The organism is Succinimonas amylolytica DSM 2873 (genome assembly GCF_000378405.1).
GTDB classification, from domain to species: Bacteria; Pseudomonadota; Gammaproteobacteria; order Enterobacterales; family Succinivibrionaceae; genus Succinimonas; species Succinimonas amylolytica.
The window spans coordinates 492,050-607,392 of sequence record NZ_KB899637.1 but is presented as its reverse complement, the minus strand read 5'-3'; the positions used below and the strand labels follow the sequence as shown (position 1 = coordinate 607,392).

Annotated in this window: 91 protein-coding genes, 1 other RNA gene, 3 pseudogenes and 1 CRISPR repeat array (1 of these 96 cut by a window edge); of the genes and pseudogenes, 44 read left to right on the top strand and 51 right to left on the bottom strand. The window is 50.9% G+C overall.

Translation table 11 applies throughout. The annotated features are described in order from the left end of the window. The 17 genes from F557_RS0112350 to F557_RS0112260 all read left to right on the top strand — a co-directional run. A protein-coding gene (locus F557_RS0112350; RefSeq protein ID WP_019002533.1) for a hypothetical protein crosses the window boundary here: on the top strand, positions 1-634 show its 3' portion. 56 nt of this gene lie to the left of the window's left edge; only the last 634 of its 690 coding nucleotides appear in the window; its start codon lies off the left edge, out of view; its stop codon occupies positions 632-634. A 12-nt stretch (positions 635-646) separates the two neighbouring features. Further along, positions 647-1,138 (top strand): phage tail tube protein, encoded by a 492-nt coding sequence (locus tag F557_RS0112345; protein WP_019002532.1) that lies wholly within the window; start codon positions 647-649, stop codon positions 1,136-1,138. A gap of 2 nt (positions 1,139-1,140) precedes the next feature. Beyond that, positions 1,141-1,446, top strand: a complete 306-nt coding sequence (locus tag F557_RS0112340) for a hypothetical protein (RefSeq protein WP_019002531.1) — start codon at positions 1,141-1,143, stop codon at positions 1,444-1,446. A 235-nt stretch (positions 1,447-1,681) separates the two neighbouring features. After that, positions 1,682-3,622: a tape measure protein gene (locus F557_RS0112330; protein WP_019002529.1), complete on the top strand. Its 1,941-nt coding sequence runs from the start codon at positions 1,682-1,684 to the stop codon at positions 3,620-3,622. Between the two features lie 108 nt (positions 3,623-3,730). Continuing rightward, on the top strand, positions 3,731-4,399 hold the full coding sequence (locus F557_RS0112325) for a hypothetical protein (RefSeq protein WP_019002528.1): 669 nt from the start codon (positions 3,731-3,733) through the stop codon (positions 4,397-4,399). A 3-nt stretch (positions 4,400-4,402) separates the two neighbouring features. Continuing rightward, positions 4,403-5,077 carry a hypothetical protein gene (locus F557_RS21365; RefSeq protein WP_019002527.1) on the top strand — a complete coding sequence of 225 codons (675 nt, stop codon included), beginning with the start codon at positions 4,403-4,405 and terminating at the stop codon, positions 5,075-5,077. 9 nt (positions 5,078-5,086) lie between these two features. After that, entirely contained in the window at positions 5,087-5,551 is a 465-nt protein-coding gene (locus tag F557_RS0112315) for a DUF1833 family protein (RefSeq protein WP_019002526.1), read from the top strand. Continuing rightward, the gene (locus F557_RS0112310; RefSeq protein ID WP_019002525.1) at positions 5,541-5,936 is read left to right on the top strand and encodes an NlpC/P60 family protein; all 396 of its coding nucleotides are present in this window, start codon (positions 5,541-5,543) and stop codon (positions 5,934-5,936) included. Before F557_RS0112315 ends, F557_RS0112310 begins: the two co-directional genes overlap by 11 nt. Beyond that, positions 5,926-8,955: a host specificity factor TipJ family phage tail protein gene (locus F557_RS0112305; RefSeq protein ID WP_019002524.1), complete on the top strand. Its 3,030-nt coding sequence runs from the start codon at positions 5,926-5,928 to the stop codon at positions 8,953-8,955. Before F557_RS0112310 ends, F557_RS0112305 begins: the two co-directional genes overlap by 11 nt. Further along, a complete protein-coding gene (locus F557_RS0112300; protein WP_019002523.1) occupies positions 8,952-9,785 on the top strand; it encodes a glycosyltransferase in 834 nt (277 codons plus the stop codon). Before F557_RS0112305 ends, F557_RS0112300 begins: the two co-directional genes overlap by 4 nt. Positions 9,786-9,826: 41 nt before the next feature. After that, positions 9,827-10,252, top strand: coding sequence for a phage holin family protein (locus F557_RS0112295; protein WP_026297899.1), 426 nt, complete (start codon positions 9,827-9,829; stop codon positions 10,250-10,252). Next, positions 10,242-10,781: a peptidoglycan recognition protein family protein gene (locus F557_RS0112290; protein ID WP_026297898.1), complete on the top strand. Its 540-nt coding sequence runs from the start codon at positions 10,242-10,244 to the stop codon at positions 10,779-10,781. Before F557_RS0112295 ends, F557_RS0112290 begins: the two co-directional genes overlap by 11 nt. Before the next feature lie 175 nt (positions 10,782-10,956). Beyond that, on the top strand, positions 10,957-13,335 hold the full coding sequence (locus F557_RS0112285; RefSeq protein WP_019002520.1) for an AAA family ATPase: 2,379 nt from the start codon (positions 10,957-10,959) through the stop codon (positions 13,333-13,335). Between the two features lie 490 nt (positions 13,336-13,825). Further along, on the top strand, positions 13,826-14,269 hold the full coding sequence (locus F557_RS21850; protein WP_084761636.1) for a hypothetical protein: 444 nt from the start codon (positions 13,826-13,828) through the stop codon (positions 14,267-14,269). After that, on the top strand, positions 14,250-14,444 hold the full coding sequence (locus F557_RS23590; RefSeq protein ID WP_019002517.1) for an SHOCT domain-containing protein: 195 nt from the start codon (positions 14,250-14,252) through the stop codon (positions 14,442-14,444). Before F557_RS21850 ends, F557_RS23590 begins: the two co-directional genes overlap by 20 nt. Positions 14,445-14,471: 27 nt before the next feature. Next, entirely contained in the window at positions 14,472-16,199 is a 1,728-nt protein-coding gene (locus F557_RS19850) for a recombinase family protein (protein ID WP_019002516.1), read from the top strand. After that, a complete protein-coding gene (locus tag F557_RS0112260) occupies positions 16,196-17,785 on the top strand; it encodes a recombinase family protein (protein WP_019002515.1) in 1,590 nt (529 codons plus the stop codon). Before F557_RS19850 ends, F557_RS0112260 begins: the two co-directional genes overlap by 4 nt. Before the next feature lie 46 nt (positions 17,786-17,831). Here the strand turns inward: F557_RS0112260 and F557_RS0112255 are convergent, their stop codons facing one another. From F557_RS0112255 to F557_RS22320, 4 genes are all read right to left on the bottom strand, one after another. Next, entirely contained in the window at positions 17,832-18,425 is a 594-nt protein-coding gene (locus F557_RS0112255) for a hypothetical protein (RefSeq protein ID WP_157617874.1), read from the bottom strand. Positions 18,426-18,692: 267 nt separating this feature from the next. Next, positions 18,693-19,136, bottom strand: a complete 444-nt coding sequence (locus F557_RS0112250) for a hypothetical protein (RefSeq protein ID WP_019002513.1) — start codon at positions 19,134-19,136, stop codon at positions 18,693-18,695. Between the two features lie 121 nt (positions 19,137-19,257). Next, positions 19,258-20,064: a hypothetical protein gene (locus F557_RS0112240; protein ID WP_157617873.1), complete on the bottom strand. Its 807-nt coding sequence runs from the start codon at positions 20,062-20,064 to the stop codon at positions 19,258-19,260. Between the two features lie 17 nt (positions 20,065-20,081). Next, entirely contained in the window at positions 20,082-20,234 is a 153-nt protein-coding gene (locus F557_RS22320) for a hypothetical protein (RefSeq protein ID WP_019002510.1), read from the bottom strand. 614 nt (positions 20,235-20,848) lie between these two features. Between F557_RS22320 and F557_RS21360 the strand changes: the two genes are divergently transcribed. Continuing rightward, the gene (locus F557_RS21360) at positions 20,849-21,334 is read left to right on the top strand and encodes an AAA family ATPase (RefSeq protein WP_026297897.1); all 486 of its coding nucleotides are present in this window, start codon (positions 20,849-20,851) and stop codon (positions 21,332-21,334) included. 10 nt (positions 21,335-21,344) lie between these two features. After that, complete coding sequence (locus F557_RS19845; RefSeq protein ID WP_026297896.1) at positions 21,345-23,024, top strand: RNA ligase; 1,680 nt, start codon at positions 21,345-21,347, stop codon at positions 23,022-23,024. A gap of 153 nt (positions 23,025-23,177) precedes the next feature. Here F557_RS19845 and F557_RS19840 read toward each other — a convergent pair whose 3' ends face one another. Beyond that, a complete protein-coding gene (locus F557_RS19840) occupies positions 23,178-24,347 on the bottom strand; it encodes an HAD family hydrolase (protein WP_019002506.1) in 1,170 nt (389 codons plus the stop codon). A gap of 108 nt (positions 24,348-24,455) precedes the next feature. On the opposite strand from F557_RS19840, the gene F557_RS21355 reads away from it, so the two are divergent. From F557_RS21355 to F557_RS0112190, 3 genes are read left to right on the top strand one after another with little or no spacing between them, the layout of a single operon-like run. Then, entirely contained in the window at positions 24,456-25,253 is a 798-nt protein-coding gene (locus F557_RS21355; RefSeq protein WP_084761635.1) for a TnsA endonuclease N-terminal domain-containing protein, read from the top strand. 35 nt (positions 25,254-25,288) lie between these two features. Next, a complete protein-coding gene (locus F557_RS0112195; protein WP_019002504.1) occupies positions 25,289-27,370 on the top strand; it encodes a DDE-type integrase/transposase/recombinase in 2,082 nt (693 codons plus the stop codon). Then, positions 27,363-29,036 (top strand): TniB family NTP-binding protein, encoded by a 1,674-nt coding sequence (locus F557_RS0112190; RefSeq protein ID WP_019002503.1) that lies wholly within the window; start codon positions 27,363-27,365, stop codon positions 29,034-29,036. The genes F557_RS0112195 and F557_RS0112190 overlap by 8 nt, the downstream gene beginning before the upstream one ends. Before the next feature lie 289 nt (positions 29,037-29,325). Here F557_RS0112190 and rpoC read toward each other — a convergent pair whose 3' ends face one another. Next, on the bottom strand, positions 29,326-33,843 hold the full coding sequence (gene rpoC, locus F557_RS19830) for a DNA-directed RNA polymerase subunit beta' (RefSeq protein WP_084761643.1): 4,518 nt from the start codon (positions 33,841-33,843) through the stop codon (positions 29,326-29,328). Positions 33,844-33,974: 131 nt separating this feature from the next. Beyond that, positions 33,975-38,426, bottom strand: a complete 4,452-nt coding sequence (gene rpoB, locus F557_RS0112180) for a DNA-directed RNA polymerase subunit beta (RefSeq protein WP_019002501.1) — start codon at positions 38,424-38,426, stop codon at positions 33,975-33,977. A 777-nt stretch (positions 38,427-39,203) separates the two neighbouring features. Between rpoB and F557_RS0112170 the strand changes: the two genes are divergently transcribed. Further along, on the top strand, positions 39,204-40,364 hold the full coding sequence (locus tag F557_RS0112170) for a hypothetical protein (RefSeq protein ID WP_019002499.1): 1,161 nt from the start codon (positions 39,204-39,206) through the stop codon (positions 40,362-40,364). 273 nt (positions 40,365-40,637) lie between these two features. Continuing rightward, on the top strand, positions 40,638-40,892 hold the full coding sequence (locus F557_RS19825; RefSeq protein ID WP_019002497.1) for an RpnC/YadD family protein: 255 nt from the start codon (positions 40,638-40,640) through the stop codon (positions 40,890-40,892). Between the two features lie 86 nt (positions 40,893-40,978). Here F557_RS19825 and F557_RS19820 read toward each other — a convergent pair whose 3' ends face one another. Together F557_RS19820 and F557_RS0112145 are read right to left on the bottom strand one after the other, a co-directional pair. Then, positions 40,979-41,419, bottom strand: coding sequence for a hypothetical protein (locus F557_RS19820; protein ID WP_019002496.1), 441 nt, complete (start codon positions 41,417-41,419; stop codon positions 40,979-40,981). 432 nt (positions 41,420-41,851) lie between these two features. Next, positions 41,852-42,994, bottom strand: a complete 1,143-nt coding sequence (locus tag F557_RS0112145; RefSeq protein WP_157617872.1) for a hypothetical protein — start codon at positions 42,992-42,994, stop codon at positions 41,852-41,854. 425 nt (positions 42,995-43,419) lie between these two features. Between F557_RS0112145 and F557_RS0112130 the strand changes: the two genes are divergently transcribed. Both F557_RS0112130 and tilS read left to right on the top strand, forming a co-directional pair. Continuing rightward, positions 43,420-43,935 carry a hypothetical protein gene (locus F557_RS0112130; protein WP_019002491.1) on the top strand — a complete coding sequence of 172 codons (516 nt, stop codon included), beginning with the start codon at positions 43,420-43,422 and terminating at the stop codon, positions 43,933-43,935. A 296-nt stretch (positions 43,936-44,231) separates the two neighbouring features. Then, on the top strand, positions 44,232-45,638 hold the full coding sequence (gene tilS / locus F557_RS0112120) for a tRNA lysidine(34) synthetase TilS (RefSeq protein ID WP_019002490.1): 1,407 nt from the start codon (positions 44,232-44,234) through the stop codon (positions 45,636-45,638). A 3-nt stretch (positions 45,639-45,641) separates the two neighbouring features. On the opposite strand, the gene F557_RS19815 is transcribed toward tilS, so the two are convergent. From F557_RS19815 to rluB, 3 genes are all read right to left on the bottom strand, one after another. Beyond that, positions 45,642-47,582 (bottom strand): LTA synthase family protein, encoded by a 1,941-nt coding sequence (locus tag F557_RS19815; protein ID WP_019002489.1) that lies wholly within the window; start codon positions 47,580-47,582, stop codon positions 45,642-45,644. A 12-nt stretch (positions 47,583-47,594) separates the two neighbouring features. After that, positions 47,595-49,160 carry a TerC family protein gene (locus F557_RS0112110; protein WP_026297895.1) on the bottom strand — a complete coding sequence of 522 codons (1,566 nt, stop codon included), beginning with the start codon at positions 49,158-49,160 and terminating at the stop codon, positions 47,595-47,597. A gap of 230 nt (positions 49,161-49,390) precedes the next feature. Beyond that, a complete protein-coding gene (gene rluB, locus F557_RS19810; RefSeq protein ID WP_019002486.1) occupies positions 49,391-50,767 on the bottom strand; it encodes a 23S rRNA pseudouridine(2605) synthase RluB in 1,377 nt (458 codons plus the stop codon). A 564-nt stretch (positions 50,768-51,331) separates the two neighbouring features. Between rluB and F557_RS0112085 the strand changes: the two genes are divergently transcribed. The 5 genes from F557_RS0112085 to rpiA all read left to right on the top strand — a co-directional run bounded on the left by F557_RS0112085 (position 51,332) and on the right by rpiA (position 54,067). Beyond that, a complete protein-coding gene (locus F557_RS0112085; RefSeq protein WP_157617870.1) occupies positions 51,332-51,847 on the top strand; it encodes a hypothetical protein in 516 nt (171 codons plus the stop codon). A 64-nt stretch (positions 51,848-51,911) separates the two neighbouring features. After that, positions 51,912-52,259 carry a cell division protein ZapA gene (locus F557_RS0112080; RefSeq protein WP_019002482.1) on the top strand — a complete coding sequence of 116 codons (348 nt, stop codon included), beginning with the start codon at positions 51,912-51,914 and terminating at the stop codon, positions 52,257-52,259. Between the two features lie 15 nt (positions 52,260-52,274). Beyond that, positions 52,275-52,466, top strand: a non-coding RNA gene (gene ssrS / locus F557_RS23675) — 6S RNA. Between the two features lie 75 nt (positions 52,467-52,541). Continuing rightward, complete coding sequence (locus tag F557_RS0112075) at positions 52,542-53,165, top strand: 5-formyltetrahydrofolate cyclo-ligase (protein WP_019002481.1); 624 nt, start codon at positions 52,542-52,544, stop codon at positions 53,163-53,165. A 239-nt stretch (positions 53,166-53,404) separates the two neighbouring features. Beyond that, positions 53,405-54,067: a ribose-5-phosphate isomerase RpiA gene (rpiA, locus tag F557_RS0112065; protein WP_019002480.1), complete on the top strand. Its 663-nt coding sequence runs from the start codon at positions 53,405-53,407 to the stop codon at positions 54,065-54,067. A gap of 112 nt (positions 54,068-54,179) precedes the next feature. Here rpiA and F557_RS23585 read toward each other — a convergent pair whose 3' ends face one another. After that, entirely contained in the window at positions 54,180-54,806 is a 627-nt protein-coding gene (locus tag F557_RS23585; protein ID WP_019002479.1) for a YigZ family protein, read from the bottom strand. Positions 54,807-55,156: 350 nt separating this feature from the next. On the opposite strand from F557_RS23585, the gene F557_RS0112055 reads away from it, so the two are divergent. Then, positions 55,157-56,776: a methyl-accepting chemotaxis protein gene (locus F557_RS0112055; RefSeq protein WP_019002477.1), complete on the top strand. Its 1,620-nt coding sequence runs from the start codon at positions 55,157-55,159 to the stop codon at positions 56,774-56,776. A gap of 86 nt (positions 56,777-56,862) precedes the next feature. Here the strand turns inward: F557_RS0112055 and F557_RS0112050 are convergent, their stop codons facing one another. After that, a complete protein-coding gene (locus tag F557_RS0112050; protein WP_157617869.1) occupies positions 56,863-57,669 on the bottom strand; it encodes a hypothetical protein in 807 nt (268 codons plus the stop codon). 885 nt (positions 57,670-58,554) lie between these two features. Between F557_RS0112050 and nrdD the strand changes: the two genes are divergently transcribed. From nrdD to F557_RS0111980, 7 genes are all read left to right on the top strand, one after another. Next, positions 58,555-60,687 carry an anaerobic ribonucleoside-triphosphate reductase gene (gene nrdD / locus F557_RS0112035; protein WP_019002473.1) on the top strand — a complete coding sequence of 711 codons (2,133 nt, stop codon included), beginning with the start codon at positions 58,555-58,557 and terminating at the stop codon, positions 60,685-60,687. 545 nt (positions 60,688-61,232) lie between these two features. Further along, entirely contained in the window at positions 61,233-61,694 is a 462-nt protein-coding gene (locus F557_RS0112020) for a hypothetical protein (RefSeq protein WP_169335197.1), read from the top strand. After that, positions 61,694-62,446: a hypothetical protein gene (locus F557_RS0112015; RefSeq protein WP_019002469.1), complete on the top strand. Its 753-nt coding sequence runs from the start codon at positions 61,694-61,696 to the stop codon at positions 62,444-62,446. Before F557_RS0112020 ends, F557_RS0112015 begins: the two co-directional genes overlap by 1 nt. Before the next feature lie 913 nt (positions 62,447-63,359). Further along, positions 63,360-63,605: a hypothetical protein gene (locus F557_RS21845; protein WP_084761633.1), complete on the top strand. Its 246-nt coding sequence runs from the start codon at positions 63,360-63,362 to the stop codon at positions 63,603-63,605. Positions 63,606-64,017: 412 nt separating this feature from the next. Then, positions 64,018-64,689 carry a CsgG/HfaB family protein gene (locus F557_RS0111990; protein WP_019002465.1) on the top strand — a complete coding sequence of 224 codons (672 nt, stop codon included), beginning with the start codon at positions 64,018-64,020 and terminating at the stop codon, positions 64,687-64,689. A gap of 23 nt (positions 64,690-64,712) precedes the next feature. Then, positions 64,713-65,156, top strand: a complete 444-nt coding sequence (locus F557_RS21350) for a DUF4810 domain-containing protein (RefSeq protein ID WP_084761632.1) — start codon at positions 64,713-64,715, stop codon at positions 65,154-65,156. After that, positions 65,146-65,814, top strand: coding sequence for a GNA1162 family protein (locus tag F557_RS0111980; protein ID WP_019002463.1), 669 nt, complete (start codon positions 65,146-65,148; stop codon positions 65,812-65,814). Before F557_RS21350 ends, F557_RS0111980 begins: the two co-directional genes overlap by 11 nt. 401 nt (positions 65,815-66,215) lie before the next feature. Here F557_RS0111980 and F557_RS0111975 read toward each other — a convergent pair whose 3' ends face one another. From F557_RS0111975 to F557_RS19795, 6 genes are all read right to left on the bottom strand, one after another. Continuing rightward, positions 66,216-66,833, bottom strand: a complete 618-nt coding sequence (locus F557_RS0111975; RefSeq protein ID WP_019002462.1) for a DNA-3-methyladenine glycosylase I — start codon at positions 66,831-66,833, stop codon at positions 66,216-66,218. Positions 66,834-66,912: 79 nt separating this feature from the next. Beyond that, complete coding sequence (locus F557_RS0111970) at positions 66,913-69,138, bottom strand: ATP-binding protein (RefSeq protein ID WP_019002461.1); 2,226 nt, start codon at positions 69,136-69,138, stop codon at positions 66,913-66,915. Between the two features lie 22 nt (positions 69,139-69,160). Beyond that, entirely contained in the window at positions 69,161-70,354 is a 1,194-nt protein-coding gene (locus F557_RS0111965) for an FIST N-terminal domain-containing protein (RefSeq protein ID WP_169335196.1), read from the bottom strand. 172 nt (positions 70,355-70,526) lie between these two features. After that, on the bottom strand, positions 70,527-71,936 hold the full coding sequence (locus tag F557_RS19800; protein WP_157617868.1) for a response regulator: 1,410 nt from the start codon (positions 71,934-71,936) through the stop codon (positions 70,527-70,529). A gap of 538 nt (positions 71,937-72,474) precedes the next feature. Beyond that, positions 72,475-73,407 carry a hypothetical protein gene (locus F557_RS0111945; protein WP_157617867.1) on the bottom strand — a complete coding sequence of 311 codons (933 nt, stop codon included), beginning with the start codon at positions 73,405-73,407 and terminating at the stop codon, positions 72,475-72,477. An 80-nt stretch (positions 73,408-73,487) separates the two neighbouring features. After that, complete coding sequence (locus tag F557_RS19795; protein ID WP_019002455.1) at positions 73,488-74,441, bottom strand: 3'-5' exonuclease; 954 nt, start codon at positions 74,439-74,441, stop codon at positions 73,488-73,490. A 667-nt stretch (positions 74,442-75,108) separates the two neighbouring features. Here F557_RS19795 and F557_RS0111930 point away from each other — a divergent pair. Continuing rightward, a complete protein-coding gene (locus F557_RS0111930) occupies positions 75,109-76,350 on the top strand; it encodes a GTPase (RefSeq protein ID WP_019002453.1) in 1,242 nt (413 codons plus the stop codon). A gap of 157 nt (positions 76,351-76,507) precedes the next feature. Here the strand turns inward: F557_RS0111930 and F557_RS0111925 are convergent, their stop codons facing one another. The 5 genes from F557_RS0111925 to F557_RS0111900 form a co-directional block, all read right to left on the bottom strand. Further along, on the bottom strand, positions 76,508-76,777 hold the full coding sequence (locus F557_RS0111925; RefSeq protein WP_019002452.1) for a hypothetical protein: 270 nt from the start codon (positions 76,775-76,777) through the stop codon (positions 76,508-76,510). Then, positions 76,734-77,174, bottom strand: coding sequence for a hypothetical protein (locus F557_RS0111920; RefSeq protein ID WP_019002451.1), 441 nt, complete (start codon positions 77,172-77,174; stop codon positions 76,734-76,736). Before F557_RS0111920 ends, F557_RS0111925 begins: the two co-directional genes overlap by 44 nt. A 212-nt stretch (positions 77,175-77,386) precedes the next feature. Beyond that, a complete protein-coding gene (locus F557_RS0111915; protein WP_245539405.1) occupies positions 77,387-77,947 on the bottom strand; it encodes a nitroreductase in 561 nt (186 codons plus the stop codon). A 98-nt stretch (positions 77,948-78,045) separates the two neighbouring features. Then, positions 78,046-78,579, bottom strand: coding sequence for a methylated-DNA--[protein]-cysteine S-methyltransferase (locus tag F557_RS0111905; RefSeq protein ID WP_026297892.1), 534 nt, complete (start codon positions 78,577-78,579; stop codon positions 78,046-78,048). Positions 78,580-78,847: 268 nt separating this feature from the next. Then, positions 78,848-79,765, bottom strand: a complete 918-nt coding sequence (locus tag F557_RS0111900) for a TPM domain-containing protein (protein ID WP_019002446.1) — start codon at positions 79,763-79,765, stop codon at positions 78,848-78,850. Between the two features lie 299 nt (positions 79,766-80,064). Here F557_RS0111900 and F557_RS0111890 point away from each other — a divergent pair, with 299 nt between their 5' ends. After that, on the top strand, positions 80,065-80,466 hold the full coding sequence (locus F557_RS0111890) for an HI0074 family nucleotidyltransferase substrate-binding subunit (protein ID WP_026297891.1): 402 nt from the start codon (positions 80,065-80,067) through the stop codon (positions 80,464-80,466). Between the two features lie 290 nt (positions 80,467-80,756). On the opposite strand, the gene F557_RS0111880 is transcribed toward F557_RS0111890, so the two are convergent. The 17 genes and pseudogenes from F557_RS0111880 to F557_RS0111800 form a co-directional block, all read right to left on the bottom strand. Further along, a complete protein-coding gene (locus F557_RS0111880; RefSeq protein ID WP_169335195.1) occupies positions 80,757-82,670 on the bottom strand; it encodes a tetratricopeptide repeat protein in 1,914 nt (637 codons plus the stop codon). A 196-nt stretch (positions 82,671-82,866) separates the two neighbouring features. After that, positions 82,867-83,085, bottom strand: coding sequence for a hypothetical protein (locus tag F557_RS0111875; protein ID WP_019002442.1), 219 nt, complete (start codon positions 83,083-83,085; stop codon positions 82,867-82,869). A 42-nt stretch (positions 83,086-83,127) separates the two neighbouring features. Next, positions 83,128-84,567, bottom strand: a pseudogene (locus F557_RS23670) (VWA domain-containing protein); the annotation flags it as partial. Between the two features lie 429 nt (positions 84,568-84,996). Next, positions 84,997-85,383: pseudogene (locus F557_RS23665) on the bottom strand (VIT domain-containing protein); the annotation flags it as partial. A gap of 2 nt (positions 85,384-85,385) precedes the next feature. Beyond that, positions 85,386-85,796, bottom strand: a complete 411-nt coding sequence (locus F557_RS0111865) for a MerR family transcriptional regulator (RefSeq protein WP_019002440.1) — start codon at positions 85,794-85,796, stop codon at positions 85,386-85,388. 31 nt (positions 85,797-85,827) lie between these two features. Continuing rightward, on the bottom strand, positions 85,828-86,085 hold the full coding sequence (locus F557_RS0111860) for a hypothetical protein (RefSeq protein ID WP_157617865.1): 258 nt from the start codon (positions 86,083-86,085) through the stop codon (positions 85,828-85,830). A gap of 103 nt (positions 86,086-86,188) precedes the next feature. Then, positions 86,189-87,346, bottom strand: coding sequence for a toxic anion resistance protein (locus tag F557_RS0111855; protein ID WP_019002438.1), 1,158 nt, complete (start codon positions 87,344-87,346; stop codon positions 86,189-86,191). Position 87,347: 1 nt separating this feature from the next. Beyond that, positions 87,348-89,696 (bottom strand): YceG family protein, encoded by a 2,349-nt coding sequence (locus F557_RS0111850; protein WP_019002437.1) that lies wholly within the window; start codon positions 89,694-89,696, stop codon positions 87,348-87,350. A 5-nt stretch (positions 89,697-89,701) separates the two neighbouring features. Beyond that, the gene (locus F557_RS0111845) at positions 89,702-90,403 is read right to left on the bottom strand and encodes an AIM24 family protein (protein ID WP_019002436.1); all 702 of its coding nucleotides are present in this window, start codon (positions 90,401-90,403) and stop codon (positions 89,702-89,704) included. A 13-nt stretch (positions 90,404-90,416) separates the two neighbouring features. Then, positions 90,417-91,208, bottom strand: a complete 792-nt coding sequence (locus F557_RS0111840) for a TerD family protein (protein ID WP_019002435.1) — start codon at positions 91,206-91,208, stop codon at positions 90,417-90,419. 191 nt (positions 91,209-91,399) lie between these two features. Further along, on the bottom strand, positions 91,400-92,455 hold the full coding sequence (locus F557_RS0111835; protein WP_026297889.1) for a cysteine protease StiP family protein: 1,056 nt from the start codon (positions 92,453-92,455) through the stop codon (positions 91,400-91,402). Further along, complete coding sequence (locus tag F557_RS0111830; RefSeq protein WP_019002433.1) at positions 92,455-93,585, bottom strand: phosphoribosyltransferase domain-containing protein; 1,131 nt, start codon at positions 93,583-93,585, stop codon at positions 92,455-92,457. Before F557_RS0111830 ends, F557_RS0111835 begins: the two co-directional genes overlap by 1 nt. Beyond that, positions 93,578-94,555: an HpcH/HpaI aldolase/citrate lyase family protein gene (locus F557_RS0111825; protein ID WP_019002432.1), complete on the bottom strand. Its 978-nt coding sequence runs from the start codon at positions 94,553-94,555 to the stop codon at positions 93,578-93,580. Before F557_RS0111825 ends, F557_RS0111830 begins: the two co-directional genes overlap by 8 nt. After that, entirely contained in the window at positions 94,552-95,340 is a 789-nt protein-coding gene (locus F557_RS0111820; protein WP_019002431.1) for a hypothetical protein, read from the bottom strand. The genes F557_RS0111825 and F557_RS0111820 overlap by 4 nt, the downstream gene beginning before the upstream one ends. Before the next feature lie 21 nt (positions 95,341-95,361). Beyond that, positions 95,362-96,360, bottom strand: a complete 999-nt coding sequence (locus F557_RS0111815; protein ID WP_019002430.1) for an ATP-grasp domain-containing protein — start codon at positions 96,358-96,360, stop codon at positions 95,362-95,364. Positions 96,361-96,558: 198 nt separating this feature from the next. Beyond that, positions 96,559-97,179, bottom strand: coding sequence for a TerD family protein (locus F557_RS0111805; RefSeq protein WP_019002428.1), 621 nt, complete (start codon positions 97,177-97,179; stop codon positions 96,559-96,561). 127 nt (positions 97,180-97,306) lie between these two features. Next, positions 97,307-97,888: a TerD family protein gene (locus F557_RS0111800; RefSeq protein ID WP_019002427.1), complete on the bottom strand. Its 582-nt coding sequence runs from the start codon at positions 97,886-97,888 to the stop codon at positions 97,307-97,309. Positions 97,889-98,296: 408 nt separating this feature from the next. Between F557_RS0111800 and F557_RS0111790 the strand changes: the two genes are divergently transcribed. Further along, positions 98,297-99,394, top strand: a complete 1,098-nt coding sequence (locus F557_RS0111790) for a TerC/Alx family metal homeostasis membrane protein (protein ID WP_019002425.1) — start codon at positions 98,297-98,299, stop codon at positions 99,392-99,394. Between the two features lie 620 nt (positions 99,395-100,014). Continuing rightward, positions 100,015-100,629: a CRISPR direct-repeat array (repeat unit 28 nt; unit sequence GTTTCAATACCGCGAAAGGGTTGGCCCC). A gap of 932 nt (positions 100,630-101,561) precedes the next feature. On the opposite strand, the gene F557_RS0111775 is transcribed toward F557_RS0111790, so the two are convergent. Both F557_RS0111775 and F557_RS0111770 read right to left on the bottom strand, forming a co-directional pair. Continuing rightward, positions 101,562-102,329: a nucleotidyltransferase domain-containing protein gene (locus tag F557_RS0111775; protein ID WP_019002422.1), complete on the bottom strand. Its 768-nt coding sequence runs from the start codon at positions 102,327-102,329 to the stop codon at positions 101,562-101,564. Between the two features lies 1 nt (position 102,330). Further along, a complete protein-coding gene (locus tag F557_RS0111770; protein ID WP_019002421.1) occupies positions 102,331-103,368 on the bottom strand; it encodes a nucleotidyltransferase domain-containing protein in 1,038 nt (345 codons plus the stop codon). Between the two features lie 271 nt (positions 103,369-103,639). Between F557_RS0111770 and F557_RS0111765 the strand changes: the two genes are divergently transcribed. Continuing rightward, positions 103,640-104,035, top strand: coding sequence for a hypothetical protein (locus tag F557_RS0111765; protein WP_019002420.1), 396 nt, complete (start codon positions 103,640-103,642; stop codon positions 104,033-104,035). 193 nt (positions 104,036-104,228) lie between these two features. Here the strand turns inward: F557_RS0111765 and F557_RS0111755 are convergent, their stop codons facing one another. Genes F557_RS0111755 through F557_RS0111730 form a run of 6 tightly spaced genes read right to left on the bottom strand, consistent with a single transcriptional unit; the run spans position 104,229 to position 113,251 of the window. After that, positions 104,229-106,652, bottom strand: a complete 2,424-nt coding sequence (locus tag F557_RS0111755; RefSeq protein ID WP_019002418.1) for a TIGR03986 family type III CRISPR-associated RAMP protein — start codon at positions 106,650-106,652, stop codon at positions 104,229-104,231. A gap of 18 nt (positions 106,653-106,670) precedes the next feature. Further along, positions 106,671-107,222 carry a hypothetical protein gene (locus F557_RS0111750; protein WP_157617864.1) on the bottom strand — a complete coding sequence of 184 codons (552 nt, stop codon included), beginning with the start codon at positions 107,220-107,222 and terminating at the stop codon, positions 106,671-106,673. A 44-nt stretch (positions 107,223-107,266) separates the two neighbouring features. Then, positions 107,267-108,805, bottom strand: a complete 1,539-nt coding sequence (locus F557_RS0111745; RefSeq protein WP_019002416.1) for an RAMP superfamily CRISPR-associated protein — start codon at positions 108,803-108,805, stop codon at positions 107,267-107,269. Then, positions 108,805-110,622 (bottom strand): hypothetical protein, encoded by a 1,818-nt coding sequence (locus tag F557_RS0111740; RefSeq protein ID WP_019002415.1) that lies wholly within the window; start codon positions 110,620-110,622, stop codon positions 108,805-108,807. The genes F557_RS0111745 and F557_RS0111740 overlap by 1 nt, the downstream gene beginning before the upstream one ends. Further along, entirely contained in the window at positions 110,619-111,320 is a 702-nt protein-coding gene (locus tag F557_RS0111735; protein WP_019002414.1) for an RAMP superfamily CRISPR-associated protein, read from the bottom strand. The genes F557_RS0111740 and F557_RS0111735 overlap by 4 nt, the downstream gene beginning before the upstream one ends. Next, a complete protein-coding gene (locus F557_RS0111730; RefSeq protein WP_019002413.1) occupies positions 111,320-113,251 on the bottom strand; it encodes a Cas10/Cmr2 second palm domain-containing protein in 1,932 nt (643 codons plus the stop codon). The genes F557_RS0111735 and F557_RS0111730 overlap by 1 nt, the downstream gene beginning before the upstream one ends. Before the next feature lie 1,000 nt (positions 113,252-114,251). Between F557_RS0111730 and F557_RS0111715 the strand changes: the two genes are divergently transcribed. Beyond that, positions 114,252-115,010 carry a PKD domain-containing protein gene (locus F557_RS0111715; protein WP_019002410.1) on the top strand — a complete coding sequence of 253 codons (759 nt, stop codon included), beginning with the start codon at positions 114,252-114,254 and terminating at the stop codon, positions 115,008-115,010. A 119-nt stretch (positions 115,011-115,129) separates the two neighbouring features. On the opposite strand, the pseudogene F557_RS0111710 reads toward F557_RS0111715, so the two are convergent. Then, positions 115,130-115,343: pseudogene (locus F557_RS0111710) on the bottom strand (IS110 family transposase); the annotation flags it as partial.

The window sequence follows — 115,343 nt, the reverse complement described above, 5'->3', positions numbered from 1 at the left end:
GCCAGCAAAACTTCAGACCAAAATCAGCCGTGTGATTCTGAAGGAGGCTCTTAAGGAAACAGGAGCAAGGGAAGAACTCACAGGTTACATCAGCACTCACTTTAAAGCCCATACCGGCATTTACCGTAAATCCGTATCCGGCATCAAGTCAGCAAGAGTACGTTCAGACCCAAACCGCATTATCTCGTACATACACTTTCTGCCGGTGAGTAAGGTCAAAGGTGGCAAGGAAGGCAAAAAGCCTCACATTCCACCAAAGACTCTCAATCACTGGCTTAATGCCGGTACCCGTGATCACACTGTCGGTAAAGGCTCAAGTCTTGAAGGCAACAGGGTAATTCAGCAGCTTATTGCCAACAAATATCAAATTGCCATCAACAAGGCTCGCCTTTATCTCGCATCTGCCAAAACGCAGAAACAGCGGGAGCGGTATCAGGCTATGATGGAAAGGAATACAAAAAAGCTTGCTGCGGTTAAGGCAAAAACTACGAAAAAAGCCAGTCAGCATGGCGGCAAGGTTAAGGGCATATCTGCCCGTCATTTTATTGAAGCGATACAACGCAGGGTAGATCAAAACGCAGTGGCCATTGTGGTTCAGCAGGTTGAAACCTCTATGGCCGATTTATTGAAATAGGAGAAAACAGAAATGGCTAAACATACACAGCTTTACGATTACAAGGCAAAGGAGCCGGTACTTCTCGGAGGTACTCATTCCCAGTTCTCAACCGATGATGGAGTTACCTGGTTGCCGCTTAAAGGCGCTCAAGAGCTTGGGGATATCGGTGACATTGCCGAATCCGTGGAATGCACCACCATCGATGATGACAGAAAGGTTTACTGCGGTGGTTTGAAGGATTCTGCTGAAAAGGAACTCACCATCTATTACTACGATGATGACGCTGACCAGCAGGCTCTCATTGCTGCCGCCGAGGCACAACAGACTGTCCGAATTCGTCATCAGTGGCCGAACGGCACCAGAGCTACCTACGATTTGAAGCTTCTCGGCTATCAGATTATGTCCGGCTCTGCTGACGGCTTTATGCAGCTTAAGGTTTCTGGCAGACAGGCATCTGATGTTGTGTGGTCAAATGCCGATGTGGCTGAACAGACTCAAACTACTGATAACGAAGGAGAATAACCATGTCTTATTTAGATCAAATCAAGGGGCTGAAATTCAAAGTCAGCAAGGTAACCGTTGACGGTGTGGACTTTTACCTGCGTGAACTTTCAGGCAAGGCGCGTCTCGACTTTGAAGGCGAGAAGGATTTACAGCTTCGGGGCCTTAAGATGATGCACGCATCTCTCTGTGATGCTGACGGTAACCTCACCGAAAAGCCGGATGACTTTAATGCCTTTATGGAATCCGTGCCGAATAAGGTACTGCTCCAGCTCGTTAATGCCTTCTCGGCTCTTAACATCACTGGTGAGACACACTTAAAAAACTAATCCGGGGCAGTTTTGTATTCAGACTGGCGGTGAGAATTGCCCGGGAGCTTCACCGCCCAATCTCAGAAGTTCTTGAGTACCCCACCACCGAGTTCAACTACTGGTCGGTGGTTTTTCAGGAGGAATACTATGAGGCACATCCCCATGAAAGGTACCAAAGCGGTATGACTGAATGCGATTGTGCCGGGGAGATTGAGAAGTTTAAGCGAATGATGAATTCACAGAGGAGATCAAAATGAACGACAGCACCATCAGGCTTTCTGCCGACACGTCTGCTCTGACTGACTCACTCAGCAAAATTGCCGAAGAGATGACGGCCATGAAGGACGCTGTTTCCTCCTCGGCTGCGGCTATAGGAGCAAACTTTGATGCATCCGCAAAACAGGCAGAGGCTACCAATGCCGCCATTCACGGACTTGATGAGAGCGTTAAGACCGTAACGGATTCAATTGAAGCTCAGACTAAAACCGTAACCGACCTCGGTGCGAAGCAGAGCAAGGTTACAAAGGAAATCAGCAAGGCTCTTGAAACCCAGAACTCTCAACAGAAGGATGCCAATACCACGCTTGCCGAGCAGAAGAAGATCATGCAGGAGCAGGAAGCTGAAATCAAAAAGGTCACCAAAGCCGTGGACAATCAGACCGGAGTTCTGCAGAAAAACGCCTCCGGCTGGAAAATGCTGATGACAGGCTTTGCCATTAAGTTTGCCTCTGAAATCGTGGACGGTTTTAAGAGCATAATCTCCACCGGACTTGAAGCCTCACGGGTTTACGAGGATATGTCGGCAAGACTGACTCCACTGGTTGGTGATTTGGAAACTGCTCAGAAAACCTTCTGGAGCCTTAACGGTCTTGAGGACGAGACTGCTACCGCTACTGACAAACTCGCTAAAGCCTTTGTGGATTTAGGCAATAACGGACTTACCAACTCAAATGAGCAGCTTAAGACCTACGCCACCATTGCTCATGGCACCGGAAGAGACATCAACACCTTAACTGATGCGGTTATTGCTTTCTCCCAGGGCTCTACCAAGGCTCTCAGGCAGTTTGGCATCACCGCAAAGGACAATGGTGACACCATCTCCTTAACCTACAAAGGCTCCACCACCGAGATTGAAAAGAACAGCAAGGCTCTGGATTCCTATCTCTCTGATTTGGCAAAGAACAACTTTGATGGCGTACTGGAAGCTAAACTCAACACTGTATCTGCCGCCACCGGAAGACTGGATAATGCCTGGGGGACTTTCTGCACCAGACTCATGCAGTCAAACGGCGGTTTCGGAGAACTCATCATTATGGGTAATGACTTTCTTGCCAATACCCTGAACGGAATTTCTGAATGGCTGGATGATCCTGCGGTAATTGAGTGGTTCCACAATCTTGCCAAAACGGTAAAAGAGACCTTTGAAGGAATACGCACCGCATGGGAAGGTGTGAAGGACTTTTTCAGTGACACCCTTGAGCTTATCGGTGTTGAGATGAAGGACGGTACCGGGAGCTGGAAGCTCTTCTTTTCAAACTTTTTTCAGTTTGCCCAGATTGGTCTTCTTGAGCTTAGTCAGAAAGTCGGAGAACTCTGGGATAACACTATCGGCTACCTCAATGCCATTGGTGAAGGTATCGGAACTTCTCTTTCCGGAGGAACCTTCTCGGAAGGCTTTGATTTTGCCAGAGAGCGAACCAAAAGAGAAGCAGAGGAAACTGCAAAAATCTACAAGGCTACCATTGCCGGAATTGAAAAGGACATCACCGAGTCTCAGAACCGTATTGCCGCTGAGCGTAAGCGCATCGCTGAAAAGTACCAGAATAAACCTGTGGGTGAAGGCACCCAGTCTGATGAAGGCTTAAAGATTGGCGCAAATAAGGACTCCGGCAAAGGTAAAAGCTCCGGCGGTGCTCTCTCCAAATCTGCCGAGGCTCGTGATACCTGGACGCCTTATTACGAGCAGATTCTTGAACTCGACATGAAGTCAAAGAGCGACCTTGAAAGGCTCGAGCGTGAACACATCAAAAAGCTTCAGGAGCTTAATGCGGTTATTGCCGAGAATGCTCAAATCTCTGAAATTGAGAAGAATAATGCACTCCTCATCATCGAGCAGGACTATCAGACCCAGAGGGCAGAAATCGAGAAAGAAGCACAGGACTTTCTGCGTTCACTTAATCCCGAGGAAGAGTAAATTCTGCGTATTCAGGAAGGTTACGGCAGAAAGCTTGAACTCCTGGAGCAGTTCCACAACGACCAGCTTATTTCCGAGGAAGCCTATCAGCAGAGCCGCACTCAGCTCATGGATAAATACACCTCTGACAGCACCACGGTAAAGCAGCGTAAACAGGCTGATGAACTTAAAAAGATGACCGAGCCCTACGAGAAAATGGCTGATGCCACTCTGGACATCTCCGATGCCTTTGCAAGTCTTACCGACAGCATGGATGAATCCTCCGGTGCCTATCGTGCTCTGTTTGCGGTTCAGAAAAGTTTTGCAGTAGCCAGTGCCACCATGGACGCGATAAAAGCATGGATTGCTGCTTTAAATGATCCGTCAGCGGTTACCTGGCCTCAGAAACTCGCCAATTATGCCTCTGCCATGGCAACCACCACATCAGCTATTTCCCAACTTACCTCTGTATCTATGCATGATAAAGGCGGACAGCTCAAAGCTGGTGAATGGGGTATTGTGGGGGAATACGGACCGGAACTCGTTCAGGGACCGATGTCTATCACCTCACGAAAGGAAACAGCGGAGCTTGCCCGTTCTGCCGTTAATGGCTCCTCCGGTTATGGTGGCGGTGTCATCGTGAATCTTTACGAGAGTACCGAGAAAGCAGGAACCGTAGAAACCCGTGATGATGACGAAACCCGAATCGTAGACATATTTGTTTCCGATATCCGGCATGGCGGCTCTATGAGCATGGCGATTCAGAATACCTTCAACCTCAACCGTATGGGGAGTTAATTCATGAACTATTATCCTTCCTCTCTGCCGCCTCCACAGCAGAGAGGCTACAGCTACAAAATAAAACCCAACATCATCAGAACCCAGATGGCAGATGGCCACGTAAGGCAGAGACTGGTTAATACCGGAACACCGCATGAGCTTTCAGTTACCTTCATGTTTACCCAGAGTCAATATCAGGAATTCATGGCATGGTACCGCAACGACATCAGCTACGGTCAGGACTGGTTCTATATGCAGCTTCTTAACGAGTACGGCGGTACAGAATCGCTCTGCCGCATACAGAAAGGAGAACTCTCCACCACGCTTAACTGCGTTAACAGCGATGGTCCGTTATGGTCGGTACAGTGCCGACTTGATGTAGAACCCGGTATTGGCGGTGATGAAGTATGGATTGACCCTGAAGGCTGGGATGATCTTTATGCCTATATCTGGGTGGCCTATTACACCAATTACGAGTGGCCGGGTATCAAGCTCAAAAAGAATAAACTCGGCTATTACGTTTTTAAGCTGAATCTTCTCAAAGGTTATCCGTATGACGGATATGTGGAATTTAACGACAACAACGGCAATACCACCTGGAGCTTTTATTCCTATGAAATCGATGACTGGGCTGGCCGCATTATCAAGGTTAAGCCTGATTCTAGTGAGGTGGAATACCTATCCTGGTTCAGTTAAGGAGGCATTATGCTTTATTCACTTGAAGAAATCTACGCGAGTGGCGGCAGGCTCCCCGTTGTAACTCTCACCATAGAGAATGAAACCATAGGCACATTGCGTTATGTACTTGGTTATGAGGATTTGACACTTTGGGGAGACGAATACAAGAAGTCAGCCTTTACTGTCTCCATGCCGGAAAGGTCTGACAGCGGATTTTCAGATCTGTCCTTCGGTGTTGACGGAGTAAGCGGTGAAGCCTACGAATACATGAAACGGGTTATTGAAGCTCAGACGCCGACCTACATCACCGTTACCCAGTGGCATTACGAGAGCCACAACAAGCTCTCGGAACTCACCTTAACCATCACCGGCGGGCGCATCACCCGGGAATCAGCAACCTTTACCGCATCCTTCTGCGACATGCTGAATCTTGAGTTTCCGCGCCTTCGCTATACCGCATCAAATGCACCGGGGCTTAAATATGTGGCTTAATCATTATCTTCTCATCAGACACACACCAAACGGCAGAAAATACCCATTCCTTGACTGCTGGGGACTTGTCATCGAGTTCTACCGCCGGGAGCTTGGCATAGAGCTTGATGACTACACAGATTTCTGCATTAAGGACGGATACGAGAAGGAAACTTCCCGGAATTCCTTTCGGGAGATTACTGCTGACGAGGCGAAGTTCGGTGATGTAATTGCCTTCTTCCGGCATGGCCAAATCTTTCATGTGGCGGTACATCTCGGTAAAGGAGAAATGCTGCATACCGGTCTTAATCGTCATGCCAGAGTTGAAAAGATCAAATCAATGCAGTTTGTAGAAACAAAGATCTACAGACATACAAATCTTCCAAAGAGGAAAAATGAAACTTGAAATTGTAACCAGAGAGGACCTAAACCAGGTACTCGAGCAGCTTGAACTGCCGGAATACAGCGGCAGTTTGACCTCACTGCTCCACTCACAGATTGCTTCATACAATCCTGAACTGAAACCTTATCTGTCGCTCTTTGTTAACGGCAGAAAGGTAGAACAGACTGAATGGCCTGCACTCTTAATCCAGAAATGCGATCACTTAAAATTCGTCATCGAACCCGGTGTAACCGGTACTGCCATCGCTGCCATCATTTCCGTGGTGATTGGTGTGGCGAGTGCCGTTTATGCCATGGTGAGTATGCATAAGCTCGGCAAGAATAAACAGAAAAACACCAAACAGGGAAACTCCATCTATGATGTAAATGTCCAGGGCAATAAGGTAAAGCTCATGGAAATCATCCCGGAGAACTTTGGCTTCTTCAAGAGATTCCCTGATTACCTCGCTGACCGTCATGTGTTTTACCGCAACAATACTCTTTTCTGTGACATGATTTTATGCCAAGGGATCGGGCATTATGACTACAAGTCAGATCACTCAGACATCTACATCGGCGAGACGCCAATCAGTGAACTCAAGGGTTGCTCCGCTTATGTCATTGAACCGGGAGTAAAGATTACCGCTGAAAATTCCCCGGAGGACAAATCCTGGTACTGCTGGTACTCATCAACCGAGGTTACCCAGAGCGGTCATACCTTAAAAAGCGGTCAGGGTAAAATCGACACCTCCTCCATGAACGGTGTGAATCTTGAGTTTAAGGGCAATACCTTCAGCGGCTGCAACTACAGGATATACAGCATCGGTTACGGTGGTTGCTCCGGTGGCGGTACTGAGACGGTACACATTAAACAGAACCTTGATTTGAAATGGGCGAACGGCACAATCTTTGAGTTAAGCGGAGCAGGAAACACACGTCTTGTCGGTACTGAGATTGTTGCAGCAGAAACTGATGCCGCATCTGGTATTACTACGCTCACGCTGAAATGCACTGACGGATTTAAGTCTGATGAGTTTTTCCGTGCAAGAGCCACAGAAATTCAGACCAGCGTTGACGAGGAAACCGGGACCGAGGTAATTACCCGTAATGGTGATTATTTGAAGGTTACTCTTTCTGCCGTAACTTCTATTACCTACGATACCATTCCGTCAGGCTGCAGCGGCGGTAAAACCGTAACCGAAGATGAGGCGAATACCACCGAGGCGCTCTGTGAAATACTCGAAGTGATAAGGTCCGGTGAGAATGTTACGCTAAAGTTCGACAGTTCAGATTTGACTGTTCCTGCATACCCCGAGGAGGTTACTCCGTCTCAGCCCTACACGAAAATAACCGCTACGGCAAATCACCTGGCTGGCTCTGTGTTTCAGCCGATGCCTGCGGATTATCCATATGAGGATAACGGCCTTTATGAAATTCTTGATTACATCAACGGTGTCTACACGGTTAAGCGTCTTAACGACAGCTACGGTGAGATTTCAGACTGGCATGGCTTTTATTCCACCGGAGTCAATCAGGAGCATGTGCTTTTTACTCTGGTAAGCGGTCAGGCAAGTGACGGCGGTTATGTTGGACCTTACCGGGCATGTCCGTATGGTGCTGAATCAAAAATCTTTGAGCTGGATTTCTCCATGCCGGGAGGTCTCGGCAAGCTTAACGATGATGGTGAGTTCGACAAGCTTTCTATCAGCATTCAAATTGAGTACCGCCGAGCAGGTTCAAATGAGCCGTACACCGTGATTGAGAAAACCTGGATCAACAACACCAATGACCAGCTTGCTGAAACGGTAAGAATCGAACTTGCAACCGCCGGAAATTATGAGTTCAGGGTTCTAAGAACCTCCCAGGAGGACGGCTCTACCCGTGCTCTTGAGGAGATTAAATGGGTAGGCCTTAAAAGCGTAATCAGCACCATTGACCGATATGACAACATGACGGTACTCATCTGCAGGTTCAAAGGAAACGAAACCTTATCCGAGCTTTCCGAAAATCAGCTTGCCACTTACTGGACAAGAAAACTTCCTGCTCTCGGGTATTCAGATAATCTGCCTCTGGTGGAAACAAGAGATATTGCTCCCGTGGTTCAGTACATCGTGCGGAACTCCAAATACCGCAATATTCTTGATGTCGATACGCTGATGGATTTTGATGAGCTCTGGCGCTCTCAGGGACTTGAATGTAACGGCTCTATCGACAGTGACAGCACATTACTTGAAAGTTTAAGGGATGTTCTTAACTGCGGATTTGCGGTTCCGGTGGTAAGGGACAATACCTTATCGGTTAAGAGGCTTTATGCGGGAGCAACTCCAACGCAGATTTTTACCAAAAGCAATATGACCTCAAGTCCAGTGATCACCTGTTCTCTGCCAAAGGAGGATGATGTTGATGAGGTGGTGGTAAATTTCACCTCGCCTAAGACCTACAAGACCGAAACGGTGTACTGCCATGTTGATGCTGACGGGAATAAGCGCATTACCTCCTACCCTGAATCCGATAATCAGGAGCAGCTTGATGCCTGGGGAGTAACAGACTATGACCATGCTGTAGCTCTTGGCATGAGGAGACTCAGGTATCTCAGAAATACCAGAGTTACCTATGAAATCAAAACCGAGCTTAACGGTCTCAACTGTCAGTTTAACGACCTTGTTGGACTTATGCTTGATGAGAACTTATCCAACATCACCGGAAGAATAACCGGAATAAACGGCCAGACCGTTACCACCGATATTGAGATACCGGATGATGTGTGGGAAGGCATCGTGTATATCTCAAGAAAGGATGGCTCCTATGGTGAATATACCTTTTACCGTAATGACAGCCATACACTTTATCTTGATACCTACCCGGATATTGATTGGGACAGCGAGTTTGGCAAGTCTCTCGAATATCCGCTTTTTGCCATCGGTGAACTGCAACTCTGCTGGGTTACTGCCGTTAAACCGGAAAGCGGCAACCGCTGTTCACTTAAGCTCATCAATTATTCAGAGGACATTTTTAAAGACGACATAAAGGAGAATAACCAATGAAGGCATTCGTAGTTCTGGATGAGGGGTACATCAATCAGGCGGTGGTATCCCTCAGCTCATTTTTCAAATACAACCGCATTGAACTCATCATTTACGCTGAAAAAGGTACTGACCTCAGTAGAGTTCTTGCGGTAGTCCCGGAGGAACTGGTGGAGGTTCGTTATGTTTCATTTCCGCAGCATGACCTTTTTGCCACTGTGGGAGGTAACAGACTCATGATTCATCGCAGTGCCGTTCCTGCTATTGCACAAAGGATTAAGGCTCTTGAGGAGGTTTCTGCCGAAACCGACTGTGTCCTGAACTTCGATTTGGACACTCTGTTTCTCGGCTCTGTGGTTCCTCTGCTTGAGGAGATTACATCAAAGTACAAGACCGGTATCTTCGGAGTCAGTGAACGTGAAAACCGCGACAGATGGATGAAGCAGATGAACCTTAAGGAGGTAGTTAACACTCCGCTGTATTTCAATACCGGACTTATGTGCTACAAGGCTGAATGCAAAGGGCTGTATCAGAAATTTATCAAAACAATTGAGGAAAAAGGAAACTTCATGTACTGCCCGGAGCAGGACTTCGTGAATCTGCATTTCAAGAAGAAATATCCGCTTGCCAATGAGTTTAATGCAATCTGGTTCAATCCGGGCTACAAGGAAATGGCACCGCTGATGGTGCATTACCTCTCAATGGAGAAACCATGGAATAAATTCATCTATCTTGATTTTCGAGCCTATGCCTGGTGGAAGAAATACCTCTCTGCCTGCGAACGGGTGGAAGGATATCTCGACAGAGACTTTATCGGACGAGTACGAAGTAACGTAAACAGAGTGAAATGACGGGCGGCTTAAAGGTCGCCTTTTTTATTGGGAGAAACAAAATGAGAGAGCTTTGGAATATGCTCCAGGCAATGTTCACGGGCATAGGCGGATGGCTGGGTTACTTTCTCGGAGGATGTGATGGTCTTCTTTATGCCCTGATTGCCTTTACGGTTATCGACTACATCAGCGGTGTCATGTGCGGGATAGTCGATAACAATCTATCCAGCTCCATCGGCTTTAAAGGGATCTGCAGAAAGGTAATCGTGTTCATGCTTGTTGGTGTTGCCACCATTCTGGATACGAGGATCTTTCAGACCGGGAGTGTTCTGCGGACTGCAGTAATTTTCTTTTACCTCTCAAACGAAGGCATCAGCCTTCTTGAGAATGCATCACACCTTGGTCTGCCGATACCGACTGTGGTCAAAAAGGCTTTAAACCAGTTACACGATAAATCAGAAAATAAGGAGAACGAAAATGGCAAATAGTCCATTAGTGAGTTTTACAAAATTGAGTCCGAACCATTCTGGGAAAAGGACCTGTTCCATCAGCAGAATCACACCTCATGCCGTTGTCGGTCAGCTTAGTGTTGAGAGGATCTGTGACTGCTTTAAGGACAGAAGCAGACAGGCAAGCTGCAACTATGCAATCGGTGCTGACGGCAGAATCGGCCTTTGCGTTGATGAGCAGAACCGATCCTGGTGCTCATCATCAAGAGACAACGACCAGCGTGCCGTAACCATTGAATGCGCATCAGATCTGACTGAGCCGTATGCCATGAAACCGGAGGTGTATTCTGCATTGGTGAAACTCTGTGTCGATATCTGCAGAAGGAATGGAAAAAAGCGTCTTGTATGGATTGCAGATCGGGAGAAAGCCTTAAGATATGAGGTTAAGGAGAATGAAATGCTTCTGACCGTTCATAGGTGGTTCGCTAGGAAATCCTGTCCTGGAAACTGGCTAATGGAACGATTAAGCAGTTTTGCGGACGATGTTAATGGAAAACTGGGAATATAGTAATAAATTAACAAGTCTGTATAATGTCGAGTATCTAAACCGTTTCATAATTATAAGAAATGGTATAACATTATGACATCTTGCTACTTTTTTGCTTGAATTGCTCGGTTGCTTTACTTACCGTGTACTTCTGTAATGCATAATAGATGTTTTAGTTTATTGAAGGTACAACACTATGCTAAAAGATTTATCTTTAATCAAATTACAGGGGGCAAACTTCTCCTCAGAAACCGATTTGCCTGTACTTGATTCATCAGATGAAAAGTATTCTAAGATTTCATTAATTTATGGTCGTAATGGTGCTGGTAAAAGCACAATTGCTAAGTCTTTTCGGAAAATCAAGGGAGAAGATTTTTCTAGTGCTATTACAGCTACCCCACTTGATTCTGCGAAACAGACTATCACATTATCAGAGACCGAAAAAGCTAGCATTTATGTTTTTGATGAGGATTATGTATCTAAAAATGTATGCATAGTAGGAAACAAACTTGAATCTATTGTTATGCTTGGTGAACAAGCTGATTTAACAGCCCAGATTGAACAGGCTAAGAGCGAACTTGAGCTGGCAGAAGCCTTAGTAAAATCAACAAAAGATAGATTTGAAGAGTATCAGACCAGTACAAACCCAAAGGCACCTCGATATTATATCAATAAAATCCATTGCACCCTTCAGCGAGATGAAGGATGGGCAGGAAGAGACAGTAAAGCAAGGGGATTACGCCAGAATTCTCGCGTGAATGACGATACATACAAAAGGTTTATTAACCTGTCCCCTACGAAATCTAAAGATGAACTTATTGTTGAGTTCAGTAATAAGATGAAGGAGCTAGAAGACGCAAAGAAAGGTACATCCACAATTGTTGCTGTTGTGCCTGCTATTCCTTCTAGTTATAAGGAGTATTCAGTCTCCTCGGCTAATGAACTAATCAAAAAGAAAATTGAAAGGCCAGAACTTTCAGATCGTGAGCAATATCTATTGTCGATGGTAGCGTCAGGAAAAGCAGATGAATTAAACGCACGCATAGCTCAAATCAGAGATGAGAAAACGACGTTCTGTCCATATTGTCTTCAGGATTTAACACAAGATTACAAAAGAAACTTGGTTGCTAAAATTAAGCAGGTATTATCAGATGAGGTCAAGAGCCATCAGACAGAGTTAAATTCTCAAATAACTAGTGAACTGATATTAGAACTTTCTCCTTTTTCATCATTACCATCATATCAAAAATGCGTAAATTTGACTGTAGAAATAAACACTACTTTACGATCAAACAACACGTTGCTTCAACAAAAAATATGTGAACCATATTCGCCAATTGTTGATAAAGAACTTTCAGAGATTGACGAATTAATTAATAAACTGGATAAAGCTCTAGCATCACTTGAAGTAGAGAAAGAAACTCATAATAGTAACGCAGTGAATACAAAGCCCATAGTTGATGCACTAATATCTATAAATGATCAAATTGCTTACTATGATGTTATTGATTTTTCTAAACAGCTTGATGAACAAACTAATGAAAAGCTCTCTGTGAAAAAGGAATGTGATGATGCTATTTCTGATATGAACCAAAAAAGTAAAAACTTGGATGAATTAAATGGGCGTAGGAAACGGATTGACATAGCAATTGATATCATCAACAATGGGTTAAAATACATATTTTTTACTGAAAATAGACTTGCCATAGAACGGGATGGTGATTTCTATAAACTTCTGTCCAATGGTAAACCTGTGCCTCCAAAGAATGTGTCCGTTGGAGAGAGAAATATAATCGGGCTCTGTTATTTCTTCACCAGTATAATGAAAGGTAAGAATAAAGATACTGCTTATAATGACGAATATCTACTTGTTATTGATGATCCAATATCCAGTTTTGATTTTGAAAACAAAATCGGAATCTTATCCTTCCTAAAATACAAGCTTGGTCAATTCTTGAATGGAAATCCAACCAGCAGAGCTATTGTGACAACTCATGATTTACTGACATTATTTGATCTAGAAAAAATCTGTAATGAATTATCAGCGGAATGGAAAAGAATATTTTCGGGGCAAGCAGCAAAATACAATCTATTGGAATTAAAGAATTGTGCTTTAAAACGATTTGAGTATAAGCGACAGGAATACACAGAACTTGTTAAGATGATTTATCGTTATGGCTGTGGCGATGGTGGTGAATACGATATTGTCATAGGCAATATTATGCGACAGGCACTAGAAGCATTTGCAACTTTTGAGTACAAGAAGGGAATTATTGAGGTTTCGACTGATGAGACTATTTTGTCTAGAATGTGTCCCGAACATAAATCCTACTTTAAAAACCTTATGTACCGAATCGTTTTAAACAATGGTAGCCACAGAGAAGAACAAACTCAGAGCCTAGGAATTGATTTCCTGTCGGTTATATCGGAAACAGAGAAAAGACGTACTGCCCAAGAGATAATCTGCTTCATCTATCTTTTAAACAAAGAACATATGCTTGCCCATCTCGGTAATGTTAGTAGTACCCTAGATCGTTGGTGTAATGAAATAAAAGCAAAAGCGGCTGTGATATAAATCAGCATAGTTATGCATAAATTATGCACTGTACAAAGCTCCTTTCATATCGAAAACACAGAGATGAAATCTTCATTTTGTTGTGTTTTGGTAAAATTGCATATTTAGATTTTTTGTACCAGACTCATTATTGACCAGGCATGAATGTACTGAATAAAAAACATTAAGATAGTCCACTTTTTTTATTCCTTTCACTGAAATTATATCCATAAGTTTCCCTTGTTTTTCTCGCCAACTTTCACCAAAATTCCGTGGTTCATTTGTGTTCAATTTGTAAAATTACAAATTTTTAAACTTGTGCCACACCTCATTTATTACTCCTGTCGAAATCTGTTCATCAACTCTCAGCCACATTCCCGATTTGCACCTTACCTTAACCTTCATCTCGAAACTACGCTGTATAACACTTAATCACTCAAAAATATTTTTCTGTCAATTTCGTCAAAACACCTCTTTCATGTCCATTAGATAAGTAGGAGGTTAAAGATTCATGACAGAACAACAGAAATCCGTAATCAAAACTCTGCGCCAACAGAACTTCAGTTATAACGCCATTGCCAATACCCTTGGGCTGACCGTCAGCACCGTGAAAAGTTACTGCCAACGTTCGGGGCTTGCCGGTAACCGCAAAGAGGCATGCAGGAGCAATCATCTTAAACCATCAGTATTGCCATCTTTCTGCAGATGTTGCGGCAAGCAGATCACCCAGAAAGAAAAAGTTAAACGCCGCATCTTCTGTACTGATGAATGTCGTATAACCTGGTGGAACTCGCACCTTGAACAGGTCAAGCGCCGTAATCCGCACACAGTCAATTGTCTCTGTTGCGGAAAAGAATTCACCTACTACGGTCCAAATCCACAGAAGTTCTGTAGCCATCCGTGCTACATCAAACACCGGTATGAAGGAGTAACGTATGTCGCCGAAACAGTTTGAGTCCGAACTTAACTATTTAACTACTCGCCATATTGCAGAATGCTTTATGAGACAAGGGTTATTTACCAAAACCGAGTTCAAGAAAATCGACGATTTTCTTATTAGGACATTCACCCCGCTTATTGGAAAACTCTTAACACTATCACTTGATAAGTCAGGCGATAAGAGTGAGTAATAGTGGTATCAAAACGGGGGTATAGCTATGAAAACGATAAAGAAAATTGATGTAAAAAGAATTGTCCCACCCACTCGAAAACGAGTGGCGGCATATGCCAGAGTATCGATGGAATCTGACAGATTGGATCATTCCCTGTCAGCTCAGATCAGCTACTACAACGATCTCATTCAGAACAATCCTGAATGGGACTTTGCAGGAATATATGCCGACAGTTTCATTTCCGGGACAAATGTTGAACGTAGAGCTGAGTTTCAACGAATGATACGAGACTGCGAGGACGGGAAGATTGACATTATTCTCACAAAGTCCATCAGCCGTTTTGCCCGAAACACGGTAGACCTGCTCAAGACGGTGAGGAGGCTCAAGGAGTTAGGCATCGAGGTACAGTTCGAGAAAGAACGTATTCGTTCACTGTCGGGCGATGGTGAACTGATGCTGACGCTCCTTGCCTCTTTCGCCCAGGAGGAAAGTCGGAGCATTTCGGAAAATGTCAAATGGGGAGCTAGGAAAAGATTTCAGAAAGGCATTCCCCATGGTCGAGTAAGAGTTTTCGGCTACAGATGGGAAGGTGATCATCTGGTCATCATTCCTAATGAAGCCGAAATTGTAAAACGCATCTATCAGAACTTCCTTGATGGGAAATCACGTCTTGAAACAGAGAGAGAGTTTGCAGCAGAAGGCATCACAACAAGAAATGGGTGCCGATGGCGAGATCACAGTATTAAGACTGTGCTCACCAACATAACCTACACAGGCAATCTGCTCCTGCAAAAAGAATTTACCGATGATCCGATTACCAAAAAGCATATTAAAAATACTGGTCAGTTACCTCAGTATTTCGTGGAAAATACCCATGAGCCGATAATCGACATGAAAACATTCCGCTTTGTTCAGGAGGAAATGGCCAGACGAAGAGAATTGGGACCTTTCGCTAATAAAAGCCTCAATACTACATGCTTTACCAGAAAACTCCGATGTGGCAAATGTGGTAGTTCCTTCATAAGATGCACGAGATCAATCAGGGTTAAATACCACTCAACATTGCAACCTGCCAATGGGTATTACCGCACTTGGAACTGCGGTCGGCATCGCAAGAACACAGCACTCTGTGAAACCAATGAAATTCCCGAAACAATCATTAAGAAGTGTTGCTCTGAAGTTTTAGGACTTGATGAATTTGATGAGCAGATTTTTAGCAAACGAATTGAACGAATCGATGTCCCCTGCCAAGGTATTCTGCTTTTCAATTTCGTAGAAGGTGGAGTGATCAGCAAAGAATGGCATTCTAAGGCCAGAACAGACTGTTGGACTGATGAGCTAAAAAACAAACATCGAGAATCTCGACGGAACTATATGTTGAAAGGCATTGGACCTTTCTACCCTTTTACATGCAGGATCAAATGCGGATGCTGCGGTGAAAATGTCAAACGTCAATCTGAACACAAATCAGTAAATCACAAAGTATTCTGGAGATGCCGCAATGGTTGTGGCATTAAAGGCATTCCGGAAGAAGAACTCAAGGAAATATCGGCTGGTATTTTAGGACTTGAGGAATTTGACAGTGAGGCTTTCATGAAACAAATTGACCACATCACAATGGTCAGAAGCGGGCTTATGGAATTTACCTTCACTGATGGTCATACTGAGCAGGCTGAATACTGCATCAAGGTCAGACAGACAAAATGGACTGAAGAACGACGTAAGGCAATGAGCGAAAGACTTAAACAGTTAAAGGAGGCAAAGAAAAAATGACAGTAACAGTTAGAAAGGTTCAGACCATACCGGCGACATTAGGCAGATTCTCGTCTGCCCCCATCGCATCAAAGCATAAAAGGAAAGTTGCAGGTTACGCGCGAGTCTCAACGGATCATGACGATCAGTTCTCAAGCTACACGGCACAGGTTGATTATTACACCAACTACATCAAAGGCCGTGATGACTGGGAGTTTGTGGATGTGTACACCGATGAGGGCATCACCGGAACCAGCACCAAACGCCGTGAAGGCTTTAAGCGAATGATTGCTGATGCCCTTGATGGTAAAATTGATCTTATCGTCACCAAGTCTGTGAGCCGTTTTGCCCGTAATACGGTAGACAGTCTCACAACCATCAGACAGCTCAAGGAAAACGGCACGGAGGTGTATTTCGAGAAGGAAAATATCTGGACTTTCGATGCCAAAGGCGAAGTGCTACTGACCATCATGTCCTCACTCGCCCAGGAGGAAAGCCGTTCAATTTCTGAAAACTGCACATGGGGACAGCGCAAGAGATTTGCTGACGGCAAGGTAACTGTTCCCTTTAAGCATTTTATCGGCTACGACCGGGGCGAGGATGGCAATTTGGTGCTTAACAAGAAACAGGCTGAAGTCGTTAAGCAGATCTACGCCATGTTCCTGAAAGGAATGACTCCGCACACTATTGCACGAAAACTGACAGAGGAGAAAATCAAGACTCCGGCAGGTCGTGATACATGGAGCAGCAGTTCAGTAAAAAGCATTCTTTCCAACGAAAAATACAAAGGAGATGCCCTACTCCAGAAGACTTTTTGCGAGGATTTTCTGACCAAGAAGATGAAACTCAATCAGGGCGAAGTGCCGCAGTATTATGTGGAAAATAACCATGAAGCCATTATCGATCCGCAAACCTTTGACATGGTTCAGGCTGAACTTGCACGTCGCACATCCGGGAACAACCGTCACAGTGGCGTTCACCTCCTTTCAAACAAAATCAAGTGCGGTGACTGCGGCGGATGGTACGGCTCAAAGGTATGGCACTCCAACGATAAGTTCCGAAGAATCATCTGGCAGTGCAATAACAAATACAAGAACAAAGATAAACGCTGCACCACACCTTACCTTGATGAGAATCAGATTAAAGAACGATTCACAATTGCCGTCAATAAGCTATTAACAGGTTCTGTAAATGCAATCAGAGCCTGTGAGGAGGCTCTTGCCGCCACCCTTAATACCTCTGAGCTGGAGCAGAAACAGCATAGTCTCTTGACCGAGATGCAGACGCACGATTCAGCTTTACGGCAGCTAATCCATCAGAACGCTACCACTGCACAGGATCAGAACGAATACCGTAAAAGCTACGATGCGATTGCTCAAAAATTTAGCTCAGCGGAAGAACAGAAAAAGCTCGTCGATAAAAAACTTAGTGATCTTCTCAAGCATCGCAACATCATCGAGAATTTCATTAGAAAGCTAAAGGAGCAGAATGGGCAAATTTCGGAGTTCAGCGAAAATCTCTGGTGCGGTCTGCTAGATTATGTTACGGCATATACTGATGGCAGACTGATTTTCCGGTTCAAAAACGGTTCTGAATTTTTGGGGTAAAAGAAAAATCCCGATCATCGATAACGGTGGTCGGGAAATATTGCTATCACTTACACGAAAACAACTGAGACTCAACTGGTTCACCGTTTGGGCTCAAAAAGCGGTTTACCAAAGAAATCAATAAATAATATGCCGATAAAGCTTGTAGGACATTCTTTAAATTAGCCAATTCATAGTTAAACATATTTCCATTAGAAGATTCTACTTCACCTGCTCTTCTATGTTTTACGTGATTATAATCTTGCCACCAATCACCACACGACTGTTCAGAAAATTTTGAAAAAGGATGAATAGATGCTCTACAACCAACAAAATTAACTTCCACAATTTCATTCGCAATGTTTCCGCAATAATCATTTTTTATCTGCTGGAACCTTTGCAACATACTACTTCTTTTATTTTTTACATTGTTGGATTCATCCAAAGCAGAGCAGAATTCTTCAGCTAAAGAGTCTATCCCGCTACAAATACTCAAGAATAGCTGCATGTATTTTGATGAGAATGTTTTATAATTTTTCTTATCAATCGAGACGTACTTGTCAGTGCCTAAAAGTTCATCCTCAAGAATCTTAAAGTCACAAATATAAACTTTCTTAAAGGAATCATATAACAATTCAAAGTCCTCCACTTTATCAATCAAGGCTAAGTACCAAGTCAAAAATTTATAGCAAGCCCATCGACCCGAACGAGCCTAGAGCATTATATCACATGGCTCGGTATCAAACTCGGAGTAGAGACTTCGCTAACACTTACCACCAGCGGTCGTGTTCGGGACTTTCACCCTACAGATATAGAACATGCCGAGCACACAAAAAACTCCCAGGCTCTCAATCAAAAACCTGGGAGTATTCTATTCCGGTAACCGGACCGGAGGTAATCCCCTCTGGTCCTTCCTGGGGCCTGCTTTCTAATTCCCTGCTTTAATGGCCCGGCTCAGCTCGGTAACCTCCCCGGAATTGTCCTGTCTAACCTCTCTTAGGCCGTCAGCGGTTATCTCATAGACCAGAGTATCGGGCTCATCATACCTTCTGGTCACCGTTTCATTTCCGGACTGGGCATCGATTTCAATATCCACACAGGACTTCGGGGTTGTCAGCACCAGACGTGCCCCATCTTTCCGGGCCGTAGCCGTGCAGCTTGTGATATTCAAAGCCCCCTGGGAATCCCCGTAGGTCATGCTGTAGGTATCGTCCCCGTTCTTTTCAATTTCCACCGAATAGTGATAGCCATTGCTGTAAAAGCCCTCAAAACTACCGGACTTATCAGCGGAAAATCCGTCTGAAAACCCTGCCTCTGCAGACGTAAAAGCCAGAAGCATCACGGCAGTGGCCGCAAATTTTGCTGATTTCATTATTTGACTCCTTCAAAAAGACAATCCGAACGCGTATCCATAATATCACATGTTTCAATACCATTTACCGGTACTTTTCCAAAATCCGGATATCTCCGCATTTGCCATGCCTGTTCCGGCACTACTGTTCCTGAACGGATTCTTCCGGCAAAATCTCTCTCCTCTGGTCAATAAAGCTATTCAGAAGCATTCCCACACCGTAAAGCTCGCCATGCATCCTGTAAGGAACATTCGACGTGGAAAGCCGGATAATCCGGCCGTCAGAGGAGAGATACTTGCAGACATATTCTCCGCCAGTCATCGGAAACTCCCTGTGCCCGGAAAACTGCCCAAGCTCCTTTTCTGCAATCCGTGTCATCACCGCATCCAGTGCCGCCCGGTCCGTTCTAAACCCCCGATGGCGTTCCCGGCGGGCTCCCGGATTTTTGACATAGGTATGAATCTGGTAATCACCGTTTTTTTCGTCAAGATACAGAACCGTTTCCTCATGGCCGTCCCCCAGACTAGTGGCAATAGTCTTCCGGCAGCAGTCCACAAGAAGCTTAAGTCCGCTGTCATCGGGCCCCGGCGGAACATCATCTTCCGGCAAATAACTCATTCCTTCAGCAATTCCAGTCACGCCGTTCGGAAAGCACGAGGGGCCTGCGGCGGAACCGGCATTCCCGGAATTGATTTCCGGCACCGGAACTCCTCCGTTCCGATCCAGCACGGCACCGCATTCGCTGCAGAATTTGGAGGTCTCAGGCTCCAGAGCACCGCATACCTGGCATCTTACAGTTTTTTGTTCCCTGACCATGGTCGTTATCCCGTGTTCATCCGAAGCCTTAGGTGCCGCACCCAAGGCTTCCGGACAGGCCGTCATCAAACAGACCGCCTCCCAGACACCGGCTAAAGAAAGCAAAAAAGCCCTTCCTGGTCTCTTAGGCATTGCCCCCCCCTGCATTGTCAGTGTTTCCGGTCATTCCCATCGATTCCCCTTCCCGGCACTATTACCGCCCCGGACGACAGCAGTGCCGCCTGAAGTTTCTTCCGGACAGCAGCAGTAAGAATAAAGTCCCGGGAGCTTCCGGCGAAAATCTTAAGCTCAGCGCGCTGCATTTAAGGTTCTTCCCGGAAGCACGGAGACTAACGCCGCAGCGTACGCCCCGGGTCCGGACAGTATCTCATATCTTTCCCGGATCATGGATATTATTCCCTGTAAATGCTGAAATCATCACTGCATTATTGCATTTCTCTCATCTGAACCTCATTGTCATGGCACAAGAACGGAAAGGCAATCTGCATTTCTGACCTCCGCACGGTTCCTTGGGACCAGACGTTTTCAAAAAGCTGGCACACCGCCGGGTCCTGATTCGGGGAATCACCGGTCTTACGAAGAAAAACTGTGAACCTGTTCACTGATCATCTCCTCTGTTCTCCGGATTCGAAAAAATCCAGTAATCTGTGTAGTAGGATAACGTTCTGTATCCCTTCCGATACCGGTTTGGGATCTTAAATCAAGTTCAGACAGCATTGGACAGCATGATCGGCAAACTGTTTATTCCTGCCGCTTTTTCTGCCGCCGGAAACATTCCTGAGCATACCGCATTTCCTAAGACAGACTGGCTGTAAAACAAAAGCCCTCTGTCCTGTTTCGCACTGCCTTAAAATCAGTCCCCTTTATTACAAACTTATAGCATTATCAGCACAGCCAGAATAAACAGGAGCAGCAAATGAGAATTCTTCTTATCACCCGGGGACTACCGGGTTCCGGGAAATCCACCTGGATTCGCGAACACCATCTTGAATCCTACACCATCTCCCCCGACAGGCTGCGGCTCATGTTCTCCGCACCGCTGATGGACACCGCTGGCAAAATCGGCATCTCCCAGAAGGTTAATAGACTGGTATTCGAATGCTTTGACGAAATGCTGGAGAACCGGATCTCCAGGGGCGACTTCACCGTAGTGGATGCCTGCCACGTAAAAACCCAGGACTACATCAGATACCGCCACCTCGCAAAGGAACGGCGGTACCGGGTACTCATGGCGGATTTTTCTGACGTGCCCCTGGAGGAATGCCTGCGCCGGAATCAGGAAAGACCGCCGCTGGAGGCAGTTCCGGAACGGGAAATTCTGAGAATGCACCGGAATCTTCTTAAATGCGAGGTGCCGTCCTGTATCCGAATCTTCAGCCATAACGAAGAAATTATTATTTAGGAGCACAAAAATGACTGAGAAACCGGCCATTATCCTGAAACCCGCAGATTACTCCTGCTGGAAAAAAATCCATGTCATTGGAGATATCCACGGCTGCCACACCGTACTCAGGGAAGCTCTTCCCGAAATCCGGGATGACGAACTCTATATCTTTATCGGCGACTTTCTGGATCGCGGCCTTGAAAACGCCGCCGTTCTGAAATTCATGCTCGGGATCCGGGATCGCAAAAACTGTCATTTCATCGAGGGTAACCACGAGGAATCGCTAAGAAGCTACGCCGAGGACGTCCCCGTAACCGACAGTGAATTCCTCCGGCGCACCAAAGACGAGATCGCAGGGATCGACAAAAAGGAGATCCGCATGTTCTGCCGCCGGCTGCGCCAGTGCGAGTACTTCTCCTGTTTCGGAAAAACCTTTCTGGTATGCCACGGAGGCATTCCGGCTCTCCCGCCTCTGGGACTTCCGGGAGTTGCGGCCCGGGATCTCATTTACGGCGTGGGATCCTATGCGGATTCTGACAAGATCGCCGCCTCCTGGGCCCGGACACAGCCGCATGACTTTATCCAGGTATTCGGACACCGGAGCAGCAAGGAGGCGCCGGTACGGCTTTCTGACAACGTGTACTGTCTGGAGGGAAAGGTGGAGTGCGGCGGCAATCTCCGGGTTCTGGAAATATCCGAAAACGCCATCACGTCCCGGGAATACCAAAACCGGATCTTTGATCCCTCCCGCAGCCTCGACGTTCCGGAGCTGGTAGAACAGCTGCGCAAAAACCGGTTCATTATCGAGAAGAATTTCGGCAGCGTCTCCTCCTTCAATTTCACCACCCAGGCCTTTGAACGAAAAATCTGGAATGAGCAGACCATTACCGCCCGGGGGCTTTTTATCGATACCGGGACCGGAACCGTGGTAGCCCGGGGGTACCGCAAATTCTTCAATATTGAGGAACGTCCGGAAACCAGACTGGAAGCCCTTAAAGCCTCACTGCGTTTCCCGGTACGGGTCTTCCGGAAGGAGAACGGCTTTCTGGGGCTGGTATCCCTCTATAACGGGGAACTCTTCACCACCTCCAAGTCCAACCCCCTGGCGGAATATGCCGGTTTTTTCCGAAAGCTGCTGGATGAAAAGTGCCAGGATCCGGAGGCCCTCCGGGAATACCTGGCGGAAAACCCGGTAACCCTGGTGACAGAATGCATCGATACCGTCAACGATCCCCACATTATCCGTTATCCCGAAAGCAGTGTGGTACTGCTGGACATTGTGGAGAACACTATGGAATTCTCCCGGAGGAGCTACCAGGAGCTCACTGCCCTGGGAGAACGTCTCGGACTTCCGGTTAAAAAACTCTGTACCGTTCTTAATTCACCGGAGGAGTTTCAGAGCTGGTATAACGAACAGCGGCAGGAAACTCCGGATCTCCTGGCCGAGCATGTAGAAGGGTATGTAATCGAGGACGCTTCGGGGTATATGGTGAAGATCAAGCTCCCCTTTTATTCTTTCTGGAAAAAACTGCGTACCGCCGCCGGCTTGCTTCTCCGCCAGAAGGAAAGTCCCGGGAGACTTAACAAAAAGGGAGAGCGCTTTATGAACTGGCTGTCCGCCAGGATAAAACGCGGCCTGGACCATATCAATATCATTGAACTCCGGGAGGAGTATGTGCAGGAAACCGGGGATCGCATGACTGACTAGCCTTGCCGGCCGGCGGCAGTTCTCAGGGCCTGTTCCCGGGAGACCGCCCTCAGAAGATCTGCGCCGGAGAATTTGCCTTTAGCCCTTCTCCGGCATCCTCCGCTCTGAAAGCCCCGTGATTCCCGCCCCCGGAGTCCCGGGGAGATTTTGCGGTTATTTAGAAGACTGTTCCCCGGCTGCAGCAACCGGAACCTTTCTGGTTACCCCGTCGCCATAAATAGTTTTCCAGTCACTTTTCATGGAAATGGGAATCCAGCTGAACTGGTGACAGAGGTCATACATCTTTTCGGCCTTGGCCATGCTGCCATTTTCCCGGACCAGATCATCCGCCGCCAGCATAAATGCGAGGCTGCGGTATTTGTTCCCGGAGGTTACAAACTGGGCCATGCTGCTGTCTCCGGTACTGTTGCCAAAAGCCAGAACCGGCTTCTGACCGATTTCCTGCATAATAACCGTCACCTTGTTCATTTTAAGGTTCTTAATGAGGAACTCGCCGCCCAGAACAAGAGAATCATCCCGGGTCATGGTATAGCTAAGACCGGCAGTCTCCCCCTGCCCGGAGGCAATCAGGTTTTCATCCGATCCGATAATCAGACGATCCGGAAGCGCCAAAGGAGAATTATGGAGAATTCCCCTGACAATAAACCGGTCGGTACCGCTGACTACATAAACGGTAAAACCGTTATCATGAAGCAGATCCACAATCTCCAGCATAGGGCGGTAGAAGCCCTGCCCCCGCAGCATTCCGTCATAGCCGGGCATAGGCTGTTTCTTAAATTCCTGGATATAGGCATCAAACTGTTCCATTGTCAGGCCGCGAAAGGCTGAAGCCACTGCCTGGCCATGCTCGGTCTCAAGACCGAGAAAGGCCTTGCCGGTTTCATTCTGCTCCTGAATCTTCAGGGCCACTTTCCGCTCAAATTCGGAAGCCCGATCCCGATAGTCCGGATCATCAAGAACCCGATACTTAAGAAGCATATAATCAAAATAGTTCGGATCTGTTTCACAGAACAGGGTGCCGTCCAGATCGAAAACAGCAATACGATCCTGCTCCGGAATATAGTCAGTTCCGGATTTTTCGGTAATGGCTTCCAGATATTCCAGAAGCGCCTTTTTAGCCGGGGCTTCATTAGTCCAGAGACTCAGGGCCTCCCTTTTAACCCCCGGGGCGGCAGATACTGCAGAGCTCCCGGCCTGAAGCTCCGGAATGCCGGAACAGGAAGGATCTGCCGGCACCTCCGTAAGGGTATGCGTCAGTAACGCTGCAAAACCAACTCCCAGAACCACAGTGGCAGCTGCCAGGGATTTATTAATTCTGTTCATAAAGCTGTACTTTGCTAAATAAAACAGTTGTAAATTGCTAAATTAACTTGTTTACTTTGCTAAATAAACTGTTACCATGAACTCATAACGTTTGTGGAGGATGGTTTTATGCCAAAAGCAAGGACAAACTTTGCTGATGATTATGAGAGATGGGTACAGCTCGGAAGAGGACAAGGCGAGCTTAAAGATTATGTCTCATGGCTAACGGTAAGAGATGTTAGATCACCTGTCGGATGCAGTCGCATGTGGAGCAGGAAGCTACAGCGTGTCATTAATGTTTTGTCATTTGGCGAAGCAATAGCTTTTTATATCCTTGAATGGCAGAATGATGTAGCGGACGTCAGGGAACAGTTTCCGATTGATCCAGCAAACACCAGGGATATTTGCAAGGAAATGCGTCTGATCCACCCCGGAATCGGAGGTCGTGATATAGTCATGACCACTGATTTTCTGGTGACGTATAAGAAAGGCGATCATTTATACTACAAAGCTATTCAGGTAAAGGATTCAAAACAGACGATTATGGATCCGCGCACCAACAGCAAGCTCCAGATAGAACGAAAGTATTGGGAACGCAAAGGGATCCCTTTCGCCATCTGGCTGTCATCAGATTTCTCGCCCATTCTTAAATCCAATTTCAAACTTATTTCAGGCACTCGAAATATCCTGACAGAAATAACTGATGATGACAGAAATGCCATCAGTGAACTTATGAAGGAGATCACAGCGACAGCCCCGGAACTTCCGTACAGTGAATGCAGTGAGATTATTGAACTGCATGGATATCCACTGAGGATCAATGACTGCCTCCGCATGCTTGTGGCCTGGAACCTCTGGCATTTTCCCATGTCCGAAAAACCCATAACATCTTCGCTTCTTAAGGATTTCACCCCCATAGGGTTCTAAGATGTCACAGAAACAAGCAGACGGAGAGACAAGTCATGACAGCGGTAAATGATGTTTTGGAAATTGATGGCACCTGCTTTCGCATTATCTGGCAGATGGAGAATGAGTTTGTTCTTTTCCCTCTGTACCACGATACTTTGGAACTGGAGAATTATTCTGCTGAGCAAATTGCTGATGCCTTCAAAAACGGAGCGGCAAAAAATCTGCGGGATCCCTATGAGGGGCTCAGGATGTCCGCTGTTTCGCCAAAACTCCTGGAACGGGCGCAAAGCAGATTTGATTCAATTCAGGAACTGGTCAGCGATCCCAGGCTGTACAATCCGATCACCAGAAAGGCTGTCTTCAGAGATGCAGCCGGAGGCGATAAAAAACTGCTTATCAAGCTGAAAAGGAATCTGTTAGCCTTTTGGAAAAAAGGACTTTCTGTAACTGCTCTTATTCCGGAAAGCGGCCGGACAACAGGAATTCATAGCAGCGGACGCAAGGGAAAATGCCCGCGTTCCCCGGAAATGGAAGCTCATCTGGAAATGATCTGCAAAAAATACCTGCTGAAACAGAATCATGTATCCATGGACAAGGCGTACATACACAGTCTTGATGAGTGGGAAAGGAAGTATCCAGGCACGCCGGCACCAAGCAGAACACAGCTGCGATACTACTTTGAACAGCATTACACCAAACTTGAGAGAGCCATAAAACAGAATACCGCCATCAGGTTTAATAAGGACATAAGGTCGCTCAGAGGTAAGGCAGCTGATATGACAGAGGGGCCGGGAGGGATTTATGAAATTGACTCAACCACTGATGATGTCTATCTCGTAAGTTCCAGAGATCCTAATCAGGTTGTCGGCAGACCTACCCTCTACATAGTTTCTGATGTCTTCTCCGGAATGATTGTCGGCATCAATGTAACCTTAGAGTCTGCAACATTTAATTCCGCATCGGATACTCTCTATTCAGCATTTGCTCCTAAAGCAGAGTTTTGCAGGCGTTACGGAGTGGAAATCACTGAAGATGCGTGGCCATGCAGCGGAATTCCGGCGCAAATAGTGTGCGATAACGCTGAACTTATGGGGTATCAGAGCGATCTTCTGGTCGGAAATCTGGGAATAACACTGCACAATACAGGCTCCTACCGCGGTGATCAGAAAGGCAATGTGGAAAGGCTTATAGAACTCATTCAGAGTTCAGTATCAGAGTTTATTAAAGCAAAACCCAGCAAGGTTAAGCTGAAAAAAGCCGGAGCCGAAGATCTGCGTCCTTATGCGACGCTGACACTATCCAAATATATGGAAATTGCCATCACAATGGCGATTGCATGCAATAACCATCTGAGGGATTACTTGCCTGACGGCTATCCTCAGGATGGCAAGCCCTCCAGCATAGAAATATGGAAATGGGGGCAAAAAACCGGAAGAAACTGTCTGCTTAACACAATCAGCATTGCCACCATTAGAATCTTGATGCTGCCCCGCTATGAAGCCTCATTTTCCAGGGAAGGGATTCTGGCTTCAGGAGCACCGATAACCTCACTGAGATATTGGAACAGCGAACTTGACGCCAGCGGAGCATTTATCAGAAACAGCACGCCATATCGCCCAAAAAATGCATGGATTGCTCTGGATCCGGCAGATATATCAGTGGCATATCTCTTTGATGAGCCAGACAATATTACAAATTACAAGGTATGTCAGCTCGCTCCGCAGTGCTCTCAGTACAAAAATATGACATTATGGGAAGGTCAGCATCTGAACAAATCCCGGCAGGAGGCATATAAGGCAGCTCAGGAAGAGTATGACCAGATGAGAAAAAAGGCAAACCGCAAAGTGAGCGAAATATGCGGCGAAGCGGAGAAGCGGAAAACCGCGGATACAAAGGAAGCCAAAAAGAAAATTAAGGATCTGGTCGAAGCCCGGAAGGAGGAATTCAGTCGGGAGCAAAAGAATAACCGGCGTGTGCCTGCTCCGAATTCATCAGATGCGGAAGACAGTGCTTCCGGTACTTCCGATAATGCATTATCCGCAGCCGCACCATCAGAAGTAAATGAAACCTCTGGCATGGAACAGTCTGAGTCAGATTATCATTATCCAACTTCAATTAAGGACATTCATGACTGAAACAACGACAGAATCAAAAGCTGATAGCGTATCCGTTAATGCCCGCGGCACTGATGAGGCCTGCGATGCCGGCAAGCTGATTTCGTCGAACGGGCAGCAGTGTCAGATACAGGAAGCTACTCCTTCAAATTATTCATACAGCCGGGATGCCAGTATTACAGCCAATCCTCTGACAGCAGTGCTGCCCGACTTCAGTTCCATGACCACCAGAACCATCTGCGATCATCTGAAAAGCGAACCGCAAAGGACGAATGACTATGCCAACAGAATTCAGCGCTCAGACTACCTCATGTCTCTGGCAACAGATGCTTTCTTCCCTCTGGCACGTCATATTCAAATCCATAATCTTATTGTTTTGCTACTTAAACTGGGATACAAAAACAGGAGCATAGACGAAGAGGCAGACCATATTCCCACTCTGGAAGAGGTTAAAGAGCAGTACAAAATAAATGAGCCCTTCAGCAAGACGCAGAGCTGTCTCTCTGCAGCTGTCATTGGATGTTCCGGCATCGGCAAATCCTATGCGATAGAGAAGATTTTAGGCCTCTTTCCGCGAGCTGTTCGGCATAAGCGCAAAGGGGAAGAGGATTTTATTCAGGCAATTTACCTGAAGGTGGATTGTCCCGCAGACGGCAGCGTCAAAGTTCTTTTTACCAGAATAATCTCCGAATTGGCAAACTGCGTGAGGCAGAATTATGCGGATGGCTTTCTTAACAGCCGCCGCATAACTTTGGAAATACTGATGGCCCGCGCGCTGAGGCTTATGGATAAGCACAAGGTGGGACTTCTCATTATTGACGAAATCCAGAATCTTGTTCATTACCGGCACAATCATGAGATCCTGTTTAATTTCCTGGTCAGTCTCTCCAACACCCTGAAAATACCGGTTCTCTATGTTGGCACCCCCAAGGCGTTGCAGTTCTTTCAAGATAATCTGAGGATCGCCCGGCGTTTTGCCAGCTGCGGTGTTTACTACTGGAACCGTCTGATACCAGGCAATAATGGAACTGTAGGCGAGTGGGATGAATTTATCATAGATCTTTGGTCACACCGGATCCTGAAGAATGATCCGGTATTGATTCCCGATGACATCCGGAAAACCCTTTATGAATGCAGTCAGGGAGTGATAGATATCCTCATGAAATTGTTCGTCCTGGCGGAGATGCGCGAAATGGAAATAGGCAGAGAAACTCTCTCTGCCAGTGCCATCAAAACGGTTTTTAACGATAACTTTCAATCAATTGAGCCCATGATCAGAGCTCTTAAGGATAACGATATTCAAAAGATTAACGAATATCAGGATCTGATAATTCCGAAACCGGTTTTTACTGAAGCCCTGAATAAATCACGTGCCAGAATCGCAGAGACTGCCAGGCAAACTGTCAGCACTACTGATCTGGCAACTGATGATGAAATCATTGAAGACTGCCTGAGTATTGCCGCCGGCTGCGAATATGACCTGTCCAACATGAATCTCATAGAAATGCTTCATCTTAAAATCAGAGAGCAAAAGACAGGGGATATCGTCCCTATTTGGAACAAGGTGATAAGTGAGATTTCTAAACGTTTCAAAGAAATAGCAACCAGCGAATCCAAAGAAAAGGATGAGGCCAAAATGACGGTTGCACTTAGCAGCGACCTGCCTATAGAGGATGTACCTAAATAACAGTTTAAATTAACAAAAGCAACAGTTTAGATTAGCATATAACAACAGTTTTATTTAGCAAAGTACAAAAGCTAACTCTTCATTTCAAAAACAAGTTACATAAAACTGCTCATAACATCCAGACCTTGGAGCGGCAGTCACCGCCCGCATTTCCAGCCCCCATCCCGCTGCTATGGCAGCAGCAAAATGAACAGGCCGGAATGAAAACAGTCAGAACGGCATCGCAGAACTCCCAGGATATGAAAAAGCGGCCCGAAAGCCGCTCACAAATCAAAGTCCGTTACGACTGTCAGTCATTGGTAATGCTGCCAAGCTCGCTAAGCCCTCTGGCAAGCTCATCGGAAGCAATTTCGGCTGCGGTCTGAGCAACGCTGTCAGATCCCTCGCGGGACTGAAGAGCCCGGAGCTCAGCTGCCCGGCGGCGTCTCTCATGATAGCTGAAGCCGGTACCTGCCGGGATAAGACGTCCCACAATGACGTTTTCCTTAAGACCGCGCAGTTCATCAACCTTGCCGGCCACTGCCGCTTCGGTGAGAACTCTGGTGGTCTCCTGGAAGGAGGCGGCACTGATAAAGGACTCGTTATTGAGAGATGCCTTGGTGATACCCATGAGAATCCGGTTAAAGGTTACCGGTCTCTTGTGCAGTCTGTTAAGCTCCTCATTATCGCTCTTCACGTAGGAATACTCAGCCTGTTCGCCCTTGATGAACTCCTTGGAATCGCCCGGATCAACGATTTCACACTTTCTCAGCATCTGACGGGCAATCATCTCAATATGCTTATCGTTGATCTTAACGCCCTGGAGACGGTATACCTGCTGAACCTCGGAAACAATGTAGTTGGCAACCGCCTCAACACCGCGGAGGCGCAGAATATCATGGGGAGATTCCGGACCGTCAGCAATGGGCTCGCCCTTCTTAACCTCGTCGCCCTCGATGACATTAACGTCACGTGAAGAGGAAACGGCGATCTCGAACGGCTCAAGAGGCTTGCCGTCAGGACCGAGCTCAGTAGGAGTAATCACCAGCTTCTTCTTGATGCGGGTTTCCTTGCCGAATGATACCACACCGGAGTACTCGGCAAGAATTGCCGGTTCCTTCGGATTTCTGGCTTCAAACAGGTCGGCCACTCTCGGCAGACCGCCGGTGATGTCCTTGGTTCCGGCAGCCTTCTGCGGAATGGAAGCAATAACATCACCCGGATAGATTTCCTGGTCTTCCTCAATACGCACAATGGACTTGGCGTGAAGCATGTAGGAAACTTCCTTGCCGTTGGCATCAAGTACCGGAGAGCCGTTCTCGTCCACCAGATAGATGGTAGGACGCATGTCAATAACGGCCTTGTACGCGTTCATCTGAGACATGTAGTTGCGGTAATTCTTTTCCTGGGCATCGTAAAGCTTCTTGTCTGACTTCCACTGAGCCAGGCGAACCTCAAATTCCTTGACCTTCTCGGTGTCCTTGCAATCCTCATCGGACAGCACCGGCATCTCGCCAGGATTGAACTTGGGCTTTCCAGGGTTCACCGGAGCTACCTTGCGGTTTGCAGATTCACGAACCTCGATATAGGAGTTACCGGTACCCTCGTCTTCCTTGCGGTCGATGGTAACACCGATTTCCATATCGCGGAACTTCACAAAACCATGGTATTCCGAAACCGTCGGATGCGCGTGGGCATCCCACTCTGCCACAGTGGTGTTGCTGACAACCTTCTCGCCGTTCTTGACATAAAGCACAGCGCCGTACGGAAGCTTATGGCTCTCGAACTTTTCGTCATCAACATAGAGATGAGCGGAACGGGAAACCACCACCAGCTTGCCATCCTCACGGGTGATGGTACGGGCATTGATAATCACCTTGCCAGCGCGCTTGACCACTACGGTATTGTCCGCAGCTGCTGCTGATGCCGCACCGCCGATGTGGAAGGTACGCATGGTAAGCTGAGTACCAGGCTCGCCGATGGACTGAGCAGCCATAACGCCTACTGCTTCGCCGCGGTTCACCAGGATACCGCGGGCCAGATCGCGGCCGTAGCAGTGAGCGCAAATACCGTATCTGGCGTTACAGGTAATGGCAGAACGCACCTTGATACGGTCAATGCCATTAGCTTCAAGGAGATCGCAAAGCTTTTCGTCCAGGAGAGTGTTATAGGGAATAACCACCTCATCCTTGGTACCCGGCTTAATAACATCCTCAGCCAGCACTCTGCCGAGAGCACGGTCACGGAGACTTTCCACAGCGCTGTTGCCGGAGGAAAGCGGAGTAATCCAGAGACCGTCGGTACTGCCACAGTCATCCTCGGTAATCACGAGATCCTGAGCCACGTCAACAAGACGGCGGGTCAGATAACCGGAGTTAGCGGTCTTGAGCGCGGTATCGGAAAGACCCTTGCGCGCACCGTGAGTCGAGATGAAGTACTGAAGAACGTCCAGACCTTCAAGGAAGTTGGAGGTAATAGGAGTCTCGATGATGGCGCCGTCCGGCTTTGACATAAGTCCGCGCATGGCTGCCAGCTGGGAAATCTGCTTCTCGGAACCACGGGCACCGGAGTCGGCGTACATATAAATGGTATTGAAGGATGCCTGCTTCTCGGTTTCACCCAGGATGTTGACAGCCTCCTCGGTACGGAGGTTTTCCATCATCACGCGGGAAAGGTTCTTGGAAGCGCGGTCCCAGATATCCACCACCTTGTTGTAGCGTTCGCCCACAGTGATTTCACCGCCTTCGTACTGGCTCTGAATTTCGTTAACCGCCTTCTCGGCCTCAGAAAGCAGAGTTGCCTTGCTCTTGGGGATAAGAATGTCGTCGGTGCAGATGGAGCAGCCGGAAAGAGCTGCAAATCTGAAGCCGGTGTACATAATACGGTCGGCGAACATTACAGTGTCCTTAAGGCCGAGAGCACGGTAGCAGGCATTCAGAAGCGCTCCGATCTTTTTCTTGCCAAGAGGTTCATTGGAAACGTACTTGAACCAGCTCTCAGGATGCTGTCTGAGGGATTCCTGCTCCTCAGCGGTAAGCTTTCTCGGAGGATCAATGAGATCATAGCTGAGTCCCTTCGGGAGAATCAGCACCGAGAGGATGGCACGGCCGATAGTAGTGGTACGAATAGAGGAGTTTTCCTCGAAGGTACCGTCAGGCAGCTTGCGGTAGTCTACAATGCGGCATCTGATACGGGCCTGGAGATCGGCAAGTCCGGTACGGTACAGACGCTCTGCCTCTTCGGCATCGGCCACAATCATACCCTCGCCCTTGGCACCCACGCGCATTCTGGTCATGTAGTAAAGCCCCAGAACCACGTCCTGAGAAGGAACGATAATAGGTTCGCCGGAAGCCGGTGAAAGCAGATTGTTGGTGGAAAGCATGAGCGCACGTGCTTCGAGCTGAGCCTCCAGGGTCAGCGGCAGGTGCACTGCCATCTGGTCGCCGTCGAAGTCGGCGTTAAAGCCGGTACATACCAGAGGATGAAGTCTGATAGCCTTGCCTTCAATAAGAACGGGCTCAAATGCCTGAATACCGAGACGGTGGAGAGTCGGAGCACGGTTCAGCATCACCGGATGCTCACGAACCACCTCATCCAGGATATCCCATACCTCGGGATCCTCGCGTTCTACCATGCGCTTGGCAGCCTTGATGGTGGTGGCAAATCCGGAGGCCTCGAGACGGCCGTAAATGAACGGCTTGTAAAGTTCCAGGGCCATCTTCTTGGGAAGACCGCACTGATGCATTCTCAGGAAAGGACCTACGGTGATTACAGAACGTCCGGAATAGTCAACGCGCTTGCCGAGAAGATTCTGACGGAAGCGGCCCTGCTTGCCCTTAATCATGTCTGCCAGAGACTTGAGAGCTCTCTTGTTAGAGCCGGTGACCAGTCTGCCACGGCGGCCGTTGTCCATCAGAGCGTCCACAGACTCCTGGAGCATACGCTTTTCGTTTCTGACAATGATATCCGGGGCATTAAGCTCGAGAAGTCTCTTAAGACGGTTATTTCTGTTAATAACACGTCTGTAGAGCTCATTAAGATCAGAGGTCGCAAAGCGGCCACCCTCCAGCGGTACCAGCGGCCGGAGATCCGGAGGAAGTACCGGAAGGACGGTAAGGATCATCCATTCCGGACGGTTTCCAGAGGCCACAAAGTCCTCCATAAGCTTAAGACGGCGGGTCAGGTTCTTTCTGACAGTCTCAGAAGTGGTGCTGTCCAGCTCCTCGCGCACCTTGGTGATTTCAAGGCTGAGGTCCACATTCTTAAGAAGCTCCAAAAGAGCCTCGGCGCCCATTCTGGCCTCAAAATACTCATCATTGCTGACGCGCTCATAGTATTCGTCCTCGGACAGAATCTGACCGGTTTCCAGGTCGGTATCAGCAGGATCAGTTACCACATAGCTTTCGAAATAAAGAACACTTTCAATATCCTTAAGCTTCATGTCCAGAATAAGGCCGATACGGGAAGGCAGAGACTTCAGGAACCAGATATGTGCTACCGGAGCTGCAAGATCAATGTGTCCCATACGTTCACGGCGTACCTTGGAGAGAGTCACCTCAACACCGCACTTGTCACAGACAGTACCGCGATGCTTGAGGCGCTTGTACTTGCCGCAAAGACACTCGTAATCCTTCACCGGTCCGAAGATCTTGGCACAGAAAAGACCGTCACGCTCCGGCTTGAAGGTACGGTAATTAATGGTCTCAGGCTTCTTAACCTCGCCCCAGGACCAGGCGCGGATCTTCTCAGGAGAGGCCAGACTGATTTTGATGGCGTCAAAATCGGCGCTATCCTTCTGACGCTGAGCCTCACGGCCAAGCTCTGACATCCTGCGGGTTATACTGGTATCGGCCAGTACGGAAGCGCCCGCTCCAAAAATGTTTTGGATTTCGTTATCGCTCACAATAATATACCTCTGTAAGCCTCCGGCCATAACAGCCGGAGACATTGATTAAAATGTTAGGCCTGATTCTTGTTTTCCAGGGAAATATCGATACCGAGGGAACGAATTTCCTTGAGGAGAACGTTGAAGGATTCAGGGATACCTGCTTCCATGGTGTAGTCTCCGGCAACAATGTTCTTGTACATCTTGGTACGGCCGTTGACGTCATCTGACTTAACAGTAAGCATTTCTCTCAGGGTGTATGCAGCACCATAGGCTTCAAGTGCCCACACTTCCATTTCACCGAAGCGCTGACCGCCGAACTGGGCCTTACCGCCGAGCGGCTGCTGGGTAACCAGGGAGTAGGAGCCGGTGGAACGGGCATGCATCTTGTCATCAACAAGGTGGTTGAGCTTGAGCATATACATAATGCCCACGGTTACCTTGCGATCGAAAGGAATGCCGGTACGTCCGTCATAAAGGGTAATCTGCCCGGACTCAGGAAGATCGGCCAGACGGAGCATTTCCTTAATGGTCTTTTCACTGGCACCGTCGAATACCGGAGTAGCTACCGGCATGCCGCTTCTGAGGTTTTCTGCAAGAACCATCACCTCATCGTCGGTAAGCTCGGAGATCTGGACATTCTGCGCGGAATTGCCGATATCGTAGACCTTCTGCAGGAACTCACGGAGATCCTGAATCTTCCGCTTCTGCTCCAGCATAGCATTGATCTTGTCGCCAATACCCTTGGCGGCCATGCCGAGATGCACTTCCAGTACCTGTCCGATGTTCATACGGGAAGGTACGCCCAGAGGGTTGAGTACGATATCTACAGGCACACCGTTTTCATCATAGGGCATATCCTCAATGGCGGTAATGCGGGAGATAACGCCCTTGTTACCATGACGGCCTGAAAGCTTGTCGCCCGGCTGGATATGACGCTTGACGGCCACATAAACCTTGACCATCTTGAGTACTCCCGGAGGCAGATCGTCGCCCTTCTGGATCTTCTTCTTCTGAAGTTCCAGCTTGCGGTCGTATTCAGCACGGAGCTGCACCAGCTTATTCTGCATTTCCTCAAGCTGTCTCTGCACCTTTTCATCGGAAAGCTTCTGCTGGAACACCTCACGATCAGCCAGGTTCTTGGCATTCTTCACACCGTTCCGGGAAAGAAGATGACGCGCATTGCGGTAAATACCGGAGGACAGGAAGTTAAGCTCTTCGGAAAGATCCTTCTTGGCCTGGGCAATCTGCTGCGCCTCGATGGCCTTGGCACGGTCGTCCTTCTCCATGCCGTCACGGGTGAACACCTGAACATCCACCACAGTGGCGTTGGTGCCGGCCGGGAGACGGAGCGAAGTATCCTTAACATCGGAAGCCTTTTCGCCAAAGATGGCACGCAGGAGCTTCTCTTCAGGGGTCAGCTGGGTTTCGCCCTTCGGGGTTACCTTGCCCACCAGAATATCGCCGCCCTTGACCTCAGCGCCAACATAAACAATACCGGACTTATCCAGCTTGTTGAGAGCAGACTCGCCCACGTTCGGAATGTCGCAGGTAATGTCCTCTGGTCCGAGCTTGGTATCACGTGCCTGGCAGGTGAAGTCAAGAATATGAATGGTGGTCAGACGGTCGTTGTTGGCAACTCTCTCGGATACCATGATGGAGTCTTCGAAGTTGAAGCCATTCCACGGCATGAACGCAATGCGGAGGTTCTGTCCCAGAGCCAGCTCGCCCATGTCGGTGGAGGAACCGTCGGCAATTACGTCACCAACCTTGACCTTTTCGCCAAGCGATACGCATGGACGCTTGTTAAGGCAGGTATTCTGGTTGGAACGGGTGTACTTGGAAAGATTGTAGATATCAATGCCGGGATCCCCGGGAACAACCTCCTCCAGATTTACCTTCACCACAATACGGGAGCCGTCAACATAGATAACCTCGCCGCCGTGTCTGGCCATGGTGGTAACACCGGAGTCCTCGGCCACAGCACGTTCAATGCCAGTACCTACAAAGGGCTTTTCCGAAATGATGGTCGGAACGGCCTGACGCTGCATGTTACATCCCATGAGGGCACGGTTAGCGTCATCGTGCTCCAGGAACGGAATCAGAGAAGCGGATACTGAAATAATCTGCTGCGGAGAAACGTCCATGTAGCGGATTTCACTGGCACGCTTGAAGGTGGAATCACCCTGGAAGCGGCACGGTATGATTTCATTCTTGAAGTAGTTGTTCTCATCGAGGTCTGCATTGGCCTGAGCAATTACATAGTTGCCCTCGTCAACAGCGGACAGATAATCGAAGTCGTCAGTAACCTGGCCATCCACCACGCGGCGGTACGGAGTCTCAAGGAAGCCGTAATCGTTGCAGCGGGAGTAAACTGAGAGAGAGTTAATAAGACCGATATTCGGACCTTCCGGAGTCTCAATGGGGCAGAGACGGCCGTAATGGGTCGGGTGAACGTCTCGAACCTCGAAGCCGGCACGTTCACGGGTAAGACCGCCGGGACCCAGGGCGCTGATACGGCGCTTGTGGGAAACCTCGGAAAGCGGGTTGTTCTGATCCATGAACTGAGAGAGCTGCGAGGATGAGAAGAATTCCTTCACTGCAGCAGAAACCGGCTTGGCGTTAATCAGATCCTCGGGGGTGATAGCATCAAGCTCGCCCTTGTTGAAACGCTCCTTAACAGCCTTTTCGATACGCAGAAGACCGATACGGAAGTGATTGGCGGTCTGCTCGCCCACACTTCTGATACGGCGGTTGCCGAGATGGTCGATATCGTCAACGCTGGTCTTGCCGTTTCTGATCTTGATAAGATAGCGCATTACCCGGATGATGTCATTGGTAGAGAGAACTCTCTCCGGCTCGGGGAATACATAATCAGCGACAGCAGGGATCTTTGAGCTGTCCTCAATGGTGCCGGCGAAGTTCTCGCAGTTCATGTCCAGAGGCACATCAGAAAGTCTGATGGCGAACATCTTCTTGGCAACGCCGTCAACAGTTACATCGCGGATATAGCGCTTCTCGTTGGTGGCATCCTCATCAGCCACGGCAGGAATCACGGAACGGCGGACATTGTCAAAGAACTTGAAATAGCCGCGATCCGGAACTCGGGAAGGAATAAGCTCAGCAGTCTTGTCCTTGGTTGTGGCTACCGCCTTCAGGAAGGCCGGGAATTCCATGTATACCACGCCGTCCTTGATAAAGAGGGTTGAATCCTCCTTGTTGTATTCGCCGGCGGATACAAAATACTTGACGCCATTGGCCAGAGCCTCGTTTTCCTTAAAATGCTCGTCAAACTTCATCCTGCCTACTTCAGAAAGATCGTAGTGGTCGAAATTGAAGAACATCCGGTTCACGAAATCGCTGGCTGTTTCCTCGTCAAGACGATCGCCGGGACGCATGGTGGCATAGATGCTGTAAAGAGCGTCCTTTCTGGTAACAGTGGGATCGATGGTGAGCGTAGAGGAAATAAACGGACCGTCATCGACATTGCTGGTGTAGATAACCTCGAACTTCTTGATCTTGTTCTCGGCCAGTGCCAGGAGCACGTCGGCAGTGACATTTGTGTTCACTTCGGCGATAAGATTGCCCTGCTTATCATAGTAATTACGGGCCAGCAGCTTGTCGAAGAGGTATTCCTCGGGGATCTCGACAGCCTTGACCTTAACGCCCTTGGATACCTCAATGGTATTGGTAATATCGGCTTTGGCCAGCTGTCTTATGTGGCGCTTGGAGATCTTCTTGTTCTTCTCGACAATAACCTTGTCTCCAACCTTAATGTCGAAGTTAAGGGTCTGGCCGTCAAGTCTTTCCGGAATAACCTCCATCCAGATCTTGCCGTTCTTGACTTCAAAGAAGGTGGTATCAAAGAAGATATTGATAATCTGTTCGTTGTCAAAACCGTAGGCACGGAGCAGCTGGGTTGCCGGAAGCTTTCTCTTGCGGTCAATACGGACAAAAAGATTATCCTTGTGATCGAACTCAAAATCCAGCCAGGAACCGCGGGCCGGGATGACACGGGCTCCGAAAATCGTACGGCCCGGATAGTTCTTGCCCTTGTCGCTGTCAAAGAAGACACCAGGAGATCTGTGCAGCTGGGAAACCACCACGCGTTCGGTACCGTTGATAACGAAGGTGCCGTTTTCAGTCATGAGCGGAATCTCGCCCATGTATACTTCCTGCTCCTTGACGTTTACTACCTTGCCGTCCTTTTCCTTCTGCACATAACGGAGCTTCACCCGGAGAGAGGACTGGTATGAGGCACCGCGGATAAGGCACTCGCGAACGTTGAATTCAGGTTCCTCAAGCCGGAAGGAATCGTATTCCAGAATGGCCTGACCATTGGCGCTGACTATCGGGAAAACGCTTTTGATGGCATTTGAAAGTCTGCATTCTCCGTTATGGTCCGGGGTAATGAAACGGTCATAGGAATCGACCTGAATGGAAAGCAGATAAGGCACGTCGATAAACTGAGGTCTCTGACCAAAGCTCTTGCGGATGCGCTTCTTTTCGGTGTTGGATATCTTCATTGAAGCAGATTACTCCTAACTTTTAACAAATAGTTCATACCGGAAGCGGGGCTTCCGGGCGGTCTGTGACACCGGCCGCACTGAACCGTCGATATCTTTAACAGACAAATAAAATTTTCCTATTTTATTTCAAAAAATGAGACTTGTGTAAAATATTCGCCTTTTTTACGCTTAGATTTTGGGGTTTGTTTATAAAATGTGAACTACATCACATTTCTAAAAATTTTTACAGGGTATTACAACACCGAAAACAAAGCGAATTTTCTGCCGCATCTTCATTTTTATAAAAATAAAACGAGTGTTTTTGAACATACAGAATATTCCTGCTCCTCGTTCTGTCCCAGTATTGACCGGGGGGCTCTTTCAGGCCATTCCGGCCGGGACTCAGGAGATGTATCCGCTTTCCTGGCGGAACTGTCCACCATGCTATACATAAAAGTCAGACCGTCCCCTCTAAAACCTCCTTTATCACTCCAAAGACGCGGCCACAGCTAAGTGACAGCTATCACTCCAAAAAAGTGTGATTCCGGAAAACGCAGCCCCCCCAATTTCAGCCCCCCCTGATTTCCAGAAACACCTGCAAAATAAATTTTCAAACAGAGATAAAGGCGGCCGAAAAACGCATAAAAAACCGCTCCAAAGCCATTTCATCCTAAAAGTTTTTGAAATTGCTATACCGTTCATATTTTATACAAACCATAAACAATTTGACAAATACTATTAAATTTTTATAATTCGAACTCCGTTTTAAATTATTACTGAATAAGCTGTAAAAAAATGAACATCAGAAACACTGGTTTTGCAAATAACCTTGAGACTGCCGCCGATAAGGCGCGTTTAGACAATGCTGCTAAAAAGCTGCTGGCAAACAAAGATATTATTGCCAATATTCTGAGGTACTGTACTCCGGAATTTCAAAATTATGATATCAACTTTATCAAAACAAACTGCCTTCAGGATGACGTGATGATCAGCACTGTTCCTGTAGATCAGGATGCCCCCGAAGGATCTGAAAATATTGCCTGTCTTAACAACGAGGATACGACAATTACCGAAGGAACCGTACGTTTTGATATCCTTTTTCAGGCTGCAGTTCCTGAAGGTGCTTCCACACCTGGCAGCAAAATGAAATCCTTCCAGTTCCGAAATAACAACTCAGAAGACGTCAAAACCACCACCTCCACTGACACCCCGGAAAAGGTTATTCTCATCATCAATCTTGAAATTCAGCAGGACCTTAAACCAGGCTATCCTCTGGAATGCCGGGCCATCTACTACTGCTGCCGGCTGATTTCAAAACAAGCGAACCAGGCAAAGAATTTTAATTACGGAACAATTCGCAAGGTATACTCTGTCTGGATCTGTCTTAATCCGAAAAACACAAGCTCCAATTCGTTTGTAAGGTTTAAGCTTTCCCCCGAGGACGCATACATGGAAGTTCTCAAGAAAAATAAAAGGGGATACGTTGATGAAAGCGCTGATTTTCTGAACGAGATCAGGGGTCGTAACACCTATGATTTGATGGAAATTATTTTTATCGGCATTGCCGACGTGAAAAACGACAGCAAGATCCCGATAATAAAAATGCTGAGTAACACATTCTCGCGCAAAAAAAGCATTGCAGCACGAAAAGAAATTCTGGAAAATGAATTTGGGATAAAAATGACCGAAGAAATCAAACAGGGGGTTTGTGAAATGTGCAACTTAGGTGATGCCCTGGAGAGGTACGGCGAAGAAAAAGGACGGGCTGAAGGACGGGCTGAGGGACGGGCTGAAGGACATGCTGAGGGCTTGGCGGAGGGTGTCAGGATCACCCGGCTTAAAACAATCAGAGCCATTATTGACAATTTTAAGGTTTCCGCTGAACGGGCAATGGCCATTGCCGGCGTTCCTGAAGAAGATCGGGAGGAATACAGAAAGCAGCTGTCTTTGTCCTGAGAAAGCCCCTTCTCACAACTCCCGAAGTTCCTGATTTTCTGCCGGAATCCTTTTGACACTCTGGTGCAGAAACAGCACCAGGTTTCAGCGATTGCCGTTTCCGGTGCGGTTTCCTTATTTATCGTGCAGACGGCAAGCGACGGCAGTATCCCCGTAATTAGCATGCTACATAACACTGGCATGGAAAAATTAACCATTGCAGCACGAAAGAAGAATTCTGAAAAATGAATTTGGAATAACAATGACTAAAGAAATCAAACAGGGGTTTGTGAAATGTGCAACTTAGGTGATGCCCTGGAGAGGTACGGCGAAGAAAAAGGACGGGCTGAAGGACGGGCTGAAGGACGGGCTGAAGGACGGGCTGAAGGACATGCTGAGGGCTTGGCGGAGGGTGTCAGGATCACCCGGCTTAAAACAATCAGAGCCATTATTGACAATTTTAAGGTTTCCGCTGAACGGGCAATGGCCATTGCCGGCGTTCCTGAAGAAGATCGGGAGGAATACAGAAAGCAGCTGTCTTTGTCCTGAGAAAGTCCCCTTCTCACAACTCCCGAAGTTCCTGATTTTCTGCCGGAAGCCTCTTAGAGCTTCTGCTACAGAAGCAGCACCAGGCTTCAGCGGTTGCTGGTTCCGGTACGGTTTCCGTATTTATCGCGATATACAGTGTTGCCCTGGGAATCAGTCTCCGAGGTGCCGGTACGGTTTCCGTATTCATCGCGGTAAACAGTATTGCCACGGGAATCGGTCTCTGCCGTGCCGGTGCGGTTTCCATAGCGATCCCGGAACACCGTTCTGCCGCTGGAATCTCTTTCCGCCGTGCCGGTGCGGTTTCCGTAGCGATCCCGGAACACTGTCCTGCCGCTGGAATCTCTTTCCGCCGTGCCGGTGCGGTTTCCGTAGCGATCCCGGAACACTGTCCTGCCGCTGGAATCAGTCTCCGCCGTACCAGTACGGTTTCCATGAGAATCTCTGAGCACTTCTGTAGCAGCTATAATATCTGCCGAAAACAGAAAGCACCCGGTCAGAAAAGTAGCTGCCATTAACAATTTTTTCATAGCACACTCCCGTAAAGCCCTGGAGATAACGATTACCCCGGATTTCAAAACTGCGGAAAACAGATCCTGACAAAAGTTCCAGCCTCATTGCCGGTAATTCTAGCACAGCGCATCCGGTCTTAAAAAGCTGGCATAACTCATAACTTTATCAGCACTGAGTATATTTTATCAGCAGAAAGATAAAAAAACATAAAAATCATCCGTGCTAAACACTCAAATCCTGCTTTCTGAACAAAAATTTCCGGGAAAGCACAGCATTTCCGGGCAATCCTTAAAGAAACTGCCCGAGTCCTCCGGATGGGGTTCGGTTCCGGGGGCTGCCGGTATCCGCGCGTTCTGGCAAAGCTCACGGCACAGGGGCAGACATCATGTTAAAAATCACCCGCCGCCTGTAACGGCATTTCTGAAAACACCACATACTCCGTCCGGTACCTACTCCCCGTCCTCCGGAAATTCGACCCTGATCCCCAGGAGAGGCTGCCAGGTGAGCTCATCTGAACCCTTTTTTCCCATTTTTTTAATGAATTCTTCCTTTTCTGCTGCTGTTACCCGCCTTTCACGGCCTTCCGGACCCAGAATTTTATATACCGGCGATTCCTCCGGATTAACCTTTTTCCCCGGTAGCGGCGTGAGTTCATATACAGAAAGCATAGCGGCGGGAGCGCTGTTCTCCATGAGAACATAGCTTCCCGAAAAGCATCCGGGACCGCAGTTTCTTTCCCGAGAAAGGCCCTTTTCATAAAAAATGAAGGCGCCGTTTTCGCTAAAGTCGATAAATTCCGCTGTCCGGGTTTCCGGACGTCCCGCAACTGAAAGCGCCAGAATACATCCGACGGCAGAGTTTTTCAGAAAAAGCTCCGTATTTCCGTCACTGTCAATATCGTAAAAGGCAAACTCTCCGGCATCCAGCGCTGCCAGCTGCTCCTTCATGGAGGCCCCGTTGACGGTAATCTCCGCCCCCTCATATCTGAGAGAAGCCCCCTCCTGCCGAAACAGCGACCTGGCTCCGACCAGAGGTCCGTCTGTCACTCCGTCGGAAATCACGAGACTGCTATCCCCGTCATCAAAGGAATAGACCTGGTAATCCAAACCGCTGGTACGAAGACCGGTGGAATGATTCCGGGCCGGGAAATCCGGAAGCGGCTTCATTGCCCCAGAATTCCTGTCATAGTCGTAAACCAGGAGATTCTCGGTGTAAACAATGTCTGATACCCTCCCGAAAATCACAAAAAACAGGGCATGATCATCCTGTACCGGATTTTCCCGCACGAAAACCGTACAGCTATCCTCGTCGCAGTCATCATAGCCCCGGATTGTGAGAGTTCGGCCGGCGGATTTCCCGGTATTTTTTCCGGAGGTCTTCCATTTTTTCAGGTAAGCGGAAATAGCCGGAACCTGCCAGGTTTTGTTAAAAGCCCTGAGGAGGGCAATGTCCTCCGGCACCCGGTTATCCCTGGTAACGGAAATGACGGTATTCTCCCATTCCGCCTGCACCTCCCGCTCATCCATGGCCGCTGCCTGAAGATGACAAAATACCGGCAGCACGGCAAATACCGGCAAAAAGAGTTTTTTCATATATTTTCCCTCCTCGCAAATAATGACCTTCCGGTTCCGGCGGCCGTCCCGGGAGTCAGGGAAAACTGCAGCTCTGGAATTGCGGATTTCCGGAATCATAGATCACCGGCACCGGAGATTTCAACAGGAACGCCACCGGGGAATAATAAATCGGCTTCCAGGGGCTTCCGGAGGCGGTACCGGAAGCCAGACACTGCATTCCGGAATCAGGTTCTGAAAATGTTCTTTTTCAATTTCCCGGAAAACAGAAGCGCCCGGGATTTCTGCAGTACCCTAATTGTAATAAAGCGGCCTCTGCTACCACTTTCATCCAATACTGCGGTGAATAATAACATCTTTGTGGATTTTTATCCTCTGGTGTGCTATAAGTATAATTTTAATAAAAATTAGTCGTTATCTTGGTAATAATTTAAGGAAATGCCATCATGAATCTTTTTGACAATCTTATAATACCTGACACCATATCCGAATCCCTGGGACTGGAATTCACAGCCGAAAATATGCCCAGAAAGGAGTACCCGCGGGGAACCCACCTGAGAACGCCGGATCCCTCAGAACTGTCTTCGCCCTGGAAGCACGGCATAGCCATCGGGAACAGCAAGGTGATAGCCAGAAAAGATAATCTCATAACCGTCATGAAGCTGGAGGATTTCTTTGAAATTCCCTACGCGGAAGTGATCCCCCACAGCGATTCAGTTTTTTCTCCGGACGAAATTGTCAGGAGAGCCATGGACATTGTGGTCAAAAGCCGCAGCTCCGGAATCGTGCACCTGAACAGCTTCTGGACCTCCGAGGTATTTTCAGACGAATATGACGACCTCAGCCTGGTTAACCGGAATCTGGATCTTCTGAGCGAGTACATTTCCGCTATAGCCCACAGTGCCGAGAAAAAGGTTAGGTCCCGGCAGAGAATCTCCCGGCATTTCTTCGACGAGGATTAGGCACTTCATTCATTAGGGACATGCAGCACAGCAGTTTCCTTCTTATTTCTCTCCCCTCAGGGCCTCTGGGGGCCCTGATGTTCAGGCATATTCCCTTTTCCCGCCACCAGGGCCGTACTCGCTTTTCACGCCCCTGATACACCTTCTCATAAGCTGGCAGAGAGCTTCGGCTATCCCGTCAGTATCCGAAAAGATCTGCGAAGAGCATTTTCCCGGAAGGTCGCGGCAGCACTGCCGGAATCATCCTTTCCCAAAACTGCGGTAAAATAGGAGGAGACAGGTTACCCGGAGACTGTATGAACCACCATAACTCCTCTGACAGCAGCATTGCCCTTCCCGACTGGTCCCGCTGGGCCGGCCGCCCATGGATCATCGCCCTGAGCGGCGGGGCAGATTCCTCCGTGCTTTTGGCACTGGCCCATAAAAATCGCCAGAAAGCCGCAAGCCTGGAGGCTGTCTATGTGCACCACCACCTGCAGGCCGTCGCCGATTCCTGGGAAGATTTCTGCCGGAAACGCTGCCAGGAACTCGGAATCCCGTTCACCTGCGAGCACGTTACCGTAGATACCTCCCGGGGATCCACAGAGGCCGAGGCCAGAAAAGTCCGCTACGAGGCACTCTCCCGGCACATGGAGGCCCTGCATAACCCGGTGCTCTTTACGGCCCATCATAAAAACGACCTTCTGGAATCGGTTTTACTGGCACTGTTTCGCGGGAGCAGTCTCCGGGGGCTTCTGTCCCTGAAGCCGGAAAAGACCTTCCGTAACGGCACCCTGGCACGGCCACTGCTCTCCATGACCCGATCCGAAATCGAGGAATATGCCCGCAGCAATGGCATCCGGTATGTTACCGACCCCACCAACCTGAAGGACTGCTATGACCGGAACTTTATCCGGAACCGCGTAACACCGCTCCTGAGAGAACGCTTCCCTGACTGTGCCGAAGCCACCGCCCTCACTGTAGAGCACCTGGCCATGGAAGAACGTGTGCTGGAACGTCATATTGCAGCGCTCCTGAAGGAAAACACTCAGAAATTTCCCGGAATCTCCATCCCCGTACTTAATCTCGGAGGTTTTTCCCGGGAACGGGAGCGCGACGAGGTCATGCTCGTTCTCCGGGAGTTTCTGAGACGGCAGAACCTGACACCTTCCCGCGGGAAGCTGGAGGAGCTTTTAAGAATGTGGCTTTTTCCGGTTCCTGACAAAACGGGGCATATTATGGAAAACGGCACCCGGATCACCGTATACGGGGACTGCATCCATAGAGTACCGTTCTTCCATGACCGTCTGAAGAACTGCACCGTAAGGCTGATTTCCGGGGGGCAGCCGGATAATCCGGAGCTCGCCGGAGATTCTCCGGATTACATTTTCCGGATTGTCAGAAATCCCGAAGTCAGCGGCCCTGACCTTCCGCTACCTCCGGAAATTACACTGCATTTTCTGCCAGCACTTTCGGAGAAGCTGCGCTTTCCAGGACGCAGCGGGAGCACCCTCATCAAAAATTTCTGGAAGGAAAACCGGATTCCGGTATATCTGAGATGCTGCTATCCCCTGTGGAGCACCGGCGGAGAAATCATGGGAGTCTGGCACCTGCGGGATACGGTTCGGGGGCGGGAGAAATTCGGGATCCCCCGGGAACAGGATCCCCGGGGCTTTCCATTGCCCGTCAGTGCCGCCTGGGAGCTTCGGATCACTAAAGAATAACCATCAGCCCTTGCTGGGAGGCATCTCTATAGGCTCGCCGGCCGGCTTCCGGGATTCTGCGGGCGCCTGAGCAGGTACCTCGCCCGGAGATTTTTCGGAAACACCGCCGTCAATAAGCCTGAGCTCACCGGATTCCGGTTCTGCCGCCGCACCATTCCCGGCCTCCTGAGATTTGGAATCGTCCTCTCCGACATCCTCCGGAATCACTGACGGACCGCCAGCGGAGTTTTCAGAGGTCTTAAGAGCGAACAGCCGGGGCAGGATCTCTTCATAGTTGGTGAAGATATAGCGGTAGAACATCTGTTCGGAATAGCTGAACACTGTCTCCACCATGTTTCTGGCTTCGGCGTCCCGATAGGCATTGAGCCTCTTTCCGGTGAAAATGATAAACCGGGGCTTGAAGAAGGTGATGGAGCTCAGCACCTTCATCCGGACATCATAGCCAGGATTCACATTGCCGAAAAACAGCTGCGGGGCGGCAGCATTGCGGTCAGTCCAGAGATAGTACTGCGGCGCATCGCCCTCCACCCAGATCCGGTCCTGATCCGTAGTCTGCATCCGGACCACATCCACAATTTCCTGGGTCTCCGCATCCCAGGGACGGCCCCGGGAATGCCCCAGAATCATGGCGTAGACTCCCAGCACTAAGGCCGCCACAATGCTTATGCACAGGAACATGGTGTGACTGTGCCAGTATCTTCCTGCCAGTCTTCTCAGAAAAAACAGTCCCATTGCCAATGCTCCGGCAATGAGAGCATCGATTCCCACATGGAACCAGACCGTGAAGTACGACCATTCATGGTGAGCCCAGGTCCACAGGATATGCTCTGACAGCAGAAAGATAATCAGAAAAAAGATGGTCAGAAAGCTGATATTGATGTCCTGTATCACATGCAGATAGCGATGCACCAGGAATCCCAGCGGAATGAACATAAACGTCAGGAAAAGCTCGTCATAATGATCATAAACATGGCCTGAAATGCTGTTGGCAATTACAGTAAACACAATTCCCAGAAGCAGATAGAACAGAAACCAGTTCCGGTCATTGTACCGGGCGTTCATGATAAGATAGTTGTCCTTTCTGAACAGCACCAGCGCCGTACCGAGCACCAAAGGCAGAAGTCCGGTCCGGAACAGTCCCGTGAGGCCGGCCAGAAGATTGAATCCCGGAGAGCCGTAGGCGCCATCCTTGAAGAACACGGAGAAGCTGTAAAAAATCGCTTCGTTCACCAGAGCCATGCCGCCCTGGGAATAAAAATAGAGACCAAATCCCCCGAACACTATCGCCAGCCCGGTAAGACTGGTCAGGAAAAGCCCCAGAGCATCCGGAATTTTTCTGTTGGACAGAAAGAAGAAAAACAGCATGACATACCAGGCGCCGAAATAGGCCCCGTTATTGATGCGCATGGAAACTGTGGCCGCAAACAGAAGGGAAATCAGAAAGCCCATTCTCCAGCTGAATCTCCGGAGGCCGAGCATCAGAGCGAAGGGGTAGCTGGCAATCATGGAAAAATACAGCGCATAGTCCTCGGTCATATTACCGTAGTGGTATCTGAACCCATGGAGGGTCAGCACTGTCATTATGGAGCAGAACCGGGCCAGAGGGCTCAGCCGGAACACCCGGAGCGCCAAATCCACGGAAATAACACCAAAAACCAGAAGAATGGTTTCTATAAAGGCTATGCCCCGGAAGCCGCCGATCCGGTAGCCGACAAGATCAATAAAGAAGATCCCGGGGCCCTTGATATCGATAATATCCCGGTAAAGCACCTCTCCGCCGGCAAACATTTTTCCGATGACTGCAAAAAGAGAACCGTCAAACCCCGGGGCCTGACCGAACCAGAGAGGGTTAAGAAAAGAAAAGGACACTGCCAGAAAGCAGAGGGAGCAGAGAATAACCTCATGCTCGTTATTCCTAAGCCAGGAGCTGAGAAGATTGCTCATCTGATACCTCCGTTATTCTTTGTCCGCAGCAAGGGGTTTCGGGGGGAAGATCCGTACCTGCGCCACGGTATTGTTTTCTACCTCGGTAATCCGGAACAGCCAGCCATCCCGGTAAAATTCAGTGCCGGACTCGGGAAGATTCTGCAGAGTTTCAATAACAAAGCCGGCAAGAGTATGATAGTGGGCGCTGGGCTCGATATGGCATCCGGAATGCATCTCCAGCTCCGAAAGCGAGATATCGGCCCGGACCAGAAAGGATCCGTCATCCAGCTTTCTGATCTCGGCCATTTCGCTGCGTTCCGGCAGGTCTCCGGAAAAGCACTCCATGATGTCATGCATGGTCACCAGCCCCTCGTAGTTGCCAAACTCGTCAACTACAAGAACGTTGTAGATCTTGGCGTTCTTGGCCTCCTGCAGCGCCTTTAGCACACTGACGGTTTCCGGAATCAGGAGCGGCTGCTTGACCAGCTTCTGAAAATCCACAGCCTCCGTGCCGGACATAACCTCCTGAGACAGCACCTCGGACTTGTTTATTATGCCAATGGGAGCATCCCGGTTTCCGTCCCGGTAGGCCACAAGATGGCTGAAGGGACTTTCAGCCAGAGTCTTCATAATCTCCCGGCGATCCTGGGAGATATCAACCATCACCACATCCCGGCGGGCAGTCATAATGGATCGCACCGGCTGATTGGAAAGCTGCAGCACCCGGGAGACCATATCCTTTTCTGCGGAATCAAAAACTGCCTCCGGGGGGGCCACAATGGACTCCTTGATAGTCTGGACCTGACTGTCGCTGCGGGATCCGAGAATCCGGAGCACCAGCGAGGCCGCCAGTTCCCGGCTGTTCTTGATGTCGGATCTCAGTCTGAGGCTGTTCTTCCTGGCGATCTGATTAAAGATTTCAATCAGGATGGAGAAGCCGATTGCCACATAGAGGTAGGTCTTGGGAACATGAATATGAAGCCCCTCGGCCAGGAGTGAAAAGCCGATCATCAGAAGGAAGCTCAGACAGAGAATCACCAGCGTGGGATGCCTGCTGACAAAAACTGTGAGAGGCCGCGAGCTCCAGACCATGATAATCATGGCAATAATAACCGCGAACATCATGATGAAAACATGCTCGCACATTCCCACGGCGGTAATCACGGAATCCAGAGAGAACACCGCATCCAGCACCACAATCTGCAGCACCACCAGCCAGAAGGCGTGAGTTGCGGCCCGGGACGAGGAAACCTTCTCCTCGTGCCCCTCCAGCTTGTCATGAAGCTCGGCGGTGGCCTTGTAAAGGAGGAATCCGCCGCCCAGAAGCATAATGATATCCCGGGCCGAAAAGCCGGTACCGAAAAGCTCCATAACCGGTTTGGTAAGAGTGACGATCCAGGAGATGGCCGAAATCAGCATGAGCCGCACCACGAGCGCCATGCCCAGTCCAATGTAGCGGGCCTTGTCCTGCAGTCTGAGCGGCAGCTTTGACGCCAGCACGGCAATGAAAACCAGATTGTCTATTCCGAGGACAATCTCCAGCACCACCAGGGTAAGAAGCCCGAGCCATGCCGAAGGATCGTGAACCCACATCATGTCAAACACTTTAAGATATTCTCCGGATACCTGCACTCAATCAATTATACATACAGAAAGAGCCTGTACGGGATAATTTCTTGCCGGAACAGACGAATTGCGGGACTCCTGCCGAAAAACACCTGTCCGGATAATAAAAAGGCCCTGAAAAACAGAGCCTGGGACCGCCTGCAGAACGGCAAAACGAGGCCCGCAGGAAAACCGGGCCCTTACTGCGGATGCTTTCCGCTCTAAAAATCGATTTCGGATCTGCTGTTCCGGGAAGCACCGCGGGCTGAGCTTCTGGCCGGGGACTTCCGGCGGAAATCCTGAGCACCGCGGGACTTTCTGGGGGCATCGCGGAACGTCTTTCTGTCCGGATCCCGATCCCGGGATCTTTCGCCATTTTCAGATGAACGGGAGTATTTTCCGGAAAAGCCCCCCTTCTTCTGCCGGGATTCGCTCCTGTCCCCGCGCTCGCTGCGTTCTCCCCAGACCGGGAATTCCTGTCCGCCGGAACGTCTGCCGAAGGATCTGGCTGCACCGGACTTATCGCCGGAGCGGCCCGTATTCCGGCGGGGCTTTCCGGCAAAGGGAGAATCAAGTCCGAGCCGCTCATCGTCCCGGTTAAGACCGGTAACCGGAATGTATGGTCTGGGCTTCCGGCTCGGGAGATAGGAACTCACAAAGGAGGTACCGGAATCCCGGGCCACAGCGTCCCGCATCCGGGAGCTCCCGCCTCCGGGCACCGAAGAACGGGATCCGCCGTTTCTGCCGCCTACCCCCTGTTTCTCACGGTAGCGGCGGAATGATTTCTGCATCTGTCTTCTCTCGAGATACTCCTCCCGGGCCCCGGAGGGCTGATCATCGGCAGTGAGCACGGTGCGGCTTTCCGGAGCCAGTCCGACCATCTTCCTGAGATCGTTAACCTCATTCAGAGTCAGCTCCCGCCAGCCGCCCTCGGGAAGCTTGCCGAGCTCCACGCAGGCGTATCTGATCCTCTTGAGACGGCTCACCCGGAACCCCAGTGCCTCCCAGAGTCTTCTGACCTCACGCTTGCGGCCCTCGCGAAGGGTGACATAGAACCACTTGTTCATGCCTTCTCCGCCGCCCTGCTCCACTTTGGCAAAATGAGCCGGACCATCCTCCAGATCCACACCGGAGGTCAGCTTCCGGACATGATCCGGGGTAACATCACCGAAAACCCGGACCGCATAGACACGCTCCATTTCACGGCTCGGATGGGTAAGGGCATTGGAAAGGGCCCCGTCGGTGGTAAGGAGGAGAAGTCCTGAGGTATTCACGTCCAGACGCCCCACATATATCCAGCGGCCATTGGAAACCTGGGGAAGACGGTCGAACACCGTAGGACGGCCCTGAGGATCCATCCTGGTGCACATCTGCCCCTCAGGCTTGTTATACATAAGAACGCGGCATACCGGCTTTTCCTGATTTCCGGTTTTAATTATCCTGCCGTCCACCCTGATGGTTTCGGTTCCCTCAACCCGATCACCGAGTCCGGCAATCTTTCCGTCAACGCTAACTCGGCCTTCCTTGATGGCCTCTTCCATATTACGGCGGGAACCGAGTCCGGTTTCTGCCAGAACTTTATGCAACTTTTCACTCATAAATAAAAAACCCGGCGCTGTACTGCCTCACGGCAAAGCGCAAAATTACTGAAGGAAAAAAAAATCAAATGACAATCAAAAAGGCCCGCCAAGCGGGGCATTCCGAATAACAGCTCTGGCAGGATACCAGGACAGCCGTGCCACATCCGGTTCGGAAACAACGACTGAGGGATATGATTCTTTGAACTGAAAGTCCCGATTCTTCACGGGAACGGGAGAATTATAATCATTAACCCCCGCCTTTGCAAAGAATTATTGCGAGCCGGCAGGAATTCGGGGGCCGGAATTCAGGAATCTGCACTCATTATCCGGATTTCCTAATTCGAAAGCCCCGGTTTTTCGGGAGCGGCCCGGTTCCCGTACCCCGGGCGCTGCTCCTGAATGTGCCGGACAGGAACAGAAGAGCTCCCGGAAAATCCGAAAATCCAGACAAAAATTAAGAATTCTTGCGTTTTCGGGAACTGCGCACGGCAAATCCTGTCAAAACAGGTATCATTAATGAGAACCGGCGGCTTTCCGGGCACAGAAAACTGCCGGCATAACAGAAAACAGCAGGAGAACTCTATGGACGATTCAGGTGACATGGGCGATTTCGGCGCTGCCGGCGGTTTCCCGGACTGCGATTCCGGAAGTCTTCCGGGATGCGGCATCTGGCCGGGAATCTATCCGGCCTTCGGATTTTATCCCGCGCCTTTCGGGGCTTCCCTCTACGGCACCGGCTACATGCTGGGACAGGGGCTTATGGGCTTCGGTACCGGAGAGGCCATGCGTCTTTTTGCCCTGGCCGAGCATGAGAAGCGCCAGAACAGCAGAAGAAATTCAGCCGCTGCCGCAAAATCCTGCCGGGTAATCTGGAAGTGCCGCTGCGGCAACACGAACAGCGGCAAATTCTGCTCGGAATGCGGCACACCGCGCAGCCGGGTGGTCTGGCAGTGCTCCTGCGGGGAAATTAATCAGGGCCGCTTCTGCACCGAATGCGGAAATCCGAAACCCGAAATTTCCCTGAAAAAGCCGGATCCGGAAGAAATCAGAGAGGAAAACGGCGCGGACACCGCAGAATCCGCTGCCGGTTCCGAGTAGGCAAATGCCGCGCGGGGTGCCGCAGGCATCCCGCGTCTTCAGTTTTTGAGCGGGAACAATAGCCATGCAGAGCAACAACGAACCAGAGCAGGAGTCCGCCGCAGGAGCTCAGGAAATCAGACCCCTGTCCACCGAACAGGTGAATCTTACTCTTTCCGGACAGACTATGCGCATCACCTGCCGCAAGGGAGAGGCTGCTGCCATGATCCGGGCCCAGAACATGGTCAACGACAAGATTCTGGAACTCCGAAAAATGGCTCCGGGCCTGTCAATGGAAAAGATAGCGCTTCTGGCATCTTTAGATTTTTGTCACGAATTGAACCAAAAAACGTTGCAATTAAAGGATATAAACGATACACTGGAATCAAGAGTAAGGAGGCTTGCGGAGCTCCTAAAGGGCAACAAGGGCTGAATTCTCTTCAATCGCCGATTTTTAGGCATTGTATTTGGTTATGTCCCTGAGCCGATACATACAGATTAGGGAGATTAAAGGTACATGGTGTGCAGGCCTGCGGATCTTTAACAGGAATCCCGTCAGGAAGCCTAAGTGTACTTCAGCGTCCCCCGCTTTGAACTTCCGGGTTCAAGGTTTCAGACCTTAACATTGTTTGGGAGTCTGGTGTGATTGATTATTCTGAAAGGCAGGTCTGACCTGCCTTTTTTAATACCCGTAACTTTTTAGCTGTAAAACAATATGCCTACATCACGTCCTCTTCTGCGTCAGAAAATCCGCGACCTGCGTAAAACCATTACTCCCGAACAGCATGCTCACTACTCAGCCCAGCTGGTTGACCGTTTTATGCATCATGAGCGCATTAACAGAGCCTCCTGCATTGCCCTGTACATGAGCGTTGACGGCGAGATTGACACCGCCGGAGTAATTAACTGGTGTCTCAACAACAATATCCGGGTTGCCCTTCCGGTGCTGCATCCCTTCTCCAAGGGACATTTGCTGTTTCTGAACTATGACAAGAACACCGTCATGGTAAACAACAAATACGGTATCCCCGAGCCGGAGCTTGATGTCAGAAATGTTATTCCGCTGAACCGCATCGACATCATGTGTACCCCCCTGGTAGCCTATGACTCCAACGGAAACCGTCTCGGCATGGGCGGCGGCTATTACGACCGCACCCTGCAGATCTACAATCAGACAGGCGAGGGACCGTTTCCGGTAGGACTGGCTCTGGACATCCAGGAGGTGGAAAGCCTCCCCACTGAAATCTGGGACGTGCCGCTGCCGGAGATCATCACCCCCACCCGGGACATTATTTTTGAAAAGAACATCCGGGAACCGGCCGGAAAACCCCGTCCGTAATTCCGGACACTGGCGGAGGGCGGTCCTGAAGGATCGCCTTCTTTGTTTTTTTCTCATCCTCGCGTCATTTTTTCTCCGGTCTCCCGGCCCCTAAATGCCGTTTTTTCTGGCGCCCTGCAAAATCATTTTCATGATTTTGCACTTCATCACAGTTCTAAAATCAAATCTGTGTATTGTCAATTTTCTTCTCCGGCGTATAATGCACCTGTCCATAAACCATCCAGGAACAGAAAATACCCATGAGCCAGAATACCAAAAAACAGCATGCCGCCAGAGAAGCCCTGAAATACGTTGAGGAGAACGCCGTTCTCGGAGTGGGAACCGGTTCTACCGTTAACTTTTTCATAGACGGTCTGGAGGCAATCAAAAGCCGAATCCGGGGCGCCGTCTCCAGTTCCCAGGCCTCTACCGCCAGACTTCAGAAGATGGGAATCCCGGTACTGGATCTTAACGAGGTGGATCATTTTGACATCTATGTGGACGGTGCCGATGAAATCAATCCGGCCCTTGAGATGATCAAAGGCGGCGGTGCGGCTCTCACCCGGGAGAAAATTGTGGCCGCCGTAGCCCGGAAGTTTGTCTGCATTGTAGACGACACCAAGACTGTAGACGTGCTGGGCGCCTTTCCCCTGCCGGTGGAAGTTATTCCCATGGCCCGGGAATACGTGGCCCGGGAGCTGAAAAAGCTGGGCGGAAATCCGGTATGGAGAAAGGACTGCACTACCGACAACGGCAACCAGATTCTTGATGTGCACGATCTCCGCATTGTCAATCCCGGAGCCCTGGAAAAGGAAATTAATGCCATTCCCGGAGTGGTAACTGTGGGCCTCTTCTCCAAAAGAGGCGCCGATGTTCTCATTGTAGGAACCGAGGACGGCGTCCGGGTTTCCGAAAAATCCTGATAAAGATCCGGCGCTGCTCCGAAAATCCGGAGGACCGCACCTGAACGGTCCTGCTCTGATTATCAGAGCGGGACCTTTTGTTTTGAGTCCGGTGATGCCCCCGGGCATGCTGTCAGGAGCGCTCCAGAATCACGGCATCCCGGAGCCCCGGGAGCTCCCGTATAAATCCCACGGCATTCCGGTCCGGGAGGGAAACTGCCAGCACGGCCCTTTCGTCCGGAAAGGACATTTCCTGAACCGTTCCTCCGGATCTCCGGACCAGAAGCAGCACGGCATTAAGAACTGCCGCCCCTGCGGAAATCCGGAGTACAGTCTCAGGTTCGTATTTTTTCAGCGGAAGATCCCGGAGCACCTCCCGGATACTGTCCTGATAGGCCCGCGTTAAACCGCCGGTTCCCAGAAGAGTCCCGCCGAAATATCTGCTGACCACTACGGTCAGCTCCCCGATACCGGAATGTGCCAGAATGTTCAGCATCGGCCTTCCCGCGGTTCCCCGGGGCTCTCCGTCATCGGAAGCACCCAGAAAAGCGGTGCTGTCACCTCTTCCCGCATTGAAGGCAAAGCAGTGATGCCGGGCATCCGGAAAATCCGCCCGGCATCTCCCGATAAAGCTCAGCACCGCCTCCTCCCCCGGGGTATGGCCGGCACTGGCGATAAAACGGCTTTTTTTAACTGAAAGCTCCCGGCGCCTGAGATCACCCGGATCCATACTGGGGATAAAAAGCTCCATTTCGGTCATATATGCACCCTAAAAAACGCCGGAGGTCTCAGCCCGCCACCCTGCCAGCCTTCCTCCGGATCTCCGGAAACAAGCCGCAACAATCATAAACATGAGCTATCAAACATTTTATGCACCCGATAATATCAAAAATAACTGCTCATGCATAAAATAAGAGAAAGGGCATTTTCAGTCCATTTTGGGGCATGGCAGAATTCAGTGCTCAGATCTGCATTTCTGCACATTGTAACCTAACATTGCTGACAAGGATATGACAGCATCCCCGGAACGGTTCAGGAGAATATAAACGGATCCCTGTTTTGCTTCTGTCCGTCAGGTGTCTTCTTCATGTTTTATCAGGAAGATCTTCAATGAACTTAAAGAATATAACAATCGTCCGCCGGCTTCTTATTATCGGATTTCTGGCAATTATGGTGCTGTTTCTGCTGATTTCACTGTCCATACTAAAACTGGGGAAAATCGAGAAAACCATCCCCGCTCTCGGGAACAGCGTTGACTTTGTGGATCACGCCCGCCATGCCGAGGGACTGTTCAAGGAACTCCGCATAAGCGCCATCAAGTATCCGATGACAGTAACTGCCGAAGAACGCACCGGCATGAGAAAAGCCTATATTACCAACAGAGAAAGGTATAACAAAACCATCGAGGCCATCAGAGCATCCTGCGAGGAAAGGAATGAATGCCTCGAGCTGGTAAAGAGCATGGAGTACAACCTCACCGAGTATGACAAGGCTAAGGATATCGTATACAAGCTGACCGACGAAGGAAATCCCCGCGAGGGCTATCTGGCCATCCAGAAATACCTGGCACCCATAGGAGACAACATTGATGACCGGGTTGCCAAACTGATAAAGATCGCCTCTGACTATTCCGATGAGTACGAAAAAAACTCCCTGGAGAGCTGCAATCCCTTCTGGCTCTACGTCATCGGTATACTGTCAGTTATCATTCTGGGCAGCGTGCTGTACATCATCGGCAGATCCATCGTGCGTCCGGTAGCGATTCTCTCCCGGGAATCAAGACACGTAGCCCGGGGTGATCTGACCATTGAGATTCAGAGAATCGGCAATGACGAAATCGGAGACCTCTCCGTGCATTTCGGGCAGATGGTGGATGCCATCAAGGGACTGCTCTCCCACATTCATGAAACCGCCGGCTCCCTTCTGGACAACTCCGGTTCTCTCAAGGACAACAGTACGGTTCTCGCAGAAAACAACGCCAAAATCATGGAGGCGGTATCCGGGGTCTCCTCATCAAGCAGCGAGATTGCCTCCACAGCCAATAACATTGCAAAGAAGTGTATCATGGCCTCGGAGTCCTCTTCGGCAACCCAGAACCTGGTAAACACCGATGTTGAAAAGGTGCAGCAGATAATCAACCGGATCCGCGAATACAGCGTAGCCACCAGCGAAAGCTTCAACCTGATCCGGATGCTGGGCGAGCAGATCCAGAAAATCAGCGGCATTATCGAAACCATCGAGCAGATTGCCGAGCAAACCAATCTTCTGGCTCTTAACGCCGCCATCGAGGCCGCCAGAGCCGGGGAATACGGCCGGGGCTTTGCGGTAGTGGCCGACGAGATCCGCTCTCTGGCCAACAGAACCTCGGAATCAACCAAGGAAATCGGCTCCATGATTTCCGCTATTCAGACTCTGGAGAAGCGGGCTAACACCGCCATGGACGAAAACTACAGCAAGATGAATGTCATTGTGGAAAGCTCGTCCGACATCGAAAAGAGCCTCAGCGAAATTGACCGCTCAGTGGAAGAGGTGCACCAGCAGATCTCGCAGATTGCCGTGGCTACCGAACAGCAGACCGCCACCAGCTATGAAATCTCGCAGCGGCTCAAGCTGGTTGCCGATCTGACGGCCAGCGCCAAGGAAAATGCAGACAGCTCACTGGAAATATCGGACCTGGTGCATCAGATCTCCTGCAGCATGAACGAAAATATCGAAAAGTTCCAGGTCTGAGTTACGTTCCGCACGCTTAAAACACCGGCAGAAATGACCGGTGTTTTTTATTTTTGCCTTCTCCCCCCTCCGCAGGGTATTCCGGTTCAGTCCTGCCCTGCCGTGCAGTGCAAAGCCACCCCGGGCGATCTCTCAAAGCGGACACCGTTTCTCAGAGGATAAAGCTTTTCCGGATCGCGAAAGCCGTTATCGCGGGCACTGCCGTCAGAAAAGAAGCGTCCCCGGTTGCCCGGAAAAAGAAAGAGGATGTCCCCGGCGCTCTCCGGACAGGCGGGATCCTCACTGAAGCATACCCGCAAAGACGGCATTTCCGTATCATAGTAGCGCACCCGGAGCCCCGTGCCTCCCTCGCATTCGTAGGAGACATCCTGAAACACGGTCTCCCGCCCTTTTATCTGCTCCCGGGAAAGGGCCATCAGCAGGGTATACTCCAGACACCTTCCGGGATGCTCCTCGGCCATGCAGGAGTAAAAGGACTCCCGGAATACCATCCCACCGTTCAGAAAGGCGGCAATTTCGGGATCCCGATGCATGCGCACCAGAATCTCCCGCTCCAGGGCCAGAAGACGGGGATTCCGGCAGAGATAGCCGGCAGGTGAACGATCCGGAGCTCCGTAGCAGACCCGGCTGAACCGTCTCATAGCATGAGTCTCCCCGGCCCGGGGAGAAACAAAAGGATAGTCCGCAGCATTAAAGCCGCCGAGATACCGTACGGGAACCTCCTGCCGCTTTTCCGGAACCGGAAGGCGCTCCTCCGGCACTGATTCCGCTGCGGATAAGGCCTCACCCAGTGCAGCGCCGATCCCCGCAAAAACTCCGGAAAAAAGCACCAGCGGCAGGAGCAGCCGCAGACAGGATTTATCAGCCACCCTGCAGGGAAAACGCCTGTTCATATCTGAAAACCTCTCATTTAAAACAGCGGAACTGTCCGGCACACATCAGACTCCGGGCACCGCACGGTACAGGGAAGTCCGGGTATCCCCGGAAGCTTTCCGGCGGCTATTATAAGTCAGAACTGCGGCGGAGGCAGGAAAAGTCCCCGGAATCGCCGCCGTTACCCAAAAAATGACCGAAGAACCGGAAAAACATGAAAGCACGGCCGAACGGATCCGTTTTTTGGGGAAGATCACATGAGGCCCGGGAAGCATTTTGAAAAAAAATATTTGCCATGCTATAAACGGCTAAAAAGTTTTCCCCAACACTAATCCACACCCCGGAGGCAGCCGGCATCAGTCCGTCAGACAATACCCTAATGACTGTTCATTATTGCTATAAAAATTTCTAAAAAGGCGGCAAACTGCGAAACACACGGATTCTGAAACTGATGCTTTTATCATCAATTTAAAACCGCTTATTTTACAGCTATTTTTTATCTTGTTAATACTATTTTTGCTACTACTAGATATAGTGATATTTTTGCACAGTTTTTCAAAAATAGCACTGTATATGGTGCTTATGCAACCAATCTGTGAAAAACCGTTTAGAGCTAGATTTCATAACACTCCGCATTCATTTTTAGAAAATTCCTTGATCTGCGTCAATTAATTTAACAATTTTAAATTTTCCTGGTTGCCTATTTACGAGTTCATTTTTTTGTAGTTAAATTTGCTCTCGCAGGGGAAACGGAACTCGCCCTTTCCCCAAAAATTACAGGATCTCCGGCCGGCACGCCGCTGCCCCGCCGGAGACAGCACGGCCCAGGAAGGTTCACCCGAACGATTTTCCGAACTGGCCGGAAGCCCTGAAAATAACAATATGCAGTAAAACGGAGTTTGATTGTGGAAGCATCCCAGATCGTAATTATCAAAAGGGACGGCAGTATGGTTCCCTACGATGGTAATCGCATCGTTAAAGCTGTATCCAAGGCGTGTGATGCCTGCGGTCTCAGAGACCTGGCTCTCTGTGTCGAGGTTGAGAAGTTCATCTACAGCAAAATCAAGGGACTGACCTCGGTGGACATCGCCAAGGTGCAGACCATGGTGGAAAACCGTCTCATGGACACCAAGTACAAGCAGGTGGCCCGTGCCTACATCGAGTACCGTCATGACCGGGATCGCATCCGCGAAAAGCACAGCAAGCTGATCCAGGATATCGAAAGCCTCATCGAGCAGAACAACCCCGACATCCTCAACGAAAACGCCAACAAGGACAGCCGTGTCATCCCGACACAGCGGGATCTCCTGGCCGGCATTGTGGCCAAGCACTACGCCAAAACCCACATGCTCCCGCAGGACATTGTGGAGGCGCACGAGAAAGGCGAGATCCACTTCCACGATCTGGACTACTCTCCCCTCTTCCCGATGTTCAACTGCATGCTTATTGATCTCCGGGAGATGCTGACTAACGGCTTCAAGATGGGCAATGCCGAAATTGAAACTCCGCACTCCATTCTCACTGCCACCGCGGTAACAGCCCAGATCATCGCCCAGGTAGCCAGCCACATCTACGGCGGCACCACCATTAACCGTATTGACGAGGTACTGGCTCCGTACGTTACCAAGAGCTATGAAAAGAATCTCGAGATCGCCCGGGAATGGCGGGTGCCGGAGGCAGAAAGCTTTGCCCGCTCCCGCACCGAAAAGGACTGCTACGACGCCTTCCAGTCTCTGGAATACGAGATCAATACTCTGCACACAGCCAACGGCCAGACCCCGTTTGTAACCCTGGGCTTCGGTCTCGGCACCTCCTGGGAATCCCGGCTGATTCAGACCTCCATCCTGAAGAACCGCATTGCCGGACTGGGCAAAAACAAGAAGACCGCGGTATTCCCCAAGCTGGTATTCGCCATCAGAGACGGGGTAAATCTCCGTCCCGAGGATCCCAACTACGACATCAAGCAGATCGCTTTGGAATGCTCCAGCAAGAGAATGTATCCGGACATTCTGAACTATGATCAGGTGATCAGGGTTACCGGCTCCTTCAAGGCACCTATGGGCTGCCGCAGCTTCCTGGCTCCGTACTGCAATGCCCAGGGCGAACTGGAGCATGACGGCCGCAACAATCTCGGCGTGGTAAGTCTCAACCTGCCGCGCATCGGCATAGAGGCTGAGCATGACGAGAAGAAGTTCTACGAAATCCTGGATCAGAGACTGGAACTCTGCTTCCGGGCGCTCATGGAAAGAGTGCACCGGCTGGACAACGTCAAGGCCAAGGTGGCACCGATCCTCTATATGGAGGGAGCCTGCGGCGTGCGGCTCAAGGCTGATGACCGCATAAGCGACATCTTCAAGAACGGCCGGGCCTCCATCTCTCTGGGCTATATCGGCATTCACGAAACCATTAATGCTCTCTACGGCACTGATCATCATATTTTTGATGACGAAGTGCTGCGGGAAAAGGGCCTGGCCATCGTACGGCATCTCCGCGAAGCCTGCGATCGCTGGAAGGCAGAAACCGGCTACGGCTTCAGTCTCTACAGCACCCCGGCAGAGAACCTCTGCAGCCGCTTCTGCAAGCTGGATTCCCGGGAGTTCGGCTCAATTCCGGGCGTTACCGACAAGGGCTACTACACCAACAGCTTCCATCTGGACGTTAACCGCAAGGTGGATCCCTATGCCAAGATCGATTTCGAGCAGGGCTATCCCGCCCTGGCCTCCGGCGGCTTTATCTGCTATGCGGAATTCCCCAATATGCGCAACAATCCGGAAGGTATTGAGGATGTCTGGAACTATACCTATGACAAGGTGCCGTACTTCGGTACCAACACGCCGATTGACGAATGCTACATTTGCGGCTTCAAGGGTGAATTCTCCTGTACCAGCAAGGGATTTGAGTGTCCGAAATGCGGCAACAAGGATCCCGGCAAGGCCTCGGTAATCAGAAGAGTCTGCGGCTATCTCGGAGCGCCCGACTCCCGTCCCTTCAATGACGGAAAACAGAAGGAGGTTCAGAGACGGGTAAAGCATCTCTGACATTCTGATAATCCCCGAGAAGCCCCGCATCCCGGCAATGTTTCCGGAATGCGGGGCTTTTTTTTGAAGCGGGAATTACGGAAATAACTGCCCCTGGATGACGAAGTGCCGGAGAGATCACTGTTTCCCTGCCCCGCACGGGACACTTTTTACCCGGAAATCACTGTTTGCCGCCTGCCTTGCTTATTCTGTGACAGGTTTACCATTCACTGACCAAAGCACGAATTATACTAAAGCTATAGCGATGAGCGGCGCAAGGCTGAACGGAAAGAAAACAGCCTCTCCGTCGTTGCCGCTGTCGTTCCTGCTGCAGTCAGAATAGATCTTCCGCACTGGAAGGCACTCCCGCCCTGAGGTATTTTGCTGCATGTTATGTCTGGATTTTATGTTTCCCGGAAAAGCCCCCGGAAGAGAAAGCACATTTCGCCGCCTGCTGTTTTCGGCTTCACATGTTTTAATGTGATCTCCTGCACTTCTTCACTAGACAGTGTCAAGGCTTCCCGGTTCAGAAATCAGAATGTAATTGTTAGAGGATGAAAATGCTTATGATTAAAAAATGTGCCCTGCTCTGCTGCGCTCTTATGATGACTGCCGGATGTGTCAGCCGCATGAGCTCCGCTGATACGGCATATGCCCGGAGTTTTCCGGAACCGTCCGCCGGTCAGGGCGGTTTGTATGTTGTACGCGAATCGCATCTTTTAGGATCTCACAAATCGGTGGATCTCTACATAGACAATCAGAAGGCAGCACAGCTCGGCAGCGGAGATTTTTACTATACCACACTTCCCGTCGGCAGCCACAGCCTGATGGCCAGCGAGTTTGAGATTACCAATGCGGTACTGACTGGCGGTGACAAGCAATCCCTGTTTTTCAGAGTAAAGGCGGAGGAGAAAAAGAACAAGTTTGTGGAGTATAACTACTTCAACGGCACCTTTTCCATTCTCTCCGAAGAGGATGGCAAAAAGCTGGTTCAGGAGAGTGACCGAGTTTCAGAGGAGCGTAAGTAATGACCTTGAAAATTGAAATGATTATTCCGGCCGCGCTGTTTTTGCTGGGTTCCGCTTTAAATGGCTGCGCCGATACTGCTGACAGCTCCGGCAAATTAATTCCTTCCAAGCTGTATACCCTAAATGTCAGCCAGACAAAAGCCCCCGCCAGCGACAAAATTCACGTAACCGACATGAGGCCCTTTGTGGAAGAAGGCGGCATCAATGACGGAACAGAGCACTGGATTGCCTCATATTATCCGGATACAACGGAAAGACGGCTGGTCACCATCGGCTTCATGTGCTCCAATTTTGAAAGGAGCATGAACAATCTCGTCATGGACACCACGGTTCCCGAGGTGCTGTCTAATGATGTGTCCCGGGCTTTTGGACAATCGATTCCCGACAGTATCGCCTCTGTGGACGTATCGGTGAAAAAGATGTGGGTGTCCTTTCTTCGGGATGACTATTTCTATAAGGAGAGCCAGAAGGAAAGCTCCACTGCCAGCATGGTCAAAACAACTGCCAAAATGCTTACTATCGGAGAACTGGCAGCGGATGTTATTGATTCCACCAATCTCAAATTCGGGTACAAATACGACATCGATATCACGGTCGTAAAGAAGAACGGCACGACACGGACTGCCAAATGCTCCCAGCACAAGTTTGGCAGGTTCATTTCGCTGTCGGAAGAGGACATCTATAACTCCGGAAAGGAGATGCTGTCCGATATCGATGCCTGTATTGCCAAGAAAATTCCGGCAATGCACTGATAATACTGCTGCCGGCGTCCAGAGCCGCCTGAAATCTCCGTACTGCAGCGCGCAGGCCATAGAACAGCTCCGCCCTCCGGAATTATTCTCCGGAATGCGGAGCTGATCTGTTTCCGGAGTTCTCCTGATCCCGAACGGCTGAAAAATCTCTCAAGAAAGTAATTAATGTAAAAAACTTCTTGATCACATCTGTGACATACGTTTCATCCGAAATACTATGCACCGTCTATTCTTGATTTGTACGCTGTCAGTTAATATCTTTTTTGTCTTTCACAAATTTGATGTTATCAGAAAATGGACCACATCTGAATTGTTCCCCCCCCCTCCCCACTAAAATGGCTCTCCTTTGACATGTCTTGCGATGCACAGGATACCTTGATTCAAATATGAAAGTTCTAGGTTGCAGTCATGCAGGTTCAGCATCACGGCTTTCATTTTAAATGCCATACTCTCCATCCGAATAGAAACACTGATTCAAAGCCCCAATGCAAAATCAAGGTTGAGCTGAACACTCATTTTGAACAGCAAGCTGTCTATTCCCAATGTCTCATCAATCGGAACAAATCTGATATACCTCTCTGGGTTTGACATCTCATTTAATCCTGTTATCAGAGCCAGGCTTTCATCATCAGCAGTTCTCTCATAATCAATGTGATCATTTAGACCGGATTATGAAAATTTCACATATTTTAAACTTCTCCATCTCAAAAATTCCAAATTAATAGTCCACTTGAGATGCTAGGACTGTCTGAAAAAGTACCGTGCAATACGTGATATTTGCTTCAAAATAATGATTATTTTGTATATTGATCACAATTAGAATGCTAATCATAAGTAAAAAGTGGTCAAACAAAAAAAACAAATGTAAACTAATTAAAGCTTAACTGATTTTTTTGATGTTAAGGATGAGAACATGAAAAATCGTTTCTTAATGCTAATAGGCATTATCGCTTTGATTTTTACAACTTATGCTGAGGCTGGAGGGCACCGCGGAGGATATCATTCGCATTCTCATATAAACGGTTATTACCGAAGTAATGGTTCATATGTTTCTCCTCATTACCGCTCAGGAAGAGATGGTTATCACAACAATAACTGGTCGGTTCAAGGAAATACAAATCCATATACAGGTAAACCAGGAACTAAAAACAGATGGTAATTAGGAATAAAAGATCCCACATGAAAATTTGGAATTTATTTCTATTATCGTTAATAGCATATTTAACGTTCAACGAATCATTAGCAGATAAAACTTTAAAAGCTTATATCAGATATCGCCGCGCTGATTATTAATGGAGTCATGATTATGCGGTAAAAGGATTTACTATAAACGGTAGTGAATTGAAGGCTTTAGCCAAAAAACATGATTATAAATCAAATTACAAGAGTTATTCAACCTATTTTATCGTACCATGAAAATCCGGTGGTTATACAAGTTTAGATATAGGCAGTAATTATTTACCATCATATAAAAGAGAGGCAAAAGATCAAGACGACATAACCTGAAAAATTAAAAAAATTGGAATTATTGTAATTAGCAAATATCGCTTACCATAAAAGGAAAATCAAAAATGAAGAAAGATTATTATATAATGGTAATAGCATTTTCTGTTTTGTTAATAACAGGATGCGCTGTGGAATCTCATACTGCAATTAATACAGAAAAAGCAGAAGTATCTATAACACGGTCTGTTTCTGGTCAAAAAATTCAGGTCGCAATTGGACAGTTTGCAAATCACTCCAGTTTTCAAAACGGGATTTTTTCTGATGGGGTTGATAAATTAGGTTCCCAGGCAGAGACAATACTCATAACTTTTCTTCAGCAAGCCGGTTGTTATATGGTTCTTGATAGAAATAATATGAAAGCTCTTGCGCGAGAATCTAATTTTAATAACACCACTCAAAATATTGCCGGAGCTCGTTATGTTATTACAGGAGATATAGTTGAATTCGGAAGAAAGACAGTTGGTGATCATGAACTGTGGGGCATTCTTGGTCATGGCAAAAAGCAGGTCGCTTATGCTAATGTCAATTTAAATATTGTGGATGTAAAAACTTCTGCGGTTGTTTATTCCTCTACAGGTGCTGGTGAGTATGCATTGTCCAGTCGTGATGTTATCGGCTTTGGCAGTAATGCTGGATATGATTCGACACTTAACGGAAAAGTATTGAGTCTCGCTATCCGGGAAGCGGTAAATGATTTGACAAGGGCTATTGATCAGGGGTTATGGAGACCTGAATAAATATATAAGGATGTAATAACAATATGATTTATCAATTCCGTAGAGTTATTCTGCTCATATCTTACTGCACTATTTTAACAGGATGTGCAAGTGCTGATTATATATACTATCACGATTCTTCCTATACAGAATCAATGTATATGTTTTTAAAAGACGATCCAGACTATCAAGAACAATTAGAACTCATGGATACGTATTTTGAAAAAGCTGAATCAAGTGGGAAAAAAGTTGCCCCTGGAGCTTACGCTCATTATGCGATACTTAAGTCAAAAATCGGCGCTGAAGGAGAGACTCTGAAATACTTGGAAAAGGAAAAAGAAGCTTTTCCGGACTCCGTACATTACATAGATTTTTTAATAGAAACCTCTAAGAAAAAACAGCAAACTACAAACACTGATAACAAGACTAATAATTCTGATGGTAACAATTCTGAACAGAATGTTGCGGAGGGAAATAATGAACATTAAAACCATGTTTTTTTGGATGTTTGCCATCTTAATGTTTTCAGGATGCGCAACTCGGGAACATATGGATTATACAGCATTTAAAAATGCTGATCCTCATTCTATTTTAGTTGCCATGCCCTCTTCTGTTTCTAATGATGTTAATTCAGGACCTGCAGTACTTGCTTCAGTATCATTGCCTTTATCAGAGGCTGGTTATTATGTAATACCGGTAACACTGGCAAATGAAACCTTTAAGTATAATGGGGTCTCCGATGCTTCTGAGATTCGTAATATACCTCGAGAAAAGATAAAAGAGGTTTTTGGTGTCGATGCCATAATGTACTTGACTATAAATGAATACCAGACGCATTATACGTTGCTTGACAGCTATTTTCAGGTTTCAGTAACTGCTGAATTAGTTAATGTATCAGACGGTACCGTTCTTTGGAAAGAAACATCCATAATGAACAATAAATCAGGAAGCTCAGGTAATATTTTCGCAGATTTAATTGCAGCCTTATTTAAACATGCAATCAATGAGGCCGCTGAACTGGGATATAATGTCTCTGTGAATAATTCCTACATGATGTTTACTCCAGATAATCCTTATATTTATGATCCTATTTTAAGCGGACCTTATTCACCAAAATACCGCAAGGATAAAATATTAAATAAGTAACAACTGGTTAGACGGTAATATGGCATGGGTTTGACCGTACTGTTCACAGCCCATTGAAGACACGACAAGTTTGACCATAAATATTTGTCTAAATAAGGAAAGACGCCATCCCTATCAATCACTCTTTGAGCAGACGATACAGAATGGCGTCTATTTACAACTATCGGCTGTTAGTATTTACCCATGGAAATCTTCCATTTTGGAACATGACTAGCTTCACTATTTTTTCTGATTACTTGAAGCGAGTAGAGGTTTTAGCTCCCTAATTGCAGGTTTCACAGCCGTTGATTCTATTGTAATAGAATTATCTCAGATGAATAAAAAAAAATACTCTGCCCCTGCCTCACCGGCAAAAACATTACATTCAGAACAGCAGCAGAACTGAAGGAGAGCGCCGGCACTCAGCTCTGCTCCGGAAGCACCTCCGCATCCCGCGGAAGCGTAACGGAAGGATACCCGGCTGAAAGCGCCCGGAAGCAGGGACAGCTCCGGTCGTGGTCGTTAATAATCCCGCAGGCCTGGAGATGCGAATAGACGGTAACCGGGCCCACAAACCGGAAGCCGCGTTTTTTGAGATCCCGGCTCAGCCGGAGTGACAGGCCGTTACTCACCGGCACCGTCCCGGTATCATGACCCTGATAACAGATGGTTTTTCCGCCGGAATATGACCAGATAAAATCACAGAAGCTTCCGAACTCCTTCCGGACGGCAAGAAAGCAGCGGGCATTCCCGATAACCGCCTGCACCTTGCGGGGAGAACGGATCATTCCGGGAGTTCCGAGAATGCGTTCCTCATCACTGGCATCGTAGCCAGCCACCCTTTCATAATCGAAATCAGCAAAACAGCTGCGAAAAATCTCCCGTTTCCTGAGCATGAGGTTCCAGCTGAGACCGCACTGAAGACATTCCAGGGAAAGATGCTCGAACATCAGCCGGTCGTCATGCACCGGGACGCCCCACTCGGTATCATGATATTTTCTGTTTGCCTCGCTGGTGCGGGCCCAGTCACAGTAGCCCATACCCTGTCCCTCTCTGTGCTTCTAATAAAGCGCTCCCGGTGGATTCCTCCGGCGTTACCGGCAGATAGGGAGACGCCGGTCAGCTCATCTCCAGTTCTCCGGACTTTATCAGATCCCGGGTTTCCCGGAAAACATCGCAAAGCTCCTGATGATGCTGCAGCGCATAACCGATATCATTGACCCTTACCGCCTGCTCGATGCCCCGGGCCAGCTCTGACAGCACCCGGGCTCCCACAGTCAGCGCCGAGCTTTTAAGAGCATGAACCTTCACCTGGTAATTGATCCAGTCCTCTGCCTTGAACAGCCTGTCGATTTCGTCAATGGGATTCAGGGTTACAAAGGTATCCAGCATCTTCCGGTAAAAATCACGGTTGTTCATGCAGTAACGGAGACCAACCCGGGTGTCCACCAGCAGGCCGGAAACCTCATGCCCTGCAGCGGAATCTGTCTCCGAAAGCTCGCAGGAAAGGTGAGAGAACGGTGCTCCGGTTCCTCCGGAGGGAGCTAAGGAAGCCGCAGACAGAGCGGGCCCCGTCCAGGTGGTGTCGGACTCATTCTGGGATGAATTCACCGGATGGCCAATAGTATCGTCTGCCGCCGGATTCGGCACCATCATTTCAGAAGGCAGCGTCCGCCGTAGCACCTGATCCATTTCATAGGGATCCACCGGCTTTGACAGAAAATCCTGAAACCCCAGCCGCCGGTATTCCTGCGCCGCCCCGCTGAGAGCGTTGGCGGTCAGCGCCACTATCGGAGTTACATCCCCAAAGGGCATCTTTCTGATCATGCCGGCAGCCTCCACTCCGTCCATAACCGGCATCATATGATCCATGAATATCAGATCATAGCGGGTTTTGGCACATTTTATCAGCGCCTCCGCTCCGCAGGTGGCAGTTTCCACCGTGGCCTTGTAAGGAGCCAGAATACCGCTCACCACCTTCAGATTAAGATCGTTGTCATCCACAATCAGAATTCTGGTGTTCTTGAGAGTAAAGGAAGCCTTGAACACATCCTGGCTGAATATCCCCTCCGAAAGGATCATGCTCATTTCACCCACCGGGCTCATGTCCCGGGATTTTGTGAGAATGTCAAAGGTGAAGGTGGTTCCCCTGCCGTATTCGCTTACCACCTGGAGATTGCCGCCCATCATGTTAACCAGATTTTTGGAAATGGCCAGTCCCAGACCGGTACCCTCCACCGATCTGTTCCTTTTGGTATCCACCTGAGTGAAATTGTCGAAGATTCTCTCCAGCTGATCCTTCTTGATGCCTATCCCGGTGTCCGTAACGGAATAGTACACCCGGTACATTCTGTTGGGCTCCGGCACCGTTTCGGTCCAGATCTTCAGAGTAATAGAACCGTTATTGGTAAACTTGATGGCGTTGCCCAGAAGGTTAATAAGAATCTGCTTTATGCGCACCTCGTCGCCGAACTGCTCGTCAGGAATCCGGTGATCAATGTCCATAAGAAACTTAATGGGCTTTTCATTAATGCGAATCCTGATAAGCGCATGGACGTCTGAGATGACCGAGGTCAGCTTGAAATGATTGTTGATGATTTCCATCTTGCCGGACTCGATTTTGGAGAAGTCCAGAATATCGTTGATGATGGACAGCAGGGTTTTTGAGGAGGATCTGATCATTGAGGCATAGGATTTCGCCTTAGAATCCGTACAGTCCCGGAGGATGAATTCCGACATCCCCACAATGGCATTCATGGGAGTACGGATCTCGTGAGACATATTGGCCAAGAAATTGCTCTTCGCCCGATCGGCCTGCTGGGCATGCTCAATGGCCTCCACCATGGCGGTTACGTTAACAAACACCAGATTGAGACCGGAAACCTCGTTCTGCTGCTCCATGGGGCTGATGATAACCTGAATATCGAAATTCCGCCCGTCTATGACAGTCTTTATGAGATAGGGAGGCACATCAGTTCCGTTCAGCACCTGCTCGCATTTATCCATAAGCTCCTGAGACTGTTCCGGACTCAGATAGTTCCTGAGCACCTGGTGCAGGGGCAGGCCGCGCTGCACCTGAGCCTTGGTAATTTCCTTCTCATGCCGGAAATAGATATTGGAAATCATCACGGTCTGCATCTGCCGGTTGGTCAGAATCAGAAGATAGGGAGAGGATTTCAGAAGCTGGTTTATATAGAATATCTGCTGATTAATATCCTTCTGAATATACGCCTGGGTGCGTGATGCCTGATCGTTGGCAATGCGCAGAAGCTCATTATTCTTCTTTAATCTGCGGAGCTCACGGCTCAGCTTCTTTATTTCCAGCTGATAATCTGCTTCTTCCATATTTTCACCTCCTGAAAGCACGTTAAATCATCAGGATGGAAAACGTGAAATTATGAAAGGAATTATAGAAATTTCCGGTTTTGCTGCCCTTTGTCGGACAAAACTCCCCGTAGCTGTAAATGCCGATAAGAGAGACATCGTCCGGCAGCCCCTTCCGGTAGGCCTGAGCCTCGGCATCGGTATCGGAACCGAGAGCGATAAACCTGGCACAGCAGGTACTGCAAAGGATGGTTTTATAACGGCCGTTGCTGTTTCTGAGATCCTCGAACACCTGATCGAAGCCCTTGGCAACCGAGGTCTGCACATCGGCTCTGCTGATGATAGCCACGCTCATTACGGCGTTATCGGGAATGGCTCCCAGAAAGCCTGCCGAACCATGCTCCTGATCCAGATATGCCAGGGTACGGGCGTACTCCACCTGATCGCCGTTGGGATATTCCATGGACACCACAAACGGCGAGAGAATGTAGTCTCCCAGCACCATCCTCTTGTCAACGTTCATCCCCTGCTGCCGCAGCACGTCCACAAAGGTATCCTGCCCGAGACGGTAAACAATATTGCGTTTCGATTCGGTAACCAGGTAGCTGGAGGTGGCCTTGTTGTTAATGGAGTTAATATGATAGAACTTGGGCTCCACGTTTCCGGCTACCAGGATGATTACCTGACCGTGCTTCCGGATCTGATCGTTGCAGAAAATCCGGTAGCCCCCCATACTGAAGCCGTCAGACGCCAGGGATCCGTAGACCGGAAGATTTCCGGAAAGCCGGTTAAGCTCGGAAAGAACGTAGTCGGCATCCACATCCGTATCCTCCTTCACCATCTCGCCCAGGGTCAGAATAAAACGGGGCTTTTCGGGAAGCGCGGACTCGGCCTTCCTGTAGGTCTCCTCAAGCTTCTCCTGGAAATTCTCGATACTGAAATCATCGGTGACAGCCGCTGAAAAGTAGCAGTCATCGGCAGAGATAATCATGAATGAAATGCCCAGATTCCGGAATTCCCGGCCCAGCAGCATAGCCATGGCCGTACAGCCGACAATCGGGAAATCCCACTTCTGCTTCAGGATTTCATAAAGCTCGGCATAATTGGTTTCCTCCTCGGCAAAAATAAGACCGATAGAATTCCTGTGCAGGGTAAAATCCTTTACCTGCTCAAAAATTTCAGAGGCGGCCTGCGCCAGATCATCAATCTCTTCGGTATAAGCTGTTATCGAATCCATAATATACCCCCTCAAAACTTCCGGAAACGCTCCCGGAACAGCATGACAAAAATTCTTTCCCGGTTCTGGCTCCGTATGCAGTAACATCGAATGTTCCCCGGCCGTCTTTCTGCCGGGAAGCGGCAGTGCGGCCCCGCACTGCAGCGCCAGAAAAGCTTCGGACTCCCGCCCTTCAGGATTCCTGGTGCGGGAAGCAGACGCTGTGGCACATCCGGTAATCCCGATCATCGTCAATCATGGCAATCATGATTCTCCCGATTTCGGGATCAAACTGCGTGCCCAGCCCCTCTTCAATTTCCGACCGCACCTTCCGCTGCGGAAGAGCCTCGCGGTAGCTACGGTCAGAGCTCATGGCATCATAGCAGTCGGCAACGCTGATAATTCTGGCAATCTCCGGAATATCCTGGCCCTTTTTGCCGTCCGGATAGCCACGGCCGTCATAACGCTCATGATGCCAGCGGGCCCCGATATACAGGAGGGGCATTACCGTAATGTTTTTCAGAATTTCATAGCCGCGGACCGTGTGCGACTTGATAATGCGGTATTCCTCATCCGTAAGCTTGCCGGGCTTGTCAATAATGCCGTTGGGAATGGCAATCTTTCCAATGTCATGCAGGAGCGCCACATTATAGATTTCATTCTGCTCGTACTGGCCCTTGCCCATGCGTCTGGCAATTTCCCGGGAATACTGTGCCACCCTTCTGGAATGGCCGTTGGTATAGGCATCCTTGGCGTCAATGGCCCCGGCCAGAGCGTAGATAGTCTGATCGGACAGGGCCTGCAGACGCATATTGGCGGCCAGGAGATCCCGGTTCTTCTGCCGGATCTCATCCCGGAGCTCATTCTGGAAATGCGACAGCTCCAGAATGCGGCGAATTCTCTGAATGGCCACCTGCATGACAATGGGCTTGGTAAGGTAGTCCATGGCCCCGTACTGAAAGATCTCCGCCGCGGTATCCACATCATCATCGGCAGTAACTACAATCACCGGAAGATTCCGGGCGCTCTCAATCTCCGACAGCGCCTCCATAACCTCGAAACCGTCCATGCCGGGCATATGCAGATCCAGAAGCAGCAGATCCGGAACCTCCTGCCGTATCAGATCCATAGCCTCCCGTCCTGATGCGGCGGTTCTGATGCTGTAGCAGATGGAAAGAATCTCCGTAAAGGCAATAAGATTGCCGGGATCATCATCCGCAATCAGAATGGTGTCCTTGCGAATCTTCTGCAGTGCATCCCGCACCTTCTGCGTCACCACCTCCGGAAGCGCCGGCTTTCTGATGAAATCCAGAACCCCCAGACGATAGGCGTTAGTCAGATCGATTTTCATGGTGCTGGAGGCAAGAAGAATTATTTTGATATCCGCAACAGAGGCATCGGACCGGATCCACTCCACAATGGGCATCCCTTCGCTATGCACTGACGAAATTCCCAGAAGGAGAAGATCGAAGCGAGATGACTTAAGTTCCCCTATGCAGAATTCTGGGGCCACCGACAGCACCTCGTAGCCGGCTTTCCGGAGAATCATTTCAATGATCATGGAGTTCATTTCATCATGATCGGAAAGCAAAATTCTAACCATAGCCACCTTATCCGGCTGATAAAACCTTATTGCAACAATTTCTGATTCCCGGCATGTAAACCGGATCCCCAGACGGTACCGGCAACGCCGGAAAAACACCCTATTCCGGATAGTTTATCAATTTGAAGTAACAAAGATCTGTCAGAAGGTCACAAAATCGCCGAATCTCATGTGATCCAGGCGGCATTATGATTTCAGAAACAGTACGCGGAAGCCCGGAGAGGCCGGTACCGGGGAAACTGCGGCGCAGGATGAAAAATCGCAGCAGGCTCCAGTCAGCTGTCAGGGAACCGGAAAAAACAGTACTGCTGATAAATACCGGATAAAAATCAGGAAAAGCCCGAAAGGTGCCCTGGCTTTTCAAAAACTGCGGGATTTCTCTGAGGACGGGGGGGAGCTTCCGGAGACCGGCTCAGAGGCGACGCCCCTGAATTCAGAAATAAAGAAGGAACCGGGGCCTTCTTCAGGAGCTCCGGGATTCCGGGCACCTTCATGACAGGCTTTCCGGTTCCTTTCAGAAACGCCGGAAACTCTGATTTCAGCGCTTCCGGTAGCGCTCCCAGGGAGCACTCTCAATAATACGGACATTCCGGTCATCAGGATCCATCATGATGTCCCGGACCGCCTCCAGCTCCTCCTGAAGCTCCTTTTCAGTATAAACGGTCTTGCTCCAGCAGCGATCCTCCCCGCTCCATCTGAACCGGCGCTGCTTAAGCTCCTCCTTCTGATTAAAGCAATTCCTTACCTGAATGGTGCTGGCTGCGGAATCCGCCTCCTGAACCATGTGCTCCAGGGCTCCCGGAACCATGCTGACAAACCACAGAAGTGCCAGGCAGCGATCCACCGGTGTTCTTTCATTAAAGAACACCCTTTTGTTCAGACACAGGAGATGCATGCTGGAAAACTGTGCCGGCAGATCCTCGTCCAGCTCCGCCCAGGGAAAGCCCCGGCCGCCCGTTACCCACGATACCGCCCCCAGTTCCGGGAAGCGGATGTCAAAGGGAGGCCTTTCGGTATACGGAAGGAGTGACACCGCAAAGGGAGCTACTCCTCCGGTACGGGGTTCCTTCCGGAACATCTCCCGCACCTCCTCGTCATCGAATTTCCGGGCGGCGGTGGTATAGAGGTCCTGATTCTCGCGGACATTTTCCGGGGGATTCTCGAGGCCGCTCCAGATCCGGTCAATACTTACCAGCTTCGAGGTATAGCGGTCATACGAAACCCGCAGCATGGCAAGTCCGTACATCCGGCCGTCCCGAGCCTGGATATCCTCGGAAAGAATTACCATGCTGCGCAGCGGATCCGGATTATCCGAAGGCCGGCCAAGCTCAATGGGAAGCTTCTGATTCGCGCCGGCAAATCTCATAAAGGGAATCTCAATCTCCAGCCGGAAATTCTCGGGATGCTCCCGGATAGCGGGAATCCGATCCAGGGGAAACTGCCTTGCAATGCTTTCTGTCATTTCTGCCACTCTCTCTTATGTCCTTTCTCTGTCTTTTCTCGTTTTTTTCTTCTTTCATGTTTCTCCTGCGGGGCAGGCGGTGCCGCCCGTCACCGCCCGAGAGCCTCCAGCTTGTCCCGGTAACGGGTGTAGGCATCCAGAACGGAAACCTGAATCTGGGCATCAGGAATCAGCATCTGCCCCCGGAGCATTTCCAGCTCCCGGTTCACCTCGTTCTGATCCTGGCAGATTTTCTCCCAGGCATTGCGGAATCTGACATAACGGTAACCAAAGTCCCTGAAGGCATCCCGGTGATTCCAGGTATTTCCGCCGGCCCCGACTCTGAGAGCCAGATTCCGGCGGCGGGCATTCTGAAGCAGCGACACCATCACCCCGGGGGTGGTATGAAGCAGCCAAAGAAGCGCCAGACAGTCATTTATGGCCCGGTGCGCATCATAAAAGTAGCCCCGCTGGTTCAGAAGATACTCCTGCTTCCGGGAGGCAATTCCGGGAAACAGCCTGTGCCAGTCCACATCGTTCACGGTGCAGGCCCAGGGAAGCCTGAGATTCATGCTGGCAAAGAGCGGGGAAAAACGCTTTTCCACGAACCCCCGGTCCATGGTGGCATTGTGTGCCACCACCAGCGGACTGTCCTGAAAATACTTCATTACGCGGGCTTCATCAAAATGCCGCCCCTCCACCATGCTGTTGTCAATGCCGGTAATTCTGGTAATGAGCTCGGGAATTGGCTCCTCCGGCTGCTCGAAAGCGTCATATACCGAAACGATCCTGGTAATCCGGGCCTCGTGAATTGAGTACTTCACCTTCACCATGCCCAGCTCGATAATCTGGGCACTGTCCAGCTCCAGCCCGGTGGTTTCCGTATCCAGAATAATCAGGGATTTTTCATCCGGAGCCTCGGGGCCCAGCACCACCGGATAATTGGACTCCTCATCGTAATCTGAAAACGGCACCCGCTCCAGAAGCCGGTAGCCCCCGGGATTTGCCTGAATCTCCGGAAGAATCTCCAGAGGAAAGTGTTCAATCTTGTCGGAATCTGTCATATAAAGCCTCCATTAACCGCCTGCAGCACCAATCAGCGCAATCTTCTGTAAGCATGGTTTCCGTACCGCTGCAGACCTCTGTATCAATTCCCTTGCCGCTGCCGGAGTATTTGTCTTCAGTAACGGCCTTCTGCTCAGATTAACTCGTAATTCTAGCTTTTTGCAGAAAAAAAGCACGTTCTTTTGTAAACCAGGGCACAATCTCCGTAAAATCCGTCCTGCGCCAGAAGCCCAGTCGGAAGGCCGGATTCTGCCAGCACCGGTAATTCTACCAATTTATTACAGATTTTCAATAAAAACTAGCTCGTTAGTCAACTTTTTTACAATATTTTTAAATCAAATATAACAAACTTATAATAAAACCTATCCGTTTAAAAATACAACATAAAAATCCGGTCTGCCAGCGTATTTCCGGGAAGAACTCTTCAGGGGCTTCCGGATTTCCGGGAATCCTGCCCCGCAGTGCCGTCCTCCGCATAAAAACTGTGTAATCCTTCAAACAATAGTCCGATTTACCGGCAGGATCCGCCGCTTCAAAATATAATTGACTCCGCCGCATTTCCGGAAACATTCAGAGAGGAGTCTCAGAAAATGAAGCTCTCTCCCGGAAGGCGCCTCCGCAACCAGCCCCGAAAACATCCCCAGCCATGCCGAACAGAGGAAAACAGTGAGCACCTTTAACACCAATGTACTTATTCTCGGAAAGACCGGTTCCGGCAAATCTGCCCTGGTAAACTATCTCTACGGGCGGAATATTGCCATTGCCCGGGTAGGAAAGCCGGTAACGGAACGCGGTCTGCACCGGCATCCGCCCTTTCTCTGGAATGATATGCAGGTATCCGTATTTGACAGCTGGGGACTGGAGTCGAACCGTGCCGCTGACTGGAAGGCGGATCTGTACTCCGCCATGCGGGACTGCGATCAGAGTCCGGACATCGCCGACTGGTTTCATACGGTAATCTACTGCTGCGATGCCCGGAAATCCCGTCCGGACGATTTTGAGCAGGAGCAGGTGCTCAGCGAGCTCCGGCAGAAGGGAGTGCGGATCATCTTCGCCCTCACCCGCTGGGGACTCTGCACCGACCGTCAGAAGGAAAGCATGCGCACAGCGCTTCTGAGTCTCTATCCGGACCTGGCAGCCATCCCGGTGGAGGCGGTAAGCCAGAAGCTCAGAAACGGCACTACCACTCAGGTTCAGGGACGGGAAGAGCTGTTCCGGGAAATGTGCATCAATCTCCGGGACAATCTCCTCAGCCATCTTTTTGCTGCCGTGCGTCAGGAAATGCAGCTTTCGGTCAGCATCGCCAAAAGACGTACCATGGAGGTGTTCGAGGAGCTCTCGGGCTCGCTGGGCGTCTTTACCGTCTACGGACAGGAAATGCATAACACCATCCGGGAAAAGGCCACCGCCTTCTATCTGGAGGAAATGAAACGGATTTACAGCCGTTTTCAGGAAAAGATGACGCAGATAAACACCATGAGCGCCGGGGTTATCAAAGGCTATACCGGCATTGATCTTGCCCATGAGGAAGTCGATATTGCGAAGGTCACCCGGGAAAAGCTCTCCCGCCTCTCGGGCTGGAACGGCGCCGTGGGGGAATATGTCCGGACCTGTGTGATGAGCCTGGTAACCGGCGGGTATTTTCAGATCCGCAAAAAGGAAAAATACCGGGAAATGCTGGAAAAATCCGTAAACAACGTGAATTTCGAGCTTCTGGACGGGCTGGACAGCTACACCACCCGGATCTGGCAGGATGAAAAGCTGGTGCGGGAGATGTTTCTTAAAAAACTGGCCGCGGAACCCTGTCCCCCGGAGATAATCACCGCCCCGCTTCCTGAATCATTCCCGGCAGCCCCGGTCAGAGCGTCTTCGAAAGCCACTCTGTTACCAGGAGAACAGTCCTGCTGAAACACTGAGCCATCTATCACCGGAGTCTTTTACAGACAGGTTCTGTGCCGCCGGATAAGGGAATTTTCTGCGCTCCCGATGGATTGCGCTCTATTTTTTCTTCACTCACTGTCAGCGACACGGCTTATAGCTTCCCCTGACGGGTCTCAGAAGCAGTCTAAGATTTTTTTCTTCGGCTGTTAGCCGCCTCCAGAAACCGGCGGAGCATTTCATTTGCCAGCAGCTGTTCACGCAGACGCTCCGGAAAATTAGCTGCAAAATCCTCCAGTGAACACCCTGCGTAGAAATCTTTCGGGAGCTTATTAGCATACTCTCCTCCGCCATAGCTGCCGGCGGAGCTTCCCGGCGTAAAGCAGTTATAGTGAATATCCGGAGAGCCCTTTTCATGAAAACGCAGAGTAATGCAGAGTAATGATGTCGTGCTCATGATGCTCCTCAAGATCATCAACAGCGAGCGGGATGTCGCAGTGCAGGAACTTCAGACCTTTATCACAGGCAAATTTCTCAGCGAAGGTGCCATACTCGCCGCGTATAAGAACCTTGTTTTTACGCATTCTTTTATCATGCTTCGGCGTAGTGGCAACTGCTTCCACAGTCCTGCTGAGAATAAGGCAGCTGATGTTCGGAAAAGACTCCAGATATCCGTCTCCAAGTCCGGTTATTCCTTCTTTGACACTCAGAATGGTGTACTGATTTCGCCAGTCATCATCCATTGTTGGCCATGCTTCAGCGTCTTCCCTGCAAAGCTCCCCCTCTCCTTCCACCTCAAGCAGCCTGTAATGATTTATATAGACAGTTTTTTCATTGTGCTTTGAAAAATACATTGCTGTTCACCTGTATTCTCAAAAATTTTCCTGATCAGCACCCCGGACAGCAAAAAGATATCTGAACCTGAAAAACGAAGGTTTTGCCCGGTCCCTATACTTTCATCTATCCGCAAAATTCGTAAAAACGGCCAGATGAGCAGTCTTTACATGCCACTATAGTGTTTTGATTTCCCACCGGCTGGCTGAATAATCACACCAGCAGGAATCTATCATTCTGCCCAGAATACTCTGCCGTCTTTTCGTTTTGCGGCCTTAGGCATATCTCCGTCAATATACCCCACTGCACAATGAGCTATCCCTTCCCATTCGCCTGTAACACCAAGATCCTCTAATATCTTCTGGTAATCCGGCATCTCGAATTCTTCCTTTGCCCGATGAATCCAGATGCTGCCAAGACCCAGTGAATGTGCCGCCAGCATCATGTTTCCCATGACAAGGCTTCCGTCATATACACGGGTCGCACAGTTCCTGTCTGCAAGCACGATCAGGATGACCGGAGCTCCATAGAAGGGATCAAAGCCCTCCTTCCAGCCGCCGATTCTGCAATTATCCGCAGCCAGCCGGTCCCTCAGGGCTTTGTTTGTTATGGCCACCGTAATGGTTGCCTGTTTCCCCCTGCCGTTGGCAGCATACAGACCCGCATTAATGATTTGCGCAATATCTTCCTTTGCAGGCATATGCGGTTTGAACCTGCGTATGCTCCTGCGTTCCTGCATTGCTTTGATAATCTCGTTCACTGGCTCATTCCTCCTCATAATCGATTCTTTCAATCTTGAAAATAACCGGCCCTGTTCCGCCAGAGCTGGCCATCAGTTCATTTTCTTTATCCCCGCCGTCAGTGATGGCAGTGCGGGACCACAGGGCATGCTTAAAGTGCCGTTCCTTTCCCGGGCACAAACAGCCTGTTCATATCCGCACCTTCCATTTCAAGGAGCTTCACTTTCTTGTCAATACCGCCTGCATATCCGGTCAGGCTGCCGTTTGTGCCTACAACCCGGTGGCAGGGAATAATGAGCGAGATAGAGTTATGCCCGACCGCTCCGCCGACCGCCTGTGCGGACATTTTTTCAATGCCTTTTTGTTTCGCAAGACGTGCGGCAATCTCACCGTAGGTCATCGTCTGCCCAAAAGGAATGGAAAGCATAATCTCCCAGACCGCCTTGCGGAATTCCGTAGCCTTCATGTTCAGAGGCGGCGTAAAATCCGGTGCCCTGCCGCTGAAATAGATATCAAGCCATCTGTCAGTCTGTTCAAATACCGGAAGCGCTTTTTCCTCATGCTCATCTGCAAGGCAATCCTCAAAATACTTCTGCCCGTCAAACCACAATCCGGTTAATGCTTCTCCGGAAGACGCCAAAGTGATACTGCCAAGCGGGGAGTCATAATGATGCGTGTATTCCATTTCTGCTTTTCTCCGGTGCGTAGTCCTTCAAATCCGGTATCGCGCCACCGGCAGCTATCCGGAAATACAGACCAGCTGCGCTGCAGTTTAGCATTTACCGCCTGGGCATTCCCCGGATCCGGCCAGCTCTCAGAATCCTCCTGCCTCAGGCCGGCAGGTCCAATGTAAACGGCTCCCTGTTTATGATACCTGCTTCTGATACTTTTTTCTGACATTCCGGAATGCCACTCTGACAATTATGAAATCTGCAATGCCAGACTGAAGGCTGTCAGCGGCTGGCCCCGCCGCCACGGCTGCGTCCGCCGCCATGACTCCCCCCGCGGCTGCTGCTCCGGTGCCCGCCGGAATGGCTGCTACTGAATCTGAAACCACGGTGGTATCCGGAACGCCCTCCGCCTGCAATATTGCCCTCGGTAAAAAAATAAACAAAAAGCAGGAAGGCATCCGCGATTGCCAGGAAAAAGAAGATGGGTGCCTTTATGATACCCGAGTCAATCCGGCCCTTTAGCTTTGGGGGCTCTTCATAAAATTTTGAGGTTCCTTCCCGGAAAACCGGATCTGATTTTCCGACATTCTCGGGAATCTCGTTCCGGTAGCAGCGGTAGATTTCCCGGGCCACGGCATTCCAGGTTTTAACCGCGGCATTGTTCCATCTCCTGGCTCTCATGTCTTCCGTCGCATAGTCATCCAGTATTCTGCCGGCCATGGAGTCCGGAATGCAGGACTCAAGGCCGCTGCCAGTACGCAGTACCACATGCGGCGTCTCGGTGGTAAAGAGGATCAGGGCCCCGTTGTTGCGTTCCCGGCTCCCCAGCCCGATTTTATTAAAAAGAAAGGTGGCCAGTTCATTAATGTTCGGAGCACGGGTCTGTATACCGGTAGCAGCATATTCCGGAAGAGTCCTGAAGGTCGCTACAAAAATCTCGCCGCCGTTCTTAAGCTGGAGCTTCCGGGATTCCCGGTTGAAATAATCATGAGTCTCCGGCGACAGCACCCCGGCCGCATCCAGAACGGCAAACTCGCGAATCTCCGGAAGTCCCTCGATAACTACTGAAGCACCAGGAAGATCTGCGGTATTGCTGCAAAAAACAGCCATCGCAACGCTCAGAAAAAAAGTCGCCACGCCCAAAAAAACAACCTTTACGGAAACCTTGCTTTCGGTGCCCCTGTCAGCTGTACTTTCCATAGGCCTGCCATCCCTCCGCAATTACACTCCGTACCGCCCAGCACTGTTCCGGCACTCCGGAATAGCCCTGGAGTCCCCTCTAAGTCATGTCCGGAAACGTTCCTGACACTGTCATCCTTCAAAGAATATCATGATCCGGGACGGAAAGTCCGAACACCGTGCCAAAAACGTTAATTTCTGACATAATTTTCCGGATGGGCATTTATGGACAGCAGGATTTCTGGAAACGTCAATACTGACCAATGCCGGATAACACAGGCTTGCTAATAAATTTTACAACCGGGGCACAGTCTGAAAAAATGGCTGTGCTACAATGCCGCGAAGTAGCGGTGGAAATTAAGGCTGATTTTAAGCAGACCACAGAAAGCGAAATATACAGAACCGGAGTAATAGCTCAGTTCAACCTGACATTTGAGCTTTCCTGGAAAGCTCTTCAGGAAGTACTGAGAATTCATGGCGTAGAAGGAGCTGATATTTGGCCCCCTAGAGAGACTCTTCAGCTTGCCTACAAGGTTGGCTTTATTTCTGATTCTGCAACATGGCTGCTGATGCTAAAAAAGAGAAATCTCTCCGCCCATGTATACAATGAAAACGAGGCTGATGAACTTGTGTCCCTAATACGGGACAGTTTCATTGCGACGTTCACCATCCTGGAAGAAACATTAAAATCAAAAATCGCAAATGCAGATAATGAACTTTAGTTAGATTCCCTACCCGCAACCCCCGCCTCCCGGAACCGGCAAAAGGCAAGAGCGTATAGCCTTGCCCCGATTTACCCTGTAGTGTCTGGCATAGCGCGCAGGAATTCCCTTCTGTTCAATGGTACCTGAAACAATGATGGTATCAGACTGTATTATCCGGGAAGCCTACAAAGGAGGGAATGGCGGGAAAATGATATCCCCTGCTGCCTGCAAAGTCCGTACCCCCAGTAACGAAAAACTCCGCCGGGAGCATCCCGAACGGAGTTCTTTTTCCGGAAAAGGCAGCCGCACTACCAGTCGGTTCCGTAAATCTCGTGCATGTTTTCGGCCGCTGCCCGGGCCTCCTTGATTTCCTCCGGCTGCAGGTGATACTCAAAGGAATCCTGAAGCTCCTGAATGCTCCGGTATTCCTGACTTTCAGTATCTCCGGCCTTCTCCATGCTGATACGCACCACGAGAAGCCATTTCAGAGCCTCCCGAAAATCAGGCTGCGCCCCGCGTCCGCCCTCGGCAAAGGCGCGGGCAAGTGCCATCTGAGCCTCCTGACTGCCCAGCTTGGCTGCTTTTTCATACCAGCTGTGCGAAACTCTGGCGTCCTCGATGCCAGAGTTTCTGGTACCGTAAAGACTTCCCAGTCCCAGGTAGGCCGGAGTGTAGCAGAGATCGGCACTCTTCTGATACCAGGCATCGGCCAGAGCATTGTTCCGGATACTGCGATCTTCGGCAGTCTGATAGATGTGCCCCAGCTCGAACATGGATTCGGCATCCTCTCCGGCCTGAGCGGCCCTGGAGAACCAGAGTATGGCATCTCCGTAATTGGCACCGTATTCGGAGTTTTCACTGACACCAAAGCCTGAAAGAGCATCGAAGGCCAGCTCCTTCATCATCGTGACATCTCCGGTGCCCGCCCGCTTGAGCTTTTCTTCATGAGCCAGATGTCTGAGCTTCTCGGGGGTATAGTATTCCGGGAAATCCACCCGCACCGGCTCCGGAGCCTCAGGATCCGCCACGACGTCTTCCGGGGAGACGGAAGTGCCGTTATCCGGATTCTGGGAATACAGAGCACTGTCTCCCGTCTCCTGCCGGAGTTCCGGAGATACTTCAGGAACGGATTCTCCGTCCGGTATTCCGGCCGCCTCCTGCGCTTTCCGGAGTTCCTCCTCCTTTAAGCGCCGCCGCTCCTCCAGCTGCCTGCGGATAATGGCGGCATGGGCAATTCTCTCCTTCTCCAGCCGCTCCCGTTCATAGGATACCCGGTTGACCACCACTCCGGAATCCAGAAGATCCGCCAGAGTCAGCATGGCTGCAGGACTGTTCTTTTCGATAGCCAGAATAAGATAGCCTACGGCCTTGGAATAGTCCTGCGAAACCCCCACCCCGCTCTGATAGATATCTCCCAGAGCCAGGAGCGCGTCCACATCGCCGTTTCTGGCGTTTCTTTCATAGATGCGAACCAGATGCTGAAATACTTCTGCAGCCTTTTTCGGATCCGGCTTTATGGTGCTGCCGCCCAGGGTATAGAAGGAGCTCAGAGCCTCCAGGGCCTTGACATAATCCTGTCCGGCACTCTTTTCGTACCAGAAAATCGCCCGTTCATCATCAGCAGCATGCCTGAGTCCGTCGGTAAAGTACAGCCCCATCTGATACTGCGCCTCGGGATCTCCCTGCTCTGCCTTGAGCATGTAGCCCCGCACCCATTCATCAAAATAGTTCTGAGCCCGCACCTCGTCCTTAGGCACTCCGAGTCCCCGCTGGTAGATGGTGCCCAGAGCCAGAAGAGCCTCCGGTTCCTGTCCGGCCTTTTCCAGCCATTCCCGGGCCAGGCGGTAATTATGCTCGACACAGGTACGGGATTCTCCCGAGGGAGCAAAATATAAAAGCCCCAGCTGCACCTCTGCCCTGACACTGCCGCGTTCTGCAGCCATACGAAGATACTTCAGGCCCTTGGAGGAGTTCCTGACCGTTCCCAGTCCCGAAAGATACATTTCTGCGGTGCGAAACATGGCCTCGCTGTTTCCGGCGTCAGCAAGATTCCGGTAGTTCTCCAGGGCATCCTTGTAGCTTTTGGCATCATAAGCCAGCCGCGCCCGCATTTCATAATCCTGCATGCTGAAATACCGGGACGCATAATAGCCGCCAATGAGAGCAGCCACGGCAATGCAGCCTCCCAGAACGAGGAAGAGTCTTCCCTTCCTGGATGACAAAAGTGAATTCCTTTCAGCGCCCAGACGGGAATACCAGTCCCGCCAGTCTGACAGAAAACAGTTATAGATTTTTTTCCACTTCTTGGCCATAGGTAAAAAAAACAGAACTCCGAAACGTTTCCAGCCGCCATCAATGCTTTACCTGGAATAGCGGCAAATGTGATTTTTGTAACAGAATTTTAACAGAAAAATGTGATTAATGCACCGAAATGTAAATATTCTCCATAAGCCTCTTTCCGGAACTTCCGCCTGTAAAAAGCCCTTTGAAAGTCCCTCTGCCTCCTCCTTTTTTAGAGCAGGAAATCCCCGGAGCAGCATCCTTTGCCTCCCCCTGAAAAGCCTCTCCATAAAGACCTCTGCCGGAAAAATCACCAATACGAAAAAGGCGGCCCGCCCGGAACCGCCCTGCTTTCATTTTATGCCATTCCAAAACGCCGGATGATCCCGGCTCCGCTGCTTAGAACTCCGCAAAAATGCGATCCATCAGCAGCTGCTCCTGCGGCGGCAGAAGTCCCTTTTCGGCGGCAGTCAGCCGGCTGTAGCTGCGGGAAATGAACTCCGCGGCCGGGGTCCCGCCGAAAAGCCCCTGACATTCAGCCCAGAGACGTCTCAGGAACAGTACGAACAGAATCCGTTCCGGAACCCCCTGAGCCACCAGGTCCGCAAGAAGGGCCGCCGTGTCCTCAGAGAGTCCGGCGTCCTTAAGAGCCGCCAGGGTCTTTTCCCCAAACAGCTTCTTCACCTCCGGAAGCGCCATCCCGGCCAGAATGTCCGCAAATCTGTGCAGAGCGCCGTCACAGCGATCCTGGGGCTCCTCGCACACGCTTACATCTGCCGGGGCCGTCATCTTCGCTGCCATAGGACTGGCCATGCGGCTCATGGCCATGCTCATCATGCCCATAAAGCCCGTCATAGCACCGCCGCTTCCCCCCATCATGGCGGCGGAAGATGCCGACATGCAGCAGGCCGCAGCCCCCATACCGCCTCCCATAAAGCCGCGGGGCGGCATCTGGGGCACCGTCCGCATTTCGGGGAGATCAAGGCTGTCCGCGTTTTCGTTTTCCTTAACAAGGATATAGTTGGTCAGGCTGGTCACCAGGCTGTAGCTCACGGCCAGCTCCTGCGCCGCATCGTCCTTCCGTCCGGAAATCCTCCGTCTTGTCGCCATACGGGCCAGATCCGAGCACGGGGTCTCGTCTCCGGATTCCGGCAGGCTGACGCTCCATGACCAGGATCGGTCTCCGGAAACGGCCCGGAGCTCTGTTTTCCCGGCAGGCTTTTCCGGGAAACGGGCAAAGAACACGGCAGTATCTCCGTGGAAAAGATGGAGATTCTTTTCCGGCCATACCCAGTCAGGAGTTACCGGCCAGATGATTTCCGAATCCATGACCGGGAGGCACATTCTCTGGAAATGCCGGACAATCTTCTCGGCCATGTCCTCATTAGGGGTGACAAACTCCGGCATGCCCGCCGTAACCTCCGACAGCTTTCTTAAAAGACCTTCGGAAACGGCAGTGCCCACTCCGACAGTGAAGACCCGGCATCCCGAACTAACCGCCTCGTCATAAAACGAGGAGCTTTCATACACCTCGCCGTCGGTAATCAGGAGAATATCATGGAGCGTGCCCTTTTGAGATTCCCCGGTTTCGGATCTGTAGGCCGCCCGGAGCGCCTCCTCCAGGTTGGTGCCTCCCATATCCGCATCCATCACCTCCAGAAGCCGGGAGGCCTCCTTTACGGATTCCGCACTGCGGGGCCGGGGAGCCGCGAACAGCGGCTTTACCTGGCTGCCGAACCTGATAATATTAAAGCTGTCAGTATCAGAGAGCCGGTTCAGAATCTCCAGAAGCGCTGTCCGGGCCTGACGTATGGAATCCCCGGCCATGGAGCCGGAGCAGTCGATAATAATGTCCAGAATCCGGGGGACGCTTTTAAGCTCCGTGCCGAAATCTGGAGTCATGGCCACCGCAGCGACATAGCCGGTACCGTCACGGCCCAGAGCACCATAGGGAACCGGTGCGGTGTCGGTACGGATCTCCAGCACAAAATCCCGGTCGGCATAGGCGTTTACCAGAAACTCCGCTGCTTCCTCCGTATCCCGGCGCTCCGTCTCATGGGTCGGACAGGAAATGCGGCATTTCCGGAGCTCTCCGGCAACAGCTATCACGCAGCGCCAGGCATTCTGTGCTGTCAGGGAGGTTACCGGAGCCTGATACTCCTCAATGCCGGCCTTTGCAGGATCGCCGAATTTCGGTGCCACCACCGAAGGCAGGAAAAACCGGAAAAGACTGCCGTTCCAGATATTGAACATTGCATAGCTGAAGGAAATCTCGACCTTCTGCCCTGCCAGAATATTCCCCACGCTCATGCTGTAAAGCCCTTCGTCGATCTTTTCCAGCATGCAGGCGGAATCCCCCTTCTCCACGGCGCTTTCATAAACCTCCCGGGCCTGGCTCTTCTTCATAACCGTGCCGCGGCGGGTCTCACCGTCGATGGTGACAGTAAAATCCAGAAGCACTCCCCGGAGCGGCAGCGGGAAGGAATAAATCGCCTCGATATTTTTCTCCTCCCGGTTTTCGTAAAGCTGGGTCACGGTAACCCGGGAAAACACGTCGCCGATACTGCCTCTGACATCAATGCCGGCAAGAGGCACCGGATGACCGTTTTTGGCTTTCAGAACGGCGTATTCACCGGAGTCTTTGCTGTTTGTCATTTTTACTCTCCTTCAGTTTTGTTCAGAACCCGCAGGATCCGCTGAACCATATCCCGAACCTCCTCGGGACTCATGCCGGACTCTGCAGGATCGATAACCAGTTCCGCGCCGGGACGCAGAAACACATGACTCTTAACCGTAAACTCCCCAGGAACCGGAGACCTGTCCGGCACTGCAATCAGGGAAGCCGCGCCGGAAAGAAGATCCCGGATCCGCCGCAGACCGATTCCGGCCTGCTGCCATTTCCGGATCTCCAGAAGTCTGTCAAGATGAACGGGAAGATAGTAGGCTCCCCGGTTGGCACCCTCCGGACCGGGCAGAAGTCCGCTCTGCATATAATAGCGGATCGTCCGTCTGGGAAAACCGGTAAGCGCGCTCAGATCTTCAAGTGTAAAATGCTTTTCTTCTTTCATAATTTAAATCTAACACCATTACTGTCAGATTTCAACTGGCTGATATCCCCCGTTTTTCCAAAAACCCCGTCAGGATCTCAAAATCAGATTCCGGAAGCGCTCCTGACCGCCCGGCAATGGTGATGCCGGAAACCTGGGAGGCAGGAATTAGCGGAAACTGAGAAGCGGCCTCCCGGAAGCCCCCGCCTTCCTGTTCAGGACGGGAGCCGGAAGAGGAAGCGGCAGCAAAATGTATCCCTGCGGGGGATTTGGCACCGCTGGCATACATTATCACTAAAGAAAACGGCATCCACCGAAAGTCTTCAGTGAATGCCGCTCATGCCCCAACCGGGGTTATGCAGTGTCATAATTAAAGCCCCGCCGGCTTCTCTCCGCCCCTGCGGGATCCCGGACTATTTTCTGTCCGGCATGTGATACTTCTGGCTGAACTCCTGCTTTATGACCTCCAGCCGCTTGGCATCCTCGGTACGCTTCTTCCGGGCGTTCTCCTGAATATTCCGGGTCTCCTCAATGCCGCTTACGATGGTACGCCAGGTATTTTCCAGGGTTTCGATCTTGATAGAGCTTCCCGAGGCCAGCCTGGTAGCCATCTTGGTCTGCTCCACGGTATTTCTGGCATTCCGGATCAGAAGCTCATTGGTCTTGGCGTCCAGAGCTGCCATGGATTCGGCCTGGAGACGCTGTCTCTTAAGCATAATGGCCTGGGCAATGGCCTGCTTGAACACCGGCAGAGTAACCACGAAGGCGGAATTGATTTTTCTGACCAGATTCATATTGGCAAAGGCCATGGTCTTGATCATCGGAATGGACTGCATAGCCACGCTTTCCGCCATTCTGAGATCCTGGGTACGCTGCTCCAGCAGCATAAGACACTGGTTCAGGTTGTTAAGCTCAAACTGAATAGAGCTGTCTCCGGTGCTCTCCAGATCCTTCTGACGCTGGGCGATGTAGGCCTCCAGCTCCCGGCAGCCCTGTTCGCCCGCAAGAATGTACTTTACCAGGTCATGATAGAAATTAACATTGGCGTCAAACATGGTCTCCAGTTTGCGGTTGGCCTGGCGAATCTCGGTTTCGTACTGCTTCAGCTGCACGTAGATCTTCTCCACCTCCTCGCCCATGGTGTGGTATTTGGCCAGAAGCTGATCCAGCTTTTTCCGGAGATTCCCGAACAGCTTTCCGAAAAAGCCCGGGGTTTCATCCTTAAGCTCCTCGATGTCGAACTTCTCCATAATCTTGGCCAGGGTTGCCAGCATTTCATTGGAATCATCCAGCTGAGCCATGCTCATGCCGTTCAGCACCACATCGGAGGCCTTGGAGATTTCCTCAGCCACAGTGGCCCCGAAGCTCACAATGGACTCCATGTTGTTTACCTCAATGGTGCTCACCAGCGCATCCACCTCCTGAGACCCCGTCAGATCCGCATTCATCTGATTTCTGTCGGCCACAATGTCGTAGGTCTTTACCTCGGCAAGCTCAGTGCCCGCAGCATCCTCCGGAGCTGTTACCACTGCGTCCTGCACCGGGGACGGTTTTTTGAAATCGAGTCCCATGTTATTTCCTCCACTTAAAAATAGAATCAAGCCATGACGAACGTTTGTTCGCATCCGGCTGCGCCGCCACAAAACCCGGGGCTTCCAGATCAAACACATATTCCCCGATCTCGTGGGGAACTGCCAGGCTGCGGCTGAAGTGCCGCTCCGCGCACTGGTAGCCGGTTGGCACGAAAAAGAGCACATCAAAGCCGATCTGACTTAAAAAAGCCACCAGGATGTCATCCTCCAGGGACGGCGCCGTTTCTCCGGTGACCAGGCAGATCAGCTTGGGATTCTTCCTGGTAAAATCGAACCTCTGAATCAGCCTGAGGATATTCTTTTCGAGATTCAGGGCCACGGCAATCACGGTATACTCCATGCCGTTTTCGAAGGTGCCTCTGATAAGCTTCTGATCAATAAGCCTCTGGAGGCAGTCCAGAATATAGTCCTGCACCGGCTCCCTTAAAAAGCCGTACTGATAGGCCCGGTGGGATTTTATGAGGGATTTCTGAAGCCGGCCGTTTTTGAAAAACTCCGTGGCAAAGGGCTTCACCGGATTATCGGCTCCGGACGCGCTTCCGGAAAGATACGGAAAGCCTCTGATAACCGCCGTATCCGGAGTAATCAGCTTTCTTATGCCGTCCCAGTACGCCGGAACGTTGCCGTCCTTAACACCGTTAATAACGGCAAAAAGCACCGGCAGGGTCACTGTGCCGTCCCGGACGCTGAAATTCGGGCGGAACTTAAGCTCCTGATCCCAGAGAACGGGAATCTCCTCGTACATCGTTTTAAGAAGCAGCGGCACCGCGCTGGAATACTGCTGATTCCGGTAGATTCCGGTATCCTCAAACAGCGCAGAGTCCAGATCCCTCTCGGCATGATAGGCGGCAGTGCCCATGGAAATACCGGTTTCCGCCTCCGGATAGGCAGTAACCTCCAGCGACTCCTCATACCGCACTTCATAAAGAAGGGGATCCTGAAGACAGCACTTCTGCCGCAGATCCGGACAGAAGATCACCACATCCGCCGGCAGCCGGGCCAGAAACCGGCAGAACAGCGCCTCGGGACCGTAGCGGCAGCCCCCCATATGAAAAAAGCACCCCACGGCCAGAGGCTCCCCGGTTCCAAAAAGATCCCGGTGAAAGCGCCGGAGCCAGCAGATAAGGTAAACACCGCGGCTGGTCAGCCGGCTCAGGTTCTCCTCCTGGCGGCTTTCCTCCAGCATAAGCTCTGTAAAGGCCTTGCGGGCGATACGGCGGAGCTCCCCCGTCAGAAAGCTCAGATTCGGCAGGAGACCGGCAACAAGCTCCCTGATATTCCGGGAATCGCCCCTGGTAACAGCGGCAATCTCCTCGGAGGACGGCGGCGCTATGCCGGTATCCGCAATAACGACCTTTCTTCCGGCCGCCAGGAGATCCTGACGCAGCCTGTAGAGATCATTGAGATAGGTAACCCGGTCCTCCGCCCCCGCAATCCTGAAAAAGCAGTTCGAAAAGAACTCCGGAGCCTCCAGTCTTGCGGCCGGATCCTTCCGGAGATCGTCCAGGGGCTTTCCGGAAATCCAGGCATTGGTACAGGGGGCAAGCCGGGGCTTTTCGCCAGAAATCCGTTCCAGCTCCAGCTCCTCCTGAATATCCTGCCGGATCTGCTTCAGGCTGAAGGACTCCGGAAAGGCGGTCATGCCGGGAAGGCTGAGCTCGCAGGATTTTGCGGATGCGGGATCCAGAGCGCGGTACCCGGCATCCCCCCGGTACTGCAAAAGCACGATGTCGCAGCCGGCCAGAAAAAGCACATTAAGCAGCAGAAGCTCGTAGTTTCCGGGCTCTCCCTCATAGAGGATCCGGGGAATCTGCTCCGATCCCAGCCGGGATACAACTCCCTCGAAACGGTAGTAAAGCCAGCACATGAACTTGATGTAGGCATTCCGGAGCATCCCGCCGGTCTTGCCGTTCTTCCGGAGATCGTCCAGAGTGCTGTATACCGCCTGGGCTACCAGGTCTCTCGCCCGGGCGTCCAGCCGGGGCAGCCATTTCACGAGGCTGCTATCAATGAATTCGGGGGTCATCTGAAAATCCCCGCCCATCATCTCGTTATAGTACGAAAGGTTGGCGCTGTCGGGATTTTTAAGACCGCCCTCGATAATCACTCCGCAGGATCTGGCCGCTTCATAATACCGCCGGATAAACCCCCGGATCTCGGGAGAATAGCCGTTTATGCGATAAAAATATCCGCCCTGATCCCGGCGATTGCCCCGCTCTGTGAAAAAATCATCCAGCTTCGCTATTTCCGCACGCTTCAGCAAAACCCCAATCTCCATTAAGCTGCCAGCCGCTGCCGTCCCGGAATCCGGAACGGTCCCGTCTGCCATTCCAGTTAGTCAATACCCACTCTGATGCCGCCGGAACGCTCCGAAGGCTGTACAATTACCGTCACCGGCTGCCCGCCGTGCCATTCAAAGGAATAGGACTCTCCGGAGGCCTGTCCGATAAGGTTCTTCCAGTTCACATCGGTCTTGATGCCCGGATCGCAGTCTCCCCGGCCAATCCAGCAGATCACCGCATCCGGATCCACCGAAATGGTATTTCGGGTTTCGATATTGCTGAGCACCAGGGGGTTTCCGTCCGAAAGCACTGCCACATAGGCATTCTTTCCTCTTCCGGTCAGAGTGGAGGTAGCCAGCCCCTTCTGGGAAAATATGCCGGTACCCAGAAAACGCACCTTGTAGTCGCAGTCCTGGGTGAAGGCCAGAATGTTTTCCGATTCCACCGAAATCACTTCCCCCTCCTCCAGCCGGTAGATAACCACATGCTGGCCGCAGTTGGCATAGTAGGTTACGGAATCACCCTCCATCATCACCTTCATAAGGGGCAGGTTCTCTCCGCTGACCCGGCGCATCAGGGAGCCCATAAGCGCCCGTCCGATACCGCCCTCCGGTCCCAGAAGCAGCTTTTCAAACTTGTAGTTCTTGGTGGGGCTGTCCCCGGCAATGAAGGAACCGGCCTTCGTGAACAGCACATCCCTGCCGGTACAGGTCACCTTCAGCGTTAATTCGTTTAATGTTTCAAATGAGAGCATTCGGCAAATCTCCTCAAGCTATTGCCACACCGTAAACCGCACACTGGCCCGCCAGATCCCTGTTGACGCCGTTTCCCACGGGGTTGAACTTCCACTGCCCGCTGTGAAGATAAAGCTCCCCCAGAGTCATGGAGGTTACATTCTGATAATACTCCTCCAGGCAGTAGCTCAGAAGCTCCTCCCCGGTATCGGCGTCCAGAAGCCGCACGTACGTATCCTTAAGCATGCTGAAATTCAGCTTTCTTTCAAAGGCCTCGTGAATGGAGACCACAAACACGATTTTCTGAATCTCGGGACTGAGCTTCCCCAGATCGGCACTGATCACCTCCCGATCCTGTCCGCCGCCATCCTGGGACAGCGCCACACTCCGGTCGGGACTCACCTCCTGGCCGTAGAACACAAACCAGTCGTCCCCCGGCACCCGGCCGTCAGCCCGCACCAGAAACGCGGAGGCATCCACATCGCACCGGGCATCCCGGATATTCCACCCGAAGCAGACCCGGAGACGGAGAGTTTTGCGGTTCCCGCTGTTAAGCGGAGTCTTCTGGCCCTTGCGCAGGGGATGTCTGAGTGCAGGTACCGGAATATCGGGAAGCGGCATCCCCGCTCCTGACGCCGGAGCCTGAACCGGAGACTGCACCGGAGCCGGCCGGGCCGGTGCCCGCACCGGCTCCATAGCGGCAGTGCCGGTGCGGTTAAGCCCGGACAGTGAAGTCCTGGTAAGCGGCGGAAGATGCCGGGAATTCAGAGTGCCGATATTCGCTCTGGTAAGAGGAGGCGTCGTCCTGTTTGGAATATTGATCATTCGTTAACCTCTGTATAGCCCGCCGGACATTCCCGGCAGGATCCGCCCGCGGGAAAGCGCCCTTCAGGGAAGCGGAATCAGTCATATTATCAGATGCTGGCTCCGATGCCGCAAATATGCTCTCAAAACACGATCTCCGGCATAATTTCCGGGAGCGCGGCCCTGATTCCGGGCGGGGGCTCTCCCTGTCCTCAGATATCGGAAAGATTCTTTATAATTCCGCAGACCTTGTAGTTTCCGAGATCCGTCCGGCTGATTTCGCAGGGTACATTCTTTTCCTGACAGAGCTCGCGGATGTGGCGGAGCTCCGGAGAAGCGGCATGGCGCTCATTCACAATAACCCGCCACGGCACCCGGCGGAGCAGCACCCGGGTGGCCTCCCCGATGCCGGGCTTGATAAAGTTGATGTCCGAAACCCCGTAGGCCGCGGCAATGCCCCGGGCCACCGCAGGACCGGAAAGGGAGCCCGCCGGGGGTTCCGGAAGCGCCTCAAAATCGAAAAATCTTTCAATGGCGGAAAGAAACTCCAAAGAGAGATCCTCGGATCTGAGTTCCCCGTAGTACGCCGCGCCATGAAAATCTCCGGGCCCGATGATGTCGCTTCTGAGAAAGGTTCTGCTGATAAGGCCGGTAACCGTGGCATTAAGACAGGAGGAGGGAATGAGAATATCCTCGTGAGTGCCCGAAAGCTCCGTGAGATTTGCCGGATCCGACACCGCCCCGAGTCCGGAATCCACCTCCGGATAATCCCGGAGCGCCTCCCGGAGCTCGGTGAGAATGGCCCCCTTCCCGATCCAGCCGTCCACAAACTGCACTGCCCCCGGGGCATGATGCTTCAGAATGTAATCCATGGCGTTCCGGTCAATACCGCGGCCTCTGATGATGGAAATCGCATAATGCCGGATATCCAGGCCGTATTTCTGCCTAAGATAGCGTTTTATCAGGATCCCCACGGGAATGCCGGCCCGGGCCAGGGAAACCACCACGAGATCCCGCCCCTTTCTCCGGTAGAGCTTTTCGGAAAGGACGGATACCGCCCGGGCCGTGCTTCCGGCATAAACGGCAAGAGCATTTCTGTAGGCTTCAAGATACTTTTCGGAAGGCCGGTATTCCAGAGGCAGCATTTCACAGTAATGCACCCCCTGCTGAATATACCGCTCGCGGACGGAGGCCGGAAGCGGCTCCACAAGACCGCTGATATCCTTAAGGAGAAGGGTGACATCCTCCTCCGCATAACTGCTCCGCATTACTGAAAATCTCCCCATTTAACAAGCGCGATATTTGTGTTCCCATGCTTCCGGAGCGCCGCCACAAGGCTTCCGAGCCCCTCCGGGCACGGTGCCGCATCGGTAACAGCCAGCACCCGGTCATAGCGCTCCAGATTATAGATAAAGGTTCTCCGGCTTCTGTCGTACAGGCTGACCAGAGTTTCCCGGCTGTGCAGGGGATAATCCGGATCCGGGGAGACCTCAATGGGGCTTCTGGTGGTGGCATGAAACCGGACCTGGAGATCCGGTCTCTCCTGCTCCAGCCGGGCCCCCAGGCTGAGCCCCGGATACATGAACTCCTCGGTCCCCAGAACCAGAACGCGGGCTCCTGCCGGAATGCCGGCCGGATCCAGATAGCCCATAGCCTCCTCCGTAAACCGTTCCGTAAGCGCCCGGATCTCCGGAACCGGAGCCGGCAGTCTGGCGTTCCAGTAGCCCTCCGTCCGGAAAACCGGCACCGCTGCACCTGAGTCAGAAAGAGGCTCCGCCGCCGTCCTGAGGTAGGTATCGCGATCTACGGAGTCAATCCGGTACTGAAAAGGAATCCTGAGAAGATAATCGCAGTACACGCCCTGCTCCTGGAGCTCTCTGAGCCGGGTGTCCGACATGCTGTTCAGAATGGAAACAATGCCGAAGCGGAGCTCCTGATCCTGATATCTTTCACGGAGCAGCCCGACGATGTTCATAATGGTGTTGCCTGTGGTAACCTCGTCCTCGGCAAACACAATCCGGTCAGCTCCGGCAACAGCCGCATCCAGACCGTTTACGGCCAGCCTCTGTTCCGTGGCATGACTGTGCGCCTCCGTGAAAAACAGATACTCCGCCCCGGGGATATCCTCGCGGCTGGTGGCATAATACCAGGAAGCATTGCCGGCCATCAGTGCCAGGGCCGCCCCGATGGCCGTGGCCGTCTCGGCAAAGCCGATAACCAGCAGCCGTTCGCCGGGATACCGGGCCCTTACCCGGGCCGCAGTTTCGGAAAACACGCCCATGGCTAAAGCGGGAGATACGGGAATGTGCTTTCCCTGCAGGGGGTTCACATAAAGATATTTTCTTTTGGGGTTGTTTTCTCTTCTGGCCACCGTAACCAGATCCTCAAGCCTAAACATGTTCCTGCCTGATTCCGTAGATTTCCGCCAGAAGAAGGATCTTTGCCGCCCAGTTGCAGTTGGTACGGACTTCGTTCATTCTTTCGCCGCCGGAGCTTTTGCCCACCTGAAGGCCGCTTTCGTCCCAGCTGAGGATGGCCCGGGCATCCTCGTAGTCCCGCTCTGTCACCTTCAGCATTTCATTCACCACCGGAATCTGCCGGGGATGAATCACCGTCTTTCCGATAAAGCCGTTCAGGATATCCATCCGGAGCTCCTTCTCGAGCCCTGTGCGCCATTCATCGTTCGCACCGGCGAAATACTCCCATACCGGCCCCGAAACCACATAATCACGGGAAAACACGGTAATGATGTCTCCCAGAAGCTGACCTATGGGCAGAATGTCATAGATAGTCTCGTTCACATGCCTGCGGGCTGCAAATTCGTTGGAAAAGTCATTTCCGCCCACCCGGACATTCAGGGTGAGATCCTTCACGTGATCTATCAGATCCCTGATAGCTCCCAGCATCTCGGCCCGGGTTCTGAAATCGACAATGTCCCCGCTTTCCAGAATCGGCATCATATAAACCGTCCGGCGGGCCCGGTCATTGACCTTCCGGATCGCCTCGTTGTAGAAGGCGGCATTGGCTACGGTGTATTTTGGAAAAATGAATCCGGTAAAAATGTCCTGATACGGGCTTATGATGTCGAACACCCGTTCCGCCTGCTCCGGCTCCCGCACCCTGACAAAAATCCGGGGCACGTACATTTCCTGCTCCCGGGAGGCCGTGCAGATCTGCGCCAGAGTATCCCGCACCTGTTTTTCCGCGAGCGTTACCAGATCCGGAGAAATCGTATCCTCCAGGCAGAGCGCCAGAGAATACCGGGAGCCCAGGTCTCCGCCGGTAACCCGTCCGGCCACCTTGCTGTTCAGGGCCGGAGAATACAGCAGTGCACCCACGCTGTATTTTTCCTTTACATTGTCAATCACGTGTTATTCCTCTGAAAAAATGCACTCCTGCCCCCTGAAAGTGTTTCCCGGAGCTCCGTAAGCCGGTCGCAGATCGTGTCGGAAAACACTCCCGAACAGACGATTCTTTTTCCGGCAGGAACAAAATCCGGAAGACCTTCGGGGCAGAGACAGATATCGGCCGCGCGGAGCATCGGGATATCAAACTCGCTGTCACCTGCGGCAATATAGCCCTCATGACCGGACCTGATCTGGTACCTCCTGGCCGCCGCCCCCTTGTTCAGGGAGCGCGGAAGGCAGTACACCTTCCGGGAATCCCGAAACACCGCCAGATGCGCGGCATCGGTCTCCCGGACCAGAAAGCTGTAAAGCTCTGCGGCACTGCCGGTCTTCACATAAAACATGAAGGGATCCCGGGACACCAGGGAATCCGGAGACACCATGCCGCGCACCAGCTCCAGGGCAGCATTATATTCCGATCTGTCCCTTCCCGATATCTCCAGGGATTCCGCCCACCATTCCGGATCCGGAACCCCGTCCCTCAGAAGAACAGCACCGTTGGAAACCAGGGCATCATGCCAGCCCAAAGCCTCCAGAGCCGGGGCCAGGCGGGCATACTGCTGGCTGTTTCTGGTAGTAAGGGGCACCGGGAGCAGCCAGTCCTGAGCACGGTAGAAACCGGCTGTCCGGGCTGTCATAAAGCTCTGATTTCTTCCGTTAAGCATTTCCACCCAGACCCGGTCTCCGGGAATACAGTGCCGGTGGGAATAGATCAGTGTATTGTCCAGGTCGGTAAAAAACAGCATCTCCGGTCCTCGCTTCCGAAACTACAGAAGCACCGGGAGCTCCACATGGGTGACATACCGCTCGTCCCGGCAGATCTCCCACTCCCGGTCAATCCCCAGAAGCTTGTTTACCGCAATGGAGGGGATGTTTACCTTCCCCGCCAGACAGGCCATCTGGACCCCGCCGGACATTCTGGTGTTAACCTCCAGAAAATACGGCTTATCGTCCAGATACTTGAACTGGATATTGCAGGGGCATTCCAGCTTTACAGCCCGGTATACCTCCCGGGTCTTCTCCAGAATATCCTCCCGGAAGGAAAGCCGCTCGATTCTGGAGGAATCCTTGATCCGGGGCAGCATAATAAGCCCCCGGGACGTATTGAGGCAGTCCACGCTGACCTCGTCACCGGACAGATTCGGCATCACCATCAGAGGAGAAAACTCCTCTCTCTCGGAAAGAGCCTCGAAGACCGCATCATAGGTCATTCTGGTATTCTGCTTCCTGAAGAGCGCAGCATACCCCCGGCGGGTGTTGTCAATAAGACGGTAGCTTTTGCCGCCCTCGTCGTGAACAAATTTGATGCAGACCTCCCGGAATTTGCCGGAAAGCTCCCGGTAGGCCTCGGCAAAGCCGGAAGGAGTGGTGACAATCCGGTACTCGGGAATAGTGGAAACGCCCCGCCGGGCCAGCTCCTGGTAGGCCCGGTCCTTGTAGTTGAGAATCTCCAGGATCCCGTAGTCATCCGCCATAACCTTAACGCCGGCAGCCTCGAAATCGGCCTTTCTTCTGCTGACGGCCAGCATTTCACGGCGCGGCATAAACACGGAAATCTCGTGCTCCCGGCAGAAATCAAGGCAGAAATCCGCATAGTCGTTTCCCTTAAGCGCGGGCTCCTGATACCATTCATCGCAGACTGCCGAAAGCACGGAAACCCGGTTTTCGTTGGAGCCGACAATGCGGAAGTCCGGATTATCCTCCTTTATCATGCTCATAATGTTGTATGCCGCGCTGAACCAGTGATTGAACCAAACCTTTACCATGCTGCCGTCCTCCAAAATTCTGCTCTAAAAAACCGCGTAATAATAGCAGATTTCCGCCAGGATATCCGCAAAACCGCACTGCCGCAATGCAGAAAAACTGTGAAAAATGCCCTGTAAAGGGGCATAAAAAAGCTGAAAAGCCACAAAAAGAGAAGGAGGCTCCGCAAGCCTCCTCCGTTTTATCACCTGCCGTCAGCGCTAGGCGTAGCGCTTTATGAACTCGTTAATGGAGCCGTCGGTGGTTCCCTGTCCTATGGCATTGAACTTCCACTCGCCGTTATGACGGTACACCTCCCCGAACACCATGGCGGTCATGCCGGAATAGTCCTCGGTCAGGTTGAAAATGCACATCTCCTGGCTGGTGCGGGCATCAACCAGTCTGATAAAGGCGTTCCGGATCATCCCGAAGTGCTGCTTGCGGGACTGGGCGCTGTAGATGTTCACCCCCATCAGAATACGATCATACTGAGCCGGCACGGAATCCAGGTTGATGACAATCTGCTCGTCATCCCCCTCTCCGGCTCCGGTCAGGTTGTCGCCCATATGCTTTACAGAACCGCTCTTGTGCTCAAGATTTCCGAAATACACCACATCGGATTTCCCCTGAAGCTTCCCGTCCGAAAGCAAAAGAGCAAACGCGTCACAGTCAATGCTGCTGCCCCCCGAGCCGCCGCCTGAAAACAGGGATGACAGAAAGCCGCCGCCCCCGCTGCTCTGCCGGGGCGCCTCGTCCCAGCCGAGTCCCACAATCACCTTTGAAAGACCGGCGCTGGTTTTGGTCAGGCTGACCTTCTGTCCTTTCTGAAGTTTTACCGACATTTCTGAATTCCTTGTTTGTATGCTGTGTTTTCCGGGGTGCTATTCCGCCCCGTCACGGAAAAATCCCCTTATTGCCGGCGCATTCCGGAGGAAGGCCTGGGCCTCAGGGGATCCCGGTCGCCTGCTGTCAGGCGGCATCAATGCCGTAATGAGCGCAGAGTGCAGCCAGACCGCCCTGGAAGCCGCTCCCGATGGCATTGAATTTCCACTCGCCGTTGTTCCGGTAGAGCTCGCCTACCACTACCGCGGTTTCAATGGAGAAGTCCTCGCCCAGATCGAAACGGGCAATCTCCTGACCGTTGGACTGATCCACAATGCGGCAGTAGGCCTTGGATACCTGGCCAAAGTTCTGCTTTCTCTGATCCGCCTCATAAATGGTTACGGTAAAGGCGATTTTGCCAATACTCTCGGGAACCTTGGAAAGATCAATATCGATCTGCTCGTCATCGCCCTCGCCGTCGCCGGTGCGGTTGTCGCCCATGTGCTTTACGGAACCGCTCTTGTGCTCAAGATTGCCGTAGAAAATGAATTCGGCATCAGACGGACACTTGCCGCTGGCATCAGTCATGAACACGGAGGCATCCAGGTCAAAATCGGTGCCGGAATCAAACGCATTAACATCCCAGCCCAGACCGACCATAATCTTGGAAAGCCCGGGGTTGCCCTTGGTGAGACTGACCTTCTGACCCTTTGACAAATTAATAGGCATAATGAACTCCTGAAAATAAAACTCTGATTTCCGGCAGAAGCCCCGGAGACGGGAGTTCCCGGAAGACCTGATCTGAGCGCCTCCGGATGACCGTCTCCGCACCGCCGGGCTCCCGAAATCGAAGGCCGGCCGCCGGTTTGAAGTGATTATATTTTTCCGGAAAAAAAACTGTCAACGAGCCCCGCGCGGGACGGGAATAAAATTTGAAGTGAATTGCAAAAACCTCCGAACATCTCCCCCTCTGCGGACTCCGATATCCCTGCCGGTCATAAATAATTCCGGTATCTCAGACGCGATTTTAATAATCCGTCTTTTTAAATTATCCCCCCGCCGCAGAAACTAGTCTATAATTGACCCCGGCCGGCCGGCAGTTCCGGCACAGTTCAACCATGAGTTCAAGGAATAAGTATGACCGAAGGTTTGCCGAACACGCTTGAAACAAGCACCATCATAATTTTTGCAGTCACCGTTATTATCTGTCTGATAATCGACCTCATGTGCCACCATGACGACCGGGAGGTTTCGTTCCGCTCGGCCTGCCTGTGGTCAGTATTCTGGGTCTTTGTATCAGTATGCTTCGGAGGCTTTCTCTACTGGCATTTCAACAGCGACGTGGCCTCGCTGTTCTTCTCGGGCTACGTTCTGGAGAAGTCCCTGTCCGTTGATAACCTCTTTGCCATCATGGCAATCTTCACCTGGTTCAAGATTCCCCGGGGCATGCGGCACCGGGTGCTCTACTACGGCATTCTGGGAGCCATCTTCTTCCGGGCCATATTTGTAGGCGTGGGAACCTTCCTGCTGTCCTTCGGCTCAGGAGTGGAAATCCTCTTCGGTCTCTTTGTGCTCTATACTGCCTATGTCATGTTCAAGGAAGGCGGCGATGACGACGATGAAATCGAAGACTACTCCACCCATAAGGCCTACCGGTTCACCAGAAGCCTGTTCCCCATGTGGCCGAAGCTGCAGGGACACTCCTTCTTCCTGGGAAAAAAGACCGTGGAGGAGCTGAAGGCACTTCCGGAAAACCAGTCTCTGACACTGAAGAGAAGCGGCCTCATCTATGCCACCCCGCTGTTCCTCTGTCTCGGTGTGGTGGAATTAAGCGACGTATCGTTTTCGTTTGACTCTGTGCCGGCAGTAATCGCAGTGAGCAAGGAACCCCTCATTATCTACAGCGCCATGATCTTCGCCATCCTCGGTCTCAGATCCCTGTACTTCGTGCTGGAGTCGCTGACCAAGTTCCTGTGCCATCTGGAAAAGGCCGTAATCTTCCTCCTGGTATTCATCGGCTTCAAGCTGATCTACAACGCCGCCTGCGGTCTGGCCGGAAAGCCGGATCTGGAGCTTTCCAACGTTATCTCCATGATTGTGATTGTGGTTACCCTGGGCGCAGGCATTCTGGCCAGCATCATCTTCCCGGAAAAGAAGGAAGCAGCAGAAGACAAGGAAAATGCAGCTGCTAACGGAGAAGCCGCCGAAAAGGCCGCTGACAGTGCTGCCGAATAATACCTGACGGAGCTCCATGCTCCTGTCCGGACTAATCTTCACAAGATCCGTACTCTATAAAGCCCCCGTAAGCTGAACAAACTTGCGGGGGCTTTTTTTGAGTTCTCGAAAGCACAGACCGGAACGGAAGCTAAGGATTATCAGGCACTGCTGAAAAAGCTCTGTTCCGGTGCGCGGTATCCAAGGAATGGGATTTAGGGGATTTTAGGGACTAAATAAGGGACTTACGGCCTGCGGCTTCTGTCCGGGAATCTGACGGCACTGGCCAGGAGGAGTTTGGGGAAAAACCGCCCTCCTGGAGATAACCAGATAATCAGAACCTGTTACTGGCACCGGACACTGCAGGATTTCTCCGGGAAATTTCATGCTGCTTTCCGGCGTTTGGGGCAGGAAGGAATTCTCAGCAGCGGTTCCAAGGGTATTCTGGAAATAAACTCCAGAGCAGGAACGAATAAAAATAGACAATCAGAAAAAAGATTCAGAAAGCAGAATACCGCATACGGGCGGCAGCTTCTATAAAACGAAAAAACATTTTTTAACTCAAAAAGGGCCCTGCCGCGAAGGGACAGTCCCTTTGCGGCTGACATCCAGATTTACGTGGATGGAAAGATTAAGACCAGGCTTCAATACCGCGAAAGGGTTGGCCCCTTTGCGGCTGGCGGACAGCCCGGTTAATGTGTATTTTTTAATTAAGTTTCAATACCGCGAAAGGATTGGCCCCTTTGCGGCGCGTAACCGAAGAATTTGAGGTTACTGGCGAGGTTGAGTTTCAATACCGCGAAAGGATTGACCCCTTTGCGGCCCATGAAACCGGGTTACATAAGATTTGCGGCGACAATGGTTTCAATACCGCGAAAGGGTTGGCCCCCCTTTGCGGCATCCCGCAGGAGTGGAGCGGCGTACCTCGGCAGGAGTAGTTTCAATACCGCGAAAGGGTTGGCCCCTTTGCGGCGCGTAACCGAAGAATTTGAGGTTACTGGCGAGGTTGAGTTTCAATACCGCGAAAGGGTTGGCCCCTTTGCGGCGAAATTCTCCGTGATGAATACTATGAATGCTACGCCGGTTTCAATACCGCGAAAGGGCTGACCCCTTTGCGGCTCCGTCCCTTCTGCTTACCCGGTTCCACAATCTGGGGTTTCAATACCGCGAAAGGGTTGACCCCTTTGCGGCTTACGGCTCCACTCTTTTTGAGATCCTTAACAGTCTTGTTTCAATACCGCGAAAGGGTTGACCCCTTTGCGGCTCCTCCGTTCGGGGGCCATTATGTCACAAAGGCCCAGCCGGTGTCAAAAATACATCACATCCTGACAGTGTTCCAGTTAGATTTTTGTTACATAAAATTCTACCACTTTTTCAAAAAACCGATCCCCTAAAAAGGAGAATATTACCTGGGTGCCCGATCTCCATCACAAAAAACTGAAATGCGGTACATCATTTAAGATCCTTAGACTCATTTTTTAAGTAATAGTTTTTATTCTTTTAGCTAACGCATTTTTGCGGCCAGTTACAAGACCTGGATCCGACTGTTAATTTTATATCCTGCAGGTTGCTTATATCATTAGTCTGTGTAACAGGTTACATATCCGCATTATTAAGACTTTTATCTGCTTATAGTCTGTAAGAAAGTAATCCTGAGTTCAGGCTGCAGTGTTACCCGGTGCCTTCTTCCGCCGGCCTCCGGCACTGTTATAGGGGAATTCTCCAGAAACCTAAATTTTTGCAGCTTTAAAATGCTGTTTTGAGGAGCCTTTCCGCCAGGTGGCTTCCGGATAACGTTACTGCCGGACCGGAAACTTACATATCATGAGTGCATGAAAAACTGCTGTCCGTACCTCTATTGTAAAGAATGACCTTCCGGGCCGGGAGAACAATTGCTGTCCTTCGCCTGAAACTTTGGAGGAGGTCACCAGAATTCCCGGACAGCGTATTCTGCTTCCGGGGGGCCCGGGAGCCTCAGAACAGCAGGCGGTGATAAGCCCCGGATTTGGGTGCTGATTTACTGCCGGTGCCGTTTCTGTACAGCTGAGGTTTATCTCCCATAAAGGCCGTTTTCTCCGGGGCTTCTTCCGGTGCCGCAGGAATTGGGATCACGGCGCTCCAAAACCGTCCTATGCCCGCGGCGTTTAGCTCTTTATGCCCTGCAGATTTCTTCCTGAGACGTCTGTCATCAGGCAAGGACAATTTCCTGAAAAATCCGGTTCAGCGCGGCAATGTCCCGGTTCCGGCTGTCCGGGAGCCGGCCCAGGATTTCCTGCTGAGCACGGATCTCGGCTTCAATAAAGTCGCTTATGGCCGGAATCCGGGGCAGGAGATCCCCTTCGAGAGTCTGCCGTTTCACCTCCAGAAGCGCGGTTACAGCCTCCCTGAGATCCTCCGGCAGCACCTGATTCATAAGCTCCTGAAAACGCATCGGCGGTGCCTCATGCCGGGATTCGATATATCTGGCAGCCAGGAGCGGACGGAGCGCATAGAAGTACTTCTTATAGCTGACACGGTCTCCGGTAAGATGGGTCAGGAAGGTGTTTTTGGCAAGACCGTAGTAATGGCGGACTCCGGCTCTTTCTGAAAACACTCGCTGTGCCGCATCCCGCACCCCGGCCCATTCCGGAGCTTCCCGGTAGACAAGCGGAGAATTAAGCCATTCGAAAACGACAGGGTTACTTTTGCCGAGGTGCATGAGCGCTTTCCGAAAATCCCAGTCATTGATGTCATAAACCGCGTCAAGCTGCCATTCGATAACGTCCCGGGGCTCGTCCACCCGGAGGTATTCCCTGAGCGGACGCACATACACAAACCGGACATCATAATCGCTGTCCGGAGATTCCAGCCCCCAGGCCCGGCTACCGGATTCCGCAGCAAACAGAATGCGGACACTATATTCCGCCTCCACCTGTTCCAGCCTGTTTTTGATTTCCCTTTCCATACTGGCATCCATATCAGAACCTCCCGGTAACCGCATAAAGATTTACCCGCTCCACAAAACGCCCTACCGCTGCCATGTCCGGCTCCTCCGGAAGACTGGTATGCCGTATCGCCTCGTCCAGCTTTCTTTCGTATTCGTCCACGAGAGCATAGAAATCCCGGGAATAGGTACCGTCCTCCAGCATGAAGTCCCCCCGCCTGATAGAAAGAAGCACGGAAAGATCTTCCGTTCTCCTGGTGATAATCCGGCGCTTTTCCACAATGTCCCGGGCCATCATCAGAAGCCGCACCAGATGCATGGCATGCTTGTTAAGATGATTGTCGTCCTTCTTTTTGTTGCGGGCTCCGAGCCTGTCATATTCCCGGAGCACGGCCCGCACCTGGCCGGACAGATCCGCAAACCGCCGGAGCGGATAGTGGCTTAGGACGGCATCCATAAATATCTCCGTCTCCATTTCCGGATTAGCAGAGCTGTCCAGGCTGATCCGGAAATCCCCTGTTCCGGCTAAGGACTTCACTTCATCTCCGTTCTTGCGGTTAAAGTCCTCGATAACGCACTTTACGGAATTCATGATATGCCGCTCCCGGTCCGGCTGCGGCAGAGAATCCCGGGCCAGGGCATTCTGAAGACGCCGGAGCTGATCGTTGGCGTATCTCCCGAAGCTGCGTACCGCCCGCATGGAAAGAAAGAGGCCGGCATTCTCCCGGAGCTCCTGCCCCAGCGGAGACCTTATCAGGTACTGATCATCCTCCAGCCCCAGAATCTCGCAGGTGTTGGGATTGCATTCCAGAAGGAGCTTTACCATCTTGTTAAAGCTGTAAATGACCGTATCGGTACCGTCATCCACATACTGCTCGAACTTCGTAAGCCCGATAAGATCCGAGGGCAGGTTCAGCGTTATGCCCCGGAAATCCACGTCGCTGTTCTCATTGGCAGTGCCGTAGGCATGACTCCCGCCCAGCCCCAGAAGCATTATCCGCTCCCCGAGTCTCTCGTTTGTCCGGATGAAATCATAGCTCTCTGATCTTAAAAGCTCCTGAAAATAATCCATAGGGACTCCTGTTCAATCCTTGAAGTTCTTTCCCGCTTCAGTCTTTCCCGCACCGGTTCTTCCCGGCCTTTACTGACCATTGCCCCGCCACTGCCGGTGGCAGGGAAGGCCCCAGGTCCGTAACTGGCTCACTGAAGCTTAAATCTGACAGTTATTCTAAAGCATTCAGCTGCTAAAATAATCTGAAACGTTTATCATATCGGAAATACCGAGTCATACTGCACTGCAGGAAACGGCTGAGTGCGGAATTGTCTTATGAGAGGAAAAAATTATGGAATTTAAAACCGGTAAGGGGTGGCGCTGCTGCTATGATCCGGAAACCGGTCTCTGTACCGCGGAGATCGGCGGCGGCTGCAATCATGATCTGTATGAGATACCGAAGGAGATATATGATCTTGTGAATACACCCGGCGCCGGCAGTCCGGAAGATCTGATCCGCCGGAGAGGCCGTCATCTGTATATGACGGTAAACGATCGCTGCGGGCCGCCGTACACGGTGATTCTGGATGTGGATTACCGGAAACTCTGCCCCTGGGCAAAAACCGTGCCCACAGGTGCTATTCTGGATGAGGATCTTACAGATGAAGCCGTGGAACTGTTTGCTTCCGAGGCCAATAACAGAGCACAGCGCCGGGCCCGGAAAGCAGCACGGGAAAAGAAATCCTGATGAGAATGCAGGCGCACTCCTTACCCCCCGGAACCAGGAAGCCGTGTCCGGCTCCGGCGGTCAGAAACATTTCGTTCCCCCGCGCCGCCCGGCTTGCTGTCAGGTCAGTTCCCCTGCCCTGCGGCCCTGGCAATACCGCCTTCCTGCCGGCTCCTGTCCCATCCGGCACCGGAATTAACCGTATCTCTGATCTTTAAGTCTCAGACAGACCGTGCTTCTCCCGGATGTCATTCACCAGCTTCTTTCTTACTGCAGCATTTTTCTTAACTTCCTTATAGGCTTTCAGCCATGCCGATTTAAGAATATCATCCAGCACTATTTTGTCCGTCTCCGAGAGCTCCTGAGCAGCCTCCACTTCCTTAAGGAAGGCGGTAATTTTGTCACCGGAAACCGGCAGCGATCCGGCGGCCTTGCAGTTAGAAATCTGGGACATCTGTTTATAGCCTTCTGAAGATATGAAATCCCTGATAGCCGCGCAGCTGATCCTGTTAAATTTCTCCTGCTCTCTCAGTTCCTTCTTCTTCTCTTCCAGATCGTCACAACATTTCTTTAAATATTTATCGTTGCCTCGTTCCTTGATAAGATACTGGTACATTGCATCGATTTCAGGATACCTGCAGTATTTTTTATTAAGGCCGGTGATAGTAAGTAGCTGCTGACTGTCTGCAGGATTCTGGCGCTGAATCACATCCTTGGGATCCGTGACAGCCGTGCCATCAATAACCTGAACTCGCGGAATCTTCGGCATCCGGGCATTATTCAGATGCTTAAAATCTCCCTGAGCATTGTAAACCCGGGAATCCCGGACATAATCATCATGAAGAACCGCCAGAGAGCGGAGCATCTCCACCTGCGCCGAAGTGCTCCAGAGATTGCTGCCGCCGCCGGCCTTCTCAAACTCCCGGTCCATAAGCTCGCAGAAACTCCGCACCATGGCATCCAGCTCGGCAGTATCAAGGCGCTTCATGCCGAAAGAGTCATAATCCGGCACCTCCACGGCAATCCTGCGGAACTGCACCGCTCCGAGGCCGTAGGGCTTGCCATGCCCGATATTGTGGTAAAAGGGAGATTTCGCGGAATCCTGCAGCGTTTCCCCGAATCTCAGACACCACAGCAGAGCTCCCAGCTCCTCTCTCTTAAGATTATGAAACTTAATCCTTCCGGAAAATGCTTTGGGCTTCCTGAGTACCTCCAGCCTCGAAATAACCGGCTCCTTTCCCGGAATGCCGGAAGTGGACTTTTCCTGACAGCGGTAGCGCTTGAATCCCGAGGACCGGGGAATGCCGGTGCTTGAGGAATAGGTTTTATTATCCTCCAGATACATGGCGGTAAAGGACGGCTTGGGAGAACTCAGCACGATATCCATCTTCTCCCCGAAATCGGCAGAAGAAACCTTCTCGGACACCATATCGGTGCAGCCTATCCGGCTCCTGATACTGAGATGCCCGCATTGCTTTCTGACGGTGCCGAACAGAAGATCCGGCAATGAGAAATAGAGCTCATCAGCCAGTTCCCAGTCCTTATCATCCCCTCCCCACTGGTGTCTGGCTGTGACCTGCTCTGTATTGTACCTGCACTTAAAACGGGGCATTTTGGCAAAACCGAGCTCCTTCAGCTTTCTATCCACCTTGTCCGTGAAAGCCCATACCGGAATTCCCAGCTCCTGGTTCTGATGCCCGAGAAGATACCTGAAGTTTTTGGCGGCTGTATCGCTGACACCGGTAAAATCCTGCACCATATCCTGGGAAACCTCTATCTCCGGCTCATACTCGTCATCCGGAAAAATGTAGCTGAAAGCCTTTTTGTCCTTATCACTTGCTTCAGCTACCCGGAAATTTGAAAAAACCACATATCCGGTACAGGAGGATTCCGCACTGGAAGTCCCCTCAGAACCGGCAGGGACAATACGGACTACCCTTTCATAGGACTGCCCGCGATGCGGAGTTTCCGTTTTGAGAAAAACCTGAACCCTGGTATTTAAATCCAGGCCCTTCTGCGACTTCCGCGCCTTTTCGTATTTCTCCTCAAGGCTCTGCTGCTTGAAACCGGCTTTCGGGTCATAGTTCTTAATCCCGCAATCCGCGCCAAGACCCAGGAATTTGTTAAGCTCTTCATCAAAAATCTTAATAATTCCATGCTTGCTTTTGCATTTTCTGAGCTTCCAGGTCTTGGCAGCAGGGTCATAACGGAGCCAGGCCCGGGCGCGGTCATATTTCTGGTATTGATTCATGTAATCGCCCTTTTCCAGGACCCGGTACGAAAACTCCCTTATCTGATACATGGAATCCGGAGTCAGCCGGGCCAGGGAGACGATCTCGAGAACGTTCCGGAGCATCCCCTTCACCGAGGTGCCTGGAATAATGAGCCGGTCCTGGTCTTCAGGATCCCGGGCCCACCACACCTCACGGGGCTTTTTACCGCCGGAATCCGCATCTTCGGACTCCTCGTCCCCGCCGGAACCGACACAGATGTCGCCATGGTTGACAAGCTCCAGATCGATAACGCCGTCAAGGCCGTCCGGGAACGGAAGGTCATGAGAAACACAATAGGCCCAGTCCGGAGCAAAAACCTTCCCGGGAAGCGGCACAAAGCTGTAGGGTGCAATAATTTCTGGCATAGCGTTTCTTCTCCTGACCTACCTGATAAATCCCGCAAACTGCTGCATCCAGGGTACCCAGCGGCCCATTACAGCATTATTAACGGCCCCGCTGCGGAAACAGCGATACCATACCCGGTACCGTGCCAGCCCCTCGCCGTCCAGGTTGCTTCGGAAACTGTTCTTTACCAGGACGGCAGTATCAGCATAGGCATAGACCCAGTCGTTGTCCCCCGCCCCGGCAGGATCAACCTGTGTTACCGAATACAGATCCTCGGCTATCAGAACCGCTCTCAGAGTCCGGCAGTACCCCTCTCCGTCTGCGGCGGCACAGAGTTCCAGCTCCAGAATTTCCCGGGAATCGTCCCCGGCGGATCTCTTCATGAAGTTAACAAGGCCGTCAGTGTAGAGAATCCATCCCTGGGAAGCCGGAAAGCTACTGAAAAGCTTCTTAAGCCCGTCTCCCGAAAGGAGCTCCTGGCTAACCCCGGGAGCCCTGCTGTAATGCACATTATCAAGCTTAAGACGGGCCATTATGTCCCGGGCTTCCGCATCGTCTATCCGGAAATCGCTGTCTAAAACCTCTTCCATTTTCCGCTCATCCATTCTGTCTATTTGTTTGTCTGTCTGCCTGTTCACTTCTTACCGTTCTTTTCCGGCTGCGGGAAACAGCACTCCACAAGCTCCGCACAGGCCTTCTTGCATCCGGAAAACTCTGCAAGCGTGCGGCCGCTCTTCGCCCCCAGTGGCAGAAGCCCCCGGGCAAGATCAAAGAAGGTTCTTCTGAGAGCAGTGACCACCCGGGAAACCGTCTCCTCATCATAACGGGCATGGGAAACCTTCCCGGAAAGGATATCCAGGGTATCCCTGCTGATATAGATCCGGACATCAAAGACCGGACTCACCGCCAGTTCCTCGGTAAAAAGCGCCTTGTCAATCACCCCGCCGGTAATTCTGTCAATACGGTTATGCTTTCTGGCTGCGCACTTCCGGTAACTCACTACGGCATCACTGAAAAACAGCTTCCCGGACAGGGCTCCATTAGCTGAAGAAGCCTTTTCCGCCCCGTCTCCGGCCCTTCCGAACAGAAGAACCTGGAGGGGCTCCGGCATTTCCGCCCCCTTTCCGCCGAGAGCCAGCGCGGTATCGGCCCAGTTTTCCGCAAGGCGGTTATAGTGATACGCCATCCTGTGGGCGATTATGCCCTTGATTTCACTGCCGGGAAGAATAAATGCCCGCAACTTATCAGTGCTGTCGATTCTGCCCAGGCAGCCGTCCCAGACCACGGCTGTTTCCGAACCGGGGTGCGCCACTGATTTTCCCATCTTCCCCGGGAAGCTCATTTTTAGGCGACTGTCAAGAAAGTCTCCTCCGGTTCCTGCGGTATAGAGCCCCGAAACATTCATCTTCATATCCAGAAGAAGCTGGAACCGCTCCGGGATCCGGTCCGCATTAAAGGAAATGCCCGGAACTCCCTTCTGGATCTCATGCGGCGGCTTTCTGGTGCGGAATGCGGTTATCCGCTTCAGGCAGGCCGCACCGCCCTCGCCAAGATCAATATTTTCCTGAATGAAGCCCTTTACCGCTACTCTGCCAAAACCGCTGGTCCGGCCGCCGCCCACAGCAAAGGAGGCTTCGCCGATAAGACTGATAATGGCGTTCAGATCCGCAGCCGAAAACCCGGCAGCATCATCCGTGAAGGCCTTGATATCAAAAACAAAACGGGCGCCCTTCATAAGGCACTTGGTATCAAACTTGCCATGGCCGGCAGCATCAGCAGCACCGCGGTGATTGATTCTGGTGCGCTGTCTCCGGATAATCAGCGGCGAATTCTCCCGGGTGAATAAATTCTTTTCCAGCTCGCATTTCGGAACGAGCCCTCTTCTGGCATCACCGGCGGTATCAAGAAGGAGCCCGTCCGAAAGCACAATGCGCGAGGCCCGCCCCGGCTCCTGACCGTTTACACAGCCGAACCACCTGTCCCAGCTATCCTTCATTCCGGAGCTCCGGGCACTGGCCCGCCACACCCCCATAAGAGAAGCGGCAGGAATGCAGGGCACCCCGTTCCAGTCCTGGGCCACATCGGAGGAGGAGCCCAGATCATGACCGCCGGAGGACAGTGCCAGCGGAGACTGTGTTTCAATAACAATTCGTGACAATACAAGATGCGACATTACCGGGTCTCCTGTTTCCTATCATCATCAGGCTTCTTCTTAAGCTGCTGAAGTTCGCTGTATACCCGCGGGTTCAGCAGCGTCATATTATGATCCAGACATCTGATGATCCCCCTGCAGGCCAGCCCCGGGGCAGCCTTCTCTGCATTCTCGGCCTTCCTTGCCTTCTCTGTCTTTTCTGCCTTCTCGGCATTCTCTTCCATCTGAAGTCTGACGGCATCGCGGATCAGATCCTGCACCAGTTTCTGGAAGGCGGATCCGAAGGTAATTTCCACATTGGTGCAGCCCTGGAACAGGCAGTAGATATTCCAGATATCATCAGGTTTCAGCTCTGCGCCCTTCTGGGTTTCCTCCTTGCCGGCAACAGTAACCCTCAGGACCGCGGCCAGGAGGCAGTCACTCGTGATGCTTTCTGAAAAAAGGCCGCCCAGCACGTCCCGCAATGCCTGCCACTGGGTTTTTCCGGGACCGAAATCCGTCTCTTTTCCGATACCGCAGTAACGCCGGGCGCTTTCATACATTTCAGCTACCCGCTTCAGGAATAATTCGGCCAGCTTTTCGATGCTTTCCCAGTCTCTCCGGGCCTGGAGCTGCTCCCCGAGCCAGCGCACCTCCGGGTCCTTCAGGTATGAATCATCCGCGTCGGAAAACCGGTCTCTGTAAAATGTGAAACCGGATTCGAAAAGCGGGGATTCTGCGCCGGACACGCCTTCGGTAAGCAGAAAATGCGGATTCACCATCACCCGGCCGAAACCCAGCTGCCGGGAAATGCCGATCCCCTCCTCTTCCAGATCCCGGAGAATACCAGGAAGATCCGCTCCGCTGTAGTCATAGGTATAGGTGAGAACGCTGCCTCTGGCTATATAAACCCGGGCCGAATCCAGCCCGCCTCTGGCATTGTTGAAATACCGGGTCCTGCCGGTTCTTATAAAGGACCGTTCCGGAACAAACTCCGCCCTGATATTCCGGCGGGCGAAAGCCCAGAGCATGCCGGAATTGTCCGGCACCGGGGAATCATAGCTGGTCAGCGCATCCAGAAACTCCGTATTGGAGAGACACCAGAGCACCAGCTCTCTTTTGCCGTCCGGAAGCACCGTACCCGATTCCGGATTCTGCCGGGAGGCGGAGCTCTCCATAAGAGCAGTAACGTCATGAACCCGCACCCGGCCGTATTCGGAGCCCCGGCTGGCCCCGATGCGCAGCACCCGGCCGTCCCTGAGGATGTCAAACACCGCATCCCGGGCCTCCTTAATTGCGGTGGCGGAACGGGATCCGGCAGCGGCTCTGCCCTCTGTCAGGCTGTCCGGTATCCGGCAGCAGCCCAGAAAGCACTGTCCGGCGGCAATGGAGTTCCGGCTGTAGAGAGCGCTTTTTCTGGCAGTATCGGTTTTATAGTCAATGGCGGTACGGGCGGTAACCGTCTGCCTGATACTGTAGCTGAAAAAACGGGAGTCCCGGTTATCGCCCCGGATCTGGTTATACTGCTTAAAGGATTCCTTCACGCCGCTCTTCAGGAAATTAAGCAGCACCTCACTGCTGCTGTCATGACTCTTTTCGGCATGGAGGCACATGGGAGCCGGAAAGGTCTCCCTTCCCTCCGCATTCAGGGGCAGGAAATCGCTGAATTCCGCCATATTTTCCTGAAAAAGCAGGTTAAGCGTATCCGCCTCAAAATTATCTCTGCCATAAAGAGCACAGACAGTTCCCATGACGGTGCTGCCCGGGATATAGCCCTGGGTAGCGGATACGAAGGCTCCCGCATTGGTGGTGCCGATTATGATGTCGTCTATGGTCTCCAGAACAAACCATTTCTTCATTTCCGGGGCTCCTCCCTAACAGTAATGACACACTGCCCGAAACCGCGGGTTCTGCGGCCTCCCAGCTCCGTTATCAGAGCCGCTACCTGGTTAAGCTTCTCTGTAAGTTCCCGGGCTCCCGGGAGTTCCGGATCCCGGATCCCATCCTCGCAGAAGGAGATTTCGCCTGTAAGAGTTAAAGGCACCACCACCTCATACTCCCGCAGCGATTTGTTTTTGGCCGTACCGGTATCAGGGTCGATGGCGGTGCTCTTCACCGTCCGGAAAAGCTCGCCTGCCGCATCAGGCTCTTTCCTGAGATACGCTTTGAGGGCCGGGCTGATTTCCAGCATGCTGAAATGCAGTATTCCGGGATTTCCGGACTTCCCCGGAGACTGTTCCGCGGGCCTGTCCGGTCCGGGCTGCCCCGGAGACTGTTCCGAAAGCTTGTCCGGTCCGGGCTGCCCGAAGAGCCTGTGTTCCAGCTCTTCGGCTTCCTTCTTAGTACCAAACCAGCCGTTTCCGCCGGCAGTCTGAAAGGCGGCCCGGAACATGCCCTTGACGGTTTTTCCGGGAACGCAGGGGACCGGCACCGGAATTCCGGACTCAGAAACCAGTGTTCTTTTTACGGGAATGGAATCGGCATAGACTCCGGCCTCCCGGCCGGTGCCTACAAACCAGAACGACTGGAAAGCTATCTCAATCTTTGCCGTGGTCATTATTGCTCCTCCTGAGTTTCAGCAGGAGTTCCGGAGCTTTCCTCCCGTGCCTGCTCCACGATGTAATGATCCAGTACCAGAATATCGTTAATGATGGATTCATAGCGAAAATCCTGAGACTGCTGCCGGTCTCCCTGTCCGGCAGGCACCTTATAGTACCAGATGCCGTCGGGATCCTCTTCCTCATGCTCCCCGCTCTTAATCAGGAGCTCCACTACCGGATTATTTATAAAGGAATCATCATTACGCCTGGCCTGTTTAAACAGCTGCCGGGCATCAGTAAGCCGCCCGCAGGAAATTTCCGAAAGCATTCTGCGGAATCGGGAAATCACCGCACCGCCCTGCTGCCTCCCCACACAGTCCGCAAGCTGTTCCAGGGTTACCTCGCCCGCATCCTCATCGGAGCTGCCAAGGGTAACAAAGCCGTTCATGCTGCCGGTGCAGAACTCCCGGCCCTCGGACGGGATGCGGAAGCGGCGCAGCCGGTCAAAGAGCTCTCCGAGAGCCTCTCCGGAGGCCTCGGTAACCCTGACAAATGCCACTGCGGAGGGATTTACCCTGATAACCCCCTTTTCAGAGGCGGAGATGACTTTATCCCAGAGCTCCGTTCCGTTCTTCGAAGGTGCGGCAGAGCTCAGATTCTTCCAGCGGTCCTTGGCCATTTTTGCCAGGGACTCCACCAGTCTGACCGCTCCCTGGTAGGGATGCTTTTTCTTCTGGAACAGAATACCGCCGCTGGAGGTGAGAAATTTCAGCTTTCCCTTCAGATACTTGCCTATAAGCACGCTTTTTTTAATGCTCGTTTCAGTCTCTGTCCGGAACTTCCGGGCAAAATTCACACAGAAGTCTGCGGCATACCGGGGATCCATAAGCAGAGTGACATCGTCTCCTCCCAGCACCAGCGGCCTGAAGTTCAGGCTGCTGTCCTTCTTCATCTTCATCAAACCGGAAATCGCCTCCTTCACAGCATTTCGGGTAGAGTTCTGGAGCATTTCGGAGATCTCCAGCATCACCTTTGTATATTCGCCGCGGGATACCGGAGCTGCATTCTCTCCGTCCCTGCCGCTGAGAACGCTGCGCAGTCTGATAAGAGTGGTGCCGACACTGTTGCCGTCCATGTGAATAAGCGCAATATCGCCGTCGTTTTCATCCTGGTCGCTGCCGCTGAAATTCACGCTGCTCTTGAACCTTCTGTCAAAGGAAGCCGCCAAATCTCTTTGAGCGGCAGTTGCCTTCCGGAGGCTTCTGGCCTCCTTCTTGCTGAACAGGTACCGGATATACAGCGAGAGATTCACCTTCTGATAGTTAGAGGCCAGTCTGACCATTACGGCATCCGCACTGTCCCGATCCGCCTTCATGAGATTACGGGCATCTTCCGCATCGGTACGGACCGCCGCTTCGCCGGTGGCCACGGCCGACGCAGTGCAGGCCGTAGCCAGCGGGAGAAGCATGAGGGGCCGGTTACCGGCAGCGGCCAGAGCGGTGTAGGCCTGATCCAGGAGGTCAAAAAATCCCCGGTTATCGGACAGATCCTCCAGATCCCCGGAAACCAGGGCATCCGAAAAAGGCATTCCCGGAAGCTCCGTCTGCACGGCAAGAGTTACGGCAAAACGGAACCTGACCAGATTCTCGTATCCCTGCTGTCCCAGAGCATAGCAGCTGAAGGCTCCGCCCAGGTAGCGAAAAAAAACGATCTTCCCGTTATCCTCCTGAACCTCATAGTCTGGGGACTGCGCGGCAATAATGTTGGTATCCCGGCCGGGATCCAGTCCCGCGGCAGCGAGAGCTCTCTGGATAAGACCGTCCTCATCCGGCCCCACCAGACTGTCGAGCCGGTCGCTGGCAATAATCATGTGTCTCAGCCTGCCTGTCCGGCTCAGATACGCCTGAATTGACTTTGATTCAAACAGAAATATCGACAGTTTGTCCATGTAAGCACCTGTAAACAAAAATTCCGCAGATCCCGAAACGCTCCGCAGACATAAAATCCGTATGACTGAACACCTGATCCGGCTGCCAGAATACCGGCCCGGAGAGCTATCCCCGGCGCCGACCGCTATAACCCCCGGTTTTAGAAAGCAGGCACTCCCGGTAAGCATATCCCGCCGAAAAAAAAGAACTAACTACCGGGAAGAAAAAATGTGAATCCCCCGGTGATTACCATTCAGGAATTTTTTAAACTCTGATGTGCTTAACAAAATAATCCTGACTGTTCCCGGAAACAGTCAGTTTCCGGGAACTCGGGCTGCATGTGATATGCATGCTGAAACAATTGATAGCCTGATGCACCGCTTCAGGAAGCAGGCAGACAGACTTCATGAGCTGAAAATCATTACAGACAAATTTGGGGCGTTTTTTAGCTGTTTTTCGAGAATGTGGCTACGTAGCAATATGGTGAGCATGGCTTGGTTAATTGTATGCGACATCAGTTTTAAAAGATTGTTTTTTTATAAGCACTTCACAAAAAGAATACGGAAGTTAAGCAAAAGATGGTCAAAAAAAAAAATAAGTTAACTTATATGTGTAATTAGGACACAAAGAGTCTAATTTAAAGGCGTGATCACAATTGGTAGCAAAGTAAGGATTTCTACTTTACAGAGAAAAAATTAGCGTTTACTGATGATATCCTGCCAGTTTTTGTGTCTGTTCAGAAAATTGAAATAGAACTTATGATTTTTTGAAAGATTATAATTGCAAAGATGGATAACTGGTGGGAATAAACAGGCAAAATTTAACTGTGAAATCTCAGGTATGTTTTTTAATATCGTATTCATAAAAGGTTTTAATACTAGATCATAAATAACAGTGATCAAAAAATCATAGAACCACAATTTTAATAGGAAAAGTGTCAGATATCAGGATTGCATTATTGGTGTTTTTTGATGATGTTTGTTTATGTATGGCACTTAAATTATAAAATGGAGTACAAAAATGAAATTCTCAAAACTTTCCTGTGCCATTTTATCTGTTATTGCACTCTCTGCTTGCGGCGGTGGCGGCGGCAGTGGCAGTGGTGAAACTAGTAATGAAAATCATGAACCTATAGCATCATTTTCAACACGTATTAATTACTTAGAAGTTATTGCAACAGATACCAGTACTGATGAAGATGGCAACGATGATATTCTAAAATATAGTTGGTTTTGTAGTGACGGCAGTGAATCTAATGAAAAAAACTTTAAACATGTTTTTGTTGAAGAAGGCACATATACAATATCTCATTATGTAACTGACAGAGATGGAAAACAATCCTCAGTTGTTTCAGAAGATATTGTAGTTGAACGAAAGAATCATGACCCTGTGGCGTCTTTTGATTTTACAACGAATAATTTGGAAGTCGTTGCTACAAATACAAGTTATGACGCTGATGGTAATGGCGATATTATTTCATATTTATGGAAATCTTCAGATGGAGGATTATCACATAGTAAAGATTTTTCACATGTATTTCGGAAAGCAGGAACTTATACAGTTAGTTTAACAGTCACTGATAGCAAAGGCGCTGTATCAAATCAATACAGCAAAGCTGTGACCGTTAAGCAAAATTCCGAAGATTTGCCAGTAGCCTCTTTTTCTGTTGAGATTAACGGGAATACCGTTACCGCCACATACGATGGAACTGATGAAATTACAGAGCTTTCATGGAGTTCAAGCGATGGCGGGTTATCAAAATCTAAGAAATTATTATGAAAGAAAGCTCCCCGGCGGACAAACGAAAGCGACGGCCCTTAAGCCGCATTCGGAACGCTGCATGCCCTGGAATGGAGTGGCGGCCCGGATCTCTTCGGTAAGATCCGTTCCGGCCCCCGTTAAGTTGGCTGGGTCATGCTGACGCTGGCACAGATCACTTTGCCCTGATTGCTGGTTTCGCTCTGCACACACAGACCTTCAGTAATTTTGGCTCTGGAGATGGCGCGTTTGACCTGATCCATCCGGAATTTTGCCAACGACTGATCGTTCGGGCTGTCTTCGTATTTGACCTTCCGCGTTATTATCACGTAAATAATTCTGACAATCTTGTGC

What these genes read in the sequence shown, in the direction of transcription:
- F557_RS0111975 (WP_019002462.1), bottom strand. Translation starts at nt 66,833, where the DNA reads ATGGGCTACTGTGACTGGGCCCGCACCAGCGAGGCAAACAGAAAATAT.
- F557_RS19800 (WP_157617868.1), bottom strand. Translation starts at nt 71,936, where the DNA reads ATGGTTAGAATTTTGCTTTCCGATCATGATGAAATGAACTCCATGATC.
- F557_RS19795 (WP_019002455.1), bottom strand. Translation starts at nt 74,441, where the DNA reads ATGACAGATTCCGACAAGATTGAACACTTTCCTCTGGAGATTCTTCCG.
- F557_RS19845 (WP_026297896.1), top strand. Translation starts at nt 21,345, where the DNA reads ATGACTGAGAAACCGGCCATTATCCTGAAACCCGCAGATTACTCCTGC.
- F557_RS0111860 (WP_157617865.1), bottom strand. Translation starts at nt 86,085, where the DNA reads ATGCCGTTTTCTTTAGTGATAATGTATGCCAGCGGTGCCAAATCCCCC.
- F557_RS0111890 (WP_026297891.1), top strand. Translation starts at nt 80,065, where the DNA reads ATGGCTGTGCTACAATGCCGCGAAGTAGCGGTGGAAATTAAGGCTGAT.
- F557_RS0111740 (WP_019002415.1), bottom strand. Translation starts at nt 110,622, where the DNA reads ATGAAGAAATGGTTTGTTCTGGAGACCATAGACGACATCATAATCGGC.
- F557_RS0111770 (WP_019002421.1), bottom strand. Translation starts at nt 103,368, where the DNA reads ATGGATTATTTTCAGGAGCTTTTAAGATCAGAGAGCTATGATTTCATC.
- F557_RS0112325 (WP_019002528.1), top strand. Translation starts at nt 3,731, where the DNA reads ATGGATAAATACACCTCTGACAGCACCACGGTAAAGCAGCGTAAACAG.
- F557_RS0111875 (WP_019002442.1), bottom strand. Translation starts at nt 83,085, where the DNA reads ATGAAAGCAGGGCGGTTCCGGGCGGGCCGCCTTTTTCGTATTGGTGAT.
- F557_RS0111920 (WP_019002451.1), bottom strand. Translation starts at nt 77,174, where the DNA reads ATGTATTTTTCAAAGCACAATGAAAAAACTGTCTATATAAATCATTAC.
- F557_RS0111905 (WP_026297892.1), bottom strand. Translation starts at nt 78,579, where the DNA reads ATGGAATACACGCATCATTATGACTCCCCGCTTGGCAGTATCACTTTG.
- rpiA (WP_019002480.1), top strand. Translation starts at nt 53,405, where the DNA reads ATGAGCCAGAATACCAAAAAACAGCATGCCGCCAGAGAAGCCCTGAAA.
- F557_RS0111840 (WP_019002435.1), bottom strand. Translation starts at nt 91,208, where the DNA reads ATGATCAATATTCCAAACAGGACGACGCCTCCTCTTACCAGAGCGAAT.
- F557_RS21355 (WP_084761635.1), top strand. Translation starts at nt 24,456, where the DNA reads ATGCCAAAAGCAAGGACAAACTTTGCTGATGATTATGAGAGATGGGTA.
- F557_RS0111990 (WP_019002465.1), top strand. Translation starts at nt 64,018, where the DNA reads ATGAAGAAAGATTATTATATAATGGTAATAGCATTTTCTGTTTTGTTA.
- F557_RS22320 (WP_019002510.1), bottom strand. Translation starts at nt 20,234, where the DNA reads ATGCAGCGCGCTGAGCTTAAGATTTTCGCCGGAAGCTCCCGGGACTTT.
- F557_RS0111775 (WP_019002422.1), bottom strand. Translation starts at nt 102,329, where the DNA reads ATGGATGCCAGTATGGAAAGGGAAATCAAAAACAGGCTGGAACAGGTG.
- F557_RS0111830 (WP_019002433.1), bottom strand. Translation starts at nt 93,585, where the DNA reads ATGTTTAGGCTTGAGGATCTGGTTACGGTGGCCAGAAGAGAAAACAAC.
- F557_RS0112130 (WP_019002491.1), top strand. Translation starts at nt 43,420, where the DNA reads ATGAATCTTTTTGACAATCTTATAATACCTGACACCATATCCGAATCC.
- F557_RS0112240 (WP_157617873.1), bottom strand. Translation starts at nt 20,064, where the DNA reads ATGCCTAAGAGACCAGGAAGGGCTTTTTTGCTTTCTTTAGCCGGTGTC.
- F557_RS0112015 (WP_019002469.1), top strand. Translation starts at nt 61,694, where the DNA reads ATGACCTTGAAAATTGAAATGATTATTCCGGCCGCGCTGTTTTTGCTG.
- F557_RS19850 (WP_019002516.1), top strand. Translation starts at nt 14,472, where the DNA reads ATGAAAACGATAAAGAAAATTGATGTAAAAAGAATTGTCCCACCCACT.
- F557_RS0112050 (WP_157617869.1), bottom strand. Translation starts at nt 57,669, where the DNA reads ATGAACAGGCGTTTTCCCTGCAGGGTGGCTGATAAATCCTGTCTGCGG.
- F557_RS0112295 (WP_026297899.1), top strand. Translation starts at nt 9,827, where the DNA reads ATGAGAGAGCTTTGGAATATGCTCCAGGCAATGTTCACGGGCATAGGC.
- F557_RS0112330 (WP_019002529.1), top strand. Translation starts at nt 1,682, where the DNA reads ATGAACGACAGCACCATCAGGCTTTCTGCCGACACGTCTGCTCTGACT.
- F557_RS0111790 (WP_019002425.1), top strand. Translation starts at nt 98,297, where the DNA reads ATGACCGAAGGTTTGCCGAACACGCTTGAAACAAGCACCATCATAATT.
- rpoC (WP_084761643.1), bottom strand. Translation starts at nt 33,843, where the DNA reads ATGTCAGAGCTTGGCCGTGAGGCTCAGCGTCAGAAGGATAGCGCCGAT.
- F557_RS23585 (WP_019002479.1), bottom strand. Translation starts at nt 54,806, where the DNA reads ATGACCGAAATGGAGCTTTTTATCCCCAGTATGGATCCGGGTGATCTC.
- F557_RS0111835 (WP_026297889.1), bottom strand. Translation starts at nt 92,455, where the DNA reads ATGCGGAGCAGTTATGCGGAGGAGGATGTCACCCTTCTCCTTAAGGAT.
- F557_RS0112260 (WP_019002515.1), top strand. Translation starts at nt 16,196, where the DNA reads ATGACAGTAACAGTTAGAAAGGTTCAGACCATACCGGCGACATTAGGC.
- F557_RS0112290 (WP_026297898.1), top strand. Translation starts at nt 10,242, where the DNA reads ATGGCAAATAGTCCATTAGTGAGTTTTACAAAATTGAGTCCGAACCAT.
- F557_RS0112085 (WP_157617870.1), top strand. Translation starts at nt 51,332, where the DNA reads ATGGACGATTCAGGTGACATGGGCGATTTCGGCGCTGCCGGCGGTTTC.
- F557_RS0111745 (WP_019002416.1), bottom strand. Translation starts at nt 108,805, where the DNA reads ATGTCGCATCTTGTATTGTCACGAATTGTTATTGAAACACAGTCTCCG.
- F557_RS0112305 (WP_019002524.1), top strand. Translation starts at nt 5,926, where the DNA reads ATGAAACTTGAAATTGTAACCAGAGAGGACCTAAACCAGGTACTCGAG.
- F557_RS19815 (WP_019002489.1), bottom strand. Translation starts at nt 47,582, where the DNA reads ATGAGCAATCTTCTCAGCTCCTGGCTTAGGAATAACGAGCATGAGGTT.
- F557_RS0112285 (WP_019002520.1), top strand. Translation starts at nt 10,957, where the DNA reads ATGCTAAAAGATTTATCTTTAATCAAATTACAGGGGGCAAACTTCTCC.
- rluB (WP_019002486.1), bottom strand. Translation starts at nt 50,767, where the DNA reads ATGAGTGAAAAGTTGCATAAAGTTCTGGCAGAAACCGGACTCGGTTCC.
- F557_RS0111735 (WP_019002414.1), bottom strand. Translation starts at nt 111,320, where the DNA reads ATGACCACGGCAAAGATTGAGATAGCTTTCCAGTCGTTCTGGTTTGTA.
- F557_RS0112075 (WP_019002481.1), top strand. Translation starts at nt 52,542, where the DNA reads ATGCCTACATCACGTCCTCTTCTGCGTCAGAAAATCCGCGACCTGCGT.
- F557_RS0111845 (WP_019002436.1), bottom strand. Translation starts at nt 90,403, where the DNA reads ATGCTCTCATTTGAAACATTAAACGAATTAACGCTGAAGGTGACCTGT.
- F557_RS0112315 (WP_019002526.1), top strand. Translation starts at nt 5,087, where the DNA reads ATGCTTTATTCACTTGAAGAAATCTACGCGAGTGGCGGCAGGCTCCCC.
- F557_RS0112110 (WP_026297895.1), bottom strand. Translation starts at nt 49,160, where the DNA reads ATGATGTGGGTTCACGATCCTTCGGCATGGCTCGGGCTTCTTACCCTG.
- F557_RS0111805 (WP_019002428.1), bottom strand. Translation starts at nt 97,179, where the DNA reads ATGTCGGTAAAACTTCAGAAAGGACAGAAGGTCAGCCTGACCAAAACC.
- F557_RS0112300 (WP_019002523.1), top strand. Translation starts at nt 8,952, where the DNA reads ATGAAGGCATTCGTAGTTCTGGATGAGGGGTACATCAATCAGGCGGTG.
- tilS (WP_019002490.1), top strand. Translation starts at nt 44,232, where the DNA reads ATGAACCACCATAACTCCTCTGACAGCAGCATTGCCCTTCCCGACTGG.
- F557_RS0111925 (WP_019002452.1), bottom strand. Translation starts at nt 76,777, where the DNA reads ATGAGCACGACATCATTACTCTGCATTACTCTGCGTTTTCATGAAAAG.
- F557_RS0111820 (WP_019002431.1), bottom strand. Translation starts at nt 95,340, where the DNA reads ATGCTGTTTTTTACCGACCTGGACAATACACTGATCTATTCCCACCGG.
- F557_RS0112310 (WP_019002525.1), top strand. Translation starts at nt 5,541, where the DNA reads ATGTGGCTTAATCATTATCTTCTCATCAGACACACACCAAACGGCAGA.
- F557_RS0112250 (WP_019002513.1), bottom strand. Translation starts at nt 19,136, where the DNA reads ATGAAATCAGCAAAATTTGCGGCCACTGCCGTGATGCTTCTGGCTTTT.
- F557_RS0112020 (WP_169335197.1), top strand. Translation starts at nt 61,233, where the DNA reads ATGATTAAAAAATGTGCCCTGCTCTGCTGCGCTCTTATGATGACTGCC.
- F557_RS21360 (WP_026297897.1), top strand. Translation starts at nt 20,849, where the DNA reads ATGAGAATTCTTCTTATCACCCGGGGACTACCGGGTTCCGGGAAATCC.
- F557_RS0112170 (WP_019002499.1), top strand. Translation starts at nt 39,204, where the DNA reads ATGAACATCAGAAACACTGGTTTTGCAAATAACCTTGAGACTGCCGCC.
- F557_RS0112340 (WP_019002531.1), top strand. Translation starts at nt 1,141, where the DNA reads ATGTCTTATTTAGATCAAATCAAGGGGCTGAAATTCAAAGTCAGCAAG.
- F557_RS0111765 (WP_019002420.1), top strand. Translation starts at nt 103,640, where the DNA reads ATGGAATTTAAAACCGGTAAGGGGTGGCGCTGCTGCTATGATCCGGAA.
- F557_RS0111900 (WP_019002446.1), bottom strand. Translation starts at nt 79,765, where the DNA reads ATGGAAAGTACAGCTGACAGGGGCACCGAAAGCAAGGTTTCCGTAAAG.
- F557_RS0111965 (WP_169335196.1), bottom strand. Translation starts at nt 70,354, where the DNA reads ATGGATTCGATAACAGCTTATACCGAAGAGATTGATGATCTGGCGCAG.
- F557_RS19840 (WP_019002506.1), bottom strand. Translation starts at nt 24,347, where the DNA reads ATGAACAGAATTAATAAATCCCTGGCAGCTGCCACTGTGGTTCTGGGA.
- F557_RS19820 (WP_019002496.1), bottom strand. Translation starts at nt 41,419, where the DNA reads ATGAAAAAATTGTTAATGGCAGCTACTTTTCTGACCGGGTGCTTTCTG.
- F557_RS0111800 (WP_019002427.1), bottom strand. Translation starts at nt 97,888, where the DNA reads ATGCCTATTAATTTGTCAAAGGGTCAGAAGGTCAGTCTCACCAAGGGC.
- F557_RS0111715 (WP_019002410.1), top strand. Translation starts at nt 114,252, where the DNA reads ATGAAATTCTCAAAACTTTCCTGTGCCATTTTATCTGTTATTGCACTC.
- F557_RS0112345 (WP_019002532.1), top strand. Translation starts at nt 647, where the DNA reads ATGGCTAAACATACACAGCTTTACGATTACAAGGCAAAGGAGCCGGTA.
- F557_RS0111815 (WP_019002430.1), bottom strand. Translation starts at nt 96,360, where the DNA reads ATGGTAAAGGTTTGGTTCAATCACTGGTTCAGCGCGGCATACAACATT.
- F557_RS23590 (WP_019002517.1), top strand. Translation starts at nt 14,250, where the DNA reads ATGTCGCCGAAACAGTTTGAGTCCGAACTTAACTATTTAACTACTCGC.
- F557_RS0111970 (WP_019002461.1), bottom strand. Translation starts at nt 69,138, where the DNA reads ATGGAAGAAGCAGATTATCAGCTGGAAATAAAGAAGCTGAGCCGTGAG.
- F557_RS0111855 (WP_019002438.1), bottom strand. Translation starts at nt 87,346, where the DNA reads ATGGGACTCGATTTCAAAAAACCGTCCCCGGTGCAGGACGCAGTGGTA.
- rpoB (WP_019002501.1), bottom strand. Translation starts at nt 38,426, where the DNA reads ATGAAGATATCCAACACCGAAAAGAAGCGCATCCGCAAGAGCTTTGGT.
- F557_RS0111750 (WP_157617864.1), bottom strand. Translation starts at nt 107,222, where the DNA reads ATGGAAGAGGTTTTAGACAGCGATTTCCGGATAGACGATGCGGAAGCC.
- F557_RS19825 (WP_019002497.1), top strand. Translation starts at nt 40,638, where the DNA reads ATGTGCAACTTAGGTGATGCCCTGGAGAGGTACGGCGAAGAAAAAGGA.
- F557_RS0111865 (WP_019002440.1), bottom strand. Translation starts at nt 85,796, where the DNA reads ATGAAAGAAGAAAAGCATTTTACACTTGAAGATCTGAGCGCGCTTACC.
- F557_RS21845 (WP_084761633.1), top strand. Translation starts at nt 63,360, where the DNA reads ATGAAAAATCGTTTCTTAATGCTAATAGGCATTATCGCTTTGATTTTT.
- F557_RS0111980 (WP_019002463.1), top strand. Translation starts at nt 65,146, where the DNA reads ATGAACATTAAAACCATGTTTTTTTGGATGTTTGCCATCTTAATGTTT.
- F557_RS0112195 (WP_019002504.1), top strand. Translation starts at nt 25,289, where the DNA reads ATGACAGCGGTAAATGATGTTTTGGAAATTGATGGCACCTGCTTTCGC.
- F557_RS0111730 (WP_019002413.1), bottom strand. Translation starts at nt 113,251, where the DNA reads ATGGACAAACTGTCGATATTTCTGTTTGAATCAAAGTCAATTCAGGCG.
- F557_RS21350 (WP_084761632.1), top strand. Translation starts at nt 64,713, where the DNA reads ATGATTTATCAATTCCGTAGAGTTATTCTGCTCATATCTTACTGCACT.
- F557_RS0112145 (WP_157617872.1), bottom strand. Translation starts at nt 42,994, where the DNA reads ATGAAAAAACTCTTTTTGCCGGTATTTGCCGTGCTGCCGGTATTTTGT.
- F557_RS0112080 (WP_019002482.1), top strand. Translation starts at nt 51,912, where the DNA reads ATGCAGAGCAACAACGAACCAGAGCAGGAGTCCGCCGCAGGAGCTCAG.
- F557_RS0112190 (WP_019002503.1), top strand. Translation starts at nt 27,363, where the DNA reads ATGACTGAAACAACGACAGAATCAAAAGCTGATAGCGTATCCGTTAAT.
- F557_RS21850 (WP_084761636.1), top strand. Translation starts at nt 13,826, where the DNA reads ATGACAGAACAACAGAAATCCGTAATCAAAACTCTGCGCCAACAGAAC.
- F557_RS0111755 (WP_019002418.1), bottom strand. Translation starts at nt 106,652, where the DNA reads ATGCCAGAAATTATTGCACCCTACAGCTTTGTGCCGCTTCCCGGGAAG.
- F557_RS0111850 (WP_019002437.1), bottom strand. Translation starts at nt 89,696, where the DNA reads ATGGCAGACGGGACCGTTCCGGATTCCGGGACGGCAGCGGCTGGCAGC.
- F557_RS0112055 (WP_019002477.1), top strand. Translation starts at nt 55,157, where the DNA reads ATGAACTTAAAGAATATAACAATCGTCCGCCGGCTTCTTATTATCGGA.
- F557_RS21365 (WP_019002527.1), top strand. Translation starts at nt 4,403, where the DNA reads ATGAACTATTATCCTTCCTCTCTGCCGCCTCCACAGCAGAGAGGCTAC.